The sequence below is a fragment of the Rhizobium sp. AN5 genome, assembly GCF_900215255.1.
GTDB lineage: Bacteria > Pseudomonadota > Alphaproteobacteria > Rhizobiales > Rhizobiaceae > Agrobacterium > Agrobacterium tumefaciens.
The window spans coordinates 397,669-511,529 of sequence record NZ_OCMJ01000002.1 but is presented as its reverse complement, the minus strand read 5'-3'; the positions used below and the strand labels follow the sequence as shown (position 1 = coordinate 511,529).

General features: G+C 58.1%; 107 protein-coding genes, 3 pseudogenes and 1 riboswitch (1 of these 111 running past the window's edge). Of the genes and pseudogenes, 52 read left to right on the top strand and 58 right to left on the bottom strand.

What is annotated here, in order from left to right; all coding sequences use genetic code 11:
* Positions 1–128 carry the 5' portion of a helix-turn-helix domain-containing protein gene (locus CRP02_RS03325; RefSeq protein WP_097170228.1) on the bottom strand. 862 nt of this gene lie to the left of the window's left edge, so 128 of the gene's 990 nt are visible here — the first part of the coding sequence; the start codon lies at positions 126–128; its stop codon lies off the left edge, out of view.
* A gap of 194 nt (positions 129–322) precedes the next feature.
* On the opposite strand from CRP02_RS03325, the gene CRP02_RS03320 reads away from it, so the two are divergent.
* Both CRP02_RS03320 and CRP02_RS03315 read left to right on the top strand, forming a co-directional pair.
* Positions 323–1,708: an LLM class flavin-dependent oxidoreductase gene (locus tag CRP02_RS03320; RefSeq protein WP_097170227.1), complete on the top strand. Its 1,386-nt coding sequence runs from the start codon at positions 323–325 to the stop codon at positions 1,706–1,708.
* A gap of 51 nt (positions 1,709–1,759) precedes the next feature.
* Positions 1,760–2,275, top strand: coding sequence for a flavin reductase family protein (locus CRP02_RS03315; RefSeq protein WP_323455322.1), 516 nt, complete (start codon positions 1,760–1,762; stop codon positions 2,273–2,275).
* A gap of 181 nt (positions 2,276–2,456) precedes the next feature.
* Here the strand turns inward: CRP02_RS03315 and CRP02_RS03310 are convergent, their stop codons facing one another.
* From CRP02_RS03310 to CRP02_RS03290, 5 genes are all read right to left on the bottom strand, one after another.
* Complete coding sequence (locus CRP02_RS03310) at positions 2,457–3,242, bottom strand: SDR family oxidoreductase (RefSeq protein ID WP_097099226.1); 786 nt, start codon at positions 3,240–3,242, stop codon at positions 2,457–2,459.
* 29 nt (positions 3,243–3,271) lie between these two features.
* A complete protein-coding gene (locus tag CRP02_RS03305; RefSeq protein WP_019565848.1) occupies positions 3,272–4,225 on the bottom strand; it encodes a sugar-binding transcriptional regulator in 954 nt (317 codons plus the stop codon).
* Positions 4,226–4,245: 20 nt separating this feature from the next.
* Complete coding sequence (locus tag CRP02_RS03300; protein WP_097170225.1) at positions 4,246–5,715, bottom strand: FGGY family carbohydrate kinase; 1,470 nt, start codon at positions 5,713–5,715, stop codon at positions 4,246–4,248.
* 116 nt (positions 5,716–5,831) lie between these two features.
* Positions 5,832–6,788: a transketolase family protein gene (locus CRP02_RS03295; protein ID WP_097170224.1), complete on the bottom strand. Its 957-nt coding sequence runs from the start codon at positions 6,786–6,788 to the stop codon at positions 5,832–5,834.
* Positions 6,788–7,597 carry a transketolase gene (locus CRP02_RS03290; RefSeq protein WP_097170223.1) on the bottom strand — a complete coding sequence of 270 codons (810 nt, stop codon included), beginning with the start codon at positions 7,595–7,597 and terminating at the stop codon, positions 6,788–6,790. Before CRP02_RS03290 ends, CRP02_RS03295 begins: the two co-directional genes overlap by 1 nt.
* 437 nt (positions 7,598–8,034) lie before the next feature.
* Between CRP02_RS03290 and CRP02_RS03285 the strand changes: the two genes are divergently transcribed.
* From CRP02_RS03285 to CRP02_RS03270, 4 genes are all read left to right on the top strand, one after another.
* Complete coding sequence (locus tag CRP02_RS03285) at positions 8,035–9,015, top strand: ABC transporter permease (protein WP_097170222.1); 981 nt, start codon at positions 8,035–8,037, stop codon at positions 9,013–9,015.
* A gap of 132 nt (positions 9,016–9,147) precedes the next feature.
* Positions 9,148–10,077 (top strand): sugar ABC transporter substrate-binding protein, encoded by a 930-nt coding sequence (locus tag CRP02_RS03280; protein WP_003517083.1) that lies wholly within the window; start codon positions 9,148–9,150, stop codon positions 10,075–10,077.
* Between the two features lie 120 nt (positions 10,078–10,197).
* A complete protein-coding gene (locus CRP02_RS03275) occupies positions 10,198–11,676 on the top strand; it encodes a sugar ABC transporter ATP-binding protein (RefSeq protein WP_097170221.1) in 1,479 nt (492 codons plus the stop codon).
* A gap of 14 nt (positions 11,677–11,690) precedes the next feature.
* On the top strand, positions 11,691–12,479 hold the full coding sequence (locus CRP02_RS03270) for an SDR family oxidoreductase (RefSeq protein ID WP_097099222.1): 789 nt from the start codon (positions 11,691–11,693) through the stop codon (positions 12,477–12,479).
* A gap of 122 nt (positions 12,480–12,601) precedes the next feature.
* On the opposite strand, the gene ribB is transcribed toward CRP02_RS03270, so the two are convergent.
* The 9 genes from ribB to CRP02_RS03230 all read right to left on the bottom strand — a co-directional run bounded on the left by ribB (position 12,602) and on the right by CRP02_RS03230 (position 21,072).
* A complete protein-coding gene (gene ribB / locus CRP02_RS03265; protein WP_097170220.1) occupies positions 12,602–13,243 on the bottom strand; it encodes a 3,4-dihydroxy-2-butanone-4-phosphate synthase in 642 nt (213 codons plus the stop codon).
* 119 nt (positions 13,244–13,362) lie between these two features.
* Positions 13,363–13,512: riboswitch (FMN riboswitch) on the bottom strand.
* 285 nt (positions 13,513–13,797) lie between these two features.
* Positions 13,798–13,953 carry a type II toxin-antitoxin system VapC family toxin gene (locus CRP02_RS27290; RefSeq protein ID WP_143539307.1) on the bottom strand — a complete coding sequence of 52 codons (156 nt, stop codon included), beginning with the start codon at positions 13,951–13,953 and terminating at the stop codon, positions 13,798–13,800.
* A 269-nt stretch (positions 13,954–14,222) separates the two neighbouring features.
* A complete protein-coding gene (locus CRP02_RS03260) occupies positions 14,223–15,113 on the bottom strand; it encodes a LysR family transcriptional regulator (protein WP_003517041.1) in 891 nt (296 codons plus the stop codon).
* A 77-nt stretch (positions 15,114–15,190) separates the two neighbouring features.
* The gene (locus CRP02_RS03255; protein ID WP_097170219.1) at positions 15,191–15,466 is read right to left on the bottom strand and encodes a hypothetical protein; all 276 of its coding nucleotides are present in this window, start codon (positions 15,464–15,466) and stop codon (positions 15,191–15,193) included.
* 61 nt (positions 15,467–15,527) lie between these two features.
* Positions 15,528–15,992 (bottom strand): DUF1348 family protein, encoded by a 465-nt coding sequence (locus tag CRP02_RS03250; RefSeq protein ID WP_097170218.1) that lies wholly within the window; start codon positions 15,990–15,992, stop codon positions 15,528–15,530.
* 69 nt (positions 15,993–16,061) lie between these two features.
* Entirely contained in the window at positions 16,062–16,610 is a 549-nt protein-coding gene (locus CRP02_RS03245; protein WP_097170217.1) for a carboxymuconolactone decarboxylase family protein, read from the bottom strand.
* Positions 16,611–16,733: 123 nt separating this feature from the next.
* On the bottom strand, positions 16,734–18,794 hold the full coding sequence (locus CRP02_RS03240; RefSeq protein WP_097170216.1) for a pyridoxamine 5'-phosphate oxidase family protein: 2,061 nt from the start codon (positions 18,792–18,794) through the stop codon (positions 16,734–16,736).
* Between the two features lie 54 nt (positions 18,795–18,848).
* Positions 18,849–19,460 (bottom strand): glutathione S-transferase family protein, encoded by a 612-nt coding sequence (locus CRP02_RS03235; protein WP_097170215.1) that lies wholly within the window; start codon positions 19,458–19,460, stop codon positions 18,849–18,851.
* 196 nt (positions 19,461–19,656) lie between these two features.
* Positions 19,657–21,072 (bottom strand): aldehyde dehydrogenase family protein, encoded by a 1,416-nt coding sequence (locus CRP02_RS03230; protein WP_097099214.1) that lies wholly within the window; start codon positions 21,070–21,072, stop codon positions 19,657–19,659.
* Positions 21,073–21,170: 98 nt separating this feature from the next.
* On the opposite strand from CRP02_RS03230, the gene CRP02_RS03225 reads away from it, so the two are divergent.
* The 5 genes and pseudogenes from CRP02_RS03225 to CRP02_RS03205 all read left to right on the top strand — a co-directional run bounded on the left by CRP02_RS03225 (position 21,171) and on the right by CRP02_RS03205 (position 26,933).
* Positions 21,171–22,070, top strand: coding sequence for a LysR family transcriptional regulator (locus CRP02_RS03225; protein ID WP_097170214.1), 900 nt, complete (start codon positions 21,171–21,173; stop codon positions 22,068–22,070).
* Positions 22,071–22,286: 216 nt separating this feature from the next.
* Positions 22,287–23,666 carry an enoyl ACP reductase FabMG family protein gene (locus CRP02_RS03220; RefSeq protein WP_097170213.1) on the top strand — a complete coding sequence of 460 codons (1,380 nt, stop codon included), beginning with the start codon at positions 22,287–22,289 and terminating at the stop codon, positions 23,664–23,666.
* 182 nt (positions 23,667–23,848) lie between these two features.
* Positions 23,849–24,213 (top strand): annotated as a pseudogene (locus CRP02_RS27875) (VOC family protein).
* Positions 24,214–24,450: 237 nt separating this feature from the next.
* Positions 24,451–25,893, top strand: coding sequence for an ATPase domain-containing protein (locus CRP02_RS03210; protein ID WP_097099211.1), 1,443 nt, complete (start codon positions 24,451–24,453; stop codon positions 25,891–25,893).
* A complete protein-coding gene (locus CRP02_RS03205) occupies positions 25,890–26,933 on the top strand; it encodes a sensor histidine kinase (RefSeq protein WP_097170212.1) in 1,044 nt (347 codons plus the stop codon). Before CRP02_RS03210 ends, CRP02_RS03205 begins: the two co-directional genes overlap by 4 nt.
* Here the strand turns inward: CRP02_RS03205 and CRP02_RS03200 are convergent.
* Positions 26,930–27,442 carry an IS5 family transposase gene (locus CRP02_RS03200; protein WP_323455331.1) on the bottom strand — a complete coding sequence of 171 codons (513 nt, stop codon included), beginning with the start codon at positions 27,440–27,442 and terminating at the stop codon, positions 26,930–26,932. The two genes, CRP02_RS03205 and CRP02_RS03200, sit on opposite strands and share 4 nt — an antisense overlap.
* Before the next feature lie 62 nt (positions 27,443–27,504).
* Positions 27,505–27,711: a transposase gene (locus CRP02_RS27870; RefSeq protein ID WP_323455321.1), complete on the bottom strand. Its 207-nt coding sequence runs from the start codon at positions 27,709–27,711 to the stop codon at positions 27,505–27,507.
* 298 nt (positions 27,712–28,009) lie between these two features.
* Here CRP02_RS27870 and CRP02_RS03195 point away from each other — a divergent pair, with 298 nt between their 5' ends.
* Positions 28,010–28,309 carry a hypothetical protein gene (locus CRP02_RS03195; protein ID WP_097170211.1) on the top strand — a complete coding sequence of 100 codons (300 nt, stop codon included), beginning with the start codon at positions 28,010–28,012 and terminating at the stop codon, positions 28,307–28,309.
* 357 nt (positions 28,310–28,666) lie between these two features.
* Here CRP02_RS03195 and CRP02_RS03190 read toward each other — a convergent pair whose 3' ends face one another.
* From CRP02_RS03190 to CRP02_RS27705, 11 genes are all read right to left on the bottom strand, one after another.
* Positions 28,667–30,115 carry an FAD/NAD(P)-binding protein gene (locus CRP02_RS03190; RefSeq protein ID WP_097170210.1) on the bottom strand — a complete coding sequence of 483 codons (1,449 nt, stop codon included), beginning with the start codon at positions 30,113–30,115 and terminating at the stop codon, positions 28,667–28,669.
* 277 nt (positions 30,116–30,392) lie between these two features.
* On the bottom strand, positions 30,393–31,640 hold the full coding sequence (locus tag CRP02_RS03185) for an SfnB family sulfur acquisition oxidoreductase (protein WP_097170209.1): 1,248 nt from the start codon (positions 31,638–31,640) through the stop codon (positions 30,393–30,395).
* 26 nt (positions 31,641–31,666) lie between these two features.
* Positions 31,667–32,446 carry an ABC transporter ATP-binding protein gene (locus CRP02_RS03180; protein ID WP_097170208.1) on the bottom strand — a complete coding sequence of 260 codons (780 nt, stop codon included), beginning with the start codon at positions 32,444–32,446 and terminating at the stop codon, positions 31,667–31,669.
* A 72-nt stretch (positions 32,447–32,518) separates the two neighbouring features.
* Positions 32,519–33,853, bottom strand: coding sequence for an ABC transporter substrate-binding protein (locus tag CRP02_RS03175; protein WP_179783925.1), 1,335 nt, complete (start codon positions 33,851–33,853; stop codon positions 32,519–32,521).
* A gap of 123 nt (positions 33,854–33,976) precedes the next feature.
* Positions 33,977–35,017, bottom strand: coding sequence for a branched-chain amino acid ABC transporter permease (locus CRP02_RS03170; protein ID WP_097170206.1), 1,041 nt, complete (start codon positions 35,015–35,017; stop codon positions 33,977–33,979).
* Between the two features lies 1 nt (position 35,018).
* On the bottom strand, positions 35,019–35,915 hold the full coding sequence (locus tag CRP02_RS03165; RefSeq protein WP_097170205.1) for a branched-chain amino acid ABC transporter permease: 897 nt from the start codon (positions 35,913–35,915) through the stop codon (positions 35,019–35,021).
* The gene (locus CRP02_RS03160; protein WP_097099202.1) at positions 35,912–36,829 is read right to left on the bottom strand and encodes an ABC transporter ATP-binding protein; all 918 of its coding nucleotides are present in this window, start codon (positions 36,827–36,829) and stop codon (positions 35,912–35,914) included. The genes CRP02_RS03165 and CRP02_RS03160 overlap by 4 nt, the downstream gene beginning before the upstream one ends.
* Before the next feature lie 108 nt (positions 36,830–36,937).
* Positions 36,938–38,041 (bottom strand): dimethylsulfone monooxygenase SfnG, encoded by a 1,104-nt coding sequence (sfnG, locus tag CRP02_RS03155; RefSeq protein WP_097099201.1) that lies wholly within the window; start codon positions 38,039–38,041, stop codon positions 36,938–36,940.
* Between the two features lie 22 nt (positions 38,042–38,063).
* Positions 38,064–38,654 carry an FMN reductase gene (msuE, locus tag CRP02_RS03150; RefSeq protein ID WP_179783924.1) on the bottom strand — a complete coding sequence of 197 codons (591 nt, stop codon included), beginning with the start codon at positions 38,652–38,654 and terminating at the stop codon, positions 38,064–38,066.
* 717 nt (positions 38,655–39,371) lie between these two features.
* Positions 39,372–41,225, bottom strand: a complete 1,854-nt coding sequence (locus tag CRP02_RS03140) for an ABC transporter ATP-binding protein (RefSeq protein WP_097170203.1) — start codon at positions 41,223–41,225, stop codon at positions 39,372–39,374.
* Positions 41,226–41,497: 272 nt separating this feature from the next.
* The gene (locus tag CRP02_RS27705) at positions 41,498–41,677 is read right to left on the bottom strand and encodes a hypothetical protein (RefSeq protein WP_097170202.1); all 180 of its coding nucleotides are present in this window, start codon (positions 41,675–41,677) and stop codon (positions 41,498–41,500) included.
* Between the two features lie 97 nt (positions 41,678–41,774).
* Between CRP02_RS27705 and CRP02_RS03130 the strand changes: the two genes are divergently transcribed.
* The 14 genes from CRP02_RS03130 (at position 41,775) to eutC (ending at position 57,850) form a co-directional block, all read left to right on the top strand.
* Positions 41,775–42,668, top strand: coding sequence for a helix-turn-helix domain-containing protein (locus tag CRP02_RS03130; protein WP_097170201.1), 894 nt, complete (start codon positions 41,775–41,777; stop codon positions 42,666–42,668).
* Positions 42,669–42,758: 90 nt separating this feature from the next.
* The gene (locus tag CRP02_RS03125; RefSeq protein WP_097170200.1) at positions 42,759–43,472 is read left to right on the top strand and encodes a YbhB/YbcL family Raf kinase inhibitor-like protein; all 714 of its coding nucleotides are present in this window, start codon (positions 42,759–42,761) and stop codon (positions 43,470–43,472) included.
* 30 nt (positions 43,473–43,502) lie between these two features.
* Positions 43,503–44,192, top strand: a complete 690-nt coding sequence (locus tag CRP02_RS03120; protein WP_179783923.1) for a class I SAM-dependent methyltransferase — start codon at positions 43,503–43,505, stop codon at positions 44,190–44,192.
* 1,226 nt (positions 44,193–45,418) lie between these two features.
* Positions 45,419–47,002 (top strand): ABC transporter substrate-binding protein, encoded by a 1,584-nt coding sequence (locus CRP02_RS03110; protein WP_097170198.1) that lies wholly within the window; start codon positions 45,419–45,421, stop codon positions 47,000–47,002.
* 71 nt (positions 47,003–47,073) lie between these two features.
* Complete coding sequence (locus CRP02_RS03105; RefSeq protein ID WP_038497236.1) at positions 47,074–48,054, top strand: ABC transporter permease; 981 nt, start codon at positions 47,074–47,076, stop codon at positions 48,052–48,054.
* A complete protein-coding gene (locus CRP02_RS03100; protein WP_038497239.1) occupies positions 48,054–48,971 on the top strand; it encodes an ABC transporter permease in 918 nt (305 codons plus the stop codon). The genes CRP02_RS03105 and CRP02_RS03100 overlap by 1 nt, the downstream gene beginning before the upstream one ends.
* Positions 48,971–50,806 (top strand): ABC transporter ATP-binding protein, encoded by a 1,836-nt coding sequence (locus CRP02_RS03095; protein WP_097170197.1) that lies wholly within the window; start codon positions 48,971–48,973, stop codon positions 50,804–50,806. The genes CRP02_RS03100 and CRP02_RS03095 overlap by 1 nt, the downstream gene beginning before the upstream one ends.
* A gap of 58 nt (positions 50,807–50,864) precedes the next feature.
* Positions 50,865–51,626 (top strand): DeoR/GlpR family DNA-binding transcription regulator, encoded by a 762-nt coding sequence (locus tag CRP02_RS03090; protein ID WP_013637571.1) that lies wholly within the window; start codon positions 50,865–50,867, stop codon positions 51,624–51,626.
* Positions 51,619–52,908 (top strand): Zn-dependent hydrolase, encoded by a 1,290-nt coding sequence (locus CRP02_RS03085; protein WP_097099189.1) that lies wholly within the window; start codon positions 51,619–51,621, stop codon positions 52,906–52,908. The genes CRP02_RS03090 and CRP02_RS03085 overlap by 8 nt, the downstream gene beginning before the upstream one ends.
* Entirely contained in the window at positions 52,905–53,870 is a 966-nt protein-coding gene (locus CRP02_RS03080; RefSeq protein ID WP_236772585.1) for a phosphotransferase, read from the top strand. The genes CRP02_RS03085 and CRP02_RS03080 overlap by 4 nt, the downstream gene beginning before the upstream one ends.
* A gap of 47 nt (positions 53,871–53,917) precedes the next feature.
* A complete protein-coding gene (locus tag CRP02_RS03075; protein WP_097099187.1) occupies positions 53,918–54,853 on the top strand; it encodes a choline/ethanolamine kinase family protein in 936 nt (311 codons plus the stop codon).
* A complete protein-coding gene (gene hisN / locus CRP02_RS03070) occupies positions 54,853–55,641 on the top strand; it encodes a histidinol-phosphatase (RefSeq protein ID WP_097170195.1) in 789 nt (262 codons plus the stop codon). The genes CRP02_RS03075 and hisN overlap by 1 nt, the downstream gene beginning before the upstream one ends.
* Positions 55,642–55,650: 9 nt before the next feature.
* The gene (locus tag CRP02_RS03065; RefSeq protein ID WP_097099185.1) at positions 55,651–57,042 is read left to right on the top strand and encodes an ethanolamine ammonia-lyase subunit EutB; all 1,392 of its coding nucleotides are present in this window, start codon (positions 55,651–55,653) and stop codon (positions 57,040–57,042) included.
* A gap of 1 nt (position 57,043) precedes the next feature.
* The gene (eutC, locus tag CRP02_RS03060) at positions 57,044–57,850 is read left to right on the top strand and encodes an ethanolamine ammonia-lyase subunit EutC (protein WP_097170194.1); all 807 of its coding nucleotides are present in this window, start codon (positions 57,044–57,046) and stop codon (positions 57,848–57,850) included.
* 146 nt (positions 57,851–57,996) lie between these two features.
* Here eutC and CRP02_RS03055 read toward each other — a convergent pair whose 3' ends face one another.
* Complete coding sequence (locus tag CRP02_RS03055) at positions 57,997–58,383, bottom strand: limonene-1,2-epoxide hydrolase (RefSeq protein WP_097170193.1); 387 nt, start codon at positions 58,381–58,383, stop codon at positions 57,997–57,999.
* Positions 58,384–58,539: 156 nt separating this feature from the next.
* Here CRP02_RS03055 and CRP02_RS03050 point away from each other — a divergent pair, with 156 nt between their 5' ends.
* The 3 genes and pseudogenes from CRP02_RS03050 to CRP02_RS03035 all read left to right on the top strand — a co-directional run bounded on the left by CRP02_RS03050 (position 58,540) and on the right by CRP02_RS03035 (position 61,970).
* Positions 58,540–59,457, top strand: coding sequence for an AraC family transcriptional regulator (locus CRP02_RS03050; RefSeq protein ID WP_097170192.1), 918 nt, complete (start codon positions 58,540–58,542; stop codon positions 59,455–59,457).
* 177 nt (positions 59,458–59,634) lie between these two features.
* A pseudogene (locus CRP02_RS27865) lies at positions 59,635–59,814 on the top strand (helix-turn-helix domain-containing protein); the annotation flags it as partial.
* 350 nt (positions 59,815–60,164) lie between these two features.
* On the top strand, positions 60,165–61,970 hold the full coding sequence (locus tag CRP02_RS03035) for an adenylate cyclase (RefSeq protein ID WP_097170190.1): 1,806 nt from the start codon (positions 60,165–60,167) through the stop codon (positions 61,968–61,970).
* Between the two features lie 174 nt (positions 61,971–62,144).
* Here CRP02_RS03035 and CRP02_RS03030 read toward each other — a convergent pair whose 3' ends face one another.
* From CRP02_RS03030 to CRP02_RS03020, 3 genes are read right to left on the bottom strand one after another with little or no spacing between them, the layout of a single operon-like run.
* Positions 62,145–63,167 carry a DUF2955 domain-containing protein gene (locus CRP02_RS03030; protein ID WP_097170189.1) on the bottom strand — a complete coding sequence of 341 codons (1,023 nt, stop codon included), beginning with the start codon at positions 63,165–63,167 and terminating at the stop codon, positions 62,145–62,147.
* Positions 63,157–64,263 (bottom strand): HlyD family secretion protein, encoded by a 1,107-nt coding sequence (locus tag CRP02_RS03025; RefSeq protein ID WP_097170188.1) that lies wholly within the window; start codon positions 64,261–64,263, stop codon positions 63,157–63,159. The genes CRP02_RS03030 and CRP02_RS03025 overlap by 11 nt, the downstream gene beginning before the upstream one ends.
* Positions 64,264–64,302: 39 nt before the next feature.
* Positions 64,303–64,587 carry a hypothetical protein gene (locus CRP02_RS03020; protein ID WP_020808308.1) on the bottom strand — a complete coding sequence of 95 codons (285 nt, stop codon included), beginning with the start codon at positions 64,585–64,587 and terminating at the stop codon, positions 64,303–64,305.
* 426 nt (positions 64,588–65,013) lie between these two features.
* On the opposite strand from CRP02_RS03020, the gene CRP02_RS03015 reads away from it, so the two are divergent.
* The 15 genes from CRP02_RS03015 to CRP02_RS02945 all read left to right on the top strand — a co-directional run bounded on the left by CRP02_RS03015 (position 65,014) and on the right by CRP02_RS02945 (position 81,360).
* Positions 65,014–66,273, top strand: a complete 1,260-nt coding sequence (locus tag CRP02_RS03015; protein WP_323455330.1) for an alpha/beta hydrolase — start codon at positions 65,014–65,016, stop codon at positions 66,271–66,273.
* Between the two features lie 52 nt (positions 66,274–66,325).
* A complete protein-coding gene (locus CRP02_RS03010) occupies positions 66,326–68,491 on the top strand; it encodes a mechanosensitive ion channel family protein (protein WP_097170186.1) in 2,166 nt (721 codons plus the stop codon).
* Between the two features lie 50 nt (positions 68,492–68,541).
* Positions 68,542–68,973: a hypothetical protein gene (locus CRP02_RS03005; protein WP_097170185.1), complete on the top strand. Its 432-nt coding sequence runs from the start codon at positions 68,542–68,544 to the stop codon at positions 68,971–68,973.
* Positions 68,974–69,038: 65 nt separating this feature from the next.
* Complete coding sequence (locus tag CRP02_RS03000) at positions 69,039–69,686, top strand: MarC family protein (RefSeq protein ID WP_020808305.1); 648 nt, start codon at positions 69,039–69,041, stop codon at positions 69,684–69,686.
* A 43-nt stretch (positions 69,687–69,729) separates the two neighbouring features.
* On the top strand, positions 69,730–70,203 hold the full coding sequence (locus CRP02_RS02995; RefSeq protein WP_013637555.1) for a hypothetical protein: 474 nt from the start codon (positions 69,730–69,732) through the stop codon (positions 70,201–70,203).
* A gap of 370 nt (positions 70,204–70,573) precedes the next feature.
* Positions 70,574–71,725, top strand: coding sequence for a transporter substrate-binding domain-containing protein (locus CRP02_RS02990; RefSeq protein WP_097170184.1), 1,152 nt, complete (start codon positions 70,574–70,576; stop codon positions 71,723–71,725).
* Between the two features lie 12 nt (positions 71,726–71,737).
* Positions 71,738–72,346, top strand: a complete 609-nt coding sequence (locus CRP02_RS02985) for an ANTAR domain-containing response regulator (protein WP_003516987.1) — start codon at positions 71,738–71,740, stop codon at positions 72,344–72,346.
* A 249-nt stretch (positions 72,347–72,595) separates the two neighbouring features.
* Positions 72,596–73,846, top strand: a complete 1,251-nt coding sequence (locus tag CRP02_RS02980; protein ID WP_003516989.1) for a transporter substrate-binding domain-containing protein — start codon at positions 72,596–72,598, stop codon at positions 73,844–73,846.
* Positions 73,847–74,002: 156 nt separating this feature from the next.
* Positions 74,003–74,896 (top strand): urea ABC transporter permease subunit UrtB, encoded by an 894-nt coding sequence (urtB, locus tag CRP02_RS02975; RefSeq protein WP_019565873.1) that lies wholly within the window; start codon positions 74,003–74,005, stop codon positions 74,894–74,896.
* A gap of 1 nt (position 74,897) precedes the next feature.
* Positions 74,898–76,037, top strand: coding sequence for an urea ABC transporter permease subunit UrtC (gene urtC, locus CRP02_RS02970; protein ID WP_097170183.1), 1,140 nt, complete (start codon positions 74,898–74,900; stop codon positions 76,035–76,037).
* A gap of 1 nt (position 76,038) precedes the next feature.
* Positions 76,039–76,788 carry an urea ABC transporter ATP-binding protein UrtD gene (urtD, locus tag CRP02_RS02965; protein WP_097099172.1) on the top strand — a complete coding sequence of 250 codons (750 nt, stop codon included), beginning with the start codon at positions 76,039–76,041 and terminating at the stop codon, positions 76,786–76,788.
* Positions 76,788–77,483: an urea ABC transporter ATP-binding subunit UrtE gene (urtE, locus tag CRP02_RS02960; RefSeq protein WP_003516996.1), complete on the top strand. Its 696-nt coding sequence runs from the start codon at positions 76,788–76,790 to the stop codon at positions 77,481–77,483. The genes urtD and urtE overlap by 1 nt, the downstream gene beginning before the upstream one ends.
* Positions 77,484–77,507: 24 nt before the next feature.
* On the top strand, positions 77,508–79,259 hold the full coding sequence (locus CRP02_RS02955; RefSeq protein ID WP_065687646.1) for a nitrilase-related carbon-nitrogen hydrolase: 1,752 nt from the start codon (positions 77,508–77,510) through the stop codon (positions 79,257–79,259).
* A gap of 11 nt (positions 79,260–79,270) precedes the next feature.
* On the top strand, positions 79,271–80,425 hold the full coding sequence (locus CRP02_RS02950) for an iron-containing alcohol dehydrogenase (protein WP_097170182.1): 1,155 nt from the start codon (positions 79,271–79,273) through the stop codon (positions 80,423–80,425).
* A gap of 302 nt (positions 80,426–80,727) precedes the next feature.
* Positions 80,728–81,360 carry a hypothetical protein gene (locus CRP02_RS02945; protein WP_097170181.1) on the top strand — a complete coding sequence of 211 codons (633 nt, stop codon included), beginning with the start codon at positions 80,728–80,730 and terminating at the stop codon, positions 81,358–81,360.
* A 136-nt stretch (positions 81,361–81,496) separates the two neighbouring features.
* On the opposite strand, the pseudogene CRP02_RS27860 reads toward CRP02_RS02945, so the two are convergent.
* The 10 genes and pseudogenes from CRP02_RS27860 to CRP02_RS02890 form a co-directional block, all read right to left on the bottom strand.
* Positions 81,497–81,613 (bottom strand): annotated as a pseudogene (locus CRP02_RS27860) (IS6 family transposase); the annotation flags it as partial.
* Between the two features lie 54 nt (positions 81,614–81,667).
* Positions 81,668–82,471, bottom strand: coding sequence for an ABC transporter ATP-binding protein (locus CRP02_RS02935; protein WP_046205679.1), 804 nt, complete (start codon positions 82,469–82,471; stop codon positions 81,668–81,670).
* Complete coding sequence (locus CRP02_RS02930; RefSeq protein WP_323455320.1) at positions 82,468–83,574, bottom strand: FecCD family ABC transporter permease; 1,107 nt, start codon at positions 83,572–83,574, stop codon at positions 82,468–82,470. The genes CRP02_RS02935 and CRP02_RS02930 overlap by 4 nt, the downstream gene beginning before the upstream one ends.
* Positions 83,571–84,656: a FecCD family ABC transporter permease gene (locus CRP02_RS02925; protein WP_097170180.1), complete on the bottom strand. Its 1,086-nt coding sequence runs from the start codon at positions 84,654–84,656 to the stop codon at positions 83,571–83,573. Before CRP02_RS02925 ends, CRP02_RS02930 begins: the two co-directional genes overlap by 4 nt.
* Positions 84,653–85,456 carry a siderophore-interacting protein gene (locus CRP02_RS02920; RefSeq protein WP_236761691.1) on the bottom strand — a complete coding sequence of 268 codons (804 nt, stop codon included), beginning with the start codon at positions 85,454–85,456 and terminating at the stop codon, positions 84,653–84,655. The genes CRP02_RS02925 and CRP02_RS02920 overlap by 4 nt, the downstream gene beginning before the upstream one ends.
* 2 nt (positions 85,457–85,458) lie before the next feature.
* Positions 85,459–86,283, bottom strand: coding sequence for an iron-siderophore ABC transporter substrate-binding protein (locus CRP02_RS02915; RefSeq protein WP_323455319.1), 825 nt, complete (start codon positions 86,281–86,283; stop codon positions 85,459–85,461).
* 156 nt (positions 86,284–86,439) lie between these two features.
* The gene (locus tag CRP02_RS02910; protein WP_097170177.1) at positions 86,440–88,899 is read right to left on the bottom strand and encodes a TonB-dependent siderophore receptor; all 2,460 of its coding nucleotides are present in this window, start codon (positions 88,897–88,899) and stop codon (positions 86,440–86,442) included.
* A 120-nt stretch (positions 88,900–89,019) separates the two neighbouring features.
* Complete coding sequence (locus tag CRP02_RS02905) at positions 89,020–89,955, bottom strand: FecR family protein (RefSeq protein ID WP_038497313.1); 936 nt, start codon at positions 89,953–89,955, stop codon at positions 89,020–89,022.
* Between the two features lie 86 nt (positions 89,956–90,041).
* On the bottom strand, positions 90,042–90,527 hold the full coding sequence (locus CRP02_RS02900; RefSeq protein ID WP_323455318.1) for a sigma-70 family RNA polymerase sigma factor: 486 nt from the start codon (positions 90,525–90,527) through the stop codon (positions 90,042–90,044).
* A gap of 499 nt (positions 90,528–91,026) precedes the next feature.
* Complete coding sequence (locus tag CRP02_RS02890) at positions 91,027–91,932, bottom strand: LysR family transcriptional regulator (protein WP_097170175.1); 906 nt, start codon at positions 91,930–91,932, stop codon at positions 91,027–91,029.
* 120 nt (positions 91,933–92,052) lie between these two features.
* Between CRP02_RS02890 and CRP02_RS02885 the strand changes: the two genes are divergently transcribed.
* The gene (locus tag CRP02_RS02885) at positions 92,053–93,108 is read left to right on the top strand and encodes an aldo/keto reductase (protein ID WP_097099165.1); all 1,056 of its coding nucleotides are present in this window, start codon (positions 92,053–92,055) and stop codon (positions 93,106–93,108) included.
* Between the two features lie 103 nt (positions 93,109–93,211).
* On the opposite strand, the gene CRP02_RS02880 is transcribed toward CRP02_RS02885, so the two are convergent.
* The 8 genes from CRP02_RS02880 to CRP02_RS02845 all read right to left on the bottom strand — a co-directional run bounded on the left by CRP02_RS02880 (position 93,212) and on the right by CRP02_RS02845 (position 100,430).
* Positions 93,212–93,586, bottom strand: coding sequence for a VOC family protein (locus CRP02_RS02880; protein ID WP_097170174.1), 375 nt, complete (start codon positions 93,584–93,586; stop codon positions 93,212–93,214).
* A gap of 340 nt (positions 93,587–93,926) precedes the next feature.
* Entirely contained in the window at positions 93,927–94,202 is a 276-nt protein-coding gene (locus CRP02_RS02875) for a hypothetical protein (protein ID WP_003519315.1), read from the bottom strand.
* Between the two features lie 70 nt (positions 94,203–94,272).
* Positions 94,273–94,653 (bottom strand): DUF6481 family protein, encoded by a 381-nt coding sequence (locus CRP02_RS02870; protein WP_097170277.1) that lies wholly within the window; start codon positions 94,651–94,653, stop codon positions 94,273–94,275.
* A 362-nt stretch (positions 94,654–95,015) separates the two neighbouring features.
* Positions 95,016–95,225 carry a cold-shock protein gene (locus CRP02_RS02865; protein ID WP_003519318.1) on the bottom strand — a complete coding sequence of 70 codons (210 nt, stop codon included), beginning with the start codon at positions 95,223–95,225 and terminating at the stop codon, positions 95,016–95,018.
* Between the two features lie 601 nt (positions 95,226–95,826).
* Positions 95,827–96,957: an NAD(P)/FAD-dependent oxidoreductase gene (locus tag CRP02_RS02860; RefSeq protein WP_097170173.1), complete on the bottom strand. Its 1,131-nt coding sequence runs from the start codon at positions 96,955–96,957 to the stop codon at positions 95,827–95,829.
* 22 nt (positions 96,958–96,979) lie between these two features.
* Positions 96,980–98,008 (bottom strand): Gfo/Idh/MocA family protein, encoded by a 1,029-nt coding sequence (locus tag CRP02_RS02855; protein WP_097170172.1) that lies wholly within the window; start codon positions 98,006–98,008, stop codon positions 96,980–96,982.
* A 19-nt stretch (positions 98,009–98,027) separates the two neighbouring features.
* Positions 98,028–99,536: an amino acid ABC transporter permease/ATP-binding protein gene (locus CRP02_RS02850; RefSeq protein WP_097099161.1), complete on the bottom strand. Its 1,509-nt coding sequence runs from the start codon at positions 99,534–99,536 to the stop codon at positions 98,028–98,030.
* Positions 99,537–99,596: 60 nt separating this feature from the next.
* A complete protein-coding gene (locus CRP02_RS02845) occupies positions 99,597–100,430 on the bottom strand; it encodes an ABC transporter substrate-binding protein (protein WP_038497368.1) in 834 nt (277 codons plus the stop codon).
* Positions 100,431–100,655: 225 nt separating this feature from the next.
* Between CRP02_RS02845 and CRP02_RS02840 the strand changes: the two genes are divergently transcribed.
* The 4 genes from CRP02_RS02840 (at position 100,656) to repC (ending at position 105,867) form a co-directional block, all read left to right on the top strand.
* Positions 100,656–101,723, top strand: coding sequence for a LacI family DNA-binding transcriptional regulator (locus CRP02_RS02840; RefSeq protein ID WP_097170171.1), 1,068 nt, complete (start codon positions 100,656–100,658; stop codon positions 101,721–101,723).
* Between the two features lie 421 nt (positions 101,724–102,144).
* Positions 102,145–103,428, top strand: coding sequence for a plasmid partitioning protein RepA (gene repA / locus CRP02_RS02835; protein ID WP_154961928.1), 1,284 nt, complete (start codon positions 102,145–102,147; stop codon positions 103,426–103,428).
* Entirely contained in the window at positions 103,425–104,450 is a 1,026-nt protein-coding gene (gene repB / locus CRP02_RS02830) for a plasmid partitioning protein RepB (RefSeq protein WP_097170169.1), read from the top strand. Before repA ends, repB begins: the two co-directional genes overlap by 4 nt.
* Positions 104,451–104,652: 202 nt before the next feature.
* Positions 104,653–105,867 carry a plasmid replication protein RepC gene (repC, locus tag CRP02_RS02825; protein WP_097170168.1) on the top strand — a complete coding sequence of 405 codons (1,215 nt, stop codon included), beginning with the start codon at positions 104,653–104,655 and terminating at the stop codon, positions 105,865–105,867.
* A 209-nt stretch (positions 105,868–106,076) separates the two neighbouring features.
* Here repC and CRP02_RS02815 read toward each other — a convergent pair whose 3' ends face one another.
* Together CRP02_RS02815 and CRP02_RS02810 are read right to left on the bottom strand one after the other, a co-directional pair.
* A complete protein-coding gene (locus CRP02_RS02815; protein ID WP_097170167.1) occupies positions 106,077–106,385 on the bottom strand; it encodes a type II toxin-antitoxin system RelB/DinJ family antitoxin in 309 nt (102 codons plus the stop codon).
* A 67-nt stretch (positions 106,386–106,452) separates the two neighbouring features.
* Complete coding sequence (locus tag CRP02_RS02810) at positions 106,453–106,746, bottom strand: DUF2513 domain-containing protein (RefSeq protein ID WP_323455317.1); 294 nt, start codon at positions 106,744–106,746, stop codon at positions 106,453–106,455.
* A 254-nt stretch (positions 106,747–107,000) separates the two neighbouring features.
* Here CRP02_RS02810 and CRP02_RS02805 point away from each other — a divergent pair, with 254 nt between their 5' ends.
* Positions 107,001–107,222, top strand: coding sequence for a BrnA antitoxin family protein (locus CRP02_RS02805; RefSeq protein ID WP_323455329.1), 222 nt, complete (start codon positions 107,001–107,003; stop codon positions 107,220–107,222).
* Between the two features lie 75 nt (positions 107,223–107,297).
* Here the strand turns inward: CRP02_RS02805 and vapC are convergent, their stop codons facing one another.
* The 6 genes from vapC to CRP02_RS02775 form a co-directional block, all read right to left on the bottom strand.
* A complete protein-coding gene (gene vapC, locus CRP02_RS02800; protein ID WP_038496209.1) occupies positions 107,298–107,699 on the bottom strand; it encodes a type II toxin-antitoxin system tRNA(fMet)-specific endonuclease VapC in 402 nt (133 codons plus the stop codon).
* A complete protein-coding gene (vapB, locus tag CRP02_RS02795) occupies positions 107,699–107,929 on the bottom strand; it encodes a type II toxin-antitoxin system VapB family antitoxin (protein ID WP_003519381.1) in 231 nt (76 codons plus the stop codon). The genes vapC and vapB overlap by 1 nt, the downstream gene beginning before the upstream one ends.
* A 781-nt stretch (positions 107,930–108,710) precedes the next feature.
* Entirely contained in the window at positions 108,711–108,851 is a 141-nt protein-coding gene (locus tag CRP02_RS27080; RefSeq protein ID WP_003518781.1) for a hypothetical protein, read from the bottom strand.
* A gap of 370 nt (positions 108,852–109,221) precedes the next feature.
* Entirely contained in the window at positions 109,222–109,992 is a 771-nt protein-coding gene (gene hpaI, locus CRP02_RS02785; RefSeq protein WP_038496212.1) for a 4-hydroxy-2-oxoheptanedioate aldolase, read from the bottom strand.
* A 7-nt stretch (positions 109,993–109,999) separates the two neighbouring features.
* Positions 110,000–110,782 (bottom strand): 2-oxo-hept-4-ene-1,7-dioate hydratase, encoded by a 783-nt coding sequence (hpaH, locus tag CRP02_RS02780; RefSeq protein WP_097170164.1) that lies wholly within the window; start codon positions 110,780–110,782, stop codon positions 110,000–110,002.
* 19 nt (positions 110,783–110,801) lie between these two features.
* Positions 110,802–111,695 carry a dioxygenase gene (locus tag CRP02_RS02775; RefSeq protein WP_097170163.1) on the bottom strand — a complete coding sequence of 298 codons (894 nt, stop codon included), beginning with the start codon at positions 111,693–111,695 and terminating at the stop codon, positions 110,802–110,804.
* 245 nt (positions 111,696–111,940) lie between these two features.
* Between CRP02_RS02775 and CRP02_RS02770 the strand changes: the two genes are divergently transcribed.
* Together CRP02_RS02770 and CRP02_RS02765 are read left to right on the top strand one after the other, a co-directional pair.
* Entirely contained in the window at positions 111,941–112,675 is a 735-nt protein-coding gene (locus CRP02_RS02770; RefSeq protein ID WP_038496221.1) for a GntR family transcriptional regulator, read from the top strand.
* The gene (locus CRP02_RS02765; protein ID WP_097170162.1) at positions 112,672–113,484 is read left to right on the top strand and encodes a sugar phosphate isomerase/epimerase family protein; all 813 of its coding nucleotides are present in this window, start codon (positions 112,672–112,674) and stop codon (positions 113,482–113,484) included. Before CRP02_RS02770 ends, CRP02_RS02765 begins: the two co-directional genes overlap by 4 nt.
* The last annotated feature ends 377 nt before the right edge of the window (positions 113,485–113,861 follow it).

Sequence of the window (113,861 nt, the reverse complement as noted above, 5' to 3'; positions counted from 1 at the left end):
TATTCCTGGCAGAGCACCTCTTTCCAGAAAGGGAAACGGTCCTTCTGCGGCAATTCGGTTGCGTTCCAGACAGTCATTTCCAGCGCCTCCGTCAGCGACGATTGTCGCAATGGTGAGGCAAAAAACATGCCAAGCAATCATCGTCTGCTGGGACGATCGACCCGAACCTGGGCCATTCCGCAGTCTTCGGGCATGAAGATGATGAACACCTTTATGGCCAGTGTCACTTTGCGCACAGAAACTGTTCACTGTGAGCCAAGACGCATGTTGCGTTGCGGCATAAGCTTGTTTCCGGGAACAAAGACAACAAACAGGAGAAGCTATGCGCAAGCGTCTGATATTCAATTGTTTTACCATGAACGTCCCTTCGCACATCTATCATGGAACGTGGCGGCATCCGAAAAATGAACTGGCCAATTTCAACGATTTCGCAACATGGGCCAACCTCGTCAAGAAGCTGGAGCAGGGCAAATTCGACGCGATCTTCTTTGCCGATATCCTGGGTGTCGATCCCGCCTATGACGGGAAATGGGATACATACTTCCAGCAAGGCCTTCACATGCCTTGCAACGACACCTTCACGCTCTGCGCTGCTCTGGCAGGCGTGACGAAGGATCTGGGGCTTGTCTTTACGAGTTCGCTTCTTTCCGAACACCCATTCGCGTTTGCCAAGAAGGCATCGACCCTCGATCACATCAGCGGCGGCCGCATCGGCTGGAACATCGTCACGAGCGTGACCGACAACGCTGCACGGAATTTCGGCTTCGACAAGATCGTCCCCCACGATCAGCGCTATGACTGGGCGGATGAATACATGGATGTGCTTTATAAGCTCTGGGAGGGGTCCTGGGATGCAGGTGCAATGATTGCGGACCGGGAAAGCGGCGTCTTCAGCGACCATACCAAGGTGCACCGCATCAACCATCAGGGCGAGCGCTACAGGGTTCAGGGGCCGCATCTCGTCAGCCCCTCGCCACAGCGCACGCCGATGTTATATCAGGCCGGCGCGTCGAAGCGCGGAAGCCAGTTTGCGGCGCAGCATGCCGAAGGAACATTCGTCCTCTATCCAAATGTGAACGGAGCCCGTATCGGCATCGCGGGTACCAAGCAAGTGGCCAGCCAGGCAGGGCGGGGCCCTGACGATCTAAAGTTCATCCAGGGACTGTCCTTCGTCGTCGGCAGCACGATGGAGGAAGCAGAACGCAAGGCGAAGGAAATCGACGAATGGGTCAGCTATGAGGGGCTGGCCGCGCATGTCAGCCGCGACATGGGAGTCGATCTTTCAAACATGGATCCTGACAAGCCGATCGACGAGTCGGGCCTGGATGGATTGCAGGGTTATGCCCGCATGATCGAGATGGGCAAGCCCGAGGGCGAGAAGGCAACTGTCAAGGATCTGGCAAATGCACTCTCCTACAATTGCCGTATCGTGGGAACTCCCGAATCCATCGCGGATGAACTGGAGCAGTGGCAGGATGCAGGTGTCGATGGCATTAACATGATATGCCAACTTCACCCTGATACGTTCGTTGATTTTATCGATCACGTCACGCCGGTTCTTCAACAACGCGGGCTTGCACAAAGCGAATATGCGGAAGGAACGCTCCGCGACAATCTTTTCGGGCGGGGATCGCTTCTCCCTGAGAATCATCCTGGCGCTTCCTATCGGAGCGCATTTAGCGGGCAGTCCCTCGACGCTGCCGAGTAAGGCGCCACGGACCCGGCTTTGTCCGGGTCCTCATTTGTCCCTGATCGATGGATGGAAAAAATGTTGATAAATACTCTAGAGTGCGCGGATGCACTGAGTTTCAAAGATGCGATGGCGATGATGGCTGCTGCGGTGCAGGTCGTGGCAACGGACGGCAGCGCAGGACGTGCAGGCCTGACCGTCACCGCAGCATGCTCAGTCTGCCAGGAGCCGCCAAGGCTGCTGGTTTGCGTGAATACCAAGGCATCGGCGCACGCGGCCGTTCTAGACAACGGGCGGCTAAGCCTGAACATCCTTTCCAACGAGCACAGTGAAATCGCTGCGGCATTTGGTGGGAAAGTGCCGCCAGAGAAGCGCTTCGAGCTGGGAGAATGGACATCGGACGAATTGGGGCAGCCCTTGCTCGAAGGGGCATGCGCGCATTTCAGCTGTTCAGTTCACGAGGCGCTTCAATCCGGAACGCACACGATTTTTGTGTGTAACGTTCATTTCGCGAAGGGCAACAAGGGTCGCTCTCCTCTCTTGTATTTCGAACGCAACATGACGACGCTGCCGCTATTTGCATAGCGCCACACAAAGTTTCTTCCCGGCGGGTTTTTCCACGATTATCCTTGGGGTTTCAGTTAGGGTGAGGGAAGCAATAACAGGCGAGAAGGTGGTGGATTAAAGGTCGATCTCACCACCATTTTCGCAATAACACCTGTTTTCGATGGCTCAAGAATGGACGGATCAAGAGGACATAGACGTCCTACGACATGATCAACCCGCCATCGACATTAATTGTCTGGCCGGTGATGTAGGCCGCATCGTCGGAGGCGAGAAACGCCACCAGGGCCGCCACTTCGGCGGGCGTTCCGGCGCGGCGCATTGGAATGTTGCGCACCCATTCGGCCATGAGTTCGCCGGGCTTGTAGTCACCTAGCATCTGGCCCCAGACGCGGTCGTTATAATCCCACATTTCGGTGTGGATGATGCCGGGGCAAATGGCGTTGACGGTGATGCCTTCGGGCGCAAGTTCCTTGGCAAGACTTTGCGTCAGGCCGACGACGCCGAATTTTGAAGCGGCGTAGTGGGGGGTGTAGATGAAACCCTGACGGGCCTGGCCGGAGGCGGTGTTGACCAGGCGGCCCTTGGTGCCACTTGCGCGGAAGCGGCGAATCGCCTCCTGGCAGCACAGGAACGCGCCCTTCGTGTTGACGTCGAGGTTGAAATCCCACTGTTCCTGCGTCAGTTCCTCGATCCTGGAAATGGTAATGACGCCGGCGTTCTGGACCGAGATGGAAAGCGGACCGATTGCCTCTTCGGCTGCGCCATAGGCCTCGCGCACCGCCGCCGCATCCCGCACATCGAGGATCACGCCATGGGTGACTGAGCCGGTTTCGTCCGCCAGCTTTTTGGCGGCGTCATTGGTGTCCCTGTCGATAGAGGCGATGGCGACTTTCGCGCCTTCCTCGGCAAAACGGCGGGCGATGCCGTAACCGATGCCCTTGTTGCCTCCAGTCACGAATACGGATTGACCTTCAAAGCGCCTCATGTCTCCTCCTTATGGGATAACGGCTATGTTTATGTGCCGACCAGTCGTTCGGCGGTGAATTTGTCGGTGACGAGGACATCGATCACGCCGGTTCTGAGCGCACCGGCGATCGCCTCGGTCTTTTTCGAGCCGCCGGCGAGTGCAATGACGCGGTCGACATTGGAGAGGTTTTCCAGCGGAAGGCCTATGACCCGGTCATCGAGCGGTGTCTTGACGGGCTTGCCGTCCTTGTCGAAGAACCTGAGCGAAATATCGCCCACGGCGCCCGCCTGTGCGAGATCGGCAAGCTCCTTGGCGGAAAAGATATTGCCGGAACGGGCAAGAAGCTCCGATGGCTCGACGGCACCGACACCGACGATGGCGAGCGTGATCGAACCGAAAAGATCGATGGTTTCGCGCACGAAGGGATCGGCCAGCATCAAAAGCTTCGCCTCGCGAGAGGTGGCGACGCCGGGGACCGGCAGCAACTTCGGTTCGGCCTCCGTCAGTCGCGCCAGCCGTGTGGTGATCTGGGTCGCGTGCGTCTGCACGGAAGGATCGCCCATGCCGCCCAGCGTCTGGACGATATAACGCGCTTTGGCGCCTTTCAGCGGATGGATGTTTTCCACCATCTTGAAGATCGTCTGGCTCCAGCTGGAAACGCCGATGATCTCGTTTTGCGACAGCGTCACTTCGAGAAAATGCGCGGCCGCCTCGCCGATGCGGGCCATGATCGCGCCGTCGCGGTCTTCGCTGCAATCGACGACAATGGCTTCCGGCAGGTCGAAGCGTTCGCGAAGCTGTGCTTCAAGATCGCTATAGGTACCGGGCGGCGGAATGATGCTGGTGCGCACGATACCTTCCGTTTCGGCACGCTTCAGCATGCGCGATACAGTGGCCTGCGAAAGATTGAGATGTTCGGCAATCTCCGCCTGCCGCCTGTGCTCGCTGAAATACATCTGCGCCACGCGGGATATCATCCGAAGTTCGTTGATCCTGCCCATAAGCCCTCCAGGGTGAATTTTTATTCACCCTTACCCGACGTCACAGGTAACGTCGAGCGCGCAATCGCGTCGCGCCAGACGGCAAGCCGTTGCCTGCCGTCACTGGGCGAAGGCGCGATGGCGTTGCCGTGACTGTTGAGCGCGGCGATGGCGTCGAGATCGCTCCACAGACCGAGGGCGAGGCCGGCAAGATAGGCCGCGCCAAGCGCGGAGGCTTCCGGCGCGTCACGCTGGATGACGGGGTGGTCCAGCATGTCGGCAACGCATTGCATCAGGAAACGGTTCTGGCTCGGCCCGCCATCCACGAACAGCTGTCCGAAGCCGGAGGGCGACTGCGCGCGCATGGTCGAGAAGACGTCATAAACCTGAAAGGCGATGGAATCGGTAACGGCGCGGGCCATCTGCGCGCGGCTTGTGCTGAAATTGATCTGCGAAAATAGCGCGCGGCAATTGGAATCCCAATAGGGCGCGCCGAGGCCGACAAAGGCCGGGACGAAACCGGGGCCATCTGGCTCAGCGGTCGCGGCAAGCTCCACAAGAGAGGCGACATCGGGCAGGCCGAGAATGTCCGTTATCCATGGCAGGGAGGCGGCAGACACAAGAATATTGCCCTCGAACGCGAAAGTCGGCTTGCCGTGAAGCCTCCAGGCAACTGTGGTGGTGATGCCGCGCTCTGGCGCGATGAAATGCGGCAGCGTGGTCATCACCGATGAGCCGGTGCCGAACGTCACCTTGCCGTCACCGGGATTGAAGGCGCCGTGGCCGAAGAGGGCGGCGTGGCTGTCGCCGACGGCAGCCAGAATAGGCGTTCCGTCCTTGATGCCGGGAACACCTGATGTCACGCCGAAGTCGCCGCTGCTGTCGCGCGGGTCGGGCAGAGCGTTGATGTCGATGCCAAAAAGGTCACAAAGCTCTTCGCTCCAGACCTGCCGGTTGAGATCGAGCACCTGGCTTCGGGCCGCGTTGGAGGCGTCGCAGGCATGCACCTTGCCGCCGGTCAGGCAGTGGATCAGCCAACTATCGATGGTGCCGAGGCGAAGGCTGCGGCCCTGCGGCGCGCGCTCCAACAGCCAGCGCATCTTCGCGCCGGGAAACATCGGGTCGATGGGCAGGCCGGTCAGCGCCATGACACGTTCGGAATGTCCCTTGCCGATGAGATCGGTGCATTCCTGTGCCGTGCGGCGGCATTGCCAGCTCAAGACCGGGCCGAGCGGCTTGCCGGTTTCACCGTCCCAGATCGTCACAGATTCGCGCTGGTTGGAAATGGCGATGGCTTCAACGCTGACCGCAGAGGGTGCCGATGACAGGCAGGCGGAAATCGCTTCGCGCACCGAGGCCCAGATACGGTTCGGATCCTGCTCCACCCAGCCGGGCTGCGGATAGGTGATGCCGACCGGCGATGAACCGCGCGCCAGCAATTCTCCTGTTTCAGAAACGAGAATGGCCTTGGAATTGGTGGTGCCCTGATCGATGGACAGAATAGCGCGCATCACTTGAGTTCTTTCGTCGGCAGTTTTTTCGTTTCAGCCTTGCGGTGGTTAAACGACGATATTGCAAAAGGGCGTCGCCGCGCATCCGAAGACACGCGACGACCCTGGGAGGAAACTTACTTTCTCTTGAGCAGCGCTGCCGCAGCCTCCGCGATGGCCGCGGGTGCCATGCCGAACTCATCGAGCAGCCATTCTGCCGAGCCGGTATGGGCAAAGACGCCCGGAACGCCGAGGCGCTTCATCGGCACGGGGGCATGATCAACCACGACTTCGGCGATGGCAGAGCCGAGGCCGCCGAAGATCGAATGTTCTTCGGCCGTCAGGATTGCGCCGGTTTCCTTCGCTGCGGCAATGATGGCCGCCTCGTCGATCGGGCGCACGGTTGCCATGTTAAGCACACGCGCCTTGATGCCACGACTGGCCAGAATATCGGCGGCCTTGACGATGCGGTGTGTCAGCGTGCCATTGGCGATCAGCGTTATGTCGGAACCTTCGCGCAGCAGGTTGGCGCGACCGAGTTCAAAGACGTGGCCATCAGGCAGAAGGTCCGGCACGCCGACGCGTGACAGGCGAAGGAAGCAGGGGCCGGCATAGGCCGCAGCCCATTTGACGGCGGCGGCCGTTTCGATGCGGTCGCAGGGGGCAATGACCGGCAGGTTCGGCAGAACGCGGGTCCAGGCGAAATCCTCGATCGAGTGATGCGTCGGACCCAGTTCCCCATAGGCCATGCCCGAGGAGATGCCGATGAGCTTAACATTCGCGTTGGAATAGGCGAGGTCTGCCTTGATCTGTTCCAGCGCGCGACCGGTCAGGAAACAGGATGCGCCGCAGACGAAGGGAAGCTGGCCGCCATTGGCAAGGCCGGCACCGACGCCCACCATGTTCTGTTCGGCGATGCCGACATTGACGAGGCGCTCGGGGAATTTCGACTTGAAGCCGCCGAGCTTCGAGGAGCCGACCGAATCGTTGCAGACGGCCACGACCCTGTCGTTTGCGGCGGCCAGCGCTTCCAGCGTTTCGGCGAAGGCGTCGCGGCAATCATAGAGTTTGGCGGCGGTTACGGGCGCGTTCATTACAATGCCTCCGAAAGTTCTTTGACGGCAATTTCGTATTGTTCCTTGCTTGGAACCTTGTGGTGCCAGTCGACGCGGTCCTGCATGAACGAAATGCCGTGACCCTTGTTGGTGTGCGCGACGATGCAATGCGGGCGGTCGCCGCGATGTTCGAGCGCCGGGACGATCTCTTCCATCGCGTTGCCGTTGATTTCGCTCACCTCCCAGCCGAATGCTTCCAGCTTGGGGCGAAGCGGCGCGACGTCGTTTGTTTCCGAGATCGCAGCACCCTGCTGGAAACGGTTATGGTCGATGATCAGCGTCAGATTGTTAAGCTCGAACTGCGCGGCTGACATGATGGCTTCCCAGTTGGAGCCCTCCTGCATCTCGCCATCACCGGTCATGACATAGGTATGGTAATCCGCTCCCGAAAGCTCGGCCGCCTTGGCCATTCCGACGGCAACTGGGAGCCCGTGGCCAAGCGGGCCGGTATTGGTCTCGACCCCCGGCACCTTGTTACAGTTGGGGTGGCCATTGAGGCGGGAATTGGGTTGCAGGAAGGTCGAGATTTCCTCTTCCGGGATAAAGCCACGTTTGGCGAGCGTCACATAAAGCGCGCAGGCGGTGTGGCCTTTCGACAGCACGAAACGGTCGCGGGCAGGGTTCTTCGGTTCGTCCGGCCAGATGCGCAATACGCGGAAATAAAGGGCGGTCATGATGTCGATCGCCGACATTTCGCCGCCGATATGGCCGGCACCCGCTTCGAAAACAGCCTGGACGTCGCGAAGGCGAATCTGGCGCGCAATGCGCTCTAGCTCTGTGGGCTGCATGGGATCCTCTTCAAAACATGCGTGTGAATATTTATACAGCTGTTCATATAATTGCAGACGTGGCGTTTCTGTCAAGCCGGAATTGTGAATTGTCCTGTTTCAATCCGTGCCGATTATTTCTGTCGCTCCATTTGCACTGATGATGAAGCGCACCTCCCCGCCTCATTCCTGGGCTCGTAACAGGAATCTGCTCAGCCCAAGCCCTTGGGGTGAAAGGGCTCTCCTTGCCACGCAGACGCGCTTGCGCTGGATTTCTGCGATGTGCACCGGAACGAGATGGGAGGCGCAGGTCTGCCGCCATCCCATCACCCGCAAGGCCCGTCCCGCCCTCCAAGCCTATTGACAAGTTTCTCTCAACTGGCTTATGCATGTTTCACCGAGCATGAATAATTATTCTAATCGGTTTAAAAAATGCAAGATAGCCACTGGGAGGAGCCATGTCCGTGCTTGAACGCAATGAGGGGGTTACGCACACCAGAAGCCCGCTTGCCTGGCTAAGCGGTGCGACCGGACCTCTTTTGGGCCTGCTGTTGCTGTGTGTCTTCCTGACCTTCACCAGCGAAAATTTTCTGTCGCTTCGAAACGGTCTCAACATCCTCGACCAGATCACCGTGCTCGGCATCATGGCCGTTGGCATGACCTTCGTCATTCTGCTCGGCGGCATTGACCTGTCTGTCGGTTCGGTGCTGGCGCTTTCGATGATGATCATGGGCTGGACAGCCAATGTCGCGGGCATGCCGATGGGCATGGCCATCGTGCTGGCGCTCATCGCATCCGCAGCCTGCGGCCTTGTCGTCGGCGTTCTCGTCACTGCCTTCCGGGTTCCGGCCTTCATCGCGACGCTTGCCATGATGTCGGTGGCGCGCGGCCTTGCCAATATGATCACCGACGGTCAGCAGATCGTCGGTTTCCCTGACTGGTTCATGATGCTGGCCATCGACCGCCATTTCGGCGTGCTGACGGCGACCGTGCTGCTGATGCTGGTCGTTGTTCTGGTGTCGTTTCTTTTCCTGCGCTTCCGCTCCGAAGGCCGCACCGTCTATGCGGTTGGCGGCAACCCGGAAGTGGCGCGACTTGCCGGCATCAACGTCGCCTTGGTGACGATCTGCGTCTATGTTGCCTGTGCGGTTCTTGCCGGTCTGGCGGGTATCGTTCTTGCAGCCCGTCTCGACTCGGTGCAGCCCTCCAGCGGTTTTGGCTACGAGTTGGATACGATTGCGGCTGTCGTCATCGGCGGGACCTCCCTTTCGGGCGGTGCCGGCGGCATCGGCGGAACGCTGATCGGCGTGCTCATCATCGGTGTGCTGCGCAACGGCCTCAACCTGCTCAATGTTTCTCCCTTTCTGCAACAGGTCATCATCGGTGTGGTTATCGTGCTGGCCGTGGGCGCTGAAACATTGCGCCGGCGCAGAAGCTGAATTTGCCTGCGGAGGGCGATGAGCCGTCCGCGCAATAGACGACCCTCCCGGTATGGGAGGCGTGAAAAGCGGCCGAAGGGGAGGAGGTTTGATCTGCCCGAAGGTCAAAAATCAACAAATGGAGGAATAATCATGAAATTTTCACGCATTCTGCTGACATCCGCCGCCCTTCTCGCCCTGTCGCTCGGTTCGGCCAACGCCGCCGAAGTCAAGAAGATCGGCCTTGCCGTTGCCAATCTTCAGGCGAACTTCTTCAACCAGATCAAGCAGGCCGTCGAAGCCGAAGCCAAGACGCGCGGCATCACCGTCGTCACCGTCGATGCCAAGGGCGACGGTCCGACGCAGGTTAACCAGATCCAGGATCTCCTGACGCAGAACATCGACGCGCTGATCTATATTCCGGCTGGTGCGGCTGCGGCGACCGTTCCGGTCAAGCTTGCCAAGGCGGCCGGTGTGCCCGTCATCAACATCGACCGCAATGCCGACGGCGCACCGGGCGATACCTTCCTCGCCACCGATTCCGTCGCTTCCGCCAAGTCGGTCTGCGACTACATCATCAAGCAGGCAGGCGGCTCGGGCAAGATGGTCATCATTCATGGCCAGAAGGGCACGACACCGGAAGTCGACCGCACCAAGGGCTGCATGGAATCGGTCAAGGCCAATTCCGGCGTGAAGATCGTTGCCGAACAGTGGTCCAATATGTGGAGCCAGGATGAAGGCTTCCAGATCATGCAGAACATGCTTCAGGCCAATCCGGACGTTTCCATCGTCTTTGCCCAGGCAGACGGTCTGGCGCTCGGCGCGGCACAGGCGATCAAGGTCGCCAACCCCTCGCAGAAGATCGTCGTTGGCGGCTTCGATGGCGACACGGCAGCGCTTGAGGCGCTGAAGAACGGCGTCTTTGACGTGACAGCGACGCAGCAGACCCAGAAGATGGGCCGCACGGCTGTGGAGATGGCCGTCAAGATCGTCGGCGGCGAGAAGGTTCCGGCCGTGCAGCTCTCCGAGGCGACGCTGACGACTAAGGAAAACGTCGACGGCTTCATTGCCAACCATCCCTGATGCATCCGCCCCCGCGCACTCCAGCCGGATGCGCGGGGGCGTCATCTGTTCGTTTTCAGGCAATTCGGACGCAAAGCCGTGGCGCATCCTTGCCACTCGTATTTCCCAGGAGGTCCCGTCATGCGCGAGCCGGTTCTTTCGCTCCGTGGCATCAGCAAACGTTACGGCCCGCTCGAGGTTCTGAAAAGCGTCGATCTCGACGTCTATCCGGGTGAAGTCTTGGCGTTGCTGGGTGAAAACGGGGCGGGCAAGTCCACCCTCTCAGGCATCATCGCCGGTTCCCGCGAGCCGTCCGAAGGAAAGATGACCTGGCTTGGCCAGCCTTATACGCCCGCTTCGCCGCGTGAGGCGATAGACAAGGGCATTGTACTCATCCATCAGGAGCTGAAGCTTCTGCCGGAGCTTTCCATCGCCGAAAACGTCTTTATCGGCCGCTGGCCGATGAAGAACGGCATCGTCGACCGCGCCGAAATGGTCCGGAGGGCGCAGCAGCAGCTGGCGCGGCTCAATCTGCATATTCCCGCAACCCGAAAGGTCGCGGGCCTTTCAACCGCAAACCAGCAGCTGATCGAAATCGCCAAGGCGCTGGCGCTCGATGCCAAGCTCCTGATCCTCGACGAGCCAACGGCGGCCCTTGGCGGTGCGGAAACCCAGGCCCTGTTCGAGCAGGTTCGCAAGCTGCGCGCCGAGGGCGTGGGCATCATCTATATTTCCCACCGCATGGAAGAGATCAAGCAGATCACCGACCGCATCGTCGTGCTGCGCGACGGTGAGCGGGTGCATGAATTTGAAGACAGCGCGACACCGGTGCGCACCATCGTCGAAAGCATGGTCGGCCGGTCGCTGGAACGCCTGTTCCCGGCGCTGCCCGAACCGCAGGAAAAAACGGTGCTGGAGGTCAAGGGGCTGACTGGCACGGACAATTCTTTCCGCGACATCAGTTTCGGCGTCCGTGCCGGTGAAATTCTTGGAATTGCCGGGCTGATCGGCGCGGGGCGTACCGAACTGGTGCGTGCCATTTCCGGTGCCGATCCGACCAGTGCGGGCGAGGTTTTGCTCGATGGACAGGTACTGACGCTGAAAAGCCCGGCGGATGCGATTGCGAAGGGCATCGTCATGGTGCCGGAAGACCGCAAGCTTCAGGGGCTGGTTGTCGAGCATGAGATCGGTGAAAACCTTATCTACGCCAATCTTGACCGTGTCGGCACCGGCTGGATAACGCCTAGCATCAAGCGTGCTTTTACGAAGGAGGCAATTGCCAAATTCGGGGTGAAGGGCCGCAGCGAACAGCCTGCCTCGGATCTCTCGGGCGGCAACCAGCAGAAGGTCGTCATCGCCAAATGGCTTGCCCGCAACCCGCGCGTGGTTGTGCTGGACGAGCCGACGCGCGGCATCGATGTCGGCGCGCGGGCTGGCATTTACGATATTATCGTCGGTCTGGCCAAAAGCGGCGTTGCCGTCATCGTCGTCAGTTCCGATCTCGAAGAGGTGCTGGGCGTTTCAAACCGCATCCTCGTTCTTGCGCAGGGAAAACAGGCCGGAATCCTCAACCGCGACGAGGCCAACGACGTCTCGGTCATGGAACTGGCAACCATTTGAAGAAGGAAATAGAGATGTCCACCATCACGCTCAACGCGCCGAAACTCTTCGATCTTTCCGGCCAGGTGGCGTTCGTCACCGGTGCCGGTTCCGGCATTGGCCAGCGGATCGCCATGGGGCTTGCCCAGTCCGGTGCCGATGTCGCGCTGCTTGACCGCCGCACCGATGACGGCCTGGCGCAGACGGCCGATTTCATTGCCAGAACTGGCCGCAAGTCGATCCAGATCGCCGCCGATGTCACCAGCAGGCAGGCGCTGAGCGACGCGGTAGCACGCACGCAGGCCGAACTCGGTGCGCTTTCGCTTGCCGTCAATGCCGCCGGCATCGCCAACGCCAATCCTGCTGAGGAAATGGAGGAAAGCCAGTTCCAGACGATGATGGACATCAATCTGAAGGGTGTGTTCCTCTCCTGCCAGGCGCAAGCCAATGCCATGCTGAAGAACGGTCGCGGAGCAATCGTCAACATTGCTTCCATGTCCGGCGTCATCGTCAATCGCGGCCTGATGCAGTGCCACTACAATGCATCGAAGGCGGGCGTCATCCACATGTCGAAATCCATGGCGATGGAATGGGTGGGGCGCGGCATCCGCGTCAACACTATCTCGCCTGGTTACACCGCGACGCCGATGAACACGCGGCCGGAAATGGTGCACCAGACGAAACTGTTCGAAGAGCAGACCCCGATGCAGCGCATGGCGGGCGTCGATGAAATGGTCGGCCCGGCGATCTTCCTGCTGTCAGATGCGGCGAGCTTCGTGACGGGCGTGGACCTTTTGGTAGATGGCGGGTTCTGCTGCTGGTAGGGTTTGCGCGGCAGCGCCGCTCGAATTGATGACCACGTGCAAGAGGCAAGGTGGTCTGCCTTTTGATTTTACGCCCGGCTTTCGCCGGGCGTTTTTCTATTCACCGCACAGGCGCGTGAAGACTAGGCAACCTGCTTCTGCACCACTTCTTCCACAAGCTCGCCCTTCAGATAAGAGACGAGATCCTTGATCGTGACGACGAGCAGACCGTGGCGTTCGGCGAAAATTTCGAGCTGGGGCAGGCGGGCCATGGTGCCGTCGTCATTGGCGACTTCGCAGATGGTGCCGCAGGGGTATTTGCCGGCCAGGCGGCACAGATCGACGGCAGCTTCGGTGTGGCCGGTGCGGCCGAGCACGCCTTGAGGGTTGGCGCGTAGCGGGAAGATATGGCCGGGGCGGGCGAAGTCTTCGGGACGCGAGCCTTCCGACACCAGCGCACGCACGGTTTTTGCCCGGTCGGCAGCGGAAATGCCTGTCGTGGTGCCGGGAATATAGTCCACGGAGACGGTGAAGGCTGTCTTGAGGGATTCGGTATTGCGCGACACCATCAGCGGAATGTCGAGCGCGTCGAGGCGCTCTCCCGGCATGGCGACGCAGATCAGCCCGCGCGCATGGTTCATCATGAATGCGATCTGCTGCGGAGTTATGCTATCGGACGCGGCGATGATATCGCCTTCGTTTTCACGGTCTTCGTCGTCAACGACAATTACCATCTCGCCACGGGATATGGCTTCGATCGCGTCTTCAATTTTAGCAATGGTCATTTTCTTTCAAGCCTTTCAAGGGTTATGCCGTTTTGCGGCATTTTCGCGCTTCAAGAAGCGCCAAATATCCCTTGGGCGAACAATGCAATGTGAAGCCCGCTGCGTGCGGGCGTCTTTTGCCTTGTCCTCTTCCATCCGGACTATACCGTCGGCTCCGGCCTCTCACCGGATCTGCTGACCTTCCGGCTTTGGAGACCGGAAGCGCTCGCGGGCTCCGAGAAAATCCCGATACCGCCGGTGGGGAATTGCACCCCGCCCTGAGAACATTGCCAACATAAGTTATCAAATGGGGAGGAAGCAAGCGGCAATATTTTGCCAGGCTCCGCGCGCGCGAAATGGATATCCCGATTATATCCGAGACCGGGTATTTCATTTCGGAATGAGAATAGTCTGGGGTGAGAGACCGGACGGTGGCGGTTACGGGTAGCGCAACCGTAAGCTCGGTGACGAGAAGCATTTGCTAGCCCGCGTCGTGGTCGATCCAAAGGAAGGCTATTCAATGAGCTGAGCTGTTCTGAGGAAGCGAACTCGAGTCACCAGATCTCCCAATTCTTTCAGCGTGCCTTTCCTCGAAGGGGATTGATGATTTCGATCCCGTAACAATCTCGCTCATTATCGGTGACGACAATACGGCTATTGGATCGAGCAATGGCAGCAACGATTGTGTCCCGCGCGCCTTGCGGGCGGCTCACTGCCTTTTCTTGTGCCATTAGCTTTTCCTAAATGAGCGCCGCGTTCTCATCACGCGGAATCATGCGACCTGCAAAGTATTGTTGACGAAGATATGGGTATCCTTTTTAAACCTAGCGTCAATCTGGTGTTCAAAGTAGCGCTGGCAGGGCGGAATATACCAGGAGCAGGGGTTTGAGCTCGATCCGGGCTATCGCAACGTCATGCCTGTAAGCGGATGAGTGGCCTGCTGGCAGACTTGTTGCCTCCATCCATGCTGTCGAAGGCCTCCCTCGCCGCTGCGCCTGGATCAGTTCAGGAGGCGGTTCTCACGTAGGCGGGCAACTGCCATGTCAACGAAAGCCCTCACTTTTGCGGGTGCATTCCGACCCTCGGGATGCATGATATGGATAGGCAGGGGCGGCTCTTCAAACTCGCTGAGCACGATCTGAAGGTCGCCCGCCATAAGGTCAGGGCCTATCTGGTAGTTCAGCACGCGCGTCAGTCCCCAGCCCTCGCGTGCGGAGGTTATGGCCGCTTCGTTGGTGTTGCACTGAAGAGCAGCATCTATCGTCACGCGGAAATCGTCGGAAAAGCGCCATTCAGGGGAGGCCCAGGCGCTCGTTGACGCCGCGATGCGATGATCCCTGAGGTCGGATGGCGTTGTCGGAATGCCATGTCGGTCAAAATATGCCGGTGAACCACACACGACACGCCTGACGCTCCCGACCTTTATGGCGGAGAGGCCGGAGTCGGGGAGGTGACCTATGCGGACAGCGACATCGATGCCTTCATCGACAATATTGACAGGCCGGTCGATAAACAGGGTTCGCGCCTTCATGGTCGGAAATGCGTCCAGAAAGCCCGTCACGACGGGCAGCACATACATCTGCCCGAACATGACCGAAGCAGTTACGGACAGCGTGCCCGTCGGTGTAGCGTAGGAGCCTCCCGCTGCCGCCTCTGCTTCAGCAATGTCTGACAAAATCTTGCGGCAGTCCTCGAAATACCGGGCACCCGCCTCGGTCATTTTTACCGAACGGGTCGTTCGCACGAACAGGCGTGCTCCGATGATATCTTCCAGGGCTGCAACAGACCGTGTGACGGCAGGAGCACTCATGTGCATCTGGCGGGCGGTATCTGCGAAACTTTCGGTCTCCGCTACTTTCACGAAAATCCGCATTGCCTGCCAACGATCCATCCGGTCCCCCATGCCCTCGATACGGTGACCATAGTAGAATCCTGGACGACAAGACCGCAAGCCGTCCGGGGCATGGACTAGCCGCCAGCGACCTGTCGGTTGGCAGCAGCAAGGTGCTCGATTTCGACGCAGCTTCGCTCACAAAGGCCAGCGGCGCTTGCACGTGCACGTGTGTGCTCATTGACCGCGAGCGCAAACGCTATGGCCCTCGCTATTTTCACATCGAAGCTCAGGCCACAGCGTGCCAGATCGATTTCCGCACCCGTCAGCCCAAGCGCACGGCTATCCTCTTCCTGCTTGCGCTTCCACGACAGGTCGCCGCTCGATGCGGTAAGAGCGAGTTCAACGGACACTCGAACTCGCTCGTTGAGTTTGAACGGCGGCATTGACGAGGCCAACGGACCGACGTCCGGCTCAAAAGCCGAAGTCGCTGAGACCGGGATGGTCGTCAGGCCTTCGGCCGAGCGGCCAGTGAAACCTGCGATCGGCTTCAGCGATTGGGTGTTCGTTGATGCTGGCGTGACGCGCCCGCATCAGGCCGTCTTCGGCAAACTCCCAATTCTCGTTCCCGTAGGCCCGGAACCACTGGCCGCTGTCATCATGATATTCGTAGGCGTAGCGCACCGCGATCCTGTTGCCCGTGAATGCCCAGAGTTCCTTGATCAGGCGGTAGTCGAGTTCCCTGTTCCACTTGCGGCCCAGAAAGGCCTCGGCTTCAGCGCGGCTGGTTACGAATTCGGCACGGTTGCGCCAGCGAGTATCCACCGTGTAGGCGAGCGCTACCCTGACAGGATCGCGGCTGTTCCAGCCATCTTCCGCAAGGCGGACCTTTTCGATGGCGCTCTGTTCAGTGAAAGGGGGAAGCGGGGGACGGGACATTGTGATGGCTCCAGGTTTCGTAAGGGGGGAGGGAAGGGTGACGGCTCTCGTGTCACCCCGTCCTGAATGTCATGCCGCAAGACGATCGATACGCGGAAAATCGATCTCGGTATCGAGGGCTTCGTTGACGTAGTTTGTGAAGGTGTTGAGCGCGACATGCGCAATGATCTCGACGATTTCCGCATCGTTGTAGCCAGCGTCCCTAACTTTTACGATTTCCCCAGGTGCCACCAAGCCACGCGCGGTCGTCAGGGCGCGGGCGAATTCGACGGCTGCCGCAGCCTTGGCGTCTTTCGATGTTCCGCGGCGGTTCGAAGCGATCTCCGCTTCATCGAGCTTGGCGAACTTCGTTCCGGTGAAGGTGTGCGCCGAAAGGCAGTAGTCACAACCGTTGGCTTCGGCCATAGCCAGGGCGATCCTTTCCCGGGTGGCGGGCGCAAGCTTGCCCTTGCCGAGCGCAGCCTGCAACGAGGCGAGGACGTTGAGGGCAGCTGGGCTGTTGGAGACGAGGCGGAAGATATTCGGCACGGAGCCGATCTGCTTCTGGATGGTCTCCAGGATCGGCCGTGAGGCTTCGGGCGCCTCCTCAATCGTGGCGGGGGTAGGAATGCGTGACATGGTATTCTCCCTTGACGGTTTTGAGAGACATCGCTCTCTGATGCTCAAGATGATTGGTAACCGGTTGTTGTTGAACGTCGAAAAGCAGGAAGGGACTGTTGCGTCAGGCGTAGTAATGTTGGTTTAGACGGCGATCTGGATGCCGCCTTCCTGGTTCGCTGGAATGGCACAGCAAAGGAGGACCTCGTCATCGTCAACCTTCGCTGTCGGCTCCTTCAGGTACGTCACGGCGCCTTTGACGAGTTTTGTTTTGCACGTACCGCAATTGCCTTCGCGGCAACTGAACTCGGGCTGAAGACCGCGTGCTTCTGCGAGTTCCAGCAGCGTTCCGGAGCCGGGTGCCCAGCGGGCCTCCTTCAGCGAGTTCGTGAATATGACAGGCACCGGCTTGTCGGACGGCAACGCCCGCAAAGGGGCGGCCCTGGCATCTTTGGCGTCTACAGACCGAACCAGCGACGAGGGTCCGAACGCTTCCGCGTGGATACGATCGTCTGCAATGTTGTAGCCGCGTAAGCCGTCATAGAGCGCCTGCGTAAACTGCGGCGGACCACACAGATAGAAGTCGTAGTCGTTGAACGGCAGATGCTTGGTGAGCATAGCCATGTCGATACGGCCGGCAGTATCGTAGTCGGAGCCCTCTGTGGCATCGCCGATGTCGCTGAGAACCCGCACTAACCGGACCGCGCCCTTGGCCGCGGCCACGAGTTCGGCGATCTCCTTGTCGAAAGGTCGCTCGGCTTTCGTGCGGGCGGCGTGGAACAAAGTCGTCGGCCGGATACGCTGTTTGCGAATGCCCTCGTAGACGGCATGACGGAGCATGGCGAGCAGCGGCGTGATGCCGACACCACCGGCAAGGAGCACGGCGGGGCGCGTGGCACGGGCGTCAACGCCGAACCCCCCTGCGGGGGGCCGCGCCTCAATCACGTCGCCAACGGAGATGCTGTCGTGCAGAAACTGCGACACGAGCCCACCGCGTTTGACACTGATGCGGTAGATGCCATCGGACGGTGCGACAGACAGGGTGTAGGTCCTGACAACAGGCCGCTCGCTTCCCGGTAGCGTCAGCCGGATCGGGAGGTGCTGCCCGGCAGCATGCGGCAGCAACCCCGCGCCGTCGCTTGGCTGCAGATGGATCGAGCGGATCGTCGTGCTTTCCTCGACGATCCTGGTGACCGTCATCGGCCGCCATGTGTCTGAAAGTCCGGTGGCACGCAGCCGGTCTGCTGCTTGCGCCCAGTTCCCGGTCATCAGAGAATTCGGCGACCATCCATCCTTCTGGAATGCCCAGCGAAGTGCGAGTGCATTCGGTCTCCGGACGATCCGGGTTGGCCTGAACGTCCAGAGCCGTTCCGCGCCCTGGAAGGCCGCAATCTCAGGTGATTCCAGGATGACGTCGGCTTCGCCTGTCATCTGCAACACACCGCCCGTCGCGAAGTCTACGAAGAGCAGACCTGCTTTCTTGTTCAGCAGAATATTTCCCAGTGTCGAGAAGAAAAGGTTTCCGTCGAAATCGGGAATTGTGAGAACGTCATCATCGCCAACGCGGACGAAGCCGGCATTCCCGCCGCGATGCGAAACGTCAACCTGTCGTCTGTCTTCGCGGTCGACATAGGAGGCAACGAAGAACGCGTCCGCAGTCGTGATCGTGGAGCGAGCAAGGTCGTCAAGCTCGGACAGGTCTTCACGCTGGTTCTGGCTTGGTTGGCCGGGTGCTCTCTCGAATTGGAAATCCCGCAACTGTATGTAGCGCGGGCAGTTGCCGAAGCTCTGATCCACATCGATCCGATAACCGTTCGCTGCGGTGGAGACAAAGCCGTTCATGCGATTGCGGCGACGCGTGTGCATCTCGATGCCGAGCAGGCCGATCGGTTTGCCGTCTGCCATTCCTTCGCCGGCGGGGTCGCTTGGCTCCAAGGTAGAGCGGATATCGAGCGTGGTTGGCGTAGGAGAGGACATGAAGCCGGGTCGGCCCTCGACAAAGGTGGCCCAGGCGTCATCGTGGCCATCCACACTGCCAAGGACGATGAACGGGAGCTGGGCATAGAAATCCCGATGCTGATCCGGCATGAAATCGCGAACGACCCGCTGGCCGACGACCTCCATACGCTCGGCGACACCGACTTTTTCCTGGATGAACTTCTCGCCTTCGTGCCATGTCGGCAGTTTTGTCAAAGTGTCGGTCATGTCAGCTCTCCTAAAAAGGGATCGGGCACGCTTCGGCGCGCACCCGAATGCGGGTCAGGCGGCGAGGCCAACCGGAGTCCCGATAAAGTCCACGAAGCCCGGAAGCGCTTCGATCCGACGAAGCAGCCTGTTGACCGCGGGATAAGCGGAGAGATCCACGTTGCCTTCAGGGGCGCGGGCTACGTAGCTGTAGATTGCGACGTCGGCGATCGTCGGGCGTTCGCCTACCAGCCATTCGCGGTCGGAAAGCTGAGTTTCCAGCTTTCCAAGGACCGCATGGGCGCGACCAATGACTTCTTCCGGATTGAACTTGGCACCAAAGACGGTGACCAGGCGGGCGGCCGCCGGACCATAAGCGATCTCGCCGGCAGCTACCGACAGCCAGCGTTGGACCGCTGCTGCGCTCTTCAGGTCATCGGGCAGCCAGTCCGTCCATCCGGCTTTCTTGGCAAGGTAGACCAGGATCGCGTTGGAATCGGATACGTATTCGCCGTCGTCGTCGAGGACCGGAACCTGGCCAAACGGGTTCATCTTGAGGAAATCGGGCTTCTTGTGCGCGCCGGACATGAGGTCCACCTCAACCAGCTCATGCGGCAGGTTGATAAGTGACAGGAACAGACGGGCCCGATGCGAGTGGCCCGACAAAGGATGATGATAGAGTTTCATTGTGCGCTCCTGCGAGTATCGTTCGGGTCAATTCCCGATCCGCACCTGCAGATTGCTATTATTACGTGGTGATGAGAACGATCGCGCTTCACACTTCATCATTACACCAGGTGCAACAATGGCCGCCCAACAGGGTTCGATCGACGGTATCGTGGCATCAGGCCACGCAGCCAAAAAGTTGCGTGGCCTTTAAATGTCACGACAGTACGGCACGGGGTTCGAGAAAGGCCTCGAGCCCGAAGACGCCGAATTCCCGCCCGAAGCCGGATTGCTTGAACCCGCCGAATGGTGCCATTGGGTCATGCGGCGCATCGTTGATGAACACGCGGCCTGCCTCAATCTGGTTTGCGACGCGTTTTGCCCGCGCGACATCGGAGGAAAAGACGTGCGCCTGCAGGCCGTAATCGGTGTCGTTCGCGATCGTGATGGCGTCTTCCTCGTCGCGGTAGGAGATCAGCGATAGCACGGGGCCGAATATCTCCTCGCGCGCGATGCGCATGTCGTTGCGAACGCCGGTAAAGATGGTGGGCTTGACAAACCAGCCGTGCTGCAGCCCTTCCGGACGACCTTCGCCGCCTGCCAGCAGTCTGGCGCCTTCCTCCTGTCCCAGGCGAATATAGCTCTGCACGCGATCCCACTGCTTCTGGCTGACCATCGGACCAACCTGAACCTGTTCGTCGGCCGAATCTCCCGACCTGAAGCCTTTGATCGTGTGGCTGAGCCGTTCCTCGATTTCACCGAACCTGCTTTCTGGAGCAAGAATGCGGGTTCCGGCGATGCAGGCCTGCCCGCTGTTGCGGAACCCTGCCGCCAGCACCTGCGGGATGGCGACCTCGAGATCGGCATCGTCCAGAATGATGCTGGGGCTTTTGCCGCCAAGTTCCATTGTGACGCGCTTCATAGTGGCCGCTGCCGCCTGAACAATGCCGCGACCTGTGGCAGTGGAACCGGTGAAGGTGATCTTGGACACGTCGCGGTGAGCCGTGAGTGCCGCACCAACGACGCCTCCATACCCGGTGACGATATTGAAAATGCCATCGGGAAGACCGGCCGCGTGCAGGCATTCAGTGATCACCTGCGTCTGCAGGGCGCTCATCTCTGAAGGTTTGATCACCATGGTTGCTCCGGCTGCAATGGCGGCAGAGAGCTTGCCGCATATAAAACTGTAATTGCTGTTCCAGGGCGTGATCGCCACCGCAACACCCGAGGGTCGCATCTCGACATCGGTGCTGCCCATGCGGCGTTGGAACTCGTAGTCCTTCAGCGTTCTTGCCATGTCGAGAAAGACGCGACCTGCGCGTGACGCTGAAAAGCCGATGAAGCCCGATGGCGCACCGTATTCTGCACGCATGGCGGACGCGAGATCGTCGGTTCGGGCGGACACCGCGGCATGCAGCCCGTTCAGCATGTCGATCCGCTCTTTTTTGGTGGTATTCGAAAAGGCTGGGAAAGCGCGTTTGGCGGCAGCAACTGCGCGGTCGGCGTCCTGCTCATCTGCGAGCCGCACGCTGCCGATCTGTTCCTCGGTTGCCGGATTGAAAAGCGGCGCCCATTGATCGCCGTGGGGCTCGACAAACGCCCCGTTGATATAAATCCGATCGATGATGTGCATGTTTCTTCTCCTGTGATGGCTTCACAGCAAAAATGGCATGCGGTAAGTGTTGCGTGTAGTAGGACAAAATCGGACAGCCTGATGAACTGGATTGCGCAATGAGAGCAAGCCTGATCGAGCTTGAAGCGGTTGCCGGCGTCGCGCGTCACGGTGGATTCCGGGCTGCCGCGCGCGAGCTCGGTATGTCGTCATCGGCTTTGAGCCATGCGATCGCCGCGCTTGAGGAGCGCCTTGCCGTCAGGCTTTTTAACCGCACCACGCGTAGCGTGTCCTTGTCTGCAGCCGGTGAGCAATTCCTGTCTGAAATCGCACCTGCCCTTCAGACGCTCGAGAAAGCGATCGAAAATGTCGGTGAACATTCAGATCGGCCCTCCGGGAGACTGCGGCTGAACATGGCGCCGGGCGCGGCGCGCATTCTGCTGCAGCCGCTCATCCTCGAGTATAGCCGCCGATACCCGAAGGTCGACATCGAGATCGTGACCGAAAATGCGCTCGTGGATGTGATTGGCAAAGGTTTCGATGCGGGCATTCGTCTCACCGAAGTTATCTCGCCCGACATGGTGGCCGTAGCGATCATTCCGAAAATGCGGTCTTTCGTCGTCGGCTCGCCGCGCTATTTCGACGGCCGTTCAAAGCCCGTCGTCCCAGCCGATCTCGCCCGGCACGTCTGTATCCAGATGCGCATGACGAGCGGGAGACTTTATCGCTGGGAGTTTGAGAAGCACGGGGAAACACACTTGATCGATGTCAGCGGTCATCTCACATTTGATGGGTCTGACCTGATCCTGGAGGCCGCTCTTGCCGGATTCGGGCTCGCCTATCTGGGTGAACATGCACTTGCGCCCCATATTGCCTCAGGCGATCTCATTCCTGTTTTGGAAGACTGGTCTCCCGAGTACCCGGGACTTAGTCTTTATTTTTCGCAACGGCGACACATGCCAGCCAAACTGCGTGCCTTCATCGAGCTGATCCGAGAGCGTTCGACCAGCGACAATTGATAACGAGGATGCCTGTCTTTGTCGTGAATCTGGTCGTTGGTTCATATTTTGTCGATACCGGTGTTCTCGCAAGCTTGCGACGAACAGGGGCCGACTTCACGTTTTGAAATGAACGGTCACCGAAAATGAGTTCCCATTCGGTGCCAATGCGGTCATGTCTTTGCAAAACTCGTACGAGCCATTGTTCGACGACACACTTATCAAAGAGCTGACAGCATGGAAAATCCGGTTGCATTGAATCGTCTTTCCGAAAACACGGTCTTCCGTAAGGGCGACGTTTTCGTACTCTTCGGCGAACTGTTCGGCCGCGGATACGCCACCGGCTTGCTCGACGAAGCAAGAAAGGCTGGAATGGAGATTGTGGGGATCACTGTCGGGCGGCGCGACGAGAACAACGCGCTGCGGCCGCTCGACGCCGATGAACTGTCTTCGGCGGAGGCCCAGCTGGGCGGCAGGATCATCAACATACCTCTTATGGCGGGTTTCGATCGCGATGCGCCCGCAGACGGACCTACTGCCACCGATCTCCTGGCAAAGATGACGCTTGAGAGCTGGGAGCACGACAAGCTCGACTGGGACTATGTCAGGCAATGCCGCGACATTGCCAATGCGCGTTTTACGGAATCGCTTTCAAAAGTCATGACCGTTCTCGATGGTATGATCGCCGATGGCCGCAATGTTTTCTTTGCCCACACAATGGCAGGCGGCATCCCGAAGGCGAAGGTATTCCTGGTCGTCGCCAATCGGATCTACAAGGGAACCGGACCTCGCCACATGTCGTCGCAGACCCTGCTCGACAGTGACATGGGAAAACTCATCCTGCAGAATTTTGACGACGTCTCCGCAAACACCTTTCGCCATCTCATTGATTTCAGTGCGGCGATCCGCGAGCGCGTTGAAGCTTCGGGCGGTCAAGTGCGATATACGGCCTATGGTTATCACGGATCGGCGGTCCTCATTGACGGAAGCTATCGTTGGCAGACCTACACCAACTACACCCAGGGTTACGCGAAGATGCGGCTCGAAGGCATTGCTGAGGAAGCCTGGGCTAAAGGGATCAAGGCAACTGTTTATAATTGCCCCGAAATCCGGACCAATTCGTCCGACGTGTTCACCGGTATCGAGCTGCCCCTAATACCGCTGTTGCTTGCGTTGAAGAAAGAAAACGGCGGCCAATGGGCAGATGAACAGTGGCAGGCCTGCCAGCAGCTGCTGTTAGATGGCTTAACGATGGAAGACGTCTTCGGCAAGATCGCCGCCATGCAGGCCAGCGAGGTCATGCGTCCGTTCTATGACTTTTCGGCATGGCCCATGGCAAACAGCCAGGCGCAGGCCGATCTGACCATCGGCACGTCCAACGAGATCAGCCAGATGCATCGGGATAGCAAGGTGATGATCAGCGATCTGCTGAGCAGTCTCGTCGTGACGGCAACAGGGCAGCTAATCTTTGGTGAATCGTCCGAACCCTCCGGTCCAGTTCTGTGGCTCAACCACGATATCGTGGCTCGGCGACTTAACGCTTCCCACCCGCATTCGAAGTCGTCTGCGCCGCTTATCGCACCGGGAGTGGAACCCGCCCAACCTGAGATGGCGTGAATGGAGGCCGGGTGTTTTGGCGATGAAACGGCGAATCTTGCTGCAGGAATCGCCGTTATGTGGGAGGCGCCATCGCGCCTGCCTCAAAGCAGACATCGTCTTGGTACTGGCGTCATGTTAAGGAGCTTCGAGCGTTGAACCTCAGGAAATACCTTTAAAGAACGCCCCGCAGGAGATGATGGCTGTTCACCCACGTCATGATCGGAAGCAACCGACCTGTAGCGGGCCAGAAGCTTCTACGGCACCACCTTGCTGCATTGGGAGGCAAGTCCGGTGAGATGGATGCGAGAGGCCGGCTAATCTACGCCGATGAGGGCAACCGCCTGATGATCACAAAGCCGATCGATGGCGAGCCGGCAACAGCGGCCAACGGTGGGACGATCGGTACGCCGCCGCGAATCCCGAACATGTTCTGGCGTGGCATGCCGCCAGTATCTTGCATAGCATCCAGACCCCACCTGCAGAGCGTCAGGATGGGGCGGTCGTCGCATATCTTCGCGATCCGGATGGAAATAAACTTACGGTAAGGTCTCAACTGACAAAATGATGTGGCCTAGTCAACGCCTGGCGGAAGGTTCGAGTATTAGAGCGGCAGGCGTAGAATGGCCTGCTGCCGGTTTCATGGACACCGGGTTAAGGTGTTTCCAGTGGTAATTCACGCGGCGCTACCCACAGCCCGTTATTGATGTTTCGAAAATCCCAAATATAACAGGGAGGCATCTTTCGCCGATGATGATGCGCGCATTCCGCCGCGGAACACGCTAACAAATTTGGAAGATGAGATATGCCGAAACGAAAAGCCCCAGCAGTTGTCAGCACTGGCATTACGGGACTGAACGAAATCCTGCGTGGCGGCCTGCCAGCATCCAATCTTTACATGCTGCAAGGCGCACCCGGATCCGGCAAAACGACGGCAGCGCTGCAATTTCTTCGCGCCGGGGTGGAGGCGGGAGAAAGTTGTATCTACGTCACGCTTTCGCAGACGGCGGCAGAACTCGAAGCGATCGCTGTTTCACACGGTTGGACACTAGATGGCATCCGTGTTGAGGAGCTCTCCACCTCCGGCTTGGTCAGCGAAGCCGATGACCAGAGCATATTCCTGACCGCCGACCTTCGGCTCGACGAGACGCGAAAGGCGATCGAGGCCGCCATCGAAGAGCATAGGCCACGACGACTGGTTTACGATTCGCTCCTAGAAATTCGACTGATTACCGGCGACTCCCCAAGGTTTCGTCGGGAGCTGATCGGTTTTAAATCCTTCCTGGCCAAGCGAAATGTGGTCGCTCTTCTTCTCGATACCCAGACGCCCGGCTACGACCGAAGCGGAGAAGAAGTGGAGGGATTGGCCCACGGGGTCATACGTCTCGACAAGGCGCTGGAGGAATACGGGGGTGTGCGCCGCCGTGTCGAAATCTCGAAGATGCGTGGTGTTCCGGTAGCAGATGGCTACCATGATATGGCGATCCGGGAAGGCGAGGGCGTCGTTGTCTTTCCCCGCATCATGCCCAGTACAGCATCTGAGGCGACCAAACCGGAATTGATCAAATCGGGTGTTGCAGCGCTTGACGATATGTTTGGTGGTGGGCAAGAGGCAGGAACCACGACGCTGGTCATCGGACAATCGGGCACCGGCAAATCAACCATGTCATCGCTTTATGCCACCGCAGCACTCGAACGCGGGGAGACAGTTGCGCTATTCCTCTTCGAGGAGCGGCTTGAGACATTCTTCCGCCGCTCCGAAGGCTTGGGCATGCAGCTCAGGCAGTTCCACAAGGATGGCAAGCTTATCCTGCGGGATTTCAATCCGAACGAAATCTCGCCCGGCGAATTTGGCCAAATTGTCCAGGGTGCCGTCACGCAAAACAAGGCCCGCGTTGTTGTGATCGATAGTCTCACCGGATATCTGAACTCGCTGCCGCACCGGGAAAAGGCGGTTCGTGATATTCAGTCGCTGCTGAAATTTCTTGCCCGCTCCGGTGTACTGACGATGCTGATCGTCGCCCAACATGGCCTGATCGGTCAAAATGTCGGCATTGACGTCGACGTAAGCTTTCTCGGAGACACCGTCCTTTTGCTGCGTATCATGGAGCACGAGGGCAGGCTGCGCCGCAACATCACCGTTGTTAAGAAGCGCCACGGGCCGCATGACCTCAATATCCAGGAATTGCTGATCGAAAGTGGCAGCGTCAGCGTCGTCTCCTACAACCCTCTTCCCGATCCGAAATGAACGAAATACCGAGCGAAAGCGAAAGTGAGCTTGACTGGGTGCTCATCCTGGCCCCGTCTCGCAAGGACGCCGACTACATCGCGGCGTTTTTGCAGGAGCAGAACGTGGCTGTCAGGCATAGCAGGGCCGACAATGAGCTGGCCGATAGTTTGTCGCTTTCCCCCGGCGTCGTCATCATCACCCATGAAGCATTGAACCCGCCCGTTATCGCAACGATCGGCGATTATCTTGCATCCCAGCCGGATTGGTCAGAAGTCCCGATCCTTGTCCTGCTTGAGAAGGCTGCCCCTCTGGCGCGAATCTACAGCCAGCTTGAACGGTCTTGGCCAAGCGCTCGCCTCATGCTCCACACGCGCCCGATCGCGCGATTGGAGCTGGTCAACAGCATCCAGACAAATCGTCTCGTGCGGTTGCGCCAGAAACAGGTGCGTGATGCCATTGAGCGAGAGGTCGAGCTCCGGCTGGAACTCAACCATCGCATCAAAAACATTCTTGCGAGCGTCACCTCGATTTTCAAGATGACCCGGCGTGGCGCGTCAACTGTCGAAGAGCTTGCAGCCGACTTCACCGGACGCCTTCAGGCTTTGTCCAACGTCCATACGGCAGTGTTTGAGGCGGGCGGAGAAGAGGTTTCCCTGTCCTCAGTGATTGCCATGGTCGTCGCACCGTATAACGGCGACGGGTTGAGCCGGATCAAGGCTAGCGGTCCTGATGTCTGCGTCAACCGCACCTCCGCCACGACGATTGCACTTTGCCTTCACGAGTTGACGACCAATGCCATCAAATATGGTGCGCTGTCTCAAAAGGATGGCAGTGTCGATGTCATCTGGTCCATGTCGGAGGAAGCATCGCCGGTCTTTTCCCTGGATTGGATAGAAACAGGTGGACCGGCGGTCGTTGAACCGAAGCGGCAGGGATACGGAACGAAATATGTTCGCTCTGCCCTGACTTCCGTATTTGGCGCAGCACCAGTCATCACATTCGCTCCGTCCGGCCTCTCATGCCATGCCGCTGGTCCATTGCAACGGCTTCAAATCTAGGTCCTGTTGACAAAGTATGGCAGCCATATCTTTGCCGCGGCCAGGGCAAGGAATGCTGAGAAGGATTTTCGTGTCTTGTCGTATCGGGTCGCGACGCGACGGAACTGCTTGAGGCGGTTGAACATCCGCTCGATGCGGTTTCGATCCCTGTATGCCCGGAAGTCGCAGGCTGGTGGGTTCTTCCGGTTGGCCTTTGGTGGGATCACAGGCCTGATGCCATGGATCAGCAGTTCCTCGCGCAGGAAATCGCCGTCATAGCCTTTATCGGCAAGGAACAGTCTCGGTTTGCCGACCGGTATCGTCAGCAAGGCAGGAACGGCGTTGTAATCCGAAGCCTCACCGCCTGTCAGTACAAAGCCAAGAGGGCGGCCCTGACCGTCTGCTCGGGCGTGGATTTTCATCGTAAAGCCGCCGCGTGATCGACCAAAAGCCTCCTGATAAGTCCCCCTTTTGCGCCCGCCGCCTGCGAATGGCCGCGAACAGTGGTGCTGTCGATCATGTGCTGCCAGTCATCTGTCAGCCCCAGTTCGACGAGGGTCTCAAGCAGGGCGTCCCAAACGCCTTGTTCGGCTCAATGGCGGAAGCGTACATAGACCGAATTCCACTTGCCATAGCGCTCATGCATGTCCCGCCAGGGGCATCCGACCCGAAGAACATGCAGCATACCGTTCAGATACCGCCGATTATCGTGCGACGGTCGGGACTTCCTGCCGCGTTCGGTGGGCAGAAGCCCCTCGATGATCCGCCACTCTATATCCGTTAGGTCGCCGCGAGCCAAAACTGCCTCCTAAAAAGCAGTCTTGAATCACGCTTCAGCTGATTTGGGAATCCACTTTGTCAACAGGACCTAGTCATTGGAAAACCCAGTCCAAATGAATCATGGGCCGGGTAATCCAACGTAGAGACCCTTGTTAAGATTCGACATTCGGTTGTTGCCTGCCGGGGATCGAAAGCTCTCTTGGCGTTTGTCGCGCAGTCTAGTAGAGCAACTATCACGATATTGACGAGCCACACCGGGTCAACACATACGCCAGAACGGGCGGATCGACCTCCAAAATAAGACGATTTCAGACCCTATGGAAAACAAGTCGCTCTATATTTGGCTGCTGATGCTAGCTGTCCCTGTGTCGGTTCTGATAGCAGCTCAAGTCGATACAGGTTCTGCACCATCAATTGGCGGGGGAGGCTACGATCTTGGTCCGTTTGTGTATTCCTGGTTGTTGGTAATTTTCACAGCACTCTGGTCAGTCTGCGCTTTTGTGGCAGCGCTGCTTCAGAAAGGCCGAGCTTCCTCTTTTCGCGCTTTCGGCCTGGCAGGCTTTGGTGTTGTCGTCTTCACTGCAACCCTGCTTTTTTACGGAGAGAACCTTTCCTAGCTGCTCGTCTTACAAATCGCTTCAGTGGTCTTGTGATCAGGATCGGAAGGATGCCTAAGGTAAAGGCGAGCAATATTTGTTGACGACCTATAGAACCAATCTCCGTTTGCACCTGCGCGTATCATTATGGTCAAGTCAGGATTGAGAGAGTGTCGCCTTTTCGACAAATTCAGTTCCATAATACATGTTATGCGATCTAAATGTGTAAGGGGGGTACATTCTATTTCCAAGTGCGACATGCCAGTAATTTCAATGGCTTCACTTCGGAGATTTTGGCATGTCCGGATGCTATTCGAGAATTGCCGTCCCAACGCGTTCTCAAAGAGCGTTGGAAATGTCTTCAAAAACAGCAGACCGTCAGCCTGCCACCGCCTGAGCCGCGGGATGCGAAATCCTACGCTCATCGATTAAGTCGCGAATACGCGCCGCGACGAAGATTGCATGCTCGGTAACCTGCGGCAGCCCCATCAGCTCTCCAAAGGTCCCGCGCGCAAGTGGCCCGGCAATAAAGAGTGAAGTCGTGCTTTCGCCTGAAGCCGATACGGGATTAGACTTGGCATCGACCAAAATGCCAAGTCCGGTTGGACAGGGTTGCAACAGGCCTGCCTCCTCGAGTTCTCGAAGCAATGCTTGGCTTTGAAGAATACCGCCATGAGCCGGGCCCGTTGTGACGACGATCGCATCGACATCAAGCGCTTCGATAAACCTGGCGCGCTGGGGTCGCGACATCACCCTGTAGCCGGCATCAATCCGCGTTACGGAAAGGAGCGAGGCAGCCCGGACATCCATTTGGCCGCTCGCGATCGCCTGCTCCACAGCAGCCTCGACTTGCGGCGCGATGCGAAAGCGATGCACATCCCAGATTGGCCGCAAGTGTCGGGCAACGCGCCGTCTCTCAACGACTGGCAGGTTTTTCCATATTTCGTAACCCTGCCCCCTCAGCGCATCCACGACGCTATGCCATGTCATGCCCTGTCGTTCCGCTTCTCGCAGAAAGTGGCGAACCTTATGAAGCAGCTTGCTTGCGGAGTTGGACGGCTCCGACAGGAAATCGCCGAAAGGTTCCTGCTCCGCTGGTCCATGGCCGCGAGACCGCAACCCTCTCCGAGAGAGAGACGTTATCTGACCGACATGGCCACGCCTCTTGAGAGAGGCAACCACATCGGCAGATGTCAGGCCATTTCCAACGATAAGAACTCGATCTCCAGGCGCGATAGCGTTGATTGCATCTGTCACGGTGACATCCGCGATCAGTTTTGGATCGTCTTTGAAAGGCTCTAGCACCCGAGGCAGAAAAGGCGGTGGATGGCTGACGGCCAGTACGACAATATCTGCAATGAGCGCCGTCCCGTCAGACCCGGCAATCTCGTAACAGCTTCCTCTTTGCGACACCGAAATCGCTTTTGTCCACCAGTGCCTGATACGGCCGTCATCTAAAAACGGTTGGATCCGTGCCGAGACGTAATCGCCGAAAACGGACCGCTTCGGATAAGGCGAACCATCGTGACCCACAAGTTCGGTATCGTCATGGGAAGACATACCACTAAGATAATTCTCGAAATCATCGGGCATATCCGGAAACAACGTCATTCGTGCTGCCGGGACGTTGACCCGATGCGCAGGATCGGTGGCGCTATAGGCCAAGCCACGGCCCAGCTCCGATCGAGGCTCGATGACCACAACGGATGCATCAGTCGGGAATCCTTTGCCCGCTACCAGATGCATTGCCATCGCCGCGCCGGTGAAACCACCGCCGACAACTGCCACGGTTAAGCGGGCAGAAGCTATGGGAACAAAAGAATTCATCGCCTCTACGTTCTCCCAAAGAGATCTGCGCCCTGCACGACGGGCTAATAAGCAAAGCTCCAGAAGGCAATTCCGCTTCCCGCGCTTAAGGCTCGTCGTCACCACTATTCTGTTTTCCCGAAGTTCTCGGCAAAGCTCTTCGTCACAAGGCGCTTCGATTGGAAACAGACTTGATGGGCACCATCTCATCACTCACTATATCTCATTACTGCTGGCGGATGTAGCAAGATCAATTGCCCAGCCGGGGCGCTTGCGCGCCCCGGCCTCCAAAATTTTTTTAACTCCAGGCGTGAAGCGGTGGCTTCTCGCCATTGAGGAAGTACTTACCGAGGATGGAATATTTCCACCGGACCGGATCGTGCAGCGTGTGGGTACGGGCATTGCGCCAATGGCGATCGAGGTGATGCTCTGCAAGCGTGGAGCGGGTGCCTGCAAGTTCGAAGAGCTTGTTGGTCGCCGCAATCGCGATCTCGGTCGAGAGGATTTTCGCCTCAGCCGTAACGATCTGCGCCTCTGCCACCGTTTCAGCGTTCGGATTCTGAATGGCTCGGTCGATCGCGTAACCGGCTTTCTCAAGGAGCGCTTGAGCCGCATGCAGGCGCAGCGTCAGATCGCCGACAGCCTGGATCGTGTAGGGATCATCCCAGGCATGATCGACACCGCTATCCACCCAGGCACGGCTCTTGGTGCGCACAAAGGAAACGGTTTCATCGATCGCCGCCTGAGCTATCCCCGTATCGACCGCGACCTGGATGATCTGGAAGATCGCGCCATCCGCAGTCGGCTCCGCATAGCCCTTGTAGCCGGGAACCAGATAGGTCTTCGGCACTTTGACATTGTTCAAGATGACCGTGCCGGACAGCGTCGTGCGTTGGCCAAAGGATGACCAATCGTCAATGACGGTCAATCCAGGCGCGTCTCGCTCGGCAATTGCATACCAGGCACGGCCTTCATCATCGAGCGCGACGATCGGCACAAGATGGGCAAGAAGTGCCCCGGAGGAATAGAATTTCTGGCCGTTGACGATCACGTGGTCGCCGGCATCGACGAACTTCGTCTCAAAATCCGCCGCTCGCTTTGAGCCGAATTCGGAGAAGGCATTGCCAAAGCGTGTACCGCGCAGCACCTCTGCAAACAGCAGCGTCTGTTGTGCCTGATCGGAAACCGTGCGGATCGCCGCAACGACGCCGAGATGGTTTTGTGCGATCTGGCCAATGGAGGAGTCGGCCGCGGAGACGATCTCGATCACCTTGGCCAGTGTCGCATAGGAGACCTCCGGACCGCCGAATTTTTTCGGCACGTTGATCGACCAGAGGCCACTTTGCGAAAAGGCATCGAGTTCCTTCACCGGCCAGATGCGGTCGCGGTCGCGAAGTGCAGCTCCTGGCGCGATTTCGGCGGCCAACCTCTTTGCCACCTCGATCGCTTCGGCGTCGCTCTTGATGATGTGTGCCGGTTTGCTCGGCCGTGGCACGGCCGGAACGCCTTCGGCAGCATTTGTCGTATTGACGTTGGAAATGGTCATCGCATGTCTCCTCTTCGATTTGATTTTCAGTGGATGTGCGCCGCGACGGGTGCGGCCGGTTTCTGGCCGAGATAAAAGGCCTTGACGTCATCCCGCGCCTTGAGTTCAACGGCCGTGCCCGACAACACGCTGACACCGTTTTCCAGGATGACGGCCCTGTCGGCATAGGTCAGCGCCACCGCCGAGTTTTGTTCGGCGACCAGGATCGACAGGCCCTCCTCACGATTGAGGCGCTTCAACGTGCGGAAAATGTCCTGCACGACGAGCGGTGCCAAGCCCATCGATGGTTCGTCGAGCACCAAAAGCCGCGGCCGTGACATCAGTGCCCGGCCGATCGCCGTCATCTGCTGCTCGCCGCCCGAGGTGAGGCCGGAAAGGAGCCGGCGCTTTTCCTTAAGCCTAGGGAAATGCGTGTAAATCTTCTCAAGATCGGCTGCGATTTCGCTGCGGGTGGCGGATCGACCGATACCGCCGCAGACCAGGTTTTCCTCGACAGTCAGCGTTTTGAAACAGTGGCGTCCCTCAAGCACCTGCACAAGACCGAGACGAACAAGGCTGGCCGGGGTTTGGCGAGTGACATCACGGCCGTCAAAAAGGATATGGCCGGCAAGCACCTGTCCCCGTTCGGCCGGCAGAAGGTTCGAAACGGCCTTCAGTGTCGTGGTCTTGCCGGCACCGTTCGCACCGAGAATGGCAAGAATTTCCCCTCGTCCGAGCGAAAGTGTGACGCCATGCAATGCGGTAACGACATGGTTGTAGGTCGCATTAAGGCCCTCCACAGAGAGCAGCCTGTCATCCTCAGTCATCACGATCTCCTTGGCGCTTTTGGGATGTCGTGGCCGGACAGGAGGGGAACCCCGTGTCCGGGCACGCGAGCATCAGTTCGTGACGGAACCCGCATCTTGCGAGGTCCGAAGCTTGATGCCCTTTTCAGCGGCATAGGCTTCGGACGACTTCTCGATGATCGGACGCAGCAAGGCCCAGTCCAGAGCGATCCAATCAGAGACGACGTTCCACTTCTTGCCGTCCCACTGTTGGAACGTCACGTAGCCGTTCCCCTCATGGTTATCCCAGGTGACGTTGATGGAGTGGAAGAGGTCTTTGGCGCCCAGTGCCTCGACGCGGGCCGGTTCGAGTTGCAGATGCTCGAAACCCCAGCGAACCTCATCGCCGGTCAGGGTGCGCTTGCCAAATTTCTCCTGGGCGATCCGCACCGCCTCGACGTTCAGGATACCATTGACGATCCCAAGATTGTGGTAGACGGAGCCGATGCGGCTCTTATCTTCGAGGTTGCCCTTGCCTTGGTCATAAAGCGTCCTGACGATCTCCTTGACGACCGGATATTCGGCTCCCGACGCCTGGGTGGTTATGGCAGTATAGCCCTTTGCCGCGGCGCCGGCGGGAATGACGTCCTCTTCCGAGTTGGACCAGACATTGCCGATGATGTGATCGACCGGGAAACCGGTCTTTGCCGCTGTCTTCAGCGCCACCGGGTTCATGACGCCCCAACCGCGTAGCACAACATAATCAGGCTTCGCACGGCGGATCGTCAGCCACTGCGACTGCTGCTCGTTGCCCGGATGCGGAACTTCGATCTGCTGCAAATCAAAGCCATACTTCTTAGCCAGCAGGTCGTAGATCGGGATCGTTTCCTTGCCATAGGGCGAGCCGTGATAGAGTACGACAATCTTCTTGCCCTTCAGCTCCTCAAGCCCGCCTTCCTTGGAGGCGATATAATTCACGATACCGGAGGTCTCGCTATAGGGATTGAGCAGCAACGGGAAAACATAGGGGAAAACGCGGCCATCGGTCGAATCCGTTCGGCCATGGTTGATGGTAATGAGCGGCACCTTGTCCTGCGTGATGCGGTCGATCATGGCATAGGCGATGCCAACCGAGAGCGGGTTCCAGGCTGCAATGCCGGGATTGCTCTTAAGCCGTTCATAGGCCTCGACGCCGCGCTCGACCTCGTACTGGGTTTCGGCCTCCGACCAGGTAAGCTTGACGCCATTGACGCCACCGTCCCTGATATTGATGAGATTGAGATAGTCGATAAAGCCGCCGAAGAAGCCTGTGCCACCGGCTGCGTATGGGCCGACGCGGTAGCTCTGCAGGGGGAAGTACTGTTCATCAGCCATGGCCGGGAAAGCAATGGTCGCAAGGCTGATGCCGGCAGCGAAAGCTGATACTTTGATCTTGGCGAAAAGGGTCATATCTAGACACACTCCATCTGTCGGCTGGCGCCCTGCCATCCGCGCTGGTTTGAGGAATTCACTGGCTGTTGCGACTTTTCTTGTTGGAAGCCCTTTGCCCTTCAGGGCCGGGCTTCGAGGGGTTCACGCCCGCCTGAAGGCGACCGCAATGCGTGACCTCAAGCGATCCCACAACGACACGAGGCCGTCAGGCTCGAGGATCAGAAACAGAATGATCAAGGCGCCGATGAAGATGCGCTGCGTCATGTCGAGCACGCCGGAATCAAAGACGTTTCCCAGCAACAATGAGCCGAGCCGGGAGAGGATGAGCGGAAAGACGACGATCAAGGCCGCACCGAAAAAGGCACCGCGGATCGAGGCAAGTCCGCCAATGATGACGATAAAGAGGATCTGGAACGAACGGTCGAGATTGAAACCGGCCGGCTCCACCGTGCGAAGATAGGCAAAAGCCCAGATCACGCCGGCAACACCGATGATGAAAGACGAGATCGCAAACGCGAGAAGTTTCGTGCGCAGCACCGGAATACCGATGATGAGTGCGGCTGTTTCGTTATCGCGCACGGCGATAAAGTTGCGGCCGGTCTGCGACGACACCAGGCGGTAGGCGAGAAACGTGAGGACGGCGACGATCGTCAGCGCGAAAAGATAGCGCCCGATTGGTCCCTCGAAAGAAACCCCGGCCAGCGACAGCACCGGTGCATCGATCACGCCCGATGCGGATTCGTTCGAGAACCAGCTGAATTTCGTCAGAGCCCATTGCACGAAGAACTGCGCGGCAAGCGTCGAGACGGCAAGGTAGAAGCCGCGAAGGCGAAGGCTCGGCAGGCCGAAGACGATGCCGATGGCGGCCGCCGAAAGGCCGGCCAGCACGATCGACACGAAAAGCGGCAACCCGTCGACCCGCAGGTTGAAATTATAGGCCGCGAAAGCACCGGCAGCCATGAACGCGGCCGAACCAAGCGAGACCTGCCCCGCATAGCCAGTGAGAAGGTTGAGGCCGACCCCGGCAAGGCTGAGGGCAAGGAATGGCAGCAGGATTGCCTCGAAGAGGTAACTGGTGCCCACGAACGGCACGACGAGATACGCGATAGCGAGCACCCAGACGGTTCCGGCATGACGCCGCAGGAAAAACGGCGGTGAAAGATGGGCTGTAACGGCGGACATCTCAGACCCTTTCCACGAGCTTTTGACCGAAGAGCCCGGAGGGACGGATCAGCAGGAAGGCAAGGGCCACGACATAGGCAAACCACCCCTCGATGCCGCCGCCGAAATATTCGCCGATATAGACCTCGGCCAGCTTTTCCGACGCGCCGACAATCAGACCACCGATGATCGCCCCGAGAATGGAATCGAAGCCGCCGAGAACCAGCACCGGCAGCGCCTTCAGCACCACCAGCGACAGCGAGAACTGCACGCCGAGACGCGCGCCCCAAAGCAGTCCCGCGACCAGGGCAACGAGACCCGCCGCCGCCCAGACGCTCGCCCATATCCAGGGTAGCTTGAGGCCGACGGCCAACGCCGCGAACTGGTCGTCGGCGACAGCGCGGAAACCGAGGCCGATACGAGTGTAGCGGAAGAAGACGGAAAGAACCGCCACCAAGCCGGCCGCAACGACGCCGGCAAAGATGTCGAACTGGCTGATGAACACGCCGCCGACATCAAAGGGAATGTCCTCGATACCGAGATCGAGGCCATGAACCTGCGTGCCCCACAGGAGTTGGGCCGCACCCTCGATGATGTAGGAAAGGCCGAGCGTCGCCATGAACAGCGTGATCGGCGGCTTGTTGGTGAGCGGCCGAAGCACCATGCGCTCGATCGCGATTCCGAGAACCACCATGATCGCAAAGGTAATTGCCAAGGCCGCCGCAAAAGGCACGCCACGCTCCACAAGGCTGACGAAAGTCAGCGCCGCAAACAGGAGAAGCGCGCCTTGCGAAAAGTTCAGGACGCCCGATGTCTTGTAGATCAGTACGAAGCCGATTGCGACGAGCGAATACATGACCCCGGAGAGCAGCCCGCCGATCAGCACTTCGGCGAAGAACAGCCAGTCAAACGTCATCAGATACCCTCCCCGCCTTGATTTTCCGGCGCAACGCCGAGATAGGCATCGATGACACGTTGGTCGCTGGCAATCTGCGCCGGCGTTCCGTCGGCGATCTTGCGGCCGTAGTCGAGCACCGCGATGCGGTCGGAAAGCCCCATCACGACGCCGATGTCGTGTTCGATCAGCACCACCGTGACGGCATATTCGTCCCGTGCGAGCCGCACATATTCGGCAAGTTCGTTCTTCTCCGTCGCCGTCATGCCGGCCATCGGCTCATCGAGCAGCAGGATACGCGGTTCGGCGGCAAGCGCGCGTGCAAGCTCGACCCGCTTTTGCAGGCCATAGGGCAGCGCGCCCGCAAGTCGGTCGACATAGGGCGTCAGGTGCAGGAAGTCGATGATTCGCCCTGCCCGCTCGCGGGCATCGGCCTGCTCGCGGCGTGCGCGCGGCAGGCCGGCGATCTGGCTCATGAAATTTGCGCGCCCGACGTAAGCCCGGCCGGCCGCGACATTATCGAGAACACTCAGTCCCTTGAACAAAGCGAGGTTCTGGAACGTCCGTGCCACGCCGAGACGGGCGAGCTTCTGCGTCGGCACAGGTCTATAGGCCCTACCATCGATCGTGACATGACCACGATCCGGGCGATAAACGCCGGAGATGACGTTGATCAACGAACTCTTGCCGGCACCGTTCGGGCCGATGATGGCCCGGATTTCGCCATGCCGCACGGCAAGGTCGACATCCCTTAGAGCGACTATACCTCCAAATGAAAGGTCGATACCGCGAAGGGCAAGCGCAAGCCCTTCATCAGGGCGCGGCGCGCTGCGATCATGCTCGACGCGCTCATCACGCAGGGTGACGTGCGCGCGGATGTCCGTGGGGATCGCCACCTCGGCGCCGAGACTTGCAAGCAGAAAATTCGATGCCGACATCGTTCAGTCCATTCTCTGCCCCGATGGGCACAGGTTTCCAATCGCGGAGGCGATCACGCCCGCATCGATGGCAGCGGCTTAGGGCCGCTGCATCTGCGCTTTGCAATGTTACTCGGCTGCGATTGCAGCGCTGACTTCCGCCTGCTCCAGCTCGCGTATGAGCGGAATGACATGCTTGCCGAAGTATTCGACTTCCTCCTGAAAATGCAGGAAGCCGAGCAGAATGAGATCGGCGCCGGCGCGCTTCAGGTTGACGACGCGTTCGGCCACCTGACGCGGCGTGCCGATCAGGTTGGAGCGGAAGCCGTCATTGTACTGAACGAGGTCTTCGAAGCTGGACTTCGCCCAGTTACCTTCGCCTTCGGGAGAAGACTTACCGGCATTCTTCACCTCATGGCCAAAGGCGTTGACCGCTTCCGGATTGGCCTTGTCGATGATCTCGGCGAGCACGGCCCTGGCCTCCTCCTCGGTCTCGCGCACAATGGCGAAGGCATTCACGCCGACCTTGACCGAATGGTTGTTTTCCTTGGCCTTGGCGCGGATGTCGTTCACCTGCTTGGCGATCTCCTCCGGCGTGTTGCCATTGGTAAAGTACCAATCGGACACGCGGGCCGCCATATCGCGGGCCGCGCGCGAGGAACCGCCCTGGAAGATTTCCGGCTGCGGATCGATCGGCTTTGGCTTGAGGGAGTAATTGTTGAAGCGATAGAAATCGCCGCGAAAGGTAAAATTGTCTTCTGTCCAAATGCCACGCAGAGCCCGGATGAACTCTTCCGAACGGCGGTAGCGCTCGTCATGATCGAGCCACGGTTCACCAATGGCGTGGAACTCGCCGCGGAACCAGCCACTGACGACGTTAACTGCGACCCGACCGTTGGTGAGGTGATTGATCGTGGCAATCTGTTTGGCGGCAAGCGCCGGATTCCACGGACCAGGCAGGATGGCGGCGATGACCTTCAACGTCTTCGTCGATTCCAGAAGAGCGTGACTGAACGACACGGATTCATGCTGGAATTCGGCGCCGTAGCCGGCAGTGAAGCGGATCTGGCTTAGCGCGTAATCGAAACCGCTCGCTTCAGCGATCTGCGCGAGCTTGCGGTTGTAGTCGATTGTCCAGCTAGTGCGTTGCTCGATGTTCGAGATGACGAGGCCGCCGGACACATTCGGGACCCAATAGGCAAATTTCACGGGCTCAGCGTGGTGTTCAGTCATGGAAATCTCCTCTTTCCTGATGTCAGTTGGCGACCGCTTCGTGTGAAACGACGCGAAAAGCCGACTGGTGATCGTCGGCGACAAGGTTTCTGGCCGGCAGTAGATCGATCAATTCGGCGACGGCACGCTCGACGCGCGCCTCAACCACGGGGTTCGAGAGCGTGTATCCGGTGAAATCCGCCTCAACGGCGTAGACCGTCGTTGGCACTGTAACGGCGCCAAAGAAGCCGAACAGCGGCCGGAACTGATGCTCCAGCATGAGGCCATGCAGCGCTGCACCGCCCGTTGCCGCAAGGATCACACGCTTGCCTTGAAGCGCACGGAAATCGACGAGATCGAAGAGATGCTTTAACGCGCCGGTGTAGGATGCACGGTAGACCGGTGAGCCGACGACAAGTACATCCGCAACTTCCACCGCATCAATAATCCTGCGGCCAGCCTCATCCAGTTGATCTGCGCGAAGAGCCCTGAACAGGATCGGCGCCGCCACAGCCAGATCGATCGTATCCACAGAGACGCTTGCCCGTCTCTCGATCGAGGCCAGAATGTCCGAGACAATGCGCGCCGTGCGTGACGGTTGTTTTACGCTGCCGCTTATTCCAAGTACGTTCATTGTTAGCCTCACTCCTGTTATCTTTAATCTCTATAGTTTTCATAGATAATCAAAGATGCAAATTCCAAAGTGAGGGCACTTTGAGGAAACCAATCTTGTGCATTCGCTCTCTGGCGCAAAGGACTGAGCAGGCAGGGCCAGTGAGCAGCGAAGCGTTTCGGCGCCGCGTCGCTTGTTTGTCGTGACCGACCTGCAAAAACTGTCGCGTTCTCCCTCACCAGAATTGAGTGAGGGTGTGTCTCTTTTCACTGTCTTGATGCGATACCAACCATCGAACAGCCTTGCATCGATTGAATGACTGGCGAGCGGTCTATCTCGATAAAATTCGTACTTCGGTAGCGCCCAAGTCAGCGCATGTGCGAAGGATAAATCAGCACGGAACATTGACCCCTTTTTTATCCAATTTTCACCTCCTATGGGCGATCAGAATTTGATCGCCGGGCGCTGGAAGAGTTCCATTGGATGGGCCAGGTGCGTGCCGGTCGCCCCAATCCAGCTGGATCATATTTGGGATATCGATTTGAGTTCTCCTTCGGCCACGATTGGCCGGAGGAAGAACGCGCGACGCTTCAGGTTAAACAGGGAGCCGAGGACGACTCTGGCATTGTCCGCCGCCCTTTGGAGAAGGAACAATATTCACCGTGAAGCGGATCATCTGTTCAGCAAACAAATCCGGAATGCGTCGCGAATGACTGGGGTTTTACCGCAAAGGCGAGTTCAGTTGATGTCGTCAGGAATAAATCCACCTGTCTGCCGCCGCCACAGCCGCGCGAAAAGACCATTGGTTTCAATTAGCTCCCCCGGTGGGCCTTCCTCGATTATGCGACCGTTTTCGAGCACTACGATACGGTCCATGCTGGAGATGGTCGAAAGGCGGTGGGCAATGGCGATGACCGTTTTGCCTTGCATTACAAGATCAAGCTTCTCCTGAATGGCGGCTTCGGATTCGCTGTCGAGGGCCGAGGTTGCTTCATCGAGGATCAGGATCGGAGCGTTTTTCAGGAGAACGCGGGCGATCGCGACACGCTGGCGTTGGCCGCCGGAAAGTTTGATGCCGCGGTCACCGACGTAGGCGTCGTAGCCCTTGCGGCCATCGCTATCGGAGAGTTCGGCTATGAAGGTGTCGGCAGCAGCCATTCTGGCGACATCTTCCACCTCCTGCGCGCTCGCCTGCGGCCGCCCATAGCGGATATTATCACCGACCGAACGATGCAGCAGAGACACATCCTGGGCTATAACGCCAATCGCGCGGCGCAGACTCGATTGGGTGACCGAACGAATATCCTTTTCGTCGATCAGGATCGCGCCGTCCTGGATGTCGTAGAAGCGCAGCAGGAGATTGGCGAGTGTGCTCTTGCCAGCCCCCGAAAGCCCGACGAGTCCAACCTTTTCACCGGGACGGATCGTCAGCGAGAGATCATCGATAACCGGCTTGCCAGTCTTGTAGGCGAAACGGACGTTCTCGAAGCGGATTTCCCCGTGGCGAATGGCAAGTTCCGCCGCGTCTGGACGATCGGTGATGGTGGGCGGTGTCGTCATGACGGGCATGGCATCCTTGATCGTACCGACTGCCTGGAAGATCTGTTGGCCCATCTGCAGGAACGTGAAGGTGTGAGCAGACAGCCGGCTGAGGACGTAAACGGCAGCCGTGAATTCGCCGATCGTGACGAAACCATCGACAAGCCCGGTAAAGCCGATCGACAGTATCGCCAGCCAATGCATCATGTTGAGGACAACGACGATGACCTCTGAGGTGCGGTAGATCCGCTGTTCACTTTGTTGCGCATTGATGGCCTTGGCAATAATGCCGCGGATAGCGCCCGCCTCGCTGTCTTCGGCGGCAAACTGCTTCACCATCTGCATATTGCCGTAGAGATCAGTGATGGCGCCAGAAATCAGGCTGCGCCGCTTGGCAGAACGACGCGAGCGCTCGGTAAAAACAGGTGCCAGCCTGACTGCGAGCAGAACGTTGAGCGTGATCCAGACGATGGTCGGCAAGGCGAGCTGCCAGGAGAGTGCGCTCAAGAGAATGACCGACCCAGCCATTTGCATCACGAAGCGTGGGATGGACTGGAAGGCCGATATGATCTGCTGCTGCACGGCCGAGGCCACCTGCTGCAGACGCGAGGCGACCTGACCAGCATAGAGATCATGGAAAAAGGCCAGGTCCTGCCGCTCCACCGCCTTGTGGCCCTGCCACTGAATGGCGGCAGGCATACCAATTCCAAGCGTATGCGAGTTCAGCGTGTTGACGAAGAAGGAGCCAATCGGGATCGCGGGGAAGAGCATCAGGCCAAGCAAGGTCAGAAACAACCATTCATTGTGCAGGAAGGCGCTTGCGCCCTGTTGCGTTACGCCATCAACAATGACCGAAAGGCCCCAAATGATAGTAAGATTCATGGCCTCGATTGCCATTGTCGAAAGGGCGAGCACGAGCAGGATGCCGCGGAACATCCGGATGAAGTGCAGGAGAACAGCAACCGGGCCATTCGCGGGCAACGGCTGATAGGGGATGTCGAGGGGTTGGATCAGCGTTTCAAAGGGTCGATAGATCGTATCGGAAATCGACATCAGGGCTCGAACTCCAATTGAAGAAAGATCAGACAGTCTCAGCATATGTTAGCGTTTCTGCGGCGGCATCAATTGTGACCTCGTTCCGTAAGCCGACGCCACGAACCCAACACAGCTCGGCCGGCAACTCCATCATTCCGAAACAGGAGCGACCGCTATGGGATGCACCTCTGGCGGAATGTGCGACTTGATGGTGCAAAAAGGAAGTTGTTTTCGCCTTGGGGCGGAACCGGACCGTCTGACTTATCGCGGCGAGCGTGAAATAGCTGCCGTCAAACGCGGCGACCGCTTTGACCAGTTCTAAACTTAATTCCGACCGTTTCGGCATTCAGCACCCTGCGTTCAGGCGCGATGACAGTTTCTACGACCAAGATAACGTCGCTTTGCCGGCTTGCAATATCCCACCATCCCAGAGCTTGTAGCCCTCCAAAAAGATCGCCAATGGCAGACATTGCCTTTCCGTTTTCAGCGCCCTTCGGCGGCATATCGACAGCGACTCGATTTCAACATAGCAATGACGCCTGATACAATTCGAGATGGCATTGTTCAATGCGTGACAGCGACAAAACACTACGGCGGCGTCTGGTTGATGCCCTTCGCCCGCTGGCCGAGCGCGACACGCGCTTACTGCTCGAAAACGAAGATCCACCGTTCATCTCGGCCTTCGTTGCCCGTCACCGGGAAACCATTTCCGAGCTTAGTATGCCCGCCGCCGGCCTCGTCATCGTCATCGAAGGCCGCAAAGAAGTGCTGTGGGGCGCGAAACGCAATATCTACCAACCCGGCGACGCCTTCGTACTGCCGGCCGGTGCGGAGGTTGATGTTGTCAATGAACCAGATGCCGACACTGGCGTCTATCGCGCCCTGTTCGTCCGCTTCTCTCGCACCCTGGTCATTGAGGCGGCACGCCTTTGGCCACAACTCACCATGCGCGACGTACCCCTCGGCTCGCCCATCACGATCAGTCCGACGCTCTGCTCGGCAATCATCCATAGTGGCGAGGCGCTGGCGGGTGCACTCGACCTTTCCCGGCGCGTCGTGGATCACCGTGTTCTCGAGGTTCTGCTTATCCTGGCCGAGCAGGGTGCGCTGCCATTGATGCCCAAATATGTCGATAGCTCAGTCACAGAGGCGGTGCGGCTCCTGATCCGCCACCGGCTCGATCACGCGTGGTCAACCGCCGCGATCGCCGCGTCCCTGTCGATGTCAGAGTCCACCCTGCGGCGGCGACTGCGCGACGAAAACCACTCGCTCCGCGCGCTGTTACTCGCCGAAAGAATGCAAGCCGCTTACCTCATCCTCTCGGATCGGGATGCAGATGTCGCCGACGCAATTGCCGCTACCGGCTACGCCTCGCGTTCACACTTCTCGCGGCACTTCCAGGATGCCTTCGGACAGGCTCCTTCGACCGTTCGCAGGGCACGTAAAAAACCATTAGCCTGACCGCTCCAGGCTCATTGCTGATCAGATCTGGCCCACCCGCGCTGACATAGTTCCCTATGCTCGACTGAAATCAACCAGGCGAGACGAACAATGACCAGGAATAAAAGAAGCATATGTGCCGCCATTATCGTGGCCGCCGCATTTTCGGCGACGGCGCCCATGGCCGCTGACTCCACGCTGTCCGTAAAGATCGAAGGGCTTGACCGCTCTGGCAGGTTTGCAGACTCTGCCGCCTTCTGTCGGCCCGGGATAGGGGCGAAGGACGTGAGCCCGGGGGTCTCATGGTCGGAGGGCCCCGAGGGTACCAGGTCGTATGCCTTGCTGCTCACCGATCCGGACGTACCGCAAGATTTCAACCTCATCAATAAACCCGGCACCACAATTCCAGCCGACGCGCCGCGGATCGGCGTTTTCCACTGGATTCTGACCGATATTCCCGCCGGCATCACGTCCATCGGCGAAGGTGCGGAAAGCGAGGGTCTCGTGCTGGGCGGCAAGCCAATCGGCATGACGCCTCACGGACTCCGCGGCGCCAATGTCTATACGAGTTTTCTGGCCAAAACTGATGGCATGGCCGGCACCTATGGCGGTTACGACGGCCCCTGCCCGCCCATGAACGACCAGCGCGTTCACCACTACACCCTTGAAGTGGTCGCGCTCGACGTTGCGACACTGGGCCTTTCGGGACCGTTTACTGGCGAAGACGTGGAAAAAGCCATGGCGGGCCACATCCTTTCAAGCGGCGAGGCGATAGCGACCTATTCATTGAACCCGAGCCTGATCCCCACCGTCACGGCGAAGTAGATTACAAATCCTGAAAGGTTGAGCCGCACCATGGCACAAATAAATGTTTCGTCCTTACCCGTCTTTAATCGGGATGCATCCGGCTACGACGTCCTTCGGCGCAGCCTTATTCCCTGTTTCGATGCGTTTTACGGCACAGCACTCGACTTGATCGACGACTGGCGGGACGCCGAAAAACTGCGTGTACTCGATCTTGGCGCTGGCACCGGCCTTTTTACCGCAATGCTGCTGACCCGCCACCCAGATGCCCAGATCCACCTCGTCGATGCCTCCGAAAAGATGCTCGAGCAGGCCCGGCAACGCTTCGATGGTAATCCGGCCATTACCTATGCCGTGGCCGACATGTCCGATGCCGAACTCGGCGGTCCGTGGGATCTCATCATTTCGGCATTGGCGATCCATCATCTGGAAGACGCCTCGAAAAAGCATCTCTTCGGTGAAATTCGGAGTGCCTTGTCGGAGGGTGGCCTGTTCGTCAACGCCGAGCAGGTCCTCAGCCATGATTGCGAGGTAGAGGCCCGTTACGCCCGTATCTGGCTGCAACAGGTCAGGAGGCTGGGCGTATCCGAAGCGGAAATCGCCAAAGCGCTCGAGCGGATGTCCCACGATCGTTGCTCCCCTATCGAAAACCAGTTGCAATGGATGCACGACACCGGATTTTCCGAGGTGGACTGCAGCTTCAAGGCATGGCGTTTCGCGGTCCTCAGTGGCAGACGGTAGGGCGAGCCGCCAGCCACTACGGACTTTTGAGATAGCAGCAAGACCTGGCATCAGCGGTTTATGAAACTTGGAGGGGTTCCATCACGGGGCCTCGCAGTTTACAGTTCCAATGATGACTTATGGTTGGTTCTGCACCGCCACGAGATCAATATTTCTGTTCCTGCAGACATAAGACCCGCCATCGGCGAGGTGCTTGGTGTTGAAGTGGCCTCGTCCGACCTTCACGTGTTTGATCCCGGTACGGGACTGAGGTTGATTTAATCCACTCAGGTCGGACCTTCAATGACGTCGCGCAGACCTACTGGACGCCTGCAATCTAACTGGCTTCCGGCGGGTGGCCGGTGACCTGAGCCGCAAAACTTCCTTCAAATCCTGGTAGGGTCGGTTGCTCTGAAGAGACGGGCAGCACCAAGCATTCACGGACGAGCAGTTCATTGGGATATTGAAAGAACAGGAGAGCGGCTGATATCTGCCGCCAGCGACGTCACTGTAATCGCGATCACCCATCGTACAGCGTTAGTCACTATGAAGGATCAGGTGATCAACTGAGGCGGCAGAGAGATGAGGCCACAGCACAACTGCGGGCGGGCTTGCACGAAACGGATCGGCGGATGTGCGGCCCGCTGTTGGTGTATTCAAGCCATCAATTTCACCGTGGCAGTTACCGGAAAGGCCTGTCGCGCTTATTCCATGTGATAGGAAGACACCGCTTTCCTCTGAGTCAAAAATTTTTCAATCCTGCGAGGTGCATATCGCACCGGTCGCTTAAAAGACGGCTAGCGACTATCAGATCAGCTGATCATTTACCGGAGGCGCCCACAGATCCTGAATGACCGCATCGATCGGGCGGGCCTGTGGGATCGAGGACGGAGGTGCCGCTCTCCAGAAAGCACACAAAGAAGAGCAACCGAAATATTCAGTTGAACTCTCGTAGCAATTTCAATCCGGCGGCGCTTGCAGTCACCGCCGCCGTTATTTTCGGTCACATCCTGACAACGATCAGCAGTCCGCCGCTTCAACGGCAGAAATAACCCCGTGATTTTAGCGATCTTGTTGGCCGCTTAATTCTTTCTCATTAGACCAATAAATGGTCAAATCCCACAAATTTCACTGGCCCAAAAGCGCGATATCCGCCTGAAAATTGAATTGGCACGCTGTTTGCTTGTGACTGATTTGACCGTTTTGACTGATTTGACGGTTTATTCAAAATAGAAAAGGGGAACTCGATGGGTTCAGAATTCAGTCGTCGTCGCTTCCTGCAAGGATCCGCGGGCGCAGCCGCCGTCGCTGGCTATATGCAGATCAATCCTGACTTCTTCATCTCGCCGGCCTTCGCGCAGGCCGGCAAGACCATGACCTTCCTGTCGGCTGAAAACATCACCGGCAACTGGGACCCGACCGCTCATACGACACTTTCTCAGAAGAATATCGAAGGTTTCGTCATGGGCTTTCTTACCCGCACGCCGATGAAACTCGATGATCCCGGCGCGGTCGTCTACGAACTGGCCACCGACATCAAGCTGCTTGACCCCCACCGGCTACAGATCAAGCTGCGAGAAGGCATCGTCTTCCATGACGGCAAGCCGTTCAAGGCAGAAGACGTCAAGGCCACCTTCGAATACGGCTCCAGGGCAGATCGTCCGGCGCAGTGGTATCCCGGCCCGACCGAGACGCTGACGATCGAAACACCTGACGATTACACCGTCATCGTCGACACATCCAAGGGCGGCTATCCGGCCCATCTCTTCATCTTTCTTGCATCCTTCCTGCCGATCATGTCGTCCAAGGACGTCGCCGGCGGCCCCGGCGGCCCGCTCTCCCAGCGGCTCAACGGCACCGGTCCTTTTAAATTCGTCGAACAGCGCGGCAACGACACCGTGATGCAGGCCTATGACGGCTACTTCAAGGGCAAGCCGGCCATCCCCGGCATCAACTTCACTTTCACAGGCGACTCCACCACCCGTATGTTGTCGCTGATGAACGGCCAGGCTTCGATCGTTGAACGTCTGGAGCCTGAACAGGTTGACACGATCAAGGACAATCCGGCGATTTTCATCAACAAGGTCGTTTCGGTCGAGAACAAGTATCTGTGGTTCCGCTGCTCGAAACCGCCTTTCGACGATCCGCGTATCCGTCTTGCCGCCTGCCATTCGATCGATCGCGACATGATCATGGAACTGATGGGCTCGGCCGGCCATGCCTCGTCGAACTTCGTCTCGCCGGTCAAATTCGGCTATGTCGATCTGGCGAACTACCCGAAATTCGACCCCGAGAAGGCTCAAGCCTTGCTCGCCGAAGCCGGTTTCCCAAACGGCAAGGGCCTGCCGCCACTTGAATACATCACGTCCGTTGGCTTCTATCCGAAGACCAAGGAATATGGCGAGATGCTGACCGCCATGCTGCAGGAGCAGGGATTTAACGTCAGCCTGACCGTGCTTGAACCTGCGGCCTGGAACGAGCAACTGTATCATCGCCCCGGCGGCGGCCCGGGCCATATGGTCGATTGCGGCTGGTCGACAGCGTCTCCGGAACCGGATCTGGTGCTGCGCACCCATTTCCATTCCACCTCGCACCGCATCTGCGGCATCGAGGACAAGGAGATCGATGCCAGCCTCGACAAGGAACGTTCGGCACCGACGCTGGAAGAGCGCAAGAAGATCCTTCAGGAAGAGACCATGCCTCTCATCACCGCCAAGATGCCGGCACTCTCGCTGTTCACATCCGTGATGATCCACGCAATGCAGAAGGACTTTGAGGGCATGTACATCTATCCCGACGGGTCGATCGACGCCGCCAAACCTGCTGCCTGACCGTGATCAGCCACACGCCGCGATCAGGCGGCGTGTGGACTTGCCCGTGACTTTTCGAGCGGAGTGACTGAATGTTTGCCGTGAACTTCCTGATGCGACGCCTCATGCAGGGCGCCATCATCATATTCCTTGTGTCCTTGCTGATCTTTACCCTCTTGCGGGTGGTGCCGGGTGACCCGGTACGCCTTATGGCGGGCGGCATGGCGCCCGAAGCACTGATCGAAAAGATCGCAACCGACATGGGCCTTCGCGATCCCATACTGGTGCAATTCGGTCGCTATATGGGCGGTGTGGTTCGTGGCGATCTTGGCCAGTCCTTCGTGCGCCCGGCGAACGGCGCCTCGACCGGTGGCGCGACATTCAACGACTCAACTCGCGGCGAACGAGCAAAGGTCTTCGACCTGATTTTCGATGCACTTCCAATGACGCTTCAACTGGCGGCCGTGACGCTGGTGATTGCACTGGTCTTCTCGGCAATCATCGGCATTGCGGGCGGGCTTTCGATCGGCAGATGGCCAGACAAGCTTGCCTTCTACATCTCATCGATATTCATCTCGCTGCCGAATTTCTGGCTCGGCATCGTTCTGGCATTGCTTTTCTCGGTGAAGCTCGGATGGCTTCCTGCCATTGGCTATCAGGGTTTTGCCTACACAATCTTGCCGGCAATCGTGCTGGCGGTCGAATTGTCTCCGGTGCTGATCCGCACGCTGGTCAGTTCCGTATCCAGCCAGATGATGGAGCCCTATGTGGCAGTCGGACGCGTACGTGGCCTGAGCCGTTCGCGGATCATCTCCAACCATGCCCTGCGCAACGCATCGGTGCCGCTTCTCAACCTGCTCGGTGTGCAATTCTCCAGCCTGCTCGGCGGGGTCATCATCGTCGAATATATCTTCGATTATCCCGGGCTCGGCCTTCTGACCATCAATGCCGTGCTGCAGCGCGACTTTCCGTTGATCCAGGGTATCGCGATCGTCACGAGCGCCATCTTTGTACTGATCAACATTGTCGTCGATCTCGTCGCAACAACCATCGATCCGAGGCTTGAATACTGATGTCCATCACATCCGCACTCGACACCCCGATCATATCGAAAATGGCAAGCCGCTCGATTGCGCGCCGCATATTCGATCGCGCCGCATCGACGCCCGGTTTTCGCATTGGCCTTACGATCTTCCTGCTGCTTGCGATTGCCGCCGCACTTTATCCGGAAATCAGTGGCGTCGACCCGACCAAGATGGATGTGAAGGCCCGCCTTCTGCCGCCACTTTTCTTCGGCGACAACTGGAGCTGGGGCCACCCGCTTGGCACCGATCAGATTGGCCGCGACATGCTGGTGAGGTCGCTTGTCGGCCTGCGTTATTCCTTCCTGATCGGGATTGCATCGGTTGCAGTGACACTCATCATCGGCTGCGCCCTCGGCACGATCGCCGGTTACTTCGGCGGTCGTATCGACATGCTGATCATGCGTCTGACCGATGCGCAGCTGTCTATCCCGATGATCATTCTGGCGATCGCCGTTCTTGGCGTGTCGCGCCCGACAATTCCGGCCATCGTCCTGGTGCTTGGTCTCTCAAGCTGGCCGGTCTATGCGCGCATCATGCGTAGCATTGTAATGACGGAAAGGCAGCGGGAATATGTGCGCGCTGCCAAACTTGGGGGCTCGACCGATTTCCGCATCATCGTCAGCCTGCTTCTGCCGCTGCTCCTGCCGCCGGTGATCTTCACCTCGGTGCTTGATGTGGCACGCATGATGATCTTTGAATCGACACTCGGCTTCCTCGGCCTGGGTGTCCAGCCGCCGACGCCGACCTTCGGCAATATCATTGCCGATGGCCGAAAGTATCTTCTGAACGCCTGGTGGATCGCTACCATGCCTGGCATTTTCCTCGGCCTCACTTTAACCAGCATCAATCTCATAGGCGCTTCGCTGGAACGGGCCCGCAACACCATCCACGGAGGGTCCGAGTGATGATCAAGCCGCTTCTTGAGCTGAAAAACCTCACCGTTAATGCCGGTCGCTCGGATAAGGCGAAGATTATTCTGGACAATATCTCCTTCAGCCTCGCGCCGCGAGAGATCGTCGGTGTGGTCGGGGCCAGCGGAGCCGGCAAGACGGTGCTGTCCAAGGCAGTCGTCAACTGGCTGGAGCCGCCGCTTTCCGTGCGTTCCGGCAGCGTCCTCTTCGAAGGCAAGGATATTTACGGCATCTCCGAGAACGAGATGCGTACCCTGCGCCGCCGGGTCGCCTATGTCGGCGCCAATCCGATGGGTGCACTCGATCCGACGCTGCCGGTCGGCGTCCAGATCGTCGAGAAGCTGCGTGCGGTCGTTCCAGGCACCTCGCGCAGAGAGGCGGAAAAGCGCACGATCGAGCTTCTGGAGGCCGTCCGCATTCCCTCGGCTCGCAGCCGTTTCAGCGACTACCCTTCGCAGTTTTCCGGCGGCATGATGCAGCGCGCACTGATCGTTGATGCGTTGGTGACGAACCCGGCGCTGCTGATTGCAGATAACGTCACCCAGCCGCTCGACGTTACCGTCGCAGCCCAGGTCATCCGTCTGATGAAGGAACTGACCGACGGTTTCAATACCGCTGTGCTGTTCGTCTCCTCCTCACTTCCCGTTGCCCGCGAAGCCTGCAACCGGATTTTGGTGATGGAGAAAGGTCGCATCGTCGAGGAACAGGAAACCGAAAAGCTGATCGCTGCCCCTGCATATGCCTATACGAAAGAGCTTGTTGAACAGACGCCGAAGATCTGGATCGAAAAGACCGAGATGCCGCGTCTCAACGACAAACGCGACGTTGTCTTGAGCCTGCGCGACGCCTCACAGGTCTACAGGGTAAAGAAGAAGACCGGCTTCGGTGGCTTCAACCATGTGCGTGCGGTTCGCAACGTCACATTCGATGTCCGGCGCGGCGACAGTTTCGCGATCGTCGGTGAATCCGGTTGTGGCAAGTCGACGCTGATGCGGCTTCTGAGCAGGCTGGAACTGCCGAGCTCCGGCCAGGTTCTGTGCGGTGCCGACGATATCGCCATGCTCGGTGGCAAAGACCTTCTGACCTTCCGCAAGAAGCTGCAAATGGTACTGCAGGATCCGTTCGGCTCCCTGCCGCCACGCACATCGGTCGGGAAGATGCTGGAGGGCCCACTTCGCACGCACGGATGGAAGGACAGTGCCAAAATTCGTGAGCGGGTGCTGAAGGTCATGGGCGAAGTCGGCCTCTCCGCCGATCTCTACGAGGAATTGCCGATCGGCCTGAGTGCCGGCCAGCGCCAGCGCATCAACGTTGCCCGTGCGCTGGTTCTGGAGCCTGAAATACTGATCATGGACGAAACGCTTTCTGCCCTGGACCAGACAGAACAGTTCAAGCTTCTCGATCTTTTCCAGAAGCTGCAGAAGGAATACGGCCTCACTTACATCTTTATCTCCCACGACCTTGCGATGGTCCGCAAGGTCTGCAACCGGGTGGCGGTAATGTATCTCGGCGAGGTCTTCGAACTGGCTGATAACGAGCGGTTGTTCTTCGATCCCGGACATCCTTACACAATGGCGTTGCTCAGCGCGATGCCGACACTTGAAGAACGCCGCTACAAGGCGGAAGACTGCCTTCTGGAAGGTGAACCGCCAAGCCCGATCGATATTCCTCCAGGTTGCAGCTTCAAGTCGCGCTGTCCGCGTGCGATGGAGAAATGCGGCAGCCTGCAGCCCGCGCTTACCGCGCGTGGCAGCCAGGATTTCGCCGCCTGTCATCTCATCCAGCCAGTGGCTCTCGATGACGCAACACGTCAAATGGCTTTAGCCTGACCATGGTTGCGGCGCCACAGACGGGGCCGCAACGATCACTAGAATCCAGGGTGCATTCATGAGTTTCACCGAACATCGCCTCAAGCTTATCCTCGACATGCTGAAGCAAACCCAGCGCGTCAATGTGAGGGAGCTTGCCGATTATCTGCAGGTCAGCCAGGAGTCGATCCGGCGCGACCTCAAGGAACTTGAGATGCGCGGTTATGCCCGCCGCGTCTATGGCGGCGCGGTCCTTGACCAGCAGGAAAGCGATCAGCCGTTTACCGACCGACTGCGTGTCAGCTCACGCGAGAAAGCCAAGATCGGCGAGGCGGCAGCGTCGCTGGTCGAGGACGGCATGAAGGTGTTCATCGATACCGGCACCACAACGATTGCCTGCCTGAAACATATCGAGACGCGCAAGGACTTGACCGTTGTCAGTAATTCGCTGGCGGTCGCAGCCCACTTCTTCAATCTGCCGCAGGCAAGTGTGCGGGTTCTTGGCGGTCGCATGCGCCCAGATTATCAGGCGACATACGGCCATGAGACCGTGGCCGCGCTGAAGGAGCATTTCTTCGATCTCGCGATTATCGCCATCAGCGCCATTCACGCCGAACGCGGGTTCATGGATTTCGGCGAGGACGAGGCGATCCTGCGCCGCGTCGCCAAGGCCCAGGCAAAACGTTCGATCATTGTTGCCGACAGTTCCAAGTTTGGTCGTCTCGGCTCCATCCACACATTCGGCCTCAGCGAAATCGACGCGGTGGTGACCAGCGGCGTCATCGCGCGGGAATTTTCAGATCAATTCAATCAATCCAAAGTGGAAATCATACATGCCTGACGTCTCCTCCTCCCCTGTCCCGATCAATGCCGAGCGGCTCCAGATGTTGATGGAGACCCTCTCCACTTTTGGCGGCGGCCCCGATGGCTCGATGACCCGCCTGACGCTTTCCAGGGAAGACGGAATGGCGCGCGACTGGCTGGGGCACTGGTTTGCCGAAAACGGCTTCGAGCAGGCCGTAGACGCGATCGGCAACCAGTTCGGCAAGATGACCTTGGCGGGCGCAAATGCGCCCGTCGTCATGGTCGGTTCCCATATCGACAGCCAGCCGAACGGCGGTCGTTTCGACGGAGCGCTTGGCGTCATCGCCGCCTGCGAGGCGGTTTTGTCCGTCAGCGAACGTCTCAAGGCGGAAGGCAGGTTGTCCGCCTGCAACTTCCAGATCGTCAACTGGACCAATGAGGAAGGCGCCCGTTTCCAGCCGAGCCTGCTCGGCAGCAGCGTGTTTACCGGCGCCATTGACCTGGAATGGGCGCTGGAACGGGCCGACGGCGATGGCATTACGGTGCGCCAGTCGTTGGACGAAATCGGTTATGCTGGCAAGGAAAAGGTGGAAATTCCCGACGCATTGATCGAGCTGCATATAGAAGGTGACACGACGCTCAGCCGCGCCGGGGAGCGGTTCGGTATCTTCACGCGGTTCTGGGGCGCGACAAAATATCGCCTCGCCTTCCATGGACGCCAGGCACATACCGGCGCAACCCCGATGGCAGATCGCAAGGATGCGCTGCTTGCTGCTGCCTATCTGATCGCCGATCTCAAGCAGATATCGACCGAACACGGGCTGGACCTGCATACGTCGGTTGGCCGACTGGAAGTCTTCCCCAATTCACCCAATGTCGTGCCGGCCGAAGCCGTGCTGTTCATCGAGCTGCGCTCGGGATCGCCAGACGTCCTGACGGAGGCGGAACGCAAGATGAAGATCAAGATCGAGGAAGCGGCGATGAAAGCCGGCGTCACCTCGGAGGTCCGCTCCATCGACCGCCGCAAGGCGGGAAGGTTCGCGCCGGGCCTGGTGACGCTTGCGCAAAGTGCTGCGGCGCATCTCGGCCAGAGCGCCCGTCACCTCGATACGATCGGCGGCCATGATGCCGTTGCCGTCTCCGATGTCTGCCCGGCGGTGGTACTGGCGGTTCAGAGCCGTGACGGCGTCATCCACCACCCGACCGAGTATACCTCGCCTGAAGACCAGGCCCTTGGCACCCAGATAGTGGCAGACATGCTTTACAAGATCGCCTGTGAAGGTTTGAAAGTTGTCGAACTCAGCGAGGCTGCCGAATGAAGAGATCGGGCTCTCCTGAATCACCGATGGAAGCCCGCGCGGAGAAGGCGCTTTCAGTCTTTTCCGCAGTGATTGGCGACACCCCTTCCTATGCGCCGGGGACGGCAGCTGTCGCATCGCCGTCCTATCATGCCGTCGAATCCTGCGGTTTCGTGGTCGCGCCGACAGGCGGGGAGGCACGTTATTTCCTGCGTCTCGGTGCCGATGAGGTAACCGATCTCGTGGATGCCGAGACCGCAAATGCTGCGGCAAACCGTTTTCACAGCCTTGGTCTTTCGCCTGAGCCGATTGGTTACGATGCCGGGACGGCCAGCATGCTGTTTGCCCGACTTGGCGACGGCTGGCGAGCGGCAAGGATCGACGATCTGATGCAGCCGAAAACTGTTGCCCGCCTGATCGAGATGCAGACGACGATCGCAGGGAGTGTTTCCACCGGCCGAACATGGTCAGTCTTCGACGGCATCGATCAGCTCTGGGCGATCGTGAGTGCCGGTGACACCAGCCTGCCCGGCGATGTCGAATGGATGCTCTCCTGGATGACGCCCATCCGCGAGGCAGTTTCAGCGGCCGGCGTGGACCTGAAACCGGCCCATGGTGATCCGCAGGCTTCGAATGTCATGCTAGGCCCAGACGGGAAAATGCAGCTCGTGGACTTCGACATGGCCGCCGACATCGACCCCTATTACCAGCTCGGCGTTCAGATGAACGAACTCTACCAGTTCGAAAGCCAGATGAGGCCCTTGCTGGAAATGCATGATGGAGGTTTCAGCGAAAGAACCTTCAACCGCTGCCGTGTCTATGCGGCGGCAGACGACCTCTACTGGGCGTTGCGCAGCCTCGTACTGGAGCTTCGTTCGCCGCCGCGGGGTGTCGAATTCCTGAAATATGCCGGCTGGCGGTTCCTGCGGTGCCGGATGCTGCTCGGTCAGCCGGATTTCGAGGCCAGGCTGAGAGCGCTTTAGGCATACGATAACGACAACGGGCTAGAAACAATAACGGGAACAAGCCTATGAATGAACTGGGAATGGCACGATCCGATGCCGAACAGGCAGTTGAGGCTGCAATCATCCAGGTGCCACCTTGGGAAGGACGGCGGCTGCGCTACAGTCCGGTTTCCGGCGGTATCAGCAACACCAATTTCCGCATCGAGGTCGAAGGCGAAGAGCGTGGGTATTTTCTAAAGATTCCCGGCCGCGGCACCGAGATGTTCATCGATCGCAAGGCCGCCGCTGCCGCCAGCAAGCAGGCAGAAGTGATCGGCATCGGCCCGAAGACATTCGACTATCTCGATCACCTCGACATCGAAATCGCCGAGTTCATCGACGGTCGCCGCGCCTCGACACATAGGGATTTTGCAGACCCGGCGATCCGCAACGAAGCGGTGCGCGTGTACCGGCAGTTTCACGACGCCCCTGCCCTGCCGCTGACAAAAACCGTCTTCGACATGATCGATGAACATTTCGACCAAGTGCGCCAGCTTGACGGCCACTGGCCGCTCGACCACAACTGGCTCTTCCGCAACTACAGACAGGCGCGCGCCGCGTTTGAGGCATCCGGGCTCGATCTGGTTCCCTGTTTCAATGACCCGATGCCGGGCAATTTCCTGATCGGTGACGACAAGTCGATCAAGCTGATCGATTTCGAATATGCGTCGAACAATGAGAGGCTCTACGATCTCGCGATCTGGAGTGGCGAGATGTTCTATTCCGAGGCGACCGACTGCGAGATAATCGAGGAGTATTTCGGTCGTTACGACAAGGCGCATCACGCTCGCTTCATCGTCCACAAGGCACTCGCCGACATCAAGTGGAGCACCTGGGCGATGGTACAAAACCGGATATCGACCCTCGATTTCGACTTTTACAAGTACGGAATCTGGAAGCATATGCGCGCCCGCTCGATCATCCACGATCCCCGTTGGCCCCTGTTCCTGAAAGCCCTTTGATGCCCGTCACCGATATCAGCCCGCAAGAAGCTGCGACCTATATCACCTTCGCCGCGGAACTTGCCGACGCCGCGCGTCCGCTGGCGCTCTCCTATTTCCGGACGCCGCTCGACGTGATCTCAAAACTCGACGAGAGCCCGGTGACAATCGCCGACCGGGCGATCGAAAAACATCTCCGCGAGATGATCGAGGCGAGTTTTCCCGATCACGGCATCCATGGTGAGGAGTTCGGCGTAAAGGAAGGTAACGCCTTTACATGGGTGCTGGACCCAATCGACGGCACCAAGAGCTTCATCACCGGTTTTCCGCTGTTTGGTACGCTTGTCTCACTGACATTTCAGGAAAAGCCATTCTGTGGTCTGATCGATATTCCAGCCACCGGCGAACGCTGGCAGGGCCGGCCGGGAGAGACACTCTTTGCTGGCAAGCCGGCCCACGCGAGTGGCTGCGAAAACATCTCCAGCGCGCGTTTTTATACGACTTCGCCGGATATGTTCCTGGGCAGCGAAGCCGAAAGCTTCGAGCGTCTCTCCCGCAAAGCCAGGCTGCGGCGTTTCGGTGGAGACTGCTATATCTATGGTCTGATCGCTTCCGGCCATTGCGACATCGCTCTCGAGACGAGACTTCAACCTTACGACTACATGGCTCTCGTGCCCGTTGTGACGGGTGCCGGCGGATGCATTACCGACTGGCGGGGCAATGCGCTTTCGATCCATTCCGATGGACGGGTTCTGGCGTCGGCCACCCCGAGACTTCATGACGAAGCCCTGGCCCTCCTCAACCGGTGACGTGAAAAAATGCCCTATACGACGACAATCGAGCAGACTGTCTTCCGCTTTGATGACCTGAAAATGCTGCTGGCGAAAGCAACCCCCGAGCGCTCCGGCGACCAGCTGGCCGGCATTGCGGCGCAAGGCCCGGTAGAGCGCTTGGCAGCCCAGATGGCGCTGGCCGATCTCCCCTTGAAAGCATTTCTCGGCGAGGAGCTCATTTCGTCGGAGGATGACGAAGTTTCCCGACTGATCGCGCAGCGGCACGATCCGGCAGCCTTTTCCGCAGTTTCCTCGCTTACTGTCGGTGAATTCCGCGAATGGCTGCTCAAGCCCGAGACGACGCATGAGCGGCTGGAGGCGGTGACCTTCGGACTGACGCCGGAAATGGTCGCGGCCGTTTCGAAGATCATGCGCCTGCAGGACATGATAGCTGTTTCTGCCAAGCGACGTGTCGTGACGCGATTCCGCAACACGATCGGGCTCGCCGGGCGGCTTTCCACCCGCAACCAGCCCAACCACCCGACCGATGACAGCCGCGGTATCATAGCGTCTGCCATTGACGGGCTGCTGATGGGCTCGGGAGATGCCGTGATTGGCGTCAATCCCGCGACCGATGCGACAGATGACTATATCCGCATCGTTTCCTTGCTCGACGAATTGCGGGAAAAGCTTGCGATCCCGACACAGACCTGTTGCCTTGGCCATGTAACGACGGCCATCCAGGCAATCGAACGCGGTGCGCCGGTCGATCTCGTCTTCCAGTCGGTGGCGGGATCGGAAAAGGCCAATCGCGGCTTCGGCGTCGATCTGGCGCTTCTGAAGGAGGCACATGAGGCGGGGCGGTCGCTGGGTCGGGGCATGCCGGGCGCAAACGTCATGTATTTCGAGACTGGGCAGGGCGCGGCGCTTTCGGCCGATGCGCATTTCGGCGTCGACCAGCAGACGATGGAGGCACGGGCCTATGCGGTGGCGCGCGAGTTCGATCCGATGCTCGTCAACACGGTCGTCGGTTTCATCGGGCCGGAATATTTGTTCAACGGCAAGCAGATCATCCGTGCCGGCATCGAGGATCATTTCTGCGGCAAGCTCCTTGGCCTGCCAATGGGCGTCGACGTCTGCTACACCAACCATGCCGATGCTGATCAGGAAGACATGGATACGCTGTTGACGCTCCTCTGCGCAGCCAATGTCAATTTCGTCATCACCGTTCCCGGCGCCGACGATATCATGTTGAACTACCAGTCGCTATCGCATCACGATGCCGTCTATTGCCGCGAGACGCTGAAGCGGCCACCCGCACCAGAGTTCGAGAAATGGCTTTTCGAAATCGGCCTGACCGATCCAGATGGCGCGCTGGTCGGCGAGCCTGTCGCGCTTTCCAATTATGTCCGCAACAGCGCATTGATCGGAGCCTGACATGGAAAAGGTGCGAGAATCCACTGCTGCCGGAAAAAACCTCACTATCAAGGATATGACCGATGCGCGTGTTTCGCTCGGCCGTCATGGCGCGGGTCTTCCGACACGCGCTCAACTCGCCTTCCTTCTCGACCACGCGCGGGCGCGCGAGGCGGTCTGGACGAGCGTCGACCGGCCCTCGCTGGCAGACAGGCTCGATTGTCTCGGCCTTCCGGCTGTCAATGTCGATAGCATGGCAAGTGACCGCAGCATCTATGTGCGGCGGCCGGATCTTGGCCGACGGCTTGCGGCGGAATCCGAAAAACGGCTGAAACATGAGAGAACGATCAATGGCTATGATGTCGCAATTATCGTCGCGGATGGCCTGTCGTCCCACGCAATCGATCTCAATGCCGTGCCGTTGATCGAGGCGCTTGTTCCGAAGCTCGCTATCCTGAACCTGACGGCTGCACCAATTGTGCTGGCGAGCCAGGCGCGCGTCGCGCTCGGCGATCCTGCCGGTGAGGCATTAGGTGCAAAACTGACGATCGTGCTTGTCGGCGAACGTCCGGGACTTTCAGCTGCCGACAGCCTCGGTGCTTATATCACTTACGGTCCCAAGTCGGGAAACCTGGATTCCAGCCGAAATTGTGTCTCCAATATCAGGGATGGTGGTCTGCCGGTCTGCGAAGCTGCCGAGATCATTGCGACGCTGACCAGGGATATGATGAGGACCCGCGTCAGTGGCGTGGCGCTCAAGGCTGCCATGGTGGAGTTTCTCGAAAGACATGACAATTCGCTTCCAGCTAAAGACCTACTGACAATTTGAAGTCTTTGCGGTGCGAAACCCTCGGAACGTGGCCTATCTGCTTTGGCAGGATTGCGGCCTGTCGTCGAAAGTCCAGTCGACTGCCTTGTGTTGAGTGCGGAGACAACAGTCCCTGCACTCAACATCATCGTTCGCAAGCTGCCGTGCTAGCCATTAGAGAACTTCTTGACGGCGGTTACGTCGAAATAGTCCCGCCATTCGACAATCTTGTCGCCTTCGAGCTCGAAAATTCCCATGATCATCACGCGCCCAATTTCACTGCCGTCGGCACGCTCGAACCGGTCAAGCCTTTCGGTGAGAACGCGGGATCCATCGGCGGCAATCGCGAGCATATCGATATGGACTGTCGAGATTCCCAGCGATGTCTCCAGTCCGTCGATCATCGCAATGGCCTCGTCGACGCCCGTCGTGACCGACACGCCTTCATTGACCCAGCGCGTGGCGGGTGTGAACCAGCGGCGCACGGCTGGCCTTCCGCCGTCTTCAACGAACGTGGCGCAAAAAGCCGAAACGGTTTCGATTGGGGTGGGCATGGCAGTTTCTCCTGGGCCATCAGAAGCCCCGTTGGCGTCTGTCTTGCCGCGATAGTAGGATTTCGACCCCAATGCCACGATGCCGAAACTTCCGTCACTCTTGCCCGATCTTCCGGAATGCTTGATAGAACTGGGCAATCGACTTAGGGGGACTCCATGACCGAACTCGACAGAATACGCGCCATCGCTATACGCCATGCTGGCCGTCCCAGCCTTAAATTGCCGCGACTGTTCGCGTATACTCTCGACCATACGACCGAGGTCGATCCGCTGATCTACGATCCTGCGGCGTCCCTGGTGATCCAGGGTACGCAGCGCATGTTTATCGGCGACAAGATGTTTGAATACGGACCCGGCCAAAGCATGATCGTCGCGGCCGAGATTGCTGCCTTGGGCCAAGTTTGCGAAGCGTCGCCAGACAGACCGTTTGTCGCAATCGGTTTATATCTGGACCCGCCTATGCTGTCCGACCTCGTCCTTGAGATGGCAGCGATGCCAGAGTTGCCGATGGAATCGGGATACGGCGTTAGCACCGCGAGCGCGTCGCTTCTCGGTGCTTGGGGGAGATTGGTAGAACTGCTCGATCGCCCAACCGAAATCCCGGTCATGGCTCAGTCTCTGGAGCATGAGCTGATGTTTCGGCTGCTGATGGGGCCGCATGGCGGCCTGCTCCGTCAGATTGCCGGCGCAGACTCGCGTCTGATGCACATTCGAAAGGCAATGGCCTGGATACGCGACCACTACGCCGAGCGTCTCGATTTCAAGGCGGTCGCGGCACTTGCCGGCATGAGTGTATCCGTCTTTTACGATCGCTTCAAAGCCGTCGCCGCTGTCAGCCCGCTTCAGTATCAGAAATATATCCGGCTCCATGAGGCCCGCCGACGCATGATCGCGAACCAGGCAGGTGCAGCCGAAGTTGCGTTCGCCGTCGGCTATGAGAGCGCCTCGCAGTTCAGCCGTGAGTACAAGCGCCTCTTCGGAGCGCCCCCGGGTCAAGACACCAAGCGAGCAAAGGCTGGCCTGGGGGGCATCAATCCGCCAAAAGCACCCGGTGCGCGGCCAGATGTTGCTTGAACCGCTGACCGTAGTCCTGACTGACCGCTGCGACGACGCTCGCTCGTAGAGCCAAAGCCTCGCGCCATCGCGTGACGCGCGGGAGACCCTGAAATATCATCTGCGTTATGGCGGGTCGATGAAACCGAAGTACCGCAAAAGAGGCGCGAACACCGCATCTACCCTGTCGAAAATCGCGATGCCAGCGGCATGAGCCGCGCAAGCCTGCATCGCCATTTTCTGGCGATAACAGGGTTCGTTCCTAGTCAGTACCAAAAGCATCTCAGCTTGCAGGAGGCCCGACAATTGTTGCTTGCAGGCGGCCATAGCGCCTCGCAATTCACGACTGGAATGCAGGCGCTTTGCCCAGTTGCCAGATCCAACTCTGTTACAGTCGAAACCACGGCGTTGCCGTCCACGGAAAGCGGACATATCAGTCGGCATAGATGATGGAAATATAGCACCACAGGAGACATGCTGTTGGGAAGCCAAGAACATGGCAACCAGCTCGCTCTTGATCTTAAATGCACGATCGGGTGCAATCGTCGGGCACCGCAACTAAAGAAACGTTTGCTCAAGGCGTTAGCCTTATGCGCATATAAAGACAAAAACAGCGGGCTTTCATAGGCGAGGGCTCGACGGAACAATGGACGCGCCCATATCTCGGGTGTAAGCTCACGACAAACTACACGCATGCGATGAATCTCGAGGGGGGACGGGAGGCGGCTATGCAGACGACGGTGTCCACGGCTTCAACTGCAGCACGAGACCCTCCGGGAGAAGAGGAAATCCGCTCGCAACTTGAACGCATCATCGCGAGCGCGGAGTTTCCCGGCTTGGGGCGAAGTGCCGCGTTTCTGCGATATGTTGTCGAAGAAGCCATCGCCGGGCGGGCCGCCCGCATCAAGGGTTACTCCATCGCAATTGAGGTATTCGGCCGCAATGAAAGCTTCACGCAGGACGATCCGGTCGTACGGATCGAGGCCGCGCGGCTAAGGCGTTCGCTGGAACGTTATTATCTGGTGGAAGGTCACAAGGACCCGGTCAGGATCGACATACCGAAGGGCGGATATGCCCCGGTGTTCTCATTGAATACTGCGGTGGTTTCCAAGAAGGTCGATAATGGGTCCGTTCCGACATCACAGCTATCGCCGATGGTCCGATGGTGGAGCGTGAGGCGGCTTTCGCTTGCTTGCCTCGTCCTGCTTATGGCTGCGTCTGCCTATCAATTCTCAAGTCACTCAAGATTGGCGCCAACAGAAGAGTTAGCCGAAAGCACGGCTCCCGACAGACCCGCCCTAATTGTGGCTCCTTTCGCCAATTTGGGCGATGGACCAAACGCCCAGCTATACAGCCTCGGGCTTACGGAGGAGCTTCTGACTGCCCTGCCCCGCTTCAAGGAGATCAAGGTCTTTGGTCGCGAGACGTCCAAAGCGCTGCCGTCGGACGTCGATGTATCCAAAGTTAGGGAGGAGCTTGGGGCCCGGTATCTTCTGACCGGGGGGGTGCGAACTGCTGGAAACAGCCTGCGCGTGACAGCCCGTCTTCTTGACACCGACGATGGCGAAATAGTCTGGTCGCGGGATTATGACAACGATCTCGGATCGAAAGACCTGTTTTCCATACAGGCGGACGTGGCCAGAAGAGTCGCCACCGCCATTGCGCAGCCATATGGTGTGATGGCACAGGCCGACACGGCAAATCCTCCACCGCAGGATCTTGGTGCATACGAATGCAGCCTGCGCTTTTACGCATATCGTAGCGAGCTCAGCCCCGAAGAGCATGCACACGTTCGCGAATGCCTGGAAACATCCGTTGCGCGGTATCCGACCTTTTCCACTGCCTGGGCGATGCTATCAATCATCTATCTCGATGAAGACCGCTTCAAATTCAATAGGGGCCAAGGTCCGGAGACACCATTGCAGCGGGCGCTTCGCGCGGCGCGACGGTCGACCCAGCTTGATGCGAGCAACACGCGGGGGCTTCAGGCGTTGATGATGGCCCTGTTTTTCAACCGGGAGCTTACCGAGGCGATGCGAGTAGGCGAAGTGGCCCTCGCTACCAACCCCAATGACACCGAGTTGATGGGCGAGTTCGGCACCAGACTAGCCCTTGGCGGCCAGTGGCAACGGGGTGCCAACCTACTTGATCAGGCTATCGCACTCAACCCAGGCGGCAGCGGCTATTATAACGGCACACGCGCTCTTGCAGCCTACATGCTCCACGACAATTCAACCGCCGTCCGCGAGATCACCAAGGCTGATATGCAAAAATTTCCGCTGTTTCATGCGGTTGCGGCGGTCATATACGCAGATGCCGGAATGATGGATCAAGCCCGGCACGAGGCAGAGATTTTCGTTCGAATGCGCCCGGACTTCCTGCCAAACGTCGTTGAAGAACTGGCGATGCGGAACGTACAGCCAGGTGATCGTGACCGACTGATAGAGGGACTTCGCAAAGCCGGAATGCTGCCTCCCAAGGTTAAAGACCCCGCCGCGATAACCATCAGTGCTTCGGATTTGCAGCCGCGCTAGCGCAGAGGCTTAATACGCTGAAAATCGAAATGCCGCCCGCTGCGACGTACCAAACGGGCAGGTAGGAAAGGTGACGCCAATATCTCTTTCCTTCAGGCCTTTTTCGAACGCCCACGTCTTACGCGGATACTTCCAGATCCACGCACCGCTGTAGAAATCACACTAGCTGCGTTTTCATGGGTTTATCCTTCTCAGGTGTGGCCTTCTGGGCCACAGAATGGTGGCGAGCAACAGAGTGTAGGTCAAAGCTACGGCGATATAGACAATGCGGGTGGCGAAGCTTTCCGCAGCGCTGCCAGGCAGGGGCGACACACCGAGCCCGAACAGGATAAGGAAAATCGTCAGGGCACCGGCAAACATCGGCGCCTCCTTGGTCCGAGCTGCTGCCCGACCTCCCAGAAAGAGGGCAACGACAAGGACAATCAGAAAGATCGAGAACAGGTTGGGGCGAAGCGTGAGGATCGCATAAGCTAAAGATGCGAGGACGCCGCCGAATAGATTGACCATTATAAGCCCAACAGCTGCCCGCGTGCTTGCGGCGACGTCGAGCTGGCCGAGCAAGGATGCAACGGTGATCGGAATGACCGCCGCGGCCGTCAGATTGTCGCTCGTCAGGCAGATCACGACAGATGCCAGCAGGATCAGCGTATTTGCCAATGCTCTCAGCAGAGCCGGCGGCTGGTCGAAGGATGGCGCGGCACTTCCGTCCAGAACTACCGGTTCGGGAAAGATCGCATGGGCGAGCCACGTCAAAAGCGTGCCCGACAACACGCCACCAACAAGGATCGAGAGGATGGAATTGGCCAACTCATCGTTCAAAATACCGAGCAGCGGCACGATGATCGCGACCACCAACACCAGAAAGACCGCAGGCCCGCCCTTTCCCGACGTCTGTAAGGCAAAACACAGGAAATAGGTCAGCCCCAGAAGCAGGAGAAAGGGAACAGGACGATTGCCGAGGCTGCTGGTCAAGATCATCATCGCCATTCCCGAGACCAGAATGACGAGCGCCGCGCCAAGTGTCTTGGCAAGCGGCATCGGTCGAGAGCTTCCCAGCAGAAATTGCGCGGCGAAAAGCGGCCCGAGGAACGGAACAAAGGCCCCCCAATACACCGCCAGCACAAAGCCGATCGAAACCGCAAGAGCGACCCGCAATCCTTTTCGTTTCTGCTCGGCGGCGGTGCTGTCAGTTGACATAGGTGAGCACCGACATGATACGGACCCAGAGTGATCCCCAAGCATTGGTGACCGGATTGTTACCGGTATAGATGATGACGGTCGCCTGCGAACCGTAGCGCACGCCGCCCTTAGGTCTTTGAGCTTCATCGATATTGAGACGGACCGGAAACCGCTGCGCGTCCTTGACCCAGCCGCTGTCACTGCGCATGGTTGGCAACCCGGTGCTCGGATCCGTGCTCCCTTGCGAGACACCGAAGCCGACGCTTTCTACCGTGGCAGGGAACAGTCGGCCTGGAAGGGCATCAAAAAGGATTTCCGCCCTGTTGCCGACGACGACATTTTCGAGGCTGTTCTCCTTGAACGCGGCATTGATCCAGATGGTGCCCACATCGATAAAGGTCATGGCCGGTTGGCCGGCTGGCAAGACCTTGCCACTGGTGAGCTGAAGGTTTGTCACAACCCCGGACGAAGGCGCCCGCACTGTGGTATGCATCAGGTCCAGCCTGGCCTTCTCCAATCCAGCAAGAGCTGCGCGCAGTTGCGGATTGTCGTTTCCGGAAGGACCGAGCTGCTCGCGAGCCTTGGTGAGATCAGCCTGCGCACCGGAAACCGAGGCCTCTGCCTGATCGAAGGCAGATTTGGCGGCGTCGAAACGGGCTTTTGAAAACACGCCGTTTTTGAGGAGTTCGGAGGCCCTGGCATATTGGTCGCGAAGGTTGTCCCTGTCGGCACGGATCTGGACAAGCTTTGCCTGGGCGGCATCCACTGCAGCGGTCGATGCGCCGATTGACTGGCCGACACTGGCCAGACCGGCCTCCGCCTCGTTCACGGCGAGTTGGTAGCGCTGGGGATCAATTCGGAACAGGACCTGGTCGGCCTCCACCCGCGTATTGTCGTTAACGCCCACTTCCACGACGCGACCTGTGACTTCAGGCGCGATACCAACGACATACGCCTGGACCTGCGCTTGAGATGTTGATGGTGTCCGCCGCTCCATGAAGACTGACAGCACGAACAGGACCAGCGCCAGACAAACGACAGCGAAAGCGATCCTCCGCAGGGGATTGCGGGGTGGCGGGGTAGTTACAGGCTCGTGTGATATCTCGGAAGCCACGATCTTGTTCCTTCGAAGTTAACTGCCCATCAGGCGGAGTTACACCGGGCGCGGACCGGGTGAGCGATGAAGAGAGACAACGGTGGCTCGGGCGAGAGCATCTTCAATCTCTCTGCCAAGGGCCGCCAACAATTCCTTGTATTCGGCCACACGGTCATCTCGGACCGGATCGGAAGAAGCCGCCTCCCATCTTGCCAACTCCGTCTGGGCTTCGGCAAAATCCTGGCAGATTTCACAGAATATGACGTCCCGCGACGCAAGCTCGTTGATGGCCTGAACTCTTGTGGGAAACCGCAGCCTGACCGCAGCCACACCTTCATCCATTGTCCTCTCCCACCGTCACAGCGTCACGGCGACGCCGAATGTCTCGATGGCATATTCTTCGATGAAACGCGGCTCGTGCAGTATGTTACCGTAATATACGCTGGTGCGGTCAGCTTACCGGGGTCGGATTGCAGCACCGTCAAGGCCTCGCATGTTTTACCACGCTGGCGAGCGGGCGAGAGAGACGACGGTTACGGGGCCGCGTGTGATTGTCTCTGGCAACTTCGACACTTTCACGCATTCAGATGACGGCATCGCCCGCCGGATGCCCGTAACATACCCGATGTTACGGGAAAACAGCCCGTCATTCGCATAGGTTTTTTTTGCGCCGACGTGGCGAGGACAAAGCTGTGACAAATGGCGGCGGGCGATCTGGTGAACGGCAACGATACAAGGGACCTCCGTAACGGACGCTTTCCATATCGAATGGGAAGGCTCCCTTTTTGTGTGATGTTCGCAGCTCTCGTTGGTTGCGGCGGCCACGCGACAAACGTTCTTGTCCCTGTTGCCGATAGCGTCCCCACATCCACCAAGGTGGACATGCTGATCACAACAACGCGTAGTCGCTCCGCGAACAAAGGCGAGATGTTCACGGGTGAACGCGCAAGGGATGCGGCCTTCGCGGAGATCACCGTGTCCATCCCTCCGGGAAATGTCCGCAAGATTGGTAATGTTGCCTGGCCGAAAAGGATTCCTCCCAATCCAGCCACAGATTTTGCGACGTTAAAGGCACAGGAAATCAGCCGCGACGATGCCCGGAAATGGCTGAGCGCTTCCGTCAGAAAGAGCCGTGACGGCAGCGTGTTGGTCTTCATTCACGGCTTCAACAATCGATTTGAAGACTCGGTCTATCGCTTTGCCCAGATCGTCCAGGATTCCGGGGTAGCGAGCGCTCCCGTACTGGTCACCTGGCCGTCGCGCGGAAGCCTACTTGCGTACGGCTACGACCGCGAGAGCACCAACTATACGCGCAATGCCCTGGAGTTGCTTTTTCAATATCTGGCCAGGGATAAGCAGGTGAAGGAAGTTTCGATCCTTGCTCATTCCATGGGTAACTGGCTCGCGCTCGAGGCGCTTCGTCAAATGGCCATTCGCAATGGAAGCCTTCCGGCCAAGTTCAAGAATGTGATGCTCGCATCTCCCGACGTCGACGTCGACGTCTTCCGGCAACAGATCGCCGACATGGGCAAAAAGCATCCGAAATTCACTTTATTTGTCTCCCGGGATGACCGGGCATTGGCCGTGTCCCGCCGAGTGTGGGGCAACGTCGCGAGGCTTGGCGCTATCGACCCTGAGCAGCCTCCCTACAAGAGTGAATTGGCCGAAAGCCAGATCTCGGTAATCGACCTCACCATGATCAAAGCCGGGGACAGCCTCAACCACGGGAAGTTCGCGGAGTCGCCAGAGATCGTCCGGCTGATTGGAGCCCGGATTTCTGATGGACAGACTTTGACGGACAGCAAGATTGGCCTTGGAGATACGATCCTTGCAGCAACAACCGGCACGGCAGCGGCAGTGGGCAGTACCGCAGGGCTGATCCTTGCCGCTCCGGTTGCCGTCGTCGATGCCGACACCAGAGACAATTATGCCGGAGGGGTTCAGTCCCTCCTTGGTTCAGGTGGCACGGCACGGAAATCATCGCGCTGCAACACACCGAATACTTCGACTGAAGCATGTCATCAATAGCTGGTCGAGCGTCATTCAGAAGGGCGCCGAGATACCACAACAGGGACAGACAATGGTAATGCGTCTGAAATTTTTGCTGATGAAAATATCTCGCACCTCTATTGCGGCGATGCTCATCCTGTTTGTTGGCATCTCAGCCGCAGCAGCGCAAATGCCTGACGCGCCCGCTCCGGCGGAACAACCACCCAATGTCCAGCACTTCATCACCCTAATGTCGGATCCCGATGTTCAGAAATGGTTGCAGCACGTCGCTCGCGGAGCGAATCCTGAAGCGCCGCCTTCGACCAGCGCAGAGGTAGGTCCCTCGTTTGCCGCATCGACAATGCGTTTCCGCGCCCATGCCGCCGCAATGGTCGACGCTGCACATTCTTTTCCGTCCGAAGCAAAGCGTGGCGCCGCTTTACTTGAGCAGGACATCAAGACGATTGGCGGGACCCGGCCCATCGTGCTGGTGGTCGCGTTTGTTGCCGCAGGACTTGCCGCTCAATGGGTATTTTGGTGGATCAGTGCTGGCTGGCGGTCATGGATGGCAGAAGCCTCGTTCACGACCGTTTGGCACAGGATTATTGCCATAACCGCCCGGCTGCTCTGGGCGGCTTTTTACGTGCTGTCGTTCGGGCTGGGCAGCATCGGTTTCTTCCTGCTTTTTGACTGGCCACCGATCGTCAGGGAAATCGTCGTAGGCTTCCTGTTCGCTGTCGTCATTTACCGCCTCGCCAGCGCAGTACTGGATGTGTTTTTGGCGCCACGCTCGAACGAGAAAGGCCATTTCCGCGTGGTTCCGATCTCTGACGAGACGGCAGGTCATTGGGCAAAACGACTGAGCTATCTCGTGGGTTGGTACGCCTTTGGCTGGGTGACCATCCGGCTTCTAGGTACGCTTGGCCTATCGATCCCGGCGCGGCAGCTCGCGGCCTACTTCCTGGGTTTCATTCTTCTCGGCATTGCTATCGAGGCCATATGGCGACGCCCGCCTCATTCCTCCACGCTACAGAGCAGCCGGATTGGATTGAATGGTCGCAACTGGCTTTGGACTGCCTATTTAACCGGTATCTGGTTGCTCTGGGTGGCGGGCGCGACGACGCTTTTCTGGGTTATGGTCGTCTGCGCCGCATTGCCAGGCGCGATCGTTCTTACCAAAGCATCCATAAACAACATTCTGCGCCGCTCCGGCGCTGAAGAGGACGGTCATAACCGTGTCACAGTGGTTTCGGTTGTCGTCGAGCGTGGGATAAGGGCAGCCCTGATCGTTGCAGCCATCCTCTTCCTCGCCGATGTCATGGACGTTCGACTGACCGAGATGACGATGCAGGATTCACCCGCGCTACGGCTCTTACGTGGAGTGCTAAGCGCCGGCATCATTCTCCTTGTCGTCGATCTGGCATGGAATGTCGTGAAAGTTCTGATCGATCGGAAAATGGGAGACACGGAAGCCGCGCTTGAGATTGGAAGCGAGCGGGAGCGGCGGCGTACCCGTTTGAGAACCCTTCTCCCGATCTTGCGCAACTTCGTCATGATCCTTTTTGCAGCGATTGCGATCATGATGGCCCTGTCTTCACTCGGAATCGAGATCGGACCATTGATCGCCGGTGCTGGCGTTGTAGGCGTCGCCATTGGCTTTGGTGCGCAGACCGTCGTCAAGGACATCATCAGCGGCATGTTCTATCTACTCGACGATGCATTCCGGATTGGTGAATACATTCAGAGCGGCAGTTACAAAGGAACCGTCGAGGCGTTCAGTCTCCGCTCGGTCAAGCTTAGGCACCACAGGGGCCCGATATTCATCGTCCCATTCAGTGAACTGGGTGCCGTTCAGAACATGAGCCGCGACTGGTCAGTGGTCAAATTCCTGTTGTCCGTGTCCTACGAATCCGACGTCGCCCAGGTCAAGGCAATTACCAAAGCCGTGGGCAAAGCCCTGTACGATGACCCCGAATTCCAGCCGTTCATTATTGAGAACCTCAAAATGAAAGGCGTCGAAGAGATCACAGACATTGGAATAAAATTGAGCTTCGGGATGACGTTGAAACCTACCCAACTGCAATCGGCCATCCGTCGCAGAGCTTATGCGATGCTGCGGGAAGCATTCAACGCCCAAGGCATCAAGATCGCCGTTCCGACTGTGCAAGTCGCAGGCGGAAAGGAAGAGGGTCTTGCTGCCGCTGCCCAGCAGGCGCTGGCAAAACACAACGCCGTGGCCGTGCCCGGGCCAGCTTGATCACGAAGTGAACCAGGCGAAACGCCATCAAAGATCAAGGAGGATATGAAATGAAAACCTCAAAAATCGTATCACACCTACTGAGCCTGATCGCCGTGCTGATGCTGATCAGCATACCGGTTCTTTTACCCTCGACCGCTGAAGCCCGCCGTGGGGCTGCAGCCTGTGGCCCCCGAGGCTGCGGTGTGGCGGCGTGCGGACCGGCCGGTTGCGCTGCTGCCGGACGTCGTCATGCACCCGCATATCGCCCTGCCCATCGGCCTGCGGCCCCGGCCTACCGACCAGCGCGGCGCGGCGTTGTGGTTGTCGCTCCCCGCCGGTACTGGCGGCCGGGCGCCGCGATAGCTGCAGGCGCAGCCATTGGCGTTGTTACCGGTGCAGCAGCTGTCGCACTGGCTGGTACACCGCCGCAGCCCGGCCAGTGCTGGTATTACACGTCTCCAGCCAAAACGACCGGCTTCTGGGACGTTTGCCCGCACTGAAACTGCTTGGCTGGGACAATCATGCTTCTCGCTCACGCGCAGATCATCAACGAAGGGGATCTTCCATGGACTTCAACACCATCGACGCCACGCTTGTCGGAAAGCTTCTTCTTTTGCTTTTGATCGGCATGGGTCCAAAAATTGCCCTCGTGCCGTTTCTTGAGAAAACCCACAGTTTCGACACCGCGACCAAAGTGCGCATCGGCCGCCAGATGGTACTGACAGCACTCGTCACAGCACTGATCCTCTTTGCGACCGGCGCGCTTCTGATGCGACTTCTCCACATAACCGGCGGCGCCGTCGCTGTGGCAGGTGGCGTCATCCTTGCGCTCATAGCGATCAAGATGGCCTCCGGACCGACGGAAAAGCCGCATGACGAGCTTGCCGATCCGATCGATCCGGACAAACTCGCAGTGTTCCCGCTTGCGGTTCCCTATTTGCTCAACCCCGTCGGCATAACCGTCATAATCCTGGCGTCTGGCGAAGTTGTCTCAGTCGCCAGCGCGGTAGTTGTCGCTGTTCTGATCCTGATTGTCGCTGCTTTCGACTATGTCGTCTTTACCAATACCGACAAGCTGTCCAAACACATGAAGCCAGCGAGCATGGTCGTCTCAGAGGTCGTTTTCGGGATCTTGCTGACCGCTGTCGCAGTCCAGCTGATTGTCAGCGGGCTGGGGCGTCTAGGGATCATTGCGCCGGCGGTGGGTCATTGACCCATAGGGCGCAGCCTCTCTTGGCGGCTCGAAGGGAATGCGCATGATGACTGATCGAAGGAAAAATGCTCTCGCTTACGGATCACTCATCGTGCTCCAGTCCCTGGCGGTCGCATTCCTGCTCCGGGTTATCTTCCCGATCTTTTACGCCGTCGTCACCCATCTTGGCGAACGCCAACAAGTGCCCGTGTCGACATTGCTCACAATCCTTGCGGTTGCGCTGCTTTTACAGGCAAGCTACTGGACAAGAATGCGTTGGGTCGAGGTCCGCGCACCGTTCCACTCCATATTCGTATCTCACCTCTTATCGTTCGCTGCACGCCTGGCCTTCCTGTTCGGAGGCGTCCTGTTCTCAACAATCTTCTTTCGACACTTGCCGGAATCCAACACGCTGCCCCCGCTTGGTCATACGGTTCTGCAGGGGGCTTTGATCCTGTTGGTACTGTTCAGTTTTTTTTGCTACTCCGTCGAACTTGAACGTCTTGCGAAGGCGATCGAAGATCCAGCTGAGACATAAATTGCCTCCGGTTACAGCTCAGCAGTGTGGTGTTGGCCGCCGCTGTCGAAGCCGACCTGGCGGTGGAACCGATGTCCATATCGCGTTCCATCCAGGCTATCGAATAGCGCCACGCGGATGAAGGGAAGTTAGACATCGCTCGCTGGAGCAAAGAGGGTGTGTGCGTATTCTCGATGCTCAGGCGAAAACGCGGAAGAATTTTGATTCCATGATTTTACATTTGCGAGTGTTTTCGGCTCTCCTCTATGTTGCCACCGGACAAGGAAACTGACATCATCATTTTGCAGGCTTCAACGGGCCGCTGATATTCCATGAGCAGGGTAGCTCTCGACCGGAAACGGGCGGGAGCTTTTTTATTTTTTGGTGGGCTATGATGCATTCAGAAAGCTGGCGGGTCGGTGTGTTGTTCTCCGAGACGGGTGTGACCGGAGCCGTCGAAAAAACCCAGAGGTTCGCGACCTTGCTGGCGATTGACGAAATCAATGCGGCTGGTGGCGTCCTCGGCCGGATGATCGAGCCTGTTGCCTATGACCCTAAATCGACGCCCAATCTCTATAAGGAACTTGCGGTCAAGCTTTGCGACGAGGATCGGGTCCGGGTCGTTTTCGGTTGCCATATGTCTAGCACCCGCAAAGCCGTACTGCCCGTCATCGAAGCTCGAGAGGCCCTGCTATTCTATCCGACACTGTATGAGGGGTTTGAATACTCTCGGCACTGTATCTACACCGGGGCCGCACCCAACCAGAACTCCGTGCAGCTGGTCGACTTCCTCACCAAGCATTATGGAAAGCGGGTTTTCCTTGTGGGTTCGAACTACGTCTACCCTTACGAATCCAATCGGACGATCAGCGATCTCTTTCTTCAGCTGGGCGGTCAGGTACTGGACGAAATATATGTTCCTCTCAACCTAAAGCCCGAAGATGTCGCCAAAATCATCCGGCATATTCGCGCGGCACGGCCGGATGTCATCTATTCGACAATCGTCGGCGACGGTATCATTCCCTTCTACACGGCGTTCAGGGAGGCGGGTTTTGATGCAGCGACGATGCCAATCGCCAGTCAGTCGACAAGCGAGGCTGACGTGATCCGGATGCGACCGGAAGTGGCTGAGGGGCATATCACCGCGGCCCCGTTTTTCGCCTCCCTGGATACGCCTCGCGCGCGCGCCTTCGTCTTGGCTTACCAACAGCGATACGGCCAGCAGATGCTGCCGACCGCGCCGGCCGAAGCGGCCTATTTCCAAGTCTATCTCTATGCGGGAGCTTTGCAGCGGGCCGGTGGCGACGGGCTGGAGCAGCTTCTTCCAGCCCTTTACGAGGTCGAGTACGACGCTCCGCAGGGCGCTGTGAAGATAGACCGGCTGACGAACCACACCCATCTGTGGCCAAGGGTTGCAAAAGTAAATGCGCAAGGCAGCTATGACATCGTCCATGACCCGTCGCTACGCGTGGCGCCAGATCCGTTCATGCGAGAATATCGCCCGGACCTGACGCAGCCGTTCCCACATCGTGTTCAGGTCTGAGAAGGAGCGACGATGTCTTTCGCCCTTCTCAGAGATTTGCGGGATCTCAAGGTTCTGGTGATTCATCCCCGGACATCCGAAGGAGAGTTTCTCGTCGATCACCTGCGCCGTATCGGTTGTACGGTCAGTTGCCTCTGGCCGGTCCCTGCCGAGTTGCCACACGGCACGGATGTCGTCTTTCTTGCCATGGAAGACGAGGCGCGACCGGAAATCGAACGCCTGCTGAAGTGCCTCCCCAATCCCGCTCCGACCATGCTCGCCATCGTCGGTTACGAAAATCCCTCCACATTGCAGATCGTTCTGGAAAGCGGCGCGCTTGCCATTGTCGAGAGACCGATCAAACCGTTCGGCCTGCTGACCAATCTCGCCATAGCGCGCAGTCTCTGGCTTGAGCGCCAAAGGCTCGTCAAGGAAGCCCGTAAATATAAGCGCAAGGTCTTGGGAGACCAGAAGCTCGCCCGGGCAAAGGCCATTCTAATGGCCAATCGCGGCACGAGCGAGAATGAGGCGTATCGTGAAATGCGCGAGCAAGCGATGGCTCGGCGCGTCCCAATCGATGAAATCGCCAATTCGATTATCAACGCCGAACAGCTCTTGCGCCCTTCCCAAAAACATGATTAGTTTTTGATGTGTTCCAGATGAACACCTCCGGCACATCCCTTCGTTTCGCGAAGCCATGTGCCGCTGTTGCACGCGGCGCAGCCGTGATGCGATGATGGCAAGGGTGCCCGCAGGCTGTGAAAAGCCTCGCGGGTTTTTTGTTATCTGCTGACAGTGACGTCGGCCTTCCAGTATTTTTTCGGCATGAAAGCCTCGCCGTAGAGCCGGGCAGTGCCGTCGCGTGCGCCAATCAAAAAAAGGGGAACCAAGATGGTGTTCAACAGACGTGACTTTCTGAAAACCGCAGCCACCGCTTCAGCCGCACTCGCCTTGCCGGCGCTGGGCGGCCGGGCCTTTGCAGCCGATGCTATCAAGGTCGGTGCGCTCTACTCCCAGACGGGCGGGCTTTCCGTTGCCGAGAAGCTTCTCGCCAACGGTGTCATGATGGCCGTGGCCGAAATCAACGCAGCCGGCGGCGTTCTTGGCCGCCAGGTGGAAGTCGTCGTCGAAGACGGCGCTTCCGATCCGAAGACCTTCAGCGAAAAAGCATCGAAACTGATCCTCAAGGACAAGATTTCCACCATCTTCGGCTGCCACACCTCTGCCAGCCGCAAGGCCGTACTGCCGATCTTCGAACGGCGCGGCGCGATGCTGTTCTACCAGACGCACTATGAGGGCTTTGAGTGCTCGCGCAACGTCGTCTATTCTGGCGCCGTTCCAAACCAGCAGCTCTCCAACTACATTCCCTGGATTGTCGAGAAACTGGGCAAGAAGAAGTTCTTCATCGTTGGCTCCAACTATGTCTATCCGCGCGAGATGGCCAAGGTTTCCAAGAAACTGATCGAGGCGGCGGGCGCAGAATGGGTGGCGGACGAATATCTGGAACTTGGACACTCCGAATGGGCTGTCATGGTCAGCAAGATCAAGGAATCGGGCGCCGACGTGGTTCTTTCCAACGTGGTTGGCGACTCGATCATCGCCTTCTACCGCGAGTTCAAGAACCAGGGCCTCTCGCAGGAGGTTATCCCGATCTGCGCGACAGTGACCTCCGAAATCGAGATCGCCGCCATGGGCGCCGAATATGCGGCGGGCAGCTACACATCATTTCCATATTTTATGTCGATCGAAACGCCGGCTAACAAGAGCTTCATCGAACGCTTCAGGACCTTCGTCAACGATCCGAAGGCAGTGACATACCATTCGCTCGAGGCCGCCTATTTCCAGGTATTCCTGTGGAAGCAGGCAGTGGAGAAATCCGGCGATCTGTCCGCCGATGCGATCCGGGCCGGCATTCGTGGCCAGACCTATGACGCGCCCGGCGGCAAGGTGACCACCGACCCCGACAACCTGCATTGCTGGCTGACGCCGCGCATCGGCCAATGGCAGCCGGATGGACAAAGCAAGGTCGTCAACGCCTACCCGGCACCGATCAAGCCGCTGCCCTATTCGGCCTATGGCGAGACGGAAAGTAATCTTTTCTGCACCAGCAACGGTCTCGACGCAGCAAAGCTCAAGGGCTGACCCCTCTTTTCGCGTCGTCCCGCCAGCCATGCCTGGCGGGACCATGTCTCGGCAAGGCGGATCTGCGTTTTTTCCTCTGCTCGGTGCCGACCCGATTTCGGGACAGGCAAGGAGCAGGACAAAGTCTGGTCCGCCCTTCTCACGAACGGTGGCGTTATGCTCGACATTCTCTTTATCGGCCTCAGTCTCGGCTCAATCCTTCTTCTGGTGGCACTCGGTCTTGCCATCACCTACGGCGCCATGGGCGTCATCAACATGGCCCACGGCGAAATGGTAATGATCGGTGCCTACGTCGCCGTCCTCTCGGGCATCTGGCTGAAAACAGGCCTTCTGTTCGCAATTCCCCTGGCTTTTGTCGTAACCGCCCTGCTCGGCCTGGTGATCGAGCGGGTGGTGGTGCGCAGGCTCTACGGCCGCCTGCTCGACACGCTTCTTGCCACCTGGGGCATCGCCATCCTTTTGCAGCAGGCCGTAAGGCTCGAATTCGGCCTTAGCTTTTTCGGTATTCATATCGAGGGCCTGGGAGCCGGGCTGCAAAACGTCGCCGTGCCTTCGTATCTGCAGGGCACCTTCAGGTTCGCCGGCGCCGACATCAACGCGTATCGCACCTTCATAATCGCGGTGACGGCCGCGTTGACGCTGGCGACATGGTTCATTCTCTACCGGACGACAGCGGGCATGCAGGTGCGCGCCATCATCCGTAATCCAAAAATGGCTGCGGCTTGCGGCATCGATGTGAAACGCATCAACGCCCTAACTTTCGCCTTCGGTTCCGGCCTTGCCGGCGTCGCCGGCGTGATGATGTCCGGCTTCAAGACCGTTTTCCCCGACATGGGCACGACGATGGTCGTTGACGGTTTCATGGTCGTGGTGACGGGCGGGGTCGGCAGCCTTTTCGGCACGGCCCTGTCGTCAGGGCTTCTGGGCGAAATCAATGCGCTGGTGGCGATTGGAACGAACGACATTCTGGCGCGCGCCGTTGTCTTCGGGGTCGTCATCCTCGTCATTCTCGTCAAGCCAAGCGGGCTATTCTCGTTCAAGGGGCGCTAACATGAGCATCGAACGAAAATTCCAGATCGCCGCCTATGTGCTTTTCATCGCGGTGATTTTTGCAGCGCCCGTTTTCGGCGACGAATTCTGGCTGAACCGCATTTCAAAATATCTGGTCTACGGCATGCTCGGCATCGCCATTTCTCCCACATGGGGATATGCCGGCATTCTCAATCTCGGTCAGGGGCTTTTTTTCGGCCTGGGCGCCTACATGCTCGCCATGTCGCTGAAACTGTCGAGCCTGACCAGTCTGCAACAGGGCTCCGACAGGCCGGTTCCGGATTTCATGCTGTGGAATGCCGAGCCCGGCGCGCCGACGGAACTTTGCTGTATCAACAAGGGCTCCTTCCTCTGGCTTCCGTTTCAGAGCCAGTCCGTAGGTCTCGTGCTTGGCATCGTGCTTCCCGTCGTGATTGCCGGGGCACTCGGCATGCTGGTTTTCCGCAAGCGCATTTCCGGTGTCTTTGTCTCGATCATCACCCTGGCGCTTGTTCTGCTTGTGCGTCTCGTCATGGTCGATGCGCAACCGGTGACGAACGGCTTCAACGGCCTGACCGATCTTGGCTGGCTAACGATCGGCGGCATCGAATTCGACCCCTACAGCCGGGCAACCTATTATCTGTGCGCCGCATGCCTGTCCCTGACGCTCATCGGCGCGCGTCTCATCGTGGAGACCCGTGCAGGCATGATCCTGCAGGCGATCCGTGACGATCAGCTTCGCGCTCGCTATCTTGGCTTCGACGTCTCGCTTTACCAGGTGTTCTTCTTTGTCATTTCTGCAGGCATCGCCGACGTTGCCGGCATGCTCTATGTGGTCGTCGCGGAGTTCGCCTCGCCAACCTTCATGGACCTGTCTTTCTCAGTGACGATGGTCGTCTGGGCGGCCGTTGGCGGCCGTTACTCCCTGCTCGGCGCCTGCATCGGCGCGATCCTGATCAACATGATCGAGGCCGAGGTCAGCGAGACCGAAGCGCTGGTCGAGGCTTGGAAAGCGATCATCGGCCTCATCTTCGTCCTTGTCGTCCTGTTTATGCCGCGGGGCCTTGGCGGCGTCGCGCACGATGTGCTGCGGCAGTTTATCCGCCGTGTCAAACCAGGCCCGGCATCCTCATCGTTACAGCAACAAAGCGAGGCATTGTAATATGAGTGCAATCGCATTGACCATCGACGGTCTCAGCGTCGATTTTGGCGGATTCAGAGCCGTCAACAATGTCAGCATTACCGTTCGCGATGGCGAGTTGCGTGTGTTGCTCGGCGCAAATGGCGCCGGAAAGACAACTTTGATGGACCTGGTCAGCGGCAAGACCCGCAGCACAAAAGGCAGGGTCTTCGTCTACGACACAGACATCACCAACTGGCCGGAACACAAGATCGCCCGCGCCGGGATCGGTCGAAAATTCCAGATCCCCAGCATTTTTCGCGATCTCAGCGTGCGGCAAAATCTTGAGGTGGCCAATTGCCGCAATCCATCGGTGTTTGCCAATCTCCGGTTTGGATTTTCGCGCGCCGAAGCCAAACGCGTCGATGAGGTACTCGCCCTCACCGGCCTCGAAGCGGAGGAGAATGTGACTGCGGCTTATCTCAGTCATGGCCAGACGCAATGGCTGGAACTGGGCATGCTCATCGTCCAGGATCCCAAGGTTGTTCTGCTGGACGAGCCGACGGCGGGCATGACCCAGGCCGAAACCCGCAAGACGGCCCAGATCATCAAAAATCTCAAAGGCCGCCACACCATCCTCGTCGTCGAGCACGACATGGGGTTCGTCCGTGAAATCGCCGAACGCATCACCGTTCTGCATCTGGGAGAAGTTCTCGCCGAAGGAAGCGTCGGGGATATCGAGAGCAATCCGAAGGTCCGCGAGGCCTATCTCGGTTCGAAAGGAATATCCTGATGCTGACATTGAAAAACGTACACAGCTATTACGGCCGCAGCCATATCCTGCACGGCGTCACGCTTGATATCCCGGCGGGAAAGGTAACCAGCATTCTTGGCCGCAACGGTACCGGCAAGACAACCCTGTTGAAAACCCTGATGGCGCTGACCGACCGCATGACGGGCGAGATGCATCTGCAGGGGAAAGACATAGGCTCATCTTCGACGCATATGAGGGCACGGGCCGGGATCGCCTATGTCCCCCAGGGCCGGGAGATCATTCCCGATTTCACCATCCGCGAGAACATCCTGATGGGCGCCTTTGCGCGCACCGATCGCAAACGCGAAATTCCGGCACTGGTGCCGGAGCTTTTTCCATACCTGATGGCCAACCTTGATCGGCCCGGCGGTGTGCTTTCGGGCGGCCAGCAACAGCAGCTCGCCATCGCCCGCGCACTGGCCGCGGATCCGAAGGTACTGCTTCTCGATGAACCCAATGAAGGCATCCAGCCCTCGATCGTCGAGGAGATTGAAAAGATCATCATCCGGCTCAATCGCGAGATCGGCATGACGATCATCCTCGTCGAGCAGAACGTTGCATTTGCGCGGCATGCCTCTCACCACTTCGCCATGCTGGAGAAGGGAGGTGTGGTCGCGGCCGGCGCCATCGACGCGCTCTCCGACGCGCTGGTTCATAGGCATATGGCTGTTTGAAAAGACGCATCCTTTCATAAGACAATGGGAACAATCATGACACCGACACAGAGCTACACCGCCGCCGCTATCCAGTTCGAACCGACCATGTTCGAAAAGGCGCGCAATATCAGCCGGCTGAGCGCCCTTTGCGAGGAAGCGGCGCAGGCCGGCGCGCGCCTGATCGTCACCCCCGAAATGGGGACGACAGGCTATTGCTGGTTCGACAGGGCCGAGGTGAAGCCCTTCGTCGAGGCGATCCCGGGACCGACCACCGATGTTTTCCAGGCGATTGCCCGCAAACACCGCTGCTATATCGTCGTCGGCATGCCGGAAGTCGATCCGGCGAGCGATCTCTATTACAATACGGCAGTTCTGATCGGTCCGGATGGCATCGTTGGTCGGCACCGCAAGTCCCATCCCTATATCGCCGAGCCAAAATGGGCCGCAAATGGCGACATCGTGCACGAGGTCTTCGAAACGGAGATCGGACGTATTTCAATGCTGGTGTGCATGGATCTGCACTTCTTCGAGACGGCGCGGCTGGAGGCTCTGGCCGGTGCCGACATCATATGCCACATCTCCAACTGGCTGCAGGAGCGCGCGCCCGCTCCCTACTGGATCAACCGCGCCTTCGAAAATGCCTGCTATGTCATCGAAAGTAATCGGTGGGGTCTGGAAAGAACCGTGCAGTTTTCCGGGGGAAGTTGCCTGATCGAGCCCGACGGAACGGTTGCCGCATCCATCGACACAGGCGACGGAATTGCCTATGGCAAGGTCGATCTTGCCCGTGCCCGTCGCCGCGAGGTCTTAAGCGAACCGGTCTTCAAGACGCGCCGGCCCGAGCTCTACATGAACATGATGACCAACAGTTTCACCTGGAACCCTGGCGATTATTTCCGCCTCTATGGCTATCAGCCAATCCCGCGTGGACGCAGATCGCGTGCTGCCGTTGCCCAGTTCGCGCCAACCTCGGTCATTGCAGACAATATTGCCCACATAACAAGGCTCGCAAACGAGGCTAAGGCGACAACGGCGCCGGACATTCTGGTGTTCCCGGAACTGTCGCTGACCGGACTTGAGGCCCCGCAAACGCGGGCGGAGCCGCTGTCTGGTCCAACCGTATCCGCCTTCGTTCGTCTGGCCATGAAGCTCGGCTTTTATCTTGTCGCCGGATTTGCCGAAGCGGACGAAGACAGGATCTATAACAGCGTGGTCCTTGCAGGGCCCGAGGGGCTGGTGGGCAGCTATCGCAAGACGCATCTGGGCGTCGCCGACAGTTGGGCAACGGCCGGCGACGAATGGAAAATCTACGACCTTGCCATTGGCCGGGTGGGCCTGGCGATTGGCCACGACGCGCTTTATCCGGAAGCCATCCGTTCGCTTTCACTCATGGGATGCGATCTTGTTGCCTGCCCTTCGGCGATCGCCGGCACCTTCACCGGCAGCCATGGCGGTACGAAAATCCCGCACAATTATCCGATCCCAAAAGGCGCCGATCCCTACCATTGGCATGCGCTTCGCGTTCGCGGCGGCGAGAACAACGTCTATTTCGCCTTCGCCAATGTGCTGGACCAGGAAAAGGGTTATCTGGGCAAGAGTGCGGTATTCGGGCCGGATTCCTTTGCTTTTCCACGTCAGGAATCGGCGATCCTGGATGAGGAGGGGATTGCCGCTGCGGCTGTCGATACCACCAATCTCGACACGCCATATCCGACGAACATCGTCCGGCGAAAAGACCTTGTCGTCATGCGTCAGCCGCATCACTATCAGCCTCTCGTCAAATGGCATCAGTAAAAGGCGGCACAATGTCGACATTCACGTTCGCTACCGTCCCGCAGATAATTGCGGGACCGGGCTGCATCGCAAGGATTTCAGAACTCAAGTCCCTGCTCGGACCGCGCGTCCTGGTGATTTCCGACGATGGGGTCGTCAAGGCGGGACTTGTTCAGCCGGCCCTCGCGAGCCTTGCGGAAGCTGGCGCTGAAACATCAATTTTCACCGGCGTCATTGCCGATCCGCCGGAAATCGTCATTCACGCGGCTGTGGCGCGGGCGATCGAGTTTGGCGCAACTGGTGTACTGGGCATCGGCGGCGGCTCGTCGCTCGATGTCGCAAAGCTCGTGGCCCTTCTGGCCAAGAGCGGCGAAAATCTCGGCAATATCTACGGGATTGGCAATGTGACAGGCCAGCGTCTACCGCTGGTGCTGGTGCCGACAACGGCAGGCACCGGATCGGAAGTCACGCCGATTTCGATCGTTACCACCGGGGCCGACCAGAAAAAAGGCGTCGTATCGCCGGTCCTGTTACCGGACGCGGCTTTTTTGGATGCGAACCTGACCATTGGCCTGCCTTCGGCCGTGACCGCTGCAACGGGAATTGACGCGATGGTCCACGCCATCGAGGCCTTCACCTCCGCAAGTGCAAATAACAACGCTGTTTCCCGTGCCCTTGCCAAGGAAGCTCTTCGCCTTCTCGGGGCAAATCTGGAAATCGCCGTCAAGAATGGACATGACCTCGCCGCCAGACAGGCGATGCTGCTCGGCGCGATGCTGGCCGGTCAGGCTTTTGCCAATTCGCCGGTCGCCGCCGTTCATGCTCTCGCCTATCCGATCGGCGGCCGTTATCACGTTCCGCACGGTCTTTCCAACAGTCTGGTCCTGCCGCACGTGCTGCGCTTCAACGCCCCGGTGTGTGGTGACGCCTATGCAGAACTGGCGCTATGCCTCTTTCCGCACCTTGAGCCTGTTGGTCACGCCGAGCGGCTTTCCGGCTTCATCGAAGGACTAGCCGCGCTTCCTGTGCGCCTCAACCTCGCCGTACGACTGCGCGATGTCGGGATTCCCAAAGACGGGCTTCCTCTGCTGGCAGAAAGCGCAATGGAACAGACGCGCTTACTGTGCAACAATCCTCGTCCACTTTTGCTACCGGATGCCATCAGGATTTATGAAGCCGCTTGGTAATATGGTGACGGACGTCAGGAACGCGGAACGATCAGATGCGATGAGCCCCTATGTCAGGCGAGCTGGCCAAAGCACGGCAAGGCCGACGGAGTCGTCATGTTATGATGTGCTCAGTTCTGCCTGGAATCCAATACACCATTCCTGCGCATCTTGATGGAAGATTTAAGCAATACGAAGGGAGAGGAAAGATCGGCTGATGTTCATCAGACTTGTCCTTCATGCCTCGTAGCGAGTTGGCCGAGTGAACGAGTGCTATCAATTAGCTGTTTGACTTGAACGCGCTGAAACACCATCTGTGCCAAATGCCGAAGCATGAAAAACATCACATCGAACTGATCAGGACATGGACCCTGCCGGCTACCGTGACAATGGGGTCGGCCGTTCGCGCCAAAGGCGTGCTTCAAGAAATACAGGCAAGGCTGCCCGCTAGTGTAAAAAAGTTGATCTCGCTCGAAGGAGTAGATCTCACACTGTCGATGGCGGCCAGTGAAAAGTCCGCCTTCAATGCAGCGGCGACCATCGTCACAAAAGTGGTGACGGAGGCCGCTGCACTGCCGGTAATCCCGCGCGAAATCGAGGACATCCTGACTATCAAGACGAGCGAGCGGCATCGTTGGCTTGCCGACGGTCGCTTGCCGAGCGGGGGGACGCGAACCGTCAGACTGAACGGGCGCGCACGTCAGATCACGTTTCATGTCTTCGACCCCAAGGTGGTCGAAGACCTTCTCGACCGCAGCGTTGTAGACGAATGGCGGGTGGAGGATGCAGAGGCGAAAGCCGAAAAGAGGCGGCGCACGGCATATCAGGCGAAGCTGACGCGGTCGCTCAAGAAGAAGGTTGCGAAGCGGCCAACGACGTCTGAAGATGATTCCGATGATCCGGCCTCGAAGCTCGGCGGCTGGGAGGAGTTCGACGTGAACGGACTGCTTCGTTGAGCACTTTATGCCAGCGTCTCCTTAACTTGGTTGGTGCACAGGATGGCCACGGTGGGGCTGGTTTATGCCGCGGTTGACAGGGTGATTTCGCTCCATGTGTTCATGGCGACGTTTGGCAGTTTGCGATGATCAGCAGTGCTGCGTCGTAGGATTTAAGCTTATCGGTGATCATGACACGCGGTGTGACGCATTTGCCCTTCCGGAGCTTTCGCATCGACTTCAAGGCCGTCTGCTTGTTCCGGCGGCTCTGAAGCGATTGAACACCCGAAGTTGGTGTAGCTTCTTCGCCTTGGAGAGAATCGAACCGTCACCGCCTGGCTTTCGGGACGATCAACGGTGTGCCTGAGACCGGATCGGGAATGATCATGCAGGGCAGGCCGAAGACGTCTTCAACCAACCGTTCGGTGATGATGGCGGGCGGAGGGCCATGTGCGATGATGGCGCCATCCCTCATGGCGATGATATTGGTGGCATAGCGGCAAGCAGGGTTGAGATCGTGCAGCACGGCGATGATCGTGCGACCGGCCGCGTTAAGCTCCTGACAAAGATCAAGCAGGTCAACCTGATGGGCGATATCCAAGAAAGTGGTTGGCTCGTCGAGGAGCAGGATCGGTGTTTCCTGTGCCAGCACCATGGCGATCCACACTCTCTGGCGCTGGCCGCCGGAAAGCTCCTCGACAAGACGGCTGGAAAGCTGCGTCGTCTGCGTCGCGGCCATTGCCGATGCGACGGCCGCTTCGTCCTCGCTCGACCATTGCCGGAAGAGGGATTGATGCGGATAGCGACCGCGAGCGACAAGCTCAGCGACGGTGATGCCGTCGGGGGCGATCGAGGTCTGTGGCAGGAGGCCAACCGCGCGGGCAAGCTGTTTTGCGGGGTAGCCGGCGAGCGCCTTTCCGTCGAGAATAACCTCGCCAGCTGAAGGCGTTAGCAGCCGCGACAGGGCACGCAGCAACGTGGACTTGCCGCAGCCATTGGGTCCAACGATAACGGTGAAGGAACCGTCCGGAATCACGACAGACAAATCCTCAGCGATGATCCGTTGGTTATAACGCAGCGTGGCATTGTGAACCTCAAGCCTTCCGCGTCGAGTATCCGGCCGATCTGTCATTGTCTTGCCTCACGGATCATCAGCCAGAGAAAATAGAGCCCGCCGAGGCTGACGGTTATGACGCCGACCGGCAACTGCACACCGAATGCATGTTGGGCAACCCAGTCAGCGGCGATGAGCAGCAATCCACCTGTGAGCGCCGACGGGATCAGCGTGGCGCCAACCGAGCGGGATAGGCGCCGGGCAATCTGGGGTGCGGCCAGAGAAACGAAGGCGATCGGCCCAGCCGCTGCCGTGACGATTGCCGTCAGCGCAACACCGCAGATCATCAGAAACAGGCGGAGACGGTTTACATGGATGCCGGACGCCGTTGCCGTCTCGTCGCCCAGTTCCAGCTGCAGCATCGGCCGCGTGATCACCAGAACAAACGGTATGATCGCCGCCAGCATCAGCAAGACCGGCCGGACCTGTTCGAAACCGAGACCATTCAGCGAACCCGCTGCCCAGATCGCCGCCGACATGGCAACCTTAAGATCGGCCTGGCGGATCATCCATGCATTCAGCGCACTAAGCATAGCCGATATCCCGATGCCGATGACGATCAGCCGGAAACTCTGGGCACCGCCCCGATAGGCCAGGAGATAGATAGCGGCTGCCGTGAAGATGCCACCGGCAAGGGCACCCGCCGCAGTCTCGTAATAACCGCCGGAACCAACGAAAATGACAACCAGCGCGCCGGTATAGGAGCCGGCGGAGAACCCGATAATATCCGGCGATCCCAGCGGGTTGCGCGTCAGCGACTGGAAGATCGCCCCGCTCACACCAAGGGCGGCGCCAAGTAGAAAGGCAAGGAGCAGGCGCGGTAGCCGCCATTCCATCACGATCATCTTCATCGTATCGTCAGCGGTACCGAGGAGCGCCCTGAAAACATCGGCAAGCGGGACCGGAAACTTTCCGCTTGCTAGCGATGCGGCCCCGATCATCACTGTTAGCGACAGAAGGATCACACCAGCAACAAGGCTGCGTGGATCGAGCCGCATCGACAGCCGCCCGCCAAACAGCCTGAGCACGGCGACCCTGTGCCCGAAGTCGATTTGGCTGGAGCTTGAGACAGCAAGGCGATGAGCACCGGTCTTGGAAGGATCATGGTGATGTCCGCTCATAGGCCACTCGCCCGCTGGCGCCGGGCCAAAGCGATCAGCACCGGCGCCCCGATGAAAGCTGTGACGATCCCGGCTTCCAGTTCGCCGGGAAACAGCACCAGCCGCCCGGCAATATCGGCGGTCAAAAGAAGAATAGGCGAACAAAGGACGGTGAAGGCGATGATCCATCGCTGATCGGGTCCGCTGAGCCATCGTACCACATGCGGAACCATCAGCCCGATAAATCCGATCGGCCCTGCGGCTGCCGTCGCGGCGCCCGCCAGGAGAGTCACGGCGATTACTACGAGGATGCGGGTGTGCACCAGATTGACCCCGAGAGCGCGGGAGGGATCATCACCCAAGGCGACGGCATTGAGGGATGGTGCCACGCAGAGCGAGAGGACGAGCCCGCAGATGATGAACGGCGCCACCGTCAGCACGACATCCATATTGCGTCCGGAAAGCGAGCCGATCGACCAGACCCGCAGACCGTCGAAGGCGCGAGGATCAAGCAGCGTGATCGCAGAACCGATGCCACCGAGCACGGCGGAGAGCGCGACGCCGGACAGAACGAGCCGCGCTGGGCTCGCCCCATCGCGCCCGCGCGATCCGACCGCGTAGACCACTAGCGCCACGGCAATTGCGCCGAGAAACGCAAACCAGAGATAGCTGGAGATCGCGTGAAAGCCTAACAGCCCAACTGCCAGTGTCACGAAGAAGGCAGCGCCCGCATTTACACCGAGGATACCGGGATCGGCGAGCGGATTGCGAGTAACAGCTTGGATCAACGCACCGGAGACGCCGAACGCCGCACCACACAAGAGGCCAAGCAACGTTCGCGGCAGACGGTAATCGCGGATAATGATGTGTTCCGCAGATGCCGGGTCATAGGCGAACAGCGCATCGAAGCCGGTCGAGGGCGCAACGGCGCGTGCACCCGTCAGGAGGCTCGCGATACACAGCAGGATCAGGATGGTTGTGGACAGAGCAAACAGTAAGGGCAGCCGCGACCGTAATCGCCAGGCATGCCCGCCTGACGGGTTTGCAGCACGCGGTCTGCCGATTGGATCGGTACCTGTCTGATCCACAGCTTGCGTGGTCATACGCGCGCCTGCCCCTCAATCCAGTAGCCGATCGCGTCGATCCGCGTCTTGTCGAAGCCGAGCCGGTCGCGAAAATGCTTGCGGCATTCGGAGGCTGCCCGTGCTTCGCCGGCGATGTAGATATAGCCCGGTCCTTCCGGCAAGCTGTCGATCCCCCAGGCGATCTGCGGCAGCTGCGTATAGCCGTCACGGTCGGCTCTTGGACCATGGGTCTCGTACCACTTGATCGAAACGTCGCCGTCACTGTTGATCACCTGGCGGTCGGCAGCCGATGGAATCTCGACATGCACGATGGCGCGCTCATTCGTGTCCAGTTCCTCCAAAATCCGACCGACTGCCGGAAGCCCCGTGATGTCGGTGACAAGCAGCATCCAGTCCGTATCTTCCGGCGGCTCGAAACGGCCTTCCGGATTGCAGATGCCGACGACGTCGCCCACCTTGGCGCCCATCGCCCAGCTGGCGGCAACGCCACCCGCGTGGGCGACAAGATCGATCAGCATCTCCCTGCGCTCCGCATCCCAGCGGCGGACTGTATAGGGTCGGTTCGGGCAATGCTGCGAACCATCCGGCCGGCCCCATTCCCCATTGCTCATCAAGACCGGCAGCGTCACCGGTGTGTGGGGATCAGGCCGCAAAGCAAGCCGCACCCATTCGTCGGGGTGACCGGTCGATATCAACCGCTCACCGCCCTCGACCTGCAGGGCGACCCGGATCATCGATGGCGTCAGTTGTGTAACAGCAGTCACCTCGCAGAAGAAATAATCTTCCACGTAGGGTTCGTGATCATTATCGTGGGACATCATTACTCCTTGCCCGCCCGCTCTGCCGCTTCGGCAAGACGGGGCAAAAACCTCGGAAAACCATAGGGAATTGACAACACGCTCAAGGCTGATGTCGACCAGACGGAAACAGGATCTTCCAAGGCCACATAACGACTGCTCATGACCGCCGGAAGCCGCATAAACAGCGGCTGCGCCTCGGCCGCAATGCGTGCACCTTCGCCGTACCACATGATCAGGATGTCGGCGTCCAGGCTATCGACCTGTTCCATGCCAACAGTAACAGAGCCCTGGCCGGGATTGGCAGCGGAGAGCGCCAGTATACCCGCAGATGGTTTAAGCCCCAGTTCCAGTAGGGCGGCAACGCGTGGATCCTCCGGCAGATAGACGACGACGCCGGACCCGCCGGGAAAATAGGTCCCGAAGGTAAATGTCTTGCCACGCAGGACAGGCCAGCTGTCGCCCATCGCGTTGAGAGAGGATGCTGTCTTTTCGATGAGTGCTTTGGCCTGATCGCTTCTGCCGAGTGCCTGCCCGACCATTTCAGTCTGTTCCTTCCAGTCGGCCGACCACGGCGCAGAGCGATAGACAACAGTCGGCGCGATGGAGGAAAGCCGCTTGTAGGCGAGATCATCCACGCCCGAATAGATGCCGAGGATGAGGTCCGGCCGTAGCGCTGCGATCGCCTCATAATCGATGTCGCCTTCGAAGAGATATGGCCGGATACCGTCCAGCCGTTGCTCGTTCCAGGGAAAGATGCCGCTCTCGAAAAAGCGATAACGCGGCACGCCCACCGGCGTCTTGCCAAGCGCAAGTACCGCATCTTCGCCGCTCCAGCCCAACGTCACGATCCGTTCCGGATCGTTCGGTATCGCCGTTGTCCCAAGGGCATGCTGAACAGTTCGCGGAAACCCGTCCTCGGACCGGACAGGCCCGACGACGAACAACAGCACTGACAACAGCAAGATTGCCATTTTACGAGGTGAGGACAATAGCGTTCTCACTTACCATTTGAAGCTCAGGTTGGCATAGACCGCCCGCGATTTTCCATAGAAACAGGAGTTAATATTGCTGCACCCGCTCACGTAGGTTTTGTCGAAGAGGTTTTGGGCGGTTACGTTCAGTTCCAGGCCTTCCAGCTTGGGATTCCGTTTGCCAAAGTCATAGGACAACGCTGCATCCACGACCGTGTAGGCGGGATACTTGAAGCTGTTGGCCGCATTGCCATATCCGCTGTTTGAGTGACGTACCCCGGCGCCAAACCCAAGCCCCTCGAGTGGACCATCTTCGATCCGGTATTTGGCCCAAAGGGATATGTTGACCGGCGGCATGAACCGAACCTTGTTCCCCTGTGTTCCGTCATCCGCTTTGGAATAGACCGAATCCGTGTAGGCGGCGGCTGCAATCAGATCAAGGCTATCAAAAACCGTTGCCTTGCCTTCGATCTCGATACCTTGGACGTGAATTTCGCCCGTCTGCGCAGGAATATAGGTGAATTCATCATAGGTCGGTACATTCTGTTGCTTCAAATCGAACGCGGAGAGCGTGATGAGAGCATCGTAACCGACCGGCTCATACTTCATTCCGACTTCCCACTGCTCGCCGGTCGTGGGCTTGAACGGGTTGTTCTGCCCGTCAAACCCAGAATAGGGCATGAAGGAAGTGGCATAGCTGACATAAGGCGCAAGGCCATTATCGAAGAGGTAAATGAGCCCCGCACGGCCAGTGAATGCGGTGTCCGTCTTTTTCCCTACCGTCGATGAGAGGATGTCGTTGTCGGTCTGCCAAGCCCAATCATAACGTCCGCCAAGCGTTAAAATCCAATTGTCCCATTTGATCTGATCCTGGGCATAAAGACCCAGCTGGCTGATCTTGTTGTCCCAACGGGCGCCGACCGTTGGCTCCTTGTAAAATCCGTAGTCAGGATTGAACACATCCAGCGGCGTGTTGCCAAAGCCATAACGGCCGGTATAGTCATTGCGGAACCATTTGTAGTCGGTGCCGACGATGACTGTGTGCTCAACCTCGCCGGCCGAGAGCTCGGCCTGGAGATTGGTATCGGTGGCGAAAACCTGGTTGTTCGAAGAATAGTCGATCGCGTTGCGTCTCATCTTCGTATAGTCCGTCACGCCGCCCGTCTCGACATAGCCACCACTGAAGAATGTCCGGTAGGAATCATCGACCGAGATATATTTCGCGTTGTGGCGGATCGACCATACATCGTTGAACTGATGCTTGAATTCGTAGCCAAGTACGGCCTGCTCCCTGTCATAGCCGTTGTAGGCCGGCTCGCCGGTGAAGAGATCACTGTCGATTCTTCCATAAGGCCCGGCCTTCACCGTTCCGATGTAAGGCAAGGGCTGGTAGTCCGGGACACCGTTGTCCTTTTGATAGTGCGACAGGAACGTGAATGTCGTGTCCTCGTCCGGTTTCAGCGTGAATGATGGCGCGACCATGAACCGCTCGTCCTCGGTATAGTCTATATTCGTCCCGGTGCGGGTCGCAACGCCTGTCAGCCGGTAGAGGAACGCATCGTTATCAGGTACGGGGCCGGAAAAATCGAATGCACCATAGGCCCGACCGTCCGTACCGGTTCCGGCAACAACCTCATTGAATGGCTTGTCCGTCGGCCGTTTGCTGACCATGTTGATCATGCCACCGGGGTAGTTCTGGCCGTAGAGGACGGAGGATGGTCCCTTCAGGACTTCAATCCGCTCGAGCAGATACGGGTCAATCTGTGGTGAGCCGCCGAGATCGCCGATATAGGGCAGATAAGTGCCGTCGAGATAGAGAGGCGTTGGCGCGAAGCCGCGTATTTCGATGTTGTCAAACGCACGGGTCGAGGCACTGCTGCCGCCGACATGGACGCCCGCAGTGTAATTCACCGCTTCCTTGATCGTTTCAGCACCCCGGGCCTTTACTTCATCGGCGGTTATGACAGAAATCGATTGCGGAACTTCAATCAACGGCGTGTCGGTTTTGGTACCTGTTGCCGACCGACTGGCAACAATCCCATCGACATGCCCATAGGCGCTCTCTGCGCCCTGTACCGTAATCGTCTGTAGTATTGTCGCGCTTTCATCCGTGACCGCGTCAGGAGCCTGTGCCGGGTTGGCGACGGTTACACTTTTCGGACCGGTAAAATGGTATGTCAGACCCGTATTGGCGAGAAGCCCCTGCAATGCTGCCTCTGGGGAAAGCGGACCGCTTATGCCCGCGGTGTTCAGTCCGTTAGCGACAGCAGTGTTGTAGAGAATCTGGATGCCGCTCGCGGCACCGAACCGTGTCAGGCCGCGCTCAAGAGAGCCGGCAGGAATAGAATAGGTGACGCTTTGCTGTGCGAAGACCGCGGACGAGGTCATTGCGAGCGCCGCAAATGCAATGGACGCAGACAGGTGGGAAATCCGCCATTTGTATATTGTCATGCCCTCACGGCCGTGCTTGCCGACGTTGAACTGCCCCATTCCGATGTCCCCATGCAAGTCGTCGCCGTGCCATCCATTGGCGCGGCCTCTAGCAGGAAGAACGATCCGAATTTGAAAACACGAAATTTTTCCGTCGATTTTTTTAAAGAAAATTTCCGGCTACCGCAGCAGCACAATTCCACCGACAAGACTGACGGGGCGAACCCGCAACGTCTCTTCCAGATGCGCGAGGATTTCGTCCGGACGATTGAGATGAAACACCCCGGACATCCGGCGTGAGCGGAGATTGCTGCTTGCAATCAGCACCTTTCCGCGACGATGGCGATTGAGGTCCGAGACAACGTCTGCGAGCGGCCGGTCCTTGAAAATCAGCAGGCCCCGCCGCCACGCCGCGGCCGTCTCAAGATCGGTTGCCACTCTCTCACCGAGCCCAACCCGAGAATAGCTGATGCCTTCGCCGCCGGTGAGCTGACTATCGACCAGACATTGTACGGTGATATGTCCCTGAAGACACTCCACAGAGACATCCTCCTCGCCATGCTTAACAGAAAACGACGTCCCAATTGCCGTTGTGTCACCGTTGGCGGCGGTCACCACAAAGGGTCGCGTGGCGTCGTGGACCACATCGAAGACCGCCGCTCCTGATGTTAGCACCAGGTGCCGGGTTGATGGGGTGTAGTCGAGGGAAAGGGTCGTGCCACCATCGAGCGTGGCCGTCGATCCATCGAGGAGTTCAACCGTTCGCTGTTCGCCGACCCCGGTGGCGTAATCAGCAAGTACGGCATCAACGGACGGCAGAAATCCGAGCTCCGACAAGACGATCCCCACGCCCGCCGCACCGGCTGCAAGACTTCCAGCCGCGAGGAAGGATCGCCGCGTGACAGCCGGGGCAGATGTATTCTTGGTCTCACCAAGCGCTGATCCGAGATTTTTCCACAGCCGTGCCGACTGCTGGAAGGCTTGCTCGTGAGCGGCGCTGCGCGAGCGCCAGCGTAGCAGCGCTTCGGCATCTTCGGTGGTTGCCGTACCGGATGTGATGCGGACGATCCAAGCTGTCGCTTCGCGCCTGAGAGCTTCGAAATTCTCGTCCAACATCCGCTCCCTTGTGCGCGTTCGTGACAGGATGTTGCGTATACCTGTTTCTAAAACTATCAACGATTGAAAAATGAAAAGCCGAAGCCTCAGGCCCGATTTATTGTCTCGAGCCGCTCCCTGCAATAGTCGACTGCCTTGCGGACTTCCAGCTCGACCGTGCGGATCGACACCCCAAATTCCGCAGCAATATCGGCATGACGGCGCTGCTCGAGGCGGCAAGCAACCAGCATTTTGCGCTGGCGCTCTGGGAGTTCATCGATGATCTGCATCAGGCAGCGCACCTGATCCCGGTCTTCGAACTGTTTCTCCGGTCCCGGCTGTTCGTCGGCGACAGACATGAGAACATCAATATCGTTGGAGGTGAGTTTGCGTTTTTGCCCGCGGTCGTGATCGACCGCAAGGGTACGTGCGATCCGCATCAGATAGGGAACGGGCGCGGCTAACGCAGCCGCGCCATTACGGGCAAGCTTGATCCAAGCTTCCTGAACGAGATCGTCGCTGTCTGCTTGCGAAAGGGTTCTGCTGATGAGGTAACGTTTAATCCGGCGTTCATTGCGCGAAAATGCGGCCATAAGCTCGTCGTCGTAACTTGCCATCCCTTCGCTCCTTGCCCGCCCGAAATCTGTTTTCGACGCAATACCGGTTCGCCGAACTGCTGGCAATAGTAGAGAAGAAAACTCATGTTAATCCCGGCTCAGGCTTCACCTTGTTGGGATTCGAACCGCTGATACCGGACGGTCGTCTTCAGGCCAGCGTCTGGCCCGCCTCGCGGAACCAGGTTTTCGCATCCGCGCCAGCGGGTGTTTTCATCGGCGAGTCAAGTTGCGTCACCACGCGCCAGACGGCGACAGCGACAAAGGCTACAAGTCGGCCCTCGAATCGACGCTGAAGCGGACCCGCGAGCTGCTTGAACAGGGCCGACTGTGATTGCTGATCGCAACAAACAAAGCTGGGCCGCCTTCCTAGAGGCGCCCAGCCTTCCAACAGGGACGCTCGGGATGAGAAAGCGTTGCGCCAAGCTTTAAAAGGTCGAGACGCCGTGATCAGAGCGCTCAAGCATCAGTTACGCGCCTATGTAACTTTGCCTTGCTTGGCCAGGAAATCAAGAAGAGCGCGCACTCTCGAAGGCAGCGGGCCACCCTGCCCGATATGAATGGCATGAAACTCCTCCCGGTCTCCAGGATTATACTCGTCGAGCACCGGCACCAGCCGGCCGGCCTTCAAATCACCGCGGATCGTGAAGTTGGCGAGGCGGGCAATTCCATTTCCAGCGAGTACCAGCTGTCGCAGCGCCTCGCCGTCAGCGGCCTGGACACGGGCGGCGACTGGAGCAAAAATCGTCCCGCCTGCCGATATTAACGGCCAGCCATCCATCGCGCGGGTGTAACCAAGGCCCAGCCTGTCATGCCTTTCAAGCTCCTCGATAGTCCGGGGCAGCCCACGCCGGTCGACATAAGAGGGAGCAGCGACGATTGTCATTGCAGTATCGCCAAGCCTGCGCGCTATGAGGCTCGAACTTTTGAGCGGGCCTGCGCGAACCGCAACGTCCATTCGGTCCTCAAGCAGATCGACGACAAGGTCGCTTTGCACGATATCGACGGTAATCGCAGGATATCGCTCCAGGAATTCCGGGAATATGCCGGCGAGGACATGGGTGGCATAGGAGGCGCTGGTACTCAGGCGGAGGCGGCCACTGGGCACCTCACCCGCACTGGCGATCCGCTCGGCATCTTCGATGTCTGCCAGGATACGCGTGGCGCGCTCGAAAAAGACGCAGCCTTCCGAGGTCAACTTGAACACGCGCGTCGAACGGTTGATGAGACGGGTACCCAACCGCGCCTCCAGTCTCGCGACCAGTTTGCTCACCGCCGACGGCGTCATTCCGACGCTGCGAGCAGCTGACGAGAAGCCACCGCGCTCGACAACCTGCACGAAGACTTCCATTTCTCCGGATCGATTGACTTCCGCTCGAGCCATCTGGTCCCCAATTTCACAAATGTTGTTCCCACCCGCAATCTATATCACGAAAGCCGAATCTCCTATCTCTTCCCCATCAGGTGGCGCAAGTCGCTTCCATTTCTCCAGAAGGAAGACCAGATGGAATATCGTTCTCTTGGCCGATCAGGCCTCAAAGTCTCGGTCCTGAGCTTTGGCGCAGGCACGTTTGGAGGGGCAGGTCCCCTTTTCAGTGCATGGGGCACGACCGATGTCACCGAGGCAAGGCAACTTATCGATATCTGCGTTGAAGCAGGCGTTAATCTGTTCGATACCGCAGATGTCTACTCCAACGGCGCATCGGAGGAGGTGCTGGGTGCAGCGCTGGAAGGTCGTCGCGAGACCGTGCTGATATCGACGAAGACCAGCCTGCCTATGGGAGATGGGCCGAACGATGCGGGTTCCTCCAGGTTTCGCTTGATCAGATCAGTCGAAGACGCACTTCGCCGGCTTCGGACGGACTATATAGACATCCTGCAACTTCATGCCTACGACGCCCGGACACCTGTTGAAGAAGTCTTGTCGACCCTTGATATGCTCGTTCGGGCGGGAAAGGTCCGCTACGTCGGCATCTCGAACTTTTCGGGATGGGAAATCATGAAGTCGCTGGCGGTTGCCGACACGTACGGATGGCCTCGCTACATTGCCAATCAGGTGTACTATTCCCTTCTCGGCCGAGACTACGAGTGGGATCTGATGCCACTGGGTATGGATCAAGGGCTTGGAGCACTCGTCTGGAGTCCGCTTGGGTGGGGCCGGCTTACAGGAAAGATCAGGCGCGGCGCTCCGCTGCCGAAGGACAGTCGCCTTCACGAAACCGCAAGCTTTGGTCCTCCAGTCGATGAGGAGCATCTCTATCGCGTCGTCGATGCCCTTGAAGACGTCGCAAGACAGGTCGACAAAACAGTTGCGCAAGTGGCGCTCAACTGGCTTGCAGGCAGGCCCACGGTGTCTTCTATTATCATGGGAGCGCGAAACGAAGAGCAGCTCCGACAGAATCTCGGAGCGGTCGGCTGGCATCTCACCGATGATCAGATTGCTCTCCTGGACAATGCGAGCGTCTTGACGCCGCCATATCCGCATTTCCCCTATCATCGTCAGGAGGGCTTTGCCCGTCTTAACCCGCCGATGGTAGGTTCCAAGATGCGTGGATGTTGAGCGTAATGTTGCGATTAATGTGGCGGCAGATCCGGCTGCAAAAGTTATGCAGAAAGACCAACCCACAACAGCTGCGAGAATACCAGCGCTATTGGCGCTGGCGTCACTTTATCGGCTGAGACCGTGCGCTCAGTTTATGTCCGTCCGGATCACGAAGATAAGCGACGAAGGCCCCGTTTGGGCGCTCATTCGGCGGGCTCTCGATCGATGTGCCGCCGTGCATAACACCGGCGTCGTGCCACGCCAGAACATGCTCGCGGCTCAGGGCGGCGATTCCGATTGTCCCGCCGTTGGCAACGGTCGCCGCCTTGCCGTCGATCGGTTTCGTGATCATCAGTCGTCCGCCTTCGTGGACATAGATCAGTCTGCCTCTCGCATCCATCTCGCCGGGCCTGCCACCCAGTCCAGCGAATGTGGCGTCGTAGAAGTTTCTTGACCGCTCCAGATCATTACTGCCGATCATGACGTGCGTGAACATGGTCTCTTCTCCCGTAAGGCAGCCCGCTGGCAGCAGGGGTCGAGCTCCACCTGAGCCAAAAGCTCGTTTGTCTGCTTTCACCGTACACCGTCCCGCGGGGCTCGCAAAGCGAGGGTAGGGTTTGGTGGATCGCTTCTGAAGGAGCGGAGAGCTCGATCCACTGATGCGGAATACCGGGCACGACAGTTTCAGCTTTAAGGCCAGCTCAGCCGCCCTGGCACAGAAGAAAGGAGAAAAAGCCAATCCCTCGACCAAACCCTGATCAGAAAATCGTACTCGGAGGTGGCGCACTTCTCCTTGGCAATCGGCTCAGTTCCTCGTTAAAACCGATGTCCAGGGGTCAGGCACGGTCGTAAGTGAACGACGTCAGCAATGTCGTCACGAAGTTGCTCGCCCGTTCCTTTACAAGCACTTCAGTCCACTCGTCGGTTCCTCGAAGTCGCAGATCGGAGTGGATGCTGTCGACCGCAGCTTCTTCAATACGTTTTATATGGGCCTTGAAATTCGCTTCTCCACCGTCATGGTACATGTCGCGAATGACCATGCGCAGGATTTCCTGGATAGCGATTTGCCACGACGTGTTGATTGCCTGGAGCTCGTTATTATCCGGTGCCATGGGGCTGCTTTCGTTAGAGTGTCACAAGCATGACGCCGTCATGTTGTGGGGTCGGCGTGCAAGGGCAAGGTTAGGCTTGTCTTGCCTTGCGGTTAGCGTAGCGCCGGTCGCGTTCAGCCTTTCGCATCGTCTCATCTTCAATGACTCGGGCTATACGTGCCTTTTCCGCACTCTCCCGCGCTTCGATTTCTGCGACTGCGACCGCCTCAATCGCTGCCTGGCGCTGCAAAGCGTCGGTCTCGACACGCTGTTGTTCTTCAAGCTTCGTGCGCTCGCGTTGAAGACGTCGCTCTTCCCGAGCGGTGGCAATGGCTGCTCGTTCTGCCTGTCTTGCCAGCCTGGAAGGTTCTAAAGCGGTCTTTGCCGCGCGGTACGCATTGAGCAGAGCAGCTTTGGCTTCGGTAGATGCGGCGCGACGGTCGGCGACGTCATTGTTTCGGGCGTTCTTCATGGATATCCTGATAATGAGTGGAAGAGAGATCATCGCGTTTTGGCGCGTTTTATGACCGGACTGATGGAGCAGTGGCCCTGCCTTCTTGGCGAGACGTGCCGCTGGCAGCCATTCGGTCTAAGGGGCGTGAGCGCCGTATTCCGACACTGCCGCCAGGTTGCTTTTGACAGAAAATAACATCTGGATGCCGGTGAGGCAGATCGTCGTCTGCGCGCCGGATCCACTTTGTTTTTCTGTTCTTGCAATCTCAATTGGTTCGGCTTGAAACCGAAACGAAAAAGGCCAGGCAAAACGCCTGACCTTAATGAAGCAGCTTCCGACAGTGCCAGTACATCCGTGGTCAAAGGGAAGCAAATCTTGATTTATGCGGCCTGCAGATTGGTAGCAGACATCTTGCCCGACTTGTTGTCGCGCTCGAGTTCGAAGCCGATCTTCTGGCCTTCAACGAGCTCGCGCATTCCGGCGCGCTCAACAGCGGAGATATGAACGAACGCATCAGCGCCGCCATTGTCGGGCTGGATGAAGCCGAAGCCTTTGGTGGAATTAAACCATTTTACTGTGCCAGTGGTCATGTTGAACCCTTTCAAAGCATAGAGTGTAGGACCGCGAAGCCGATGCTGCGCAGCGAGGAAACCGACTATTTTTGAAATGGAAGTTCGCTTAAAGCGCGGTGCCAATCGCGCGGTAGACAAAGCTCGGCAAGCAAAAGATCGATGATTTATGTATAACGGACTGAAATCGTCGCGTCAACGATTAGTTTTCATATGGTGTAGTTTCATCTTGAAGTTGTGTTCTCTGAGCGTCGGACATAGGTTCTGAAGCAATAAAATGTGCTTCGCACATCGGATTCGACTAAATCTGCAAACAGCTACGATCGACAGGGCACGGGAGACAACTGGCGGAACAGTTGGCAGGCAGATCGACCAGTGCGGTCACTGATCAACTTCGTCTGTGCGTCGCTACGCAACGTGCCGATTTCCACCCGCGGCGCCCGTTTCTGTATGTGGGGCAACGGTATGATGGTATCTTTGAATCCCTGATTTTCTTCAGGGTCGTGCCGTCGACAAGCGCATTAGCCTTATGTGAGAGACCGGGCCGACGTTTCCATATCAATAAAAAAATGCCGGCCGCGGCGGCGGCCGGCTCATTTTGGCGATATCTGCCTCACATTGCTCAATTCAAGGGGAAACGCTCAGGTCGGAAGGTTGCGAGCATGGGATGTTCGGTGCCTGTCGCAACCTCGAACGCGAGCAGCTCGCCCACGATGAGGCCTAGTGTAGCACCACTGTGGCTAAAGGCCACGTAGTAACCGGAAATACCCTTGATGGCTCCGATCACCGGCTCGCCATCGCCGGGGATCGGTTTGCCACCAACGCCGATGGAAGCCACCTCGAGTTTCGGATTGCCTTCCATCACCCGCGCAGCCTCAACCAAAAGCTCTGAAACCACGCTATCGTCGATATCATAGCTGCCGTCTGCGCGCACTGTCACACCCTCATCGGCCGCCCAGTCGGCATCCAGTGAGAATGTGCGGCCCGGCGCCGGGCGAACAGCGACGCGCGGTGTATTGAGAACAGCGCGCAGGGGATGGGCGAGCGGCCTCGTCTGCACGAGAAGGGCGATCGGTGTCCCGTCGGCAATGGTCTGTCCGCTTTCCGCAGCCATCTTCGGGACGGCCGGACCGGTGGCAAGCACGACGGCATCCGCCCGATTGAGCACACCATTTGTAGTTTGCGCGCCAATGACACGACCACCCTCGATCACCACCCGTGCAGCACCCTGGTCCGTTACCAGAACGCCACCGAGTGCGAAAAACTCCTCAAGCAGCACGCCAATCAGCGTCGGCAGATCGACCCAGCCTTCGCCGGGATTGTAGATTGCACCCTGTGGAGTGATTGCGCCGGCATCGACACCGGGCACGACGCGGACGACTTCGGCTGCGGAAAGGCGCTGCGTATCATAGGCAAGCGAAACTTCGTGGCGATAGGCCGTGTCGATCTCGTTGCGCTCGTCATCCGCGTCCCAGGTCAGCCCGCCATCAAAGCGAAGCCATTCTGCGCCGGGATTCCGCGCCGCGAGTGTGCGATACCGGTCGATGCCGGCCATACGCAGCCGATGATAGGGCTCAGAGCGCATGCGTGCCGAGTTCAGCCAGGACAGCGAGCGGCCGGAGGCACCATTGGCCGGCGGGCCGTCATTGAGAATCGTCACCTTAATGCCGCGCCGCGCAAGCTGTACGCCAGTGGAAACGCCGAAGATACCGGCACCGATGATGACGGCCGAAGAGATGGTGTTGTCGGTCATGGAATTGGCTTTCAATCAATTGTCATACGGATGGGGTAAGGTATTCGGGGATCTCCCAGCGGCCGCTGGCTGCTGAGCGGAACAGCGCGTCAATCGCCGTCATATTCGCGATTGCGTCGCCAAGCCCCGTCTCGAGTGGTCCGCCGGAGAGGACAGCCTCGGCGAATGCATCGGCCTGTTCGCGATACTGGTCGACAGGCCCGATCGCGATCTCCTCGCGGCCGCCGCCGGCAAGATCGCGGCCATCATCAAAGACAAGGATGGTCGGCTCGTCAGCCGGTGCATTGAAGGGAATGGGGATTTCCAGACGCCCGCGCGTTCCAAGCACCGTGACCTTCTGTGTGAGGGAGAGTTGTGTGGAACAGGTGAAGGCAAGCTGCCTTCCCTCTGGAAACGCCAGCAGCCCGCTCGTCAGCCGGTCCGTGCCGAAGACGGGATCGCGCTCCATGAGGGCGATCGCCCGTACCGGTTCCGCGTCGAACAGGAACCGCGCCTTGTTGATGGCGTAACAACCAACGTCGAACAGACCGCGGCCGCCAATATCAGCCTGGTTGCGTACATTCCCGGGGTCGTCGAGATAGTAGGAAAAGATCGTCTGGATGGCCCTCACCTCGCCGAGGCGCCCCTCGGCAATCAACGCGCGCGCCTTCTTCCATTGCGGGTGGTGGCGCACCATGAAGGCTTCCGCGACCGGCAGGCCCGCCGCCTTTTGTGCCGCTGCCAGTTCCCTCGCCTGCGCGGCATCAAGCGCGATCGGCTTCTCACAGAGCACGGGTTTGCCCTGCGCCAGTGCCTTGATTGTCAGAGGCACGTGCAGATGATTGGGCAAAGGGTTGTAGATTGCGTCTATTTCCGGATCGGCAAGCAGTTCCTCGTAGCTGCCATAAGACTTGGCGATGCCGAAGCGGGTCGCCATCTCCTTCGCCTTTGCGGCATCGCGCGAGGCGATTGCCGCAACCCGCCCCAGGCGGCTGGACTGGATGGCGGGAATGACCGCCTTGGCAGCGATGCCCGCGCAACCGAGCACGCCCCATCGTATCGTTTGTGTCATTGTTTTCTCCTCCCGGCGCTCAGAGCACTTCCGCAAGGAAACGCTGTAGACGCGGGCTTTGCGGTTTGTCGAATATTGCCTCTGGCGTGCCGGCTTCAACGACGCGCCCCTCGTCCATGAAGACGACCTGATCGGCGACCCGGCGGGCAAATCCCATTTCATGCGTGACGACGACCATGGTCATGCCACGCGTGCCGAGCTCGGCCATGAGGTTGAGCACGCCCTTGACCAATTCCGGATCGAGCGCACTCGTCACCTCGTCGAAGAGGATGACTTCCGGTTCCATGGCAAGCGCACGGGCAATGGCAACGCGCTGCTGCTGCCCGCCGGAAAGACCACCCGGACGGTGGTGCTGGCGGCTCGCAAGGCCGACATCGGCAAGCCTTGCCTTGGCGATGCGCTCGGCCTCGGCTGCGGGCAGGCCCTTGATCTTCGTCAGCGACAGCATGACGTTTTCCAGCGCCGTGTGGTCGGGAAAGAGGTTGAAATGCTGGAAGACCATGCCGACCCGGCGGCGCAGCGTTTCCGGCTTCATTGCGAGAATGCTTTCGCCATCAATAAGAATATCGCCGCTCTTCGGCTCGACCAGACGGTTGAGCCCACGCAGCAGGGTCGATTTTCCGGATCCGGACGGGCCGATGATGCAGGTGACGCTGCCCGCCTTGACCAAAAGGTCGACACCCCTCAGCACATCAAGATCGCCATAGGCCATACCGAGACGGCGCACATCGAGGCTGCCACCCTTGAACGAGACGCCAGTCGCGCGAGCTGCACTGTCGAGTTCACTGACTTCCTCCAGTCCGCTGGTGATGACGGAGGGGCGCTGCTTGCCAACCCGTAGACGATTGTCGATCGCATTGACGACATGGGTAAGCGGCACGGTAACGACAAGGTAAAACACGCCCGCCAGCAGGAGCGGTGAAAGATTGCCGGTCACCACCGCCTGGTCCTGTCCCACGCGAAATATCTCACGCTCGGAGGCCAGAAGCCCGAGGAAATAGACAAGGCTCGAATCCTTGACGTTGCCGATGAACTGGTTGACGAGGGCCGGCAGCACGCGGCGCACGCCCTGCGGCACGACGATAAGGCGCATGCCCTGGCCATAGCTCATCGACAATGCCCGGCAGGCCTCCATCTGCCCACGGTCGACGCTCTGGATACCAGAGCGGAAAATCTCGCCGATATAGGCACCGGCAATCAGGCTGAGTGCCAGAATGCCGAGCGGATACGGCGACGGACCGAAGAGCTCGCGGCCAATGCGGGCAAAACCCTGGCCAATCAGGAGAATTGTGACGATGGCCGGCAGGCCGCGGAAAATATCGGTATAAAGACGAGCGGGAATGCGCAGCCAGGGCGAGCGGGAAATGCCCATGATCGCAAGCATCATGCCGATGGCGACGCCAAGCACAGTCGAGGTCGCAGCCAGGATCAGCGTATTCTTGAGACCAACTGTGATCATGGTCGGCAGCACTTCGGCCATGGCATTCCAGTCGAGGAAGCTACGGCGCAGGTTTTCAAGCCAGTTCATCAGGATATCCCTTGAAAGAAAGGCCGGTCCGACCGGTGAAGGCCGGACCGGAAGGTGGCATCACTGCTTGGGAAGATATGCCTGCGGCATCGGCGTGCCGGGGAACCATTTTTCGTGCAGCTTTTTCCAGGTGCCGTCCTGCATGGCCTCTTTCAGGCCCTTGTTAAGCGCCTCGCGCAATGCGTCGTTACCCTTGCGGATGACGAAGCCGGCGGGCGCATCGAAGCTCGGAATGTTGACTGCGACTTTTAGCGCCGGATAACGGGCGGAATAGTCCTTTGCAGCCTCGAAATCGAGGAAATGTGCATCGACCGTCCCGTTGTTGAGTGCGGAAACGGCAGAATTGTTGTCCGGGAACTTCACGAGATCGGTGCCGGCAAAATTCTTCTCGGCATAGATTTCCTGAAGTGTACCCTGCACCACACCGAGACGCTTGCCCTTGAGACCCGCTGCATCGGTGATGCCTGCCTCCGAAGTGAGGACGCTCAAGAAACCTGCAAGATAACCATCAGAGAAATCAATGGTCTCTTTGCGCTTGGCAGTCGTGCCGATCGCAGCGGCCGCAACATCGAAGCGGCCGTTGGCGACAGAGGGCATCAGGGCCGAGAATTCCTGGCCGGTGAACACCACCTGTTCCTTCTTGAACCCAAGACGTTCGGCTACGTTGAGGAACAGCTCTATGTCGAAACCGGTAAAGTTGCCGTCGGCGGTGGTGAAGGCATAAGGCTTGGCATCGCCCATCGTGCCGACACTGATGGTGGCGGGATCGATGAGGCCAAGCGGATTGTCGGCAAGTGCGGGCGTCGCAGCGCCTGCAAGGACACCGAGTGTGATCGCGGCCGTGGTCGCGCGAATTTTTGCGAAGGCGGATGTTAAGGCTTGGGTAAATTGCATTGGTTTCTTCTCCTCTGGTGTCGTTGTCTGCGATAAATTCAAGGCGCACGGGTCCCACCCGGTCGGCGGCATGACGTCACCTACCCGGCCCATGCAGTTCGCATGTCGGAAGTCTTTTTATATTTGAGACCGGTCTCAATTGGAAAGAGACCGGTCTCTTTGAATATTGGCAATTGTTATCTTCGCATTTGCCAGTCGTCAAGTTCTCTTGTAAGGCTACCGCTTATGGACAAGATCCCGCCTAAAACTCCTTCCGTTACAGTCGCTGACGTCGCACGCCAAGCCGGCGTCTCAAAGGCAACGGCTGCACGCGTGCTGGGTGGCTACGGAACCGTCAGCGACCGGGTGAGAGAGGCGGTCCTGGCAGCGGCTCGGTCCCTCGATTATCGCCCCAATGAGCTTGCTCGCAGCATGACGACAGGTCGTTCAGGCACCATCGGCGTAGTGGTGGGAGATATTGAAAACCCCTTTTTCAGCCTCGCCGTGCGAGGCATCACGGATATTGCCCGGCAGGCAGGCTTCACCGTCATCCTCATTAACTCGGGTGAAGACGTCGTTGCGGAAAGAGCGGCCATCCGCACTCTGCTTGCCAAGCGTGTCGACGGTCTCATCGTCTCGCCGGCCAAGGAAAACGACGTCGAGCATCTGCATGAGGTTATTCGCTCGGGGCTGCCGCTCGCGTTGCTCGATCGTGGAAGCGACACGCTCGATGTCGACACTGTTATTGCCGACGACCGGCATGCCGCCGAGAATATTACACGCCGGCTGATTGCGCTCGGCCACCGCCGCATCGCCTATTTAACCGCCTGCGACACGCCGGATCATCGGTTCCGCACTGCAAACGACATCAGTACCGGTTCGGTCAGGCGACGCATCGAAGGGTATCTTGGTGCGTGCAGTGAGGCTGGTCTGACCAACATGGAAAGCTGGGTACAGGTCGGTGCCGTCACGCAGCAAGAGACGCATCGCATCGTTACCGAAATGCTCCAGTCGGCGCAGCGTCCGACGGCAATCATTGCATCGGACAGTATAATCGGCCTGGAGGTGTTCAAGGTTCACCGTCAACTGGGGCTTAGCATCCCGGACGACCTGTCGCTGGTATCGTTCCATGATGCGGATTGGACGTCTGTAACGACGCCTCCCGTGACCGTCGTGCGCCAACCCGTCTACGATCTCGGTGCGACGGCGGCCAGGTTGCTGGTCGAGCGGCTAAATGGCAAAGGTCAGATGGCCCGCAAGGTCGTTCTGAAAACCGAAATCGTTGAACGTGCCTCCATGCGGGAAGCATTTTGACTCGGTAGACGGTTTTGAAAAGCTGCTTTGATCCCTCCGTCGTTTTGTGACGGCCCCTCGCCGATCGATCCGCTGTCACAATTATCACCAACGTAAAAACGGCGATGGTCCTCGGTCAGACAAAATCCGATAGATCGGCTCGCAGCCGGCCCTTTTAGTATGGCCGAGTGGTTGCCTCTTGAGATCGAATGTCGTTCGATTCGCTATGGGGTAGATTTTTTTGCATTGAAAATCTCGTTTCGACCGACGCTGATGACCTTGATTGCCGAGCAAAAATGCAGTTGCCACCGCAGGGGCAGGATGGCCAAAATATTCTATAAGTATCTGATTATAATTTATAAAATGGCCGCCTCTATTCCCCTGTCAACCACGGACGTCAAGATCCGGTTAACCGTAAATAACTGGACGGCGAAACAGAATCATGTTGTACCTTTGGCGGACGATGGTCGGCAAACCGGCGACTGCCCGCCAAGAGGAAAATATGGCGATAGCAAAACATGCAGAAATGACGAGCGGTCAGAAGGAAGACGCTGGCGCCAAGATCATGCGCCATGCGGGTCTTCTGTCTCAGCAGTTGCAGGACCTTCGCACCCGCATGTATCCTCCGAAGTCGGAGAAAAGCCTGCGGCCGTTCCTCACCAACGAAGTCTCCAAGCTGACCTCTATACCCGATTCTACGCTGAAACTCATGTCGAGCGAAGGCCGTGGACCGATCCCTGGCCGGCTGGAAAATAACCATCGTGTCTATACGCTTGCTCAGATCAATGAATTGCGCGAGCTCTTTGCCGCCCAAAAGCCTTCTGAAGCGCTGAGATTTTCTCCACGCCGACGCGAGGGCGAGCATCTCCAGGTCGTTGCGATCGCCAACTTCAAGGGCGGTAGTGCCAAGACCACGACCTGCGTCCATCTTGCGCATTATCTCGCGCTGCAAGGCTACCGCGTCCTTGCTCTTGATCTCGATCCGCAGGCATCACTTTCTGCGCTGTTCGGCGCGCAGCCCGAATTCGATGTGGGTGCCAACGAAACGATCTACGCTGCTCTTCGCTACGATGACGCCGAGCGCCGGCCAATCCGCGATATCATCCGCAAGACCTATTTCGACGGGATCGATCTGATCCCCGGCAACCTCGAAGTGATGGAATATGAGCATGAAACGCCGCGGGTTCTGGCGCAGAAATCGGGCTCGGGAGCGATCTTCTTCGAACGGTTGAAGCTTGCTCTTGCCGAGGTTGATCAGGACTATGACGTCGTCATTCTCGACACTCCGCCGTCTCTCGGGTTTCTGACGCTGAGTGCGATTTATGCTGCGACCAGCATGATTATTACGGTACACCCGGCGATGCTCGATGTCGCATCCATGAGCCAGTTTCTCCTGATGATGGGAGATCTGATAAGCGTGCTCAATGAGAGCGGAGCGCAGCTTGATCAGGATTTCATCCGCTATCTCATTACCCGCCATGACCCCAACGACGCACCACAGTCTCAGGTCGTTGCGCTGATGCGCCATCTCTTCGGAACGGATGTGCTTCTTCCGACGCTGATTGAAAGCACCGCTGTCGAGGCAGCAGGACTTGCAAAACGCTCGATCTACGAACTCGAAATGGGCCAGATCGGCCGTGACACGCATAAACGCGCACGCGAGGCGGTTGATGCCGTCAACGAAGCGATCGTGAAACTCATCAACACCAGCTGGGGACGCACATGACCAACAAGTCATCGCGTAAATCCATCGTTGCAAATTTTGGCCTGCTGTCGGCGGAACTTGAAAACCGGCTGACGACCGATGCTCCTGCCTCCCCGCAACAACCTGCACCAACTGCACGTGTCGGTGCCGGCGTGATCGGTGCGGCGCACAGGGCGATCGACGACATCAAATCGGAACGCGATCGCCTCAAGGCGCTTGTTGAATCGGGTGGTGGTGCGATCAGAGAGCTCGACCCGTCAAAGGTTGATCCCTCTCCCTTTCCCGATCGTCTTCCAGATGATAACGCATCGGATTTCGAGTCTTTCAGGAACTCGATAAAGTCCGAGGGTCAGAAGGTCCCGATCCAGGTCCGCAAGTCACCAGCGTCGCCCGATCGCTATCAGGTAATCTACGGCCATCGCCGGCTCCAGGCAGCCCGAGATCTTGGAATTCCGGTCAAGGCGATCGAAGTCGAGATTTCCGATGTTGAGCTTGTCATTGCGCAGGGTATCGAAAACGCCGATCGCCAGGATCTGACCTGGATCGAGCGCACCCTGTTTGCCCGCCGTATGGATGATGCCGATGTGAAGCCTCGTGATATCAAGGCGGCATTGTCTATCGACGATCCCGAGCTTGCGCGAATGCGAGCGGTTTATCGCGCCCTTCCGCTCGATATCGTCGAAACAATTGGTCGGGCAGCCAAGGTCGGTCGTCCGAGGTGGGTGGAGTTTGCAAAGGCTTTCTCGGAACAGCCTGACCTGCATGATGAACTGCGCAGAGTGCTTTCGGTCGCTACGCAAAGACGGCTTGGATCCGATCAAAAGTTTCTGGCAGCCTTTAACGCCCTGAAACCTGCCGCACCGTCGAAGGCCGGCAAGATGATTGCCGGCGCCGCAGGCGAACCACTTGGCAGTTTTTCGCGCACGAACAAGGATATCCGTATTTCGGTGGATACACCGGCCGGAGCAGAATTCCTGCGTTTCATCGAAGCGCAGCTGCCGTCACTGGCTGAGCGGTTCACGCGCGAAAGATCAAAGATTTGAACTGAAGCCGAGAAACAGACTTCGGAACCATTTTAAGTAAGGAAAACGCGCAAAAGAAAAAGGCCCCCGAAACGTTGCCGTCATGGAAGCCCTTCTCGTCGTGTGAGAACTAGAGAATCGCATTTCCATGAATCCTAGTCAAGAGTCTTTGGCACCGTTTTGGTGAGCGTAAATCTTTTGCCTTTTTGAAGAGGCGAGGGACATGGAAGGTGGACAAGTGACGACGCCGTTTGGGCGGCGGTCGGTAACTCTTGCGCTTGTGAAGCAGCAGATTGCCACGACCAGGATCAAGGAAGGCAAGTCGGCAGACAAATGGAAAGTCTTCCGCGACGCATCGGAAGCGCGAGAGGTTCTTGGTCTGCAGGACCGGAGCCTTGCAGTGCTCGATGCGCTTCTGAGTTTCTATCCTGAGAATGAGCTGCGCCAGGACGCACAGCTCATCGTTTTCCCGTCGAACATCCAGCTGTCAATTCGTGCGCATGGCATTGCGGGCGCTACCCTGCGGCGTCATCTTGCCCTGCTTGTCGATGCAGGGCTGATCATCCGCAAGGATAGTGCAAACGGCAAACGCTACGCCCGAAAGGATGGTGAAGGCTCGATCGAGCACGCCTTCGGTTTTGACATATCGCCGCTTCTGATGCGCGCCGAGGAACTGGCATGCCTTGCCCAGCAGGTGGCTGCCGATCGGATCGCGTTCCGCAGGGCAAAGGAGAACCTAACGATCTGCAGGCGGGATATCCGCAAGCTGATTACGGCGGCCGTCGAAGAGAGGGCTGAAGGCGATTGGGACGAGCTGGAAGAGCAATATCTTGCCGCCGTCAGGCGAATTCCTCGAAACCCGACGCTCGACGAACTGAGAGATTTGGGCGTCGAGCTGGATAATTTGCGGCAGAACATCATCAACCAGTTGAATTCCGATGACTTTTCTTCAAAAATGACCACCAATGATGCTCAAAATGAGCGTCACATACAGAATTCAAATACCAAACTCCTTAATGAACTTGAACCTCGCTCTGAAAAAGAGCAGGAGGCGAAGCCGAGCCAGAATAAGCAGGCCGAACATGTGCCGATTAAGGCTTTTCCGATTAGTCTCGTCTTGCGCGCCTGCCCCGAGATTTTAAACTACGGTCCTGAAGGCCAGATCAGAAACTGGCGAGAACTCATGACGGCCGCCGTGGTGGTCAGATCGATGCTCGGGGTGAGCCCGTCCGCATATCAGGAGGCCTGTGAGGTAATGGGTCCGGAGAACGCGGCAGTGACGATCGCCTGCATTCTCGAGCGGGGCGGCCACATCAATTCGGCCGGCGGGTATCTCAGAGACCTAACCAATCGGGCCAAGCGAGATGAGTTTTCGCTGGGGCCGATGCTGATGGCGCTATTGCGGGCGGCCGGTCATCCGGTGAAGGCAACGGGGTGACGTTGACGTAATTGCTGAGGTGTTCCCGTTGCGCCGGTGTTTCTATCTGCAATTCTCCCGACTCTGCCACTTGCTGGAAAAATCGATCAGACGACGGACTGCAACGACGATGCGTTCGTCGACCAAAATGGCGGCGGCCGGGCTCTCCAACTCGATAAAAGTAAAAATTGCATCGCGATCCGATAAGGCAAATGCAGACTAGGTTAGTCTCAAGACGTTATACCCGCCGCCTTATTGCGTGCAGTCTGTCGACGCTTTTTGAAATGAGCCTCGACTTCATCGTTGGGAATATCCGGTCTTGTATCATTTAGCACCTCAAGCACCTTGGCACGAAACCAAGTATCGTGAGTCTCGCTGCCTGAAAAAAGTTCAAGCGGCAACACGCCCTCGTTGGCGGTTCTCGTAAGCAATATGCGGACCGCGTCTGACACCGTAAGTCCCATACCTTCAAGAACTAGGGACGCACGGTCACGAATTTCAGCATCGATACGAGTTTGAACGAGCGCATTTGCAGCCATAGCTATCTCCAGATTGATATCTAATAGTAATGCAATTGAATTACAAAATCGTTCGTCTTTGGCCAATCTACTTTTTAAGTGCGATACCAAACTGCGATGATAGCTGCTCAGAAATATAAGCGACAGCAACTGCCTTCGCGATCTCGAAGGTGCCTCCTCCCGCCTTTTTCAAAATAGCGTTGGTATGATCCCAAACGTCTTTGCGTCGGACACTGTCTAGAAACTCGTGGCCGCTCCAACTCAGTCCACGAAAGGTTACTGAAATTGAAGGCTGCTTTTTGATCTTCAACGGCATAAGGAAACCGGCATCATCCAGCAGGTGTAGATGATAAATGGATAACGTCGTCACGGTACCCCTCAACGGCAACCTCAGGACTTCACACCAACGGTTTCCGGAGCAGGCGTGGCAGGCTTTTAGAACAACTAAACTCCTAGCGGAGATCGAACGCTATTGTCGGTTGAGGCTTCCTCCAACCGGTTCGGCAGTTGCAGGAAGCCAGTGGAGTTTCACTTCACGATATGCGATCTCTTCGGGATTGCGGGGCGGCTGGTCAGTTTATCAGCAGCAATTGCATTCCTTCGGCTGCCAACTACACGTGGCTTGCGACCACCGCTGTGTGGGCATACAGCCTGGAAAAAAACCGACCGGCTGCGCTGTTCAAATGGGCAACGAAGGTCGCAGCGCCGGCCGTTGAACGGCCTGCAATCCCTACCGCCAAGGAGCTTGTATCATTGAAGATCGGCAGCGATGTCCTCGCGCATTTTCAGGGGGACGGTCCTGGCTGGCAAGAGCGCATCAACGATACCTTGCGAGCCGTAATGAACGTGTCCAATTAAGCTCTTAGTGGGATATTGTGCGACGGCCCGGTAGTTGAATGCTTCTGTGATCGGCCAGGTGATCAATGTTTGAAACTAAGAAGTCCAGTCTTCCACTCGTAATCCGGGTACGCGATCAAATTCACGACGATTATTGGTAACCATAACCAATCCGCGCGAGCGCGCGTGCCCCGCAATCAACTGATCATATGGACCGATCGGAGTGCCACTGCGCGCTAGTTCGGCTCGCAATTGACCCGTATGGCTTGCTGCTAATTCATCGTATGGGAGCACCTCGAGGCGCGCCGCGAAGCCCTCCACAACAGAAAGGTTCTTTTCTGGACTGGCTGACTTTTCCGCTCCGTAAATCAATTCCATTAGGCTGACCGAGCTGATGCAAAGCTGATCATGTGAGCGATTGAACGCATCGCGCACTTGCTGAGGTCGATTCTTGATCGTAAAAATGCAGATGTTGGTATCGAGCATGTACTTTAGCATTAGAATGCCTCGCGCTCCTGCGGAGCAGCCTGGTCACGCTCAATCATAAAGTCGGATGTCACCTCCGCTCCTTCAAACCAACTGTCCCAGATCTCACCGGCTGGTGCGATGATGCGAGTGCGTCCCACCGCAACGATATCGACACGCTTTACGTCATCGGGCAAAGCGACCGCTTTTGGCAAACGTATTGCTTGGCTACGATTGCTCTGGAATACTGCACCCTGCTCCATCTACATCCCTCCGGATTGCATCAATAACTGTGTAGCCTATATAGTTCTTCGCGTGGGATATGTCAATGGGATATACAGTATAGGTCTTCTTAGGCACACGCGATCAGCATTACACCCAGTCGTCTTCGCCTTGAAAGGAATCAAACTGGCCTACCAGTTGAACCAATCATCGGGCTCAATGCCTACATGGATATAATGTCTGGCCATTCTTTCGTGCCGTGAAGAACGTGGAGAATACGATTCTCCGGTGGCGCCACGGCCTAAGCCGTGAGGTACGGCGCAACAGTAATAACCAGTTGGCGTGTCCCGACAATTTTGCCAACACGACTACTCGCAGGAAAATCAACCAAGCGACGAACTGCAAAACGATCCGTTCGTCAACCATGATGGCAGCTGACGGGTTATCCGATTCAATGAATGCGAAGACGGCGTCTCGATCTTATCGCGTAAACGCTGAGGAAGTAAGCTTCACGACTTGCGTACCATTGCTTTAAGCCGCGCTTGCCCGCGACGTTTCTCAAACTGTGCCTCGACTTTACCATCCGAGAGGTCCGGTCGTGAGAAATTAGTTCAGCCCCACCTTGTTACGGGCGGGGCTGGTCAAATACATGCATGCATAAGGAATTGCGGATAATCTATTGGGCCAGGTGCCTGAGGCGAGGTCTATACTCGATCTCCTGTGACGCAAATCACCGCCTACGTTTAGTCGGAGCTGGTTTGGAAAAGGTCCATTCTGCTTCCAAACCAATGTGGATTGAAGCAAGTTGACACCTGTCGGCGCTCAGTTTCCTTTGGCCTCGTTATCTTTCTTCGCCTGATCGTGATGCCACTTGATGGCGTAGTACATGCCAATGCCCAGTACGATAATTTTGAACGGCAAGAAAACTATTGGGAAAAAGTCTACCCATTCCAGGTCAGCCATTTCGAGTACTTCCAGTCTGTTGCTTGGAATTGTCTATCCTTCAGGATAGGACACACCCGAAATGCTCCTTTAACAACTCAATTACAAGATCGACAGGCATGGTCTTTTTGACGCAGCCTCGCCTCCTTTGTGCCGGTCGCCAACGTGATACTGGGCTCCTCAATCAGGAGCGAGACGACGCCGCGCGCAGGTGCATGCTGGCTATCAGGCCGGGTGGAAAGACTGTTGACACCGATACGGTCGACCGCTCTGGGCCTCGAATGCGAGTTGGCACGCGTTTGGACCGGATGGCCGCATCGCTCTCCACATGCCAATCGGTTCGCGTCCATAGACGCAAGGTCGGTGACGATGTGCCCGAAAGCTTGCATGTCTACAACTGTCTCGAAAACCTGGCCGCCAATGCTTCTGATCCGCGCGCCAGCAATGCGACATCGACACCGACGGCAGTGAACAGTGTTCCCAATTCCATGCAACGTGCCGCGAACTTCTCGTCAGGCGTGAGTATTCCTGCCGGCTTTCCGAGCCGTTTGAGCAATGCGATCGTATTTTCAATCGCCTCGACCACTTCCGGATGGCCCGGTTGTCCCGGATAGCCGAAACTGGCTGCGAGATCCGCCGGGCCGATAAATATCCCGTCCACCCCTTCGATGGATGCCATGGCCTCGATATGAGCAATAGCCTCCCGCGTTTCGACTTGAACGAGAACGCAAATCTCCCCCTCCGCCTGCTGGGCATAGTTCTTTACCCTGCCGAAACGTGTGGCACGCGTAAGCGCCGAAACGCCTCGAATTCCTTTCGGTGGATACCGGGTTGCTTCCACCGCGGCTTTCGCTTCGTCTGCATTTTGAACAAAGGGGATTAGAAGGGATTGTACACCAATATCCAGGAAGCGCTTGATCAGCACTGGATCGTTGACAGCTGGGCGCACCACCGGCGCGACATCGTAAGCCGCGACCGCCTGCAATTGTGGCAGCACGGTCAGCACGTCGCCGGGTGAATGTTCGGTATCAAACAACAGCCAATCGAACCCGGCTGGCGCCACGATTTCGGCAGCGTAGCTCCCTGGAAGCCCGCACCAAAGTCCTATCTGGCTTTGCCCGGCCTGCAGTTTTGCTTTAAATTTATTGACTGGAAGATCCATCTCTACCTCACGTAAAAGAGACGCCGATCGAGCCAACTGGCCCATAATCAGCCTGAATGACATCGCCCTTTATGATGTCGACCGGCCTCGTAAATGAGCCCGCAAGGACGATCTGACCTTTTTTCAAGCCGCCACCGACGGCATGAAGTTTGTTGACCAGCCATGCAACGCCGGCCGCCGGATGACCCATGATCGCCGCTGAAACCCCGGACTCTTCGATAATGCCGTTTTTCGACAGAGTTGCTCCGACCCAGCGTATGTCGATATCAAACGGGCGGATCATCCGCCCACCCACGACGATTGCTCCGAAGGCTGCATTGTCGGCGATTGTGTCTGTAATCGCACGCGGAACTTCGGTTCTGTAATCGATGATCTCGAGCGCAGGCAGAATGAACTCCGTCGCGCGCATGACGTCATAGATACGGGTGCCCGCTCCTTCCAGGTCTTCACCCATTACGAATGCCAACTCGACTTCCAAGCGCGGCTTGATGAACAAATCCGCATTAATTTGCGCGCCATCATTGTAGAGCGCATCATCCAGGATCACCCCATAATCCGGTTCGGTCATCTTGGATGCCATTTGCATGGCGCGAGACGTCAGACCTATTTTGTGACCGACAATTCGCGCGCCGCGCGAAACACGCAACTCGGCCCAAAGCGCCTGAATGCGATACGCATCCTCAATTTCGAGCTCGGGATAAGTTTTGCTGGGTTGGACAATGGGAGTCCGCGTGGTTTCCGCCTCCAGGATGGCCCTGGCTGCTGACTGGCGTTGTTCCTCGGTGATCATTATCCGGCTCCAAATGAAGTTACTTGATCGGCGGGCGCGGCAAGACAGCCTCGCCTGCTTCCATGACATAAGTGTAGTCGAGCGAGAACCACGGCGCTTGAATGTCTCGGTTGGTTGGATGCGGTTCGTCGTGGCGAATGAAATCGCCGGTGAGCGCCGCAGTCACGCCAAACTGAACGTCAGATTCGATATTCGGATCGCTCGGATCGAAAACCTGCGAAATCAGCGTCTTGTAGCCCCGCTTGAAGATCAGCGCGTGCAAATGTGCCGGTCGAAAAGGATGGCGGCCCTGAGCCTTGAGCAGGCGTCCGACGACGCCATCGACGGGGATGGGATAACCAACCATCTTGACCGTCTGGAACCAGAAACGTCCCTCCCCGTCCGTCATGAATTTGCCGCGCAAGTTCATCTCCGCTTGGTCTGGATCCTGGTTCTCATAAAGACCGACAGGGGATGCGTGCCAGACGTCGACCTCGGCACCGGAAATAGGATTGCCTTCGCGATCGATCACACGAGCATGGACGAAAAGCGGGAAGCCGGGCGTGTAGGACCGGATGATCGTGCCGCCGTTTTCAACTCTTGGAGAATTCAGGCGCCAGAATGGTCCAAGAAGCGACTGCGAAGTCTCTGTTTGCCCCTCGTCACCGTTATTGAGCAGGCAGACAAGGGACGACACGCCAAGTGAGCCGGACATGAGGACAAACTCGTTATGACTATCGGTTTGCATTTGGCCGATCTCGTTAAGAACCGCAGTCGCTTCCCGGAATTCCACCTCGGTCAGCCGTACTTCGCGAACGAAAGCATGAAGATGCTTCACCAGAGTCATCAGGATGTCCCGCATCCTCGGATCTGAAGTCTGGCCCATGGCCGCAATCACGGCGGGCGTTAAGTCCCTTTCAGATTTAATCACCATCGTCACCTCCCACCGTCCGAGTGATACGTAAATAATCGATTATTTGTCAAGCGCTCATCGACGCACCCAGCGTCAGGATTCTGTGAAATTTCAAAATTGTGAGATAGTTTACCGATATTGGAGTATTTCACTCAATATCGTGAATTCTATTGTCGACCATGACGGAAAAATCCAAATTCGTTGACAATAATAATCGTTTATAATATCGCCCATCAATCAAGCGCGACATTCTCGTGGGAGGTTTTATGAAGCGACAGAGTGACTCACCCGACGCACCCAACGAGCAAGCCGGAAACGGTGACTTTGCCGATGACGGCAAGAACACGATTGGAAGCCAACTGGCATTCCGGCTGCGCGAAGCAATTATTTCGGGAGGGCTGGAGGCTGGCAGCAAGATCAATCTCGACAAGGCGCGACAGTCATTCAATGTGAGCCTCAGCCCCTTGCGCGAAGGGCTTGCGCGCTTGATTTCCGATGGGCTGGTGGAGTTTGAAGACAATCGCGGCTACCGGGTCGCGCCAGTATCACTCGCAAATCTGGAAGAGATCACGAGTCTTCGCGAAGAGTTGGAGGTTTTCGCGTTGAAAGAGTCGATTAGGGTCGGTAACGCGGAGTGGGAAAGCAATGTCATGCGCGCGCTTCACAAGCTCAACCGTGCCGAACGCGATGCGAACAAGCCGGAAACTCTCGAATATTGGGAGATGGCGCATCGCGACTTCCATCTCACCCTTATTTCGGGCTGCGGAAAGCCACTTCTCCTGCATTTCTGCAGGACCCTGCTCAATTTGAATGATCGATATCGCAGAAAATTCCTGACCCAGACTTCAGGCGACCGAAATGTCAGCCAGGAGCATAGTGAAATCGCTCAGGGCGCTGTGGCGAGAGACAGCGATTACGCGACTGACAAGCTTCATCAGCACATCCATCGCACCGGCGCTAACCTGCTTGATCATTTGGCTCGTACAGGAGTTGTGCGATGACCGATGCTGCGGTGAAAGAGCCGCCCGTAGGCATCGCCCATTTCTCTGCGATCCAACTGCCGCCCCAGCAGTTCGTCAGGCATGCTGCAGTCGCAGGCTTCAATTCAGTAGGACTTCGGCTGCATCCCGCTTTCCCCGGGGCAGCCTATTACGAGCTGCCGCAGGGCAGCAGGGATGCACTGGAGTTTCGAACTTTGCTCGACAGCGAAGGCATCAACGTTTTTGATATTGAGTTTTTCATTATCGGCCCGGATTTCAACGCTACCTTGGTCGAACACATCGTCGCTGCCGCGGCCGATATCGGAGCCAAGCGACTCTCCGCATGCGGCGATGATGGCGACCTGCAACGCCTAGTCGGCAATTTGACGGAGTTCTGCCAGCTTGCTGGACGATATGGGTTGGCCGTCGACGTGGAGAACATGGGTTGGCGCACTATCAACACCTATAGCAAGGCTGCTTCACTGGTCACGGCGTCCGGCCAAGACAATGCAGGTGTCTTGGTCGACGCCATTCACTTTTTTCGAAATGGCGGAAACATTGACGAGATCAAAATTGATATCGTACGGCATGTGCAGCTCTGTGACGTAGTTGGGCCGGCACCCAAGCGTCCAGAAGACATGATGAGTGAAGCCCGCGAAGGACGGTTGGCGCCGGGTGATGGCATGTTGGGGTTAAGCGAATTGCTGAACAAAGTTGTTGGCCATGCAACGATATCGGTGGAGGTTCCATTGGTTGGCGACATCGATCCGCTGGTTCACCTAACAAATCTTAATATGAAATCACGGAAAATTCTGCGACCGGCACCCTAAGGGGTTCTGAAAGTGCCTTTGTCGGGCTCTCCCAACCGCTCGGCAGCGACGTTAATGCGGCTGTGCAGCAGAGGGGACGTTACCGTCGTACGTCATAGACACTGTGTAGCTCGCCGTCGCTCGCCATGACAGATCGGCAGTTTTTATTTTGGTTCAAAGATGGGCAATCGGACTTGGAGGCCCGTGGGTGGGAGACCAACCGAACCAGCGGATCAGCTATCGTGCTCTAGAATAATCTGGTGGGCGCAGGCAGTTTGCCAACCGTCGCCCCTCCCCCCGCAGGCCTGTGGGTTTACCTCGGCGCCCAGATTGAGTAATTTCCGATTCAAGGCGCGGTGCTGGTGACCTTTGTTCGAGCGGCAGAAGTTATCCTCACA

What these genes read in the sequence shown, in the direction of transcription:
- CRP02_RS03320 (WP_097170227.1), top strand. Translation starts at nt 323, where the DNA reads ATGCGCAAGCGTCTGATATTCAATTGTTTTACCATGAACGTCCCTTCG.
- CRP02_RS03315 (WP_323455322.1), top strand. Translation starts at nt 1,760, where the DNA reads ATGGAAAAAATGTTGATAAATACTCTAGAGTGCGCGGATGCACTGAGT.
- CRP02_RS03310 (WP_097099226.1), bottom strand. Translation starts at nt 3,242, where the DNA reads ATGAGGCGCTTTGAAGGTCAATCCGTATTCGTGACTGGAGGCAACAAG.
- CRP02_RS03305 (WP_019565848.1), bottom strand. Translation starts at nt 4,225, where the DNA reads ATGGGCAGGATCAACGAACTTCGGATGATATCCCGCGTGGCGCAGATG.
- CRP02_RS03300 (WP_097170225.1), bottom strand. Translation starts at nt 5,715, where the DNA reads ATGCGCGCTATTCTGTCCATCGATCAGGGCACCACCAATTCCAAGGCC.
- CRP02_RS03295 (WP_097170224.1), bottom strand. Translation starts at nt 6,788, where the DNA reads ATGAACGCGCCCGTAACCGCCGCCAAACTCTATGATTGCCGCGACGCC.
- CRP02_RS03290 (WP_097170223.1), bottom strand. Translation starts at nt 7,597, where the DNA reads ATGCAGCCCACAGAGCTAGAGCGCATTGCGCGCCAGATTCGCCTTCGC.
- CRP02_RS03285 (WP_097170222.1), top strand. Translation starts at nt 8,035, where the DNA reads ATGTCCGTGCTTGAACGCAATGAGGGGGTTACGCACACCAGAAGCCCG.
- CRP02_RS03280 (WP_003517083.1), top strand. Translation starts at nt 9,148, where the DNA reads ATGAAATTTTCACGCATTCTGCTGACATCCGCCGCCCTTCTCGCCCTG.
- CRP02_RS03275 (WP_097170221.1), top strand. Translation starts at nt 10,198, where the DNA reads ATGCGCGAGCCGGTTCTTTCGCTCCGTGGCATCAGCAAACGTTACGGC.
- CRP02_RS03270 (WP_097099222.1), top strand. Translation starts at nt 11,691, where the DNA reads ATGTCCACCATCACGCTCAACGCGCCGAAACTCTTCGATCTTTCCGGC.
- ribB (WP_097170220.1), bottom strand. Translation starts at nt 13,243, where the DNA reads ATGACCATTGCTAAAATTGAAGACGCGATCGAAGCCATATCCCGTGGC.
- CRP02_RS27290 (WP_143539307.1), bottom strand. Translation starts at nt 13,953, where the DNA reads ATGGCACAAGAAAAGGCAGTGAGCCGCCCGCAAGGCGCGCGGGACACA.
- CRP02_RS03260 (WP_003517041.1), bottom strand. Translation starts at nt 15,113, where the DNA reads ATGGATCGTTGGCAGGCAATGCGGATTTTCGTGAAAGTAGCGGAGACC.
- CRP02_RS03250 (WP_097170218.1), bottom strand. Translation starts at nt 15,992, where the DNA reads ATGTCCCGTCCCCCGCTTCCCCCTTTCACTGAACAGAGCGCCATCGAA.
- CRP02_RS03245 (WP_097170217.1), bottom strand. Translation starts at nt 16,610, where the DNA reads ATGTCACGCATTCCTACCCCCGCCACGATTGAGGAGGCGCCCGAAGCC.
- CRP02_RS03240 (WP_097170216.1), bottom strand. Translation starts at nt 18,794, where the DNA reads ATGACCGACACTTTGACAAAACTGCCGACATGGCACGAAGGCGAGAAG.
- CRP02_RS03235 (WP_097170215.1), bottom strand. Translation starts at nt 19,460, where the DNA reads ATGAAACTCTATCATCATCCTTTGTCGGGCCACTCGCATCGGGCCCGT.
- CRP02_RS03230 (WP_097099214.1), bottom strand. Translation starts at nt 21,072, where the DNA reads ATGCACATCATCGATCGGATTTATATCAACGGGGCGTTTGTCGAGCCC.
- CRP02_RS03225 (WP_097170214.1), top strand. Translation starts at nt 21,171, where the DNA reads ATGAGAGCAAGCCTGATCGAGCTTGAAGCGGTTGCCGGCGTCGCGCGT.
- CRP02_RS03220 (WP_097170213.1), top strand. Translation starts at nt 22,287, where the DNA reads ATGGAAAATCCGGTTGCATTGAATCGTCTTTCCGAAAACACGGTCTTC.
- CRP02_RS03210 (WP_097099211.1), top strand. Translation starts at nt 24,451, where the DNA reads ATGCCGAAACGAAAAGCCCCAGCAGTTGTCAGCACTGGCATTACGGGA.
- CRP02_RS03205 (WP_097170212.1), top strand. Translation starts at nt 25,890, where the DNA reads ATGAACGAAATACCGAGCGAAAGCGAAAGTGAGCTTGACTGGGTGCTC.
- CRP02_RS03195 (WP_097170211.1), top strand. Translation starts at nt 28,010, where the DNA reads ATGGAAAACAAGTCGCTCTATATTTGGCTGCTGATGCTAGCTGTCCCT.
- CRP02_RS03190 (WP_097170210.1), bottom strand. Translation starts at nt 30,115, where the DNA reads ATGAATTCTTTTGTTCCCATAGCTTCTGCCCGCTTAACCGTGGCAGTT.
- CRP02_RS03185 (WP_097170209.1), bottom strand. Translation starts at nt 31,640, where the DNA reads ATGACCATTTCCAACGTCAATACGACAAATGCTGCCGAAGGCGTTCCG.
- CRP02_RS03180 (WP_097170208.1), bottom strand. Translation starts at nt 32,446, where the DNA reads ATGACTGAGGATGACAGGCTGCTCTCTGTGGAGGGCCTTAATGCGACC.
- CRP02_RS03175 (WP_179783925.1), bottom strand. Translation starts at nt 33,853, where the DNA reads ATGACCCTTTTCGCCAAGATCAAAGTATCAGCTTTCGCTGCCGGCATC.
- CRP02_RS03170 (WP_097170206.1), bottom strand. Translation starts at nt 35,017, where the DNA reads ATGTCCGCCGTTACAGCCCATCTTTCACCGCCGTTTTTCCTGCGGCGT.
- CRP02_RS03160 (WP_097099202.1), bottom strand. Translation starts at nt 36,829, where the DNA reads ATGTCGGCATCGAATTTTCTGCTTGCAAGTCTCGGCGCCGAGGTGGCG.
- sfnG (WP_097099201.1), bottom strand. Translation starts at nt 38,041, where the DNA reads ATGACTGAACACCACGCTGAGCCCGTGAAATTTGCCTATTGGGTCCCG.
- msuE (WP_179783924.1), bottom strand. Translation starts at nt 38,654, where the DNA reads ATGAACGTACTTGGAATAAGCGGCAGCGTAAAACAACCGTCACGCACG.
- CRP02_RS03140 (WP_097170203.1), bottom strand. Translation starts at nt 41,225, where the DNA reads ATGTCGATTTCCGATACGATCTATCGACCCTTTGAAACGCTGATCCAA.
- CRP02_RS27705 (WP_097170202.1), bottom strand. Translation starts at nt 41,677, where the DNA reads ATGTCTGCCATTGGCGATCTTTTTGGAGGGCTACAAGCTCTGGGATGG.
- CRP02_RS03130 (WP_097170201.1), top strand. Translation starts at nt 41,775, where the DNA reads ATGCGTGACAGCGACAAAACACTACGGCGGCGTCTGGTTGATGCCCTT.
- CRP02_RS03125 (WP_097170200.1), top strand. Translation starts at nt 42,759, where the DNA reads ATGACCAGGAATAAAAGAAGCATATGTGCCGCCATTATCGTGGCCGCC.
- CRP02_RS03120 (WP_179783923.1), top strand. Translation starts at nt 43,503, where the DNA reads ATGGCACAAATAAATGTTTCGTCCTTACCCGTCTTTAATCGGGATGCA.
- CRP02_RS03110 (WP_097170198.1), top strand. Translation starts at nt 45,419, where the DNA reads ATGGGTTCAGAATTCAGTCGTCGTCGCTTCCTGCAAGGATCCGCGGGC.
- CRP02_RS03105 (WP_038497236.1), top strand. Translation starts at nt 47,074, where the DNA reads ATGTTTGCCGTGAACTTCCTGATGCGACGCCTCATGCAGGGCGCCATC.
- CRP02_RS03100 (WP_038497239.1), top strand. Translation starts at nt 48,054, where the DNA reads ATGTCCATCACATCCGCACTCGACACCCCGATCATATCGAAAATGGCA.
- CRP02_RS03095 (WP_097170197.1), top strand. Translation starts at nt 48,971, where the DNA reads ATGATCAAGCCGCTTCTTGAGCTGAAAAACCTCACCGTTAATGCCGGT.
- CRP02_RS03090 (WP_013637571.1), top strand. Translation starts at nt 50,865, where the DNA reads ATGAGTTTCACCGAACATCGCCTCAAGCTTATCCTCGACATGCTGAAG.
- CRP02_RS03085 (WP_097099189.1), top strand. Translation starts at nt 51,619, where the DNA reads ATGCCTGACGTCTCCTCCTCCCCTGTCCCGATCAATGCCGAGCGGCTC.
- CRP02_RS03080 (WP_236772585.1), top strand. Translation starts at nt 52,905, where the DNA reads ATGAAGAGATCGGGCTCTCCTGAATCACCGATGGAAGCCCGCGCGGAG.
- CRP02_RS03075 (WP_097099187.1), top strand. Translation starts at nt 53,918, where the DNA reads ATGAATGAACTGGGAATGGCACGATCCGATGCCGAACAGGCAGTTGAG.
- hisN (WP_097170195.1), top strand. Translation starts at nt 54,853, where the DNA reads ATGCCCGTCACCGATATCAGCCCGCAAGAAGCTGCGACCTATATCACC.
- CRP02_RS03065 (WP_097099185.1), top strand. Translation starts at nt 55,651, where the DNA reads ATGCCCTATACGACGACAATCGAGCAGACTGTCTTCCGCTTTGATGAC.
- eutC (WP_097170194.1), top strand. Translation starts at nt 57,044, where the DNA reads ATGGAAAAGGTGCGAGAATCCACTGCTGCCGGAAAAAACCTCACTATC.
- CRP02_RS03055 (WP_097170193.1), bottom strand. Translation starts at nt 58,383, where the DNA reads ATGCCCACCCCAATCGAAACCGTTTCGGCTTTTTGCGCCACGTTCGTT.
- CRP02_RS03050 (WP_097170192.1), top strand. Translation starts at nt 58,540, where the DNA reads ATGACCGAACTCGACAGAATACGCGCCATCGCTATACGCCATGCTGGC.
- CRP02_RS03035 (WP_097170190.1), top strand. Translation starts at nt 60,165, where the DNA reads ATGCAGACGACGGTGTCCACGGCTTCAACTGCAGCACGAGACCCTCCG.
- CRP02_RS03030 (WP_097170189.1), bottom strand. Translation starts at nt 63,167, where the DNA reads ATGTCAACTGACAGCACCGCCGCCGAGCAGAAACGAAAAGGATTGCGG.
- CRP02_RS03020 (WP_020808308.1), bottom strand. Translation starts at nt 64,587, where the DNA reads ATGGATGAAGGTGTGGCTGCGGTCAGGCTGCGGTTTCCCACAAGAGTT.
- CRP02_RS03015 (WP_323455330.1), top strand. Translation starts at nt 65,014, where the DNA reads ATGGGAAGGCTCCCTTTTTGTGTGATGTTCGCAGCTCTCGTTGGTTGC.
- CRP02_RS03010 (WP_097170186.1), top strand. Translation starts at nt 66,326, where the DNA reads ATGGTAATGCGTCTGAAATTTTTGCTGATGAAAATATCTCGCACCTCT.
- CRP02_RS03005 (WP_097170185.1), top strand. Translation starts at nt 68,542, where the DNA reads ATGAAAACCTCAAAAATCGTATCACACCTACTGAGCCTGATCGCCGTG.
- CRP02_RS03000 (WP_020808305.1), top strand. Translation starts at nt 69,039, where the DNA reads ATGGACTTCAACACCATCGACGCCACGCTTGTCGGAAAGCTTCTTCTT.
- CRP02_RS02995 (WP_013637555.1), top strand. Translation starts at nt 69,730, where the DNA reads ATGATGACTGATCGAAGGAAAAATGCTCTCGCTTACGGATCACTCATC.
- CRP02_RS02990 (WP_097170184.1), top strand. Translation starts at nt 70,574, where the DNA reads ATGATGCATTCAGAAAGCTGGCGGGTCGGTGTGTTGTTCTCCGAGACG.
- CRP02_RS02985 (WP_003516987.1), top strand. Translation starts at nt 71,738, where the DNA reads ATGTCTTTCGCCCTTCTCAGAGATTTGCGGGATCTCAAGGTTCTGGTG.
- CRP02_RS02980 (WP_003516989.1), top strand. Translation starts at nt 72,596, where the DNA reads ATGGTGTTCAACAGACGTGACTTTCTGAAAACCGCAGCCACCGCTTCA.
- urtB (WP_019565873.1), top strand. Translation starts at nt 74,003, where the DNA reads ATGCTCGACATTCTCTTTATCGGCCTCAGTCTCGGCTCAATCCTTCTT.
- urtC (WP_097170183.1), top strand. Translation starts at nt 74,898, where the DNA reads ATGAGCATCGAACGAAAATTCCAGATCGCCGCCTATGTGCTTTTCATC.
- urtD (WP_097099172.1), top strand. Translation starts at nt 76,039, where the DNA reads ATGAGTGCAATCGCATTGACCATCGACGGTCTCAGCGTCGATTTTGGC.
- urtE (WP_003516996.1), top strand. Translation starts at nt 76,788, where the DNA reads ATGCTGACATTGAAAAACGTACACAGCTATTACGGCCGCAGCCATATC.
- CRP02_RS02955 (WP_065687646.1), top strand. Translation starts at nt 77,508, where the DNA reads ATGGGAACAATCATGACACCGACACAGAGCTACACCGCCGCCGCTATC.
- CRP02_RS02950 (WP_097170182.1), top strand. Translation starts at nt 79,271, where the DNA reads ATGTCGACATTCACGTTCGCTACCGTCCCGCAGATAATTGCGGGACCG.
- CRP02_RS02945 (WP_097170181.1), top strand. Translation starts at nt 80,728, where the DNA reads ATGCCGAAGCATGAAAAACATCACATCGAACTGATCAGGACATGGACC.
- CRP02_RS02935 (WP_046205679.1), bottom strand. Translation starts at nt 82,471, where the DNA reads ATGACAGATCGGCCGGATACTCGACGCGGAAGGCTTGAGGTTCACAAT.
- CRP02_RS02930 (WP_323455320.1), bottom strand. Translation starts at nt 83,574, where the DNA reads ATGAGCGGACATCACCATGATCCTTCCAAGACCGGTGCTCATCGCCTT.
- CRP02_RS02925 (WP_097170180.1), bottom strand. Translation starts at nt 84,656, where the DNA reads ATGACCACGCAAGCTGTGGATCAGACAGGTACCGATCCAATCGGCAGA.
- CRP02_RS02920 (WP_236761691.1), bottom strand. Translation starts at nt 85,456, where the DNA reads ATGTCCCACGATAATGATCACGAACCCTACGTGGAAGATTATTTCTTC.
- CRP02_RS02910 (WP_097170177.1), bottom strand. Translation starts at nt 88,899, where the DNA reads ATGGGGCAGTTCAACGTCGGCAAGCACGGCCGTGAGGGCATGACAATA.
- CRP02_RS02905 (WP_038497313.1), bottom strand. Translation starts at nt 89,955, where the DNA reads ATGTTGGACGAGAATTTCGAAGCTCTCAGGCGCGAAGCGACAGCTTGG.
- CRP02_RS02900 (WP_323455318.1), bottom strand. Translation starts at nt 90,527, where the DNA reads ATGGCCGCATTTTCGCGCAATGAACGCCGGATTAAACGTTACCTCATC.
- CRP02_RS02890 (WP_097170175.1), bottom strand. Translation starts at nt 91,932, where the DNA reads ATGGCTCGAGCGGAAGTCAATCGATCCGGAGAAATGGAAGTCTTCGTG.
- CRP02_RS02885 (WP_097099165.1), top strand. Translation starts at nt 92,053, where the DNA reads ATGGAATATCGTTCTCTTGGCCGATCAGGCCTCAAAGTCTCGGTCCTG.
- CRP02_RS02880 (WP_097170174.1), bottom strand. Translation starts at nt 93,586, where the DNA reads ATGTTCACGCACGTCATGATCGGCAGTAATGATCTGGAGCGGTCAAGA.
- CRP02_RS02875 (WP_003519315.1), bottom strand. Translation starts at nt 94,202, where the DNA reads ATGGCACCGGATAATAACGAGCTCCAGGCAATCAACACGTCGTGGCAA.
- CRP02_RS02870 (WP_097170277.1), bottom strand. Translation starts at nt 94,653, where the DNA reads ATGAAGAACGCCCGAAACAATGACGTCGCCGACCGTCGCGCCGCATCT.
- CRP02_RS02865 (WP_003519318.1), bottom strand. Translation starts at nt 95,225, where the DNA reads ATGACCACTGGCACAGTAAAATGGTTTAATTCCACCAAAGGCTTCGGC.
- CRP02_RS02860 (WP_097170173.1), bottom strand. Translation starts at nt 96,957, where the DNA reads ATGACCGACAACACCATCTCTTCGGCCGTCATCATCGGTGCCGGTATC.
- CRP02_RS02855 (WP_097170172.1), bottom strand. Translation starts at nt 98,008, where the DNA reads ATGACACAAACGATACGATGGGGCGTGCTCGGTTGCGCGGGCATCGCT.
- CRP02_RS02850 (WP_097099161.1), bottom strand. Translation starts at nt 99,536, where the DNA reads ATGAACTGGCTTGAAAACCTGCGCCGTAGCTTCCTCGACTGGAATGCC.
- CRP02_RS02845 (WP_038497368.1), bottom strand. Translation starts at nt 100,430, where the DNA reads ATGCAATTTACCCAAGCCTTAACATCCGCCTTCGCAAAAATTCGCGCG.
- CRP02_RS02840 (WP_097170171.1), top strand. Translation starts at nt 100,656, where the DNA reads ATGGACAAGATCCCGCCTAAAACTCCTTCCGTTACAGTCGCTGACGTC.
- repA (WP_154961928.1), top strand. Translation starts at nt 102,145, where the DNA reads ATGTTGTACCTTTGGCGGACGATGGTCGGCAAACCGGCGACTGCCCGC.
- repB (WP_097170169.1), top strand. Translation starts at nt 103,425, where the DNA reads ATGACCAACAAGTCATCGCGTAAATCCATCGTTGCAAATTTTGGCCTG.
- repC (WP_097170168.1), top strand. Translation starts at nt 104,653, where the DNA reads ATGGAAGGTGGACAAGTGACGACGCCGTTTGGGCGGCGGTCGGTAACT.
- CRP02_RS02815 (WP_097170167.1), bottom strand. Translation starts at nt 106,385, where the DNA reads ATGGCTGCAAATGCGCTCGTTCAAACTCGTATCGATGCTGAAATTCGT.
- vapC (WP_038496209.1), bottom strand. Translation starts at nt 107,699, where the DNA reads ATGCTAAAGTACATGCTCGATACCAACATCTGCATTTTTACGATCAAG.
- vapB (WP_003519381.1), bottom strand. Translation starts at nt 107,929, where the DNA reads ATGGAGCAGGGTGCAGTATTCCAGAGCAATCGTAGCCAAGCAATACGT.
- CRP02_RS27080 (WP_003518781.1), bottom strand. Translation starts at nt 108,851, where the DNA reads ATGGCTGACCTGGAATGGGTAGACTTTTTCCCAATAGTTTTCTTGCCG.
- hpaI (WP_038496212.1), bottom strand. Translation starts at nt 109,992, where the DNA reads ATGGATCTTCCAGTCAATAAATTTAAAGCAAAACTGCAGGCCGGGCAA.
- hpaH (WP_097170164.1), bottom strand. Translation starts at nt 110,782, where the DNA reads ATGATCACCGAGGAACAACGCCAGTCAGCAGCCAGGGCCATCCTGGAG.
- CRP02_RS02775 (WP_097170163.1), bottom strand. Translation starts at nt 111,695, where the DNA reads ATGGTGATTAAATCTGAAAGGGACTTAACGCCCGCCGTGATTGCGGCC.
- CRP02_RS02770 (WP_038496221.1), top strand. Translation starts at nt 111,941, where the DNA reads ATGAAGCGACAGAGTGACTCACCCGACGCACCCAACGAGCAAGCCGGA.
- CRP02_RS02765 (WP_097170162.1), top strand. Translation starts at nt 112,672, where the DNA reads ATGACCGATGCTGCGGTGAAAGAGCCGCCCGTAGGCATCGCCCATTTC.